Below are 109,097 nucleotides of genomic sequence, written 5' to 3' on the forward strand. Positions count from 1 at the left end.
CTTCGGCGAGTACCTGCCACTGAAAAATCTACTCGCTGGCAGCATCGCCTTTTTCGATCTACCAATGCCGAGCATGACCCCAGGGCCAGATAAACAGCCCCCGATACGCGTCGCTGGTACGGCCATTGGCAACGCCATTTGCTACGAGATCATTTTCGCCGACCGCGTGGCCAAGCAGGCGCGCAATGCCGAGCTGTTACTAACGGTTTCCAACGATACGTGGTTTGGGCGTTCCATTGGCCCACACCAACATCTTCAAATGGCGCGTCTACGTGCCTTAGAAAATGGCCGTCACATACTTCGAGCTACCAGTAATGGCGTGACGGCCATGATCGATTCACAAGGTCACGTCACTGCCCGCGCCCCACAGTTTGAACAGGCCAGTTTAACTGGCGAGGTAACCCCTATGCAGGGCCTAACTCCTTTCACACGCACCGGTAGTGGGCCCGCTTGGATACTCGCCACCTTGCTGACACTGCTCGGATTACAACTGAACTTATCTCGATCCAAAAACGACGCATTAGATGAAAAAGGAACCTAGCGATGCTCTCGGTAAATAACGCAGCAATACTTAAGAGACTCCTCCCATGGCCAATGCAGATGGGCTTCATCATGAGTGTGATGGTTTCGTCTCTGGCATGGCTCCCTGTCGCCATGGCAGCACAACCCGCCACTACCCAGGAGACGGAATGGCCCAAGGGGCATTACCCGCTACCTGAGGAAGGCAATATCATCGGTGAGGCTGACACCTTCATAGTCAGGGATTACAACGACACCTTGATAGATATTGCCAAGCGTCACAACCTTGGCTATTTGGAGATGATCCGTGCAAATCCAGAGGTCAGCATCTGGGTTCCAGGGGTGGGCACGGAAGTGACTATTCCCGGACGTTTTATTCTGCCGAATGTCGAGCGTACTGGGATCGTTATCAATATCGCCGAGCTGCGGCTTTACTACTACCCAGATGTCAAAAACGGTGAGACACCGCGCGTTGAGACCTATCCTATCGGCATCGGTCGCGAAGGGTTTGATACTCCTCTCGGTGTGACCGAGACCACTATGAACATTAAAAACCCCGCCTGGTACCCGCCTGAGTCGGTAAAACGCGAAGCGGAAGCACGCGGCGAAACCGCGCCAAGCGTTGTGCCGCCCGGCCCCGACAACCCGCTAGGAGACCACGCCATTATTCTAGGCTTCGATGGCTATCTAATTCATGGCACCAACCAGCCCGATGGCATTGGCATGCGTGCAAGCCGTGGCTGTATACGCATGTTGCCTGACGATATTGAATCAATTTTTGACCGCATACCGGCGGGCACCCAGGTCAATATCATCAACCAACCTATTAAAATCGGTTGGGACAACGGACAGCCGCTGGTACAGGCATTACCTCCTTTAGGGGTGGAAGATCACACCATGACCGCTATATCAGATGCTATTACACGCCTTGAGCAACGCAATGCAGATGGCGTTAGCTTCGATTACGAACAGCTTAGCGATTTACTAGCATTATCCAACGGGCTTATCGAACCCCTGTATCCCAAGCCGGAACCGAGTAATAAAGAAGACGACAATATCAACAGTGTTTATGAAGAACTGACACTTCATTCGTCGTGAATGTCGATAAAGACAAGGCAGCGCGTTTTGTCAGCCCTTAGGAGAACAACGGCTTGGCTACCGTCAAGCCCTTAATATTCGTCGTGTGTTGTTGATTGAGCTCTTCCATCCCTAGCGTAGAAAGAGCTCATGCGATCATCACAACGTTGGTAGCATCCACTTGCCGCATTGTGCAGTCGCTGCCTAAGCTGTCTCAATGTGTTTAATCTGAGGGAGAAGGGCTATTGACGTCGCTCTGAGCTACTTAAGGCCTTGGGAGTTCTCACTGACGTGGGCAACCGCCTGTGTGCTGGCTATCGTTCTCTACCTGCGTGGCCTCCGGCAGTGCCAACGGCTCGGCGAGCCTACAAGCATAGCCCGCACGTTCACCTACCTGCTCGGAGTTGCGGCGATCTATGGCGTCACTCTGACACATTACGACTACCTCGCTCAGTACATGTTCTTTGCCCATCGTGCCCAACACTTGGTACTGCATCACGCTGCCCCCTTCTTGATCGCTTTGGCAGCACCCCTGCCGGTATTGGTCGAAGGTTTGCCAACGCGAATTAGACAACTTTCTAGGGGGAGGCTAGTCACACGTGTGCTGCACCCCGCCTACAGGATACTTCAGCAACCATTAATCGCCCCTGTGCTGTTCGTTGGGCTTATCTATTTCTGGCTGATCCCCGAGATCCACTTCGATGCCATGCTGAGCGCTGACCTTTATCAGGTGATGAACTGGAGCATGGCGCTGGATGGGTTACTGTTTTGGTGGCTGATCTTTGATCACCGCTCGCCACTACAAGGTGGACTCGGCTATGGTAAGCGAATTGCCATTCTACTGGCGGTGATCCCACCGCAGATTGTTCTGGGTGCCTACATCGCCTTCAGTGAAGAGGTGATTTTTGATGTCTATGAGGTTTGTGGCCGTGCTTGGCCGTTGGATCCCCTCGATGATCAACGTATTGGCGGCCTGCTGACCTGGGTTCCAGCCACCATGATGAGCGCTCTTGGAGTGCTTATTGTTCTTAGCTATATGTTCCGTGACGCTCGAAATGAGGATACTGTTCATGCTCCCCACCCAACTCGCTAAATTACCGCGATCAGCGCGCATCTGGTGCACGACTTTTGTGTTGATTTTCGGAATGCCCGGCACGCTGCTCGCTGCAGATTTGCAGATCACTGATGCTCGTATACGACTACTGCCAGGCGATATTCCTGCAGCAGGCTATTTTACCCTCACGAATACCGGTGAAACAGGCACCACGCTGATAGGGGCGGATAGCTCGGCCTTTGATAACGTCACGATACATCAAAGTGTCAGTCAGGACGGTATCTCAAGTATGCAGCACGTAGAACAGTTAACAGTAGCGGCGGGAGAGCTAGTTGAGCTTGCTCCGGGGGGCTATCACTTAATGCTGATGAAGCGTAAGCACCCCATCGCCGTCGGCGACGAAATTGAAGTAACCCTCCTGTTAGACAACGGGCAGCAGCAGAACGTCAAGTTCCGCGCTGGAGCACCCACAACACAGTAGGAGCGAGCAGAATGCGCCAATGGATTATTCCGGTGTTCGTATCGCTATGGCTAATGGGATGCGGTGAGCAAACGTGGCAGACCAAGGATATCTCAGGGCTTATGCCGCCGTTGGCATTTGATCTTGTTGATGAGAACGGTAATGACGTGACCGCCGATCAATTCCTTGGCAAGAGCACACTGCTTTTTTTTGGTTTCACTCATTGCCCTGATGTCTGTCCCACCACGCTTGCGCGCCTCGACGCTGTCATCCAGCGCCTAGAGGAAACTTATCGCGATGATATCCAGGTACTTTTTGTCTCTGTAGATCCCCGTCGCGATAACCCAGCAACACTGAGTGCCTATACTAACGCTTTCGGCCTCCAGTTCACTGGTCTCACGGGGGACAAAGCAGCGCTTGATGAGCTTACACGCCGCTATCGTGTTACCTACGGGTATGGTGAAGAAGATAGCAACGGCAACTACGATGTATCGCACTCCAGCGCGGTATTCGCCTTCAATGAACAGGGAGAGGCGCGTGTACTGATCCGCGATAGCGACCCCATGGATGCTGTGGCGGCCGATATTAAAAGGCTTGCCGATCAATGAGGCGCCTTAGCACTCATGCGATAGGAAGCCAGTAGGTCACGCCGCCCATGATTACCTTTATCCCATCTTCCTCTCGTTCTACAGCCTGCTGACGAAGTGTTTTCTTGGATACTTTCTTGTCATGAAAGTATTCCATGGCTGTGACGATCCACCGCTCACTCCAATCTTCTCCTTGATCAGCACACTTCGCCATTTGCATCGTGGTGCGAGCCAACTTTTCTTTTCGCCGTTTTCTTGCTCGCTTCTCATCCACTCTAGGGGCCAGTGTGGTGGCATGTTGGCGATTTAAAAAATTGGTAAACCCCGTCACCGAAGCTGCTTGTCCGGGCACCGCATGCAAATAGTTGTCCACATCGCCCTGTTGTGGCAGTCGCTGCCCCTCCCGGTCAGTAGCGAGTAGCAATGCGGCTGCCGCTCTTAGTGCAAGTCGTGCGGAGGTGTGGGACGTTTTGCCCGCCTCTATACGGGTTTCCAATTGCTGCCAATAAGCATGCAGCGCTTTTTCTGATAAAGAAGCGGACGGCATAGACCTGAGACACGCTTTGATACGTCGTTTCTCTGAGTCGATCTTCTTTGCTTGGTGATCCGGCTCTACCCCTTGCTCTTCATGCAGCCATCGCATAGGAAGTCTTACACGCCGCAACCCCTCCGCCCCGAAGTGATGAAGCAGCTCCGAATAGCTCGGTATCCGTGACCATGCCTGGTCGATCTCAAGGAAGAACGAGAAGAAATGATTGATCTTGAGGGCAGCCTTATGCGGCCCTGTGGTACGAATCAGCCATTCACCAAATTCCCCAAAGGCCTCACGTAACGCTTTGGTGGTGATACCGGCTTGGCCAATGATAATCCGCTTACGACATGTTCGCGTCCAATAGCAGGGCTCACAGGCATCGCCTCGACCCGCTGGCATGGGATTACCACACAATGGACAGGCAATTTCCCCTTGCTCATTACAGGCTTTGCACAATGCGTCACCGCTGGATGTCATGACCAATAAGCGATGTCGACGACACGCAGAACAGGTACCGTGATCAGCCGTCGCACAGCGTGGACATAAGCGATGAGCATGCCCCATACGCGTCACTCGGGTAAGACGTTGAGAGGATTCCCCACACGCCTCGCAGGGCTCTGGCTCTCTGAAATAGGGAGCGCAGGCGATACAGACAGGGCCGTAGGGAGTGACCTTGCCGATGTTGTAGTCTGAACTAGCTTTTCCACATCGCGCACACGGTTTGTCAACGTCACACTGGCGACAGACGGCGTCTGGGTCATTCGTTGGCAGACGGGCTAACTCACCACATCGTGGGCACATCCGCCGCTTAAACACACGAGCATAGCAAGTTGAGCAGTAACCATGCCCCTTATGGCGTCGCCACAATTTGGAGACTTCTCGACCACACTCATCGCAGTCGACCGTTTTGTGTTGCTTCAAGAGGTTGGCTCCGCTTTCATTCTCCGTTTTAAACGCGCCCATGAGGCTCTCACCGCGCGTTCCGACATGGGGCGATGAGCCGGTAGAGCACGGCAGCGATGCGGCCCATGGGGGTGATGAGATAACCGTGATAGCAGCGGCAACAACACAACGGGGGGTGACTTTCGGGGATCGTGAAGCGCGCTCGTTTTGACATTGCACGTGACCAGAGCACTGAACGTTTCTTCAACGCCTATACTGAGCAAACGCTCCACCGCCGCTAATAAAGCACAACGCTCGTTGACAGGCAGCAGCTCAAACGCCAACCCAGACACAGGCATTCGGCTATCCGTAATCGAAATGTAGTGGTCAACTAATCCCGGACAGTAATTTAAGGTTTTTCTCAGCGGCAACGGGCGAAATGCCGTCGTTGAATGCGTGAGGACGCTGCCGGTTGTAGTAGTCCATCAGATAGCCACCAACATCTTTTTTAGCCTCGGGCAGGTTCCGATATCCCAAGGCTGGTATCCACTCAGATTTCAGGCTCCGGAACAGCCTCTCCATCGGTGCGCTCCTATGTCAAATATTCTCCCGTAATTTTCCAAGATCCCTCATTATCAACGGGAATAATTCTCGAACAATATATCTTTTCAGGCAGCGATGGATTTCCTTAGACGTAAGGCCTTCCGCTGTTCGGCGGTTCACGTAAGCACGAGTTCGGGGGTCGCTTCGCATTCTAACCATAGCAATCGTCCACAACGCATTGTTAGCAGCTCGGCTGCCGCCTCGATTTAGTCGGTGCCTCGTCGTCTTGCCTGAAGAGGCGGGCAGAGGGTTTACACCGCAAAGCGAAGCCAATGCTGCCTCATTCCTTAGGCGCCCAGGGTTGTCACCGGCAACGGACAAAAGAATAGCCGCAGTATGAGGACCTACGCCAAAGCGACTCCGTAACTGTTGCGCATGTGCTTGGGTAAGTGTTTCCAGCTGCTTATCAAATTGTACTAATTCGGCAGCCAGCCTCAGCCATCGCTTGGCAAGTGATCTGAGCGTTGAGGCCAACGCTTGCAAGAGGACACTATCACCCAAGTTGCGAACCTTTGCACAAGCCTTCACGCAGTCGCCTGTTTTCGCTCTCCATAGCTTCTCGCGGATATCCTGTGGTGCACTAACCAGCAAGGCCCGTAATTGATTGATGGCTTGCGTCTTAGCTTTTACGGCGCTGCGCCTGGCCACGGATATGATGCGCATCGCCTCACACGCACCTGATTGCTGTTTAGGTGTGGCGGTCGCTATACCTGACAACACTGCTCGGGCTGCACTCTCGGCATCCGTCGGGTCGGACTTGCCCTGCTGCCGTCGCTTCGATCTATCAGGTCGGTTAACTTCAAGAACCGTGATTTCATTATCGATCAGGAAACGGCAAAGACCTGCACCGTAGGTTCCTGTCCCTTCGATACCTGCACGAGTCAGTGTGCCAAAAGACGAAGCCCAGCTTAGCAAATCAGAATAACCTGCTGAGGTTGCGGAAACAGACCGAGTTCCAAGTAACTGACCTATCTCGCTGATAACCACACCTACATGTACATCCAGGTGTGTATCTACACCTAGAATAACTTCCTGTTGCGGTTCAAGTTTCATGGGACGCACTCCTTAGTGGTGGCGTATTCCCAATCTCAATCGCAGGACAGGACACTCACGGTGCAGAACAAAGCTCCTATTAGGTCACCAACGCTGAGCCCGGGAAGCCTCGGGGAACATCAGTACTGACCGACAGGTCAATGCAAAGGCAATTAAGCCAATCCCAGCACGGGTCAGGCCAATACGATGTTCACAAGAATAGTAGACTGAGTGACGCTCCCAACAGTTGCCACGTCGACTCATGCTTTGTGTCACTCGATAGCGCCAGAGCCTCTGACGGAACTTACGGCTGGCATACTGGCTTCCCTGATCCGAGTGGAACATGACTTTCTCTGGCTGACCACGCTGTTCCCAGGCATGGTCTAGAGCTTTGACGACCAGATCGGCGTCCGGGCTGGATGACATCGCCCAGCCGACAACACGTCGGGCGTATAGGTCCAGCACAACGGCCAGGTAACTCCATCGCTGGCCACTCCAGATATAGGTGATGTCACCGCACCAGACCTGATTAGGCTGTTCTACAGCAAACTCCCGGTCTAGATGGTTCGGGATATCCGGTCGTTCAATGGTAGCTTGCTTATAAGCGTGAGGGCCTGGCTGCTTACAGATTAGCCCTAGCTCACTCATCAACCGTCGAACCTTGAAGCGGCCAATAACCACGCCGTCATCGTTGAGCATGCCTTTGATCGTCCTGCTGCCAGCAGAGCTGCGGCTCTTGGTAAAAAGGCGGCTTACCTGAGCTTTCAGAGCTAGACGCTCAACGTCTATATGGTTCCGTCGTTGGCGGTTCTCGTAATAGCTGGAACGGCTGATATCGAACGCATTGCAGACCATTTCAACAGGCATTTGCTCACTCAACTGGTCTATCAGCGCGTACGATTCATGTCGTCCGACATCAAGAGAGCGGTAGCCTTTTTTAGTATGTCTTTCTCCATCTCAAGCCGCTTGCAGCGGGCTTCCAGCTCCTGGATTCGGCGCTGTTCAGGGGTCAAGGCTTTGCCCATCGGGGTAATGCCCTCACGCTCTTCCGTCAGCTGTTGAACCCAGCGCCGGATGGCGCTTTCCCCAACACCCAGAGAAGTGCTTGCCTGGGGGATGGTGTAACCTTGATCCAGCACAAGGCTGGCTGCTTCCTGCTTGAACTCGGGCGTAAAGGAACGTCGTTTTCTGGTCATCAGACACCTCGTTTATGGTGGCGATCTTACCACCTACGTTGGTGTCCGGAATCAGTGAACCACTACAGAGGACTCCTTGGTGCGCTCACACTCCCCCATCTTGGGGCGAGAAGACGCGCCGGTGACGATTGTGGAATTCTTCGATCCGGCTTGCGAAGCCTGCCGTGCTTTCTACCCCCTGACAAAAAGTATTCTGGAAACCTACCCAGAAAAAGTGCGGCTCATCGTGCGCTACACTCCTTTCCACGGCGACGTATCTGATAAGGCCATTCGGGTATTAGAAGTCGCTCGTCGTCAGGGCGTCTTTGAACCGGTACTTGAGAGGCTGCTGGCTCGCCAGGATCAATGGGCTTCACATGGCAGTTTTGATGAATCCGCTATCCTCGATATCGCGAGCCAAGGGGGCCTTGATTTAGCGGCTGCCGAAGAGCAACTGACTTCTGCTGAGGTGCAGGCGGTGATTGACCAAGACATGGCGGATGTCAGAGCCAATCAGATTCGCCAAACACCCACCTTTTTTGTCAATGGCGAGCCTTTAGACCTCTTTGGTATGCAAGAGCTGATTGATGCCGTTGAGAGTGAAGTAGCGGAGATCTCTGGGGAAGAGGATGGCCAGTGATGCAGCGCTGGTGGTTACTAGGCTTGGTGGGCTTTTACCCCTTGCTAGCCGAAGCCAATTGGCAAACGCATCTGTCATTGCCACCGTCTGAACTTAGCCCTGTCAGGTTCACAGAATAGCGGCATAGAAGTGGGAAAGTATCGGGTAGGTTTATAAAGGGTTGTTTTTTGCCTTCATCTCAGCGGTCGTGACATTCATGCAAGGAGCCCATTGAGCGCTGACATGCAGGTTGAGAAAAGCAGTCCTCCTGCCAATAAGGTGGGGAAGACTCATTTCGACTTGTGTTTTTTATAAAGTGCATTTTTAGATTATTCGGTACGTCTCACTTAGCTATGCTGCCGTCCTTCAAAACCTTAAATTGACACCATGATTGGACATGTCTCATCCCAAAGTCAGCTGGTCACTATCCAGGAAGGCCTATAAGTTCAAGTGCCCTAACCCTAAAAAGGAAAATGTCCCTTGCGAAGCTTCTGTGATGAAATTCTTCAGTAAAGTAGGCATCACTCGTGGTGATTTACCCAAATAGCCCTCTTTCCCAGAGGGTTGCTACGCATATTGCTTTAATACTGTCTCTGAATGACATAGATCAGTAAAGATTAATTAAAAAAGGCAGTATGCTCGGCTAACACTCCAAGTCCAATACCAATTAAAACGATCCCACCGATCAGCTCAGCCCAATGGCTAACGTATTTGCCAAGCTGGTGACCCAACAAGGTGCCAATTGATGCCATGACAGTAGTGGCTAAACCAATAGCTAAGCTGGTAGCGATGATATTAGCATCAATAAAGGCGAGGCTTGCACCAACGGCCATGGCATCAATACTCGTAGCAATAGCCGTTAATATCAATAACCATAGTGTTTGCTTTTCTTGGGCTATTTTGTCTTCTTTGCATAGGCCCGAATACACCATATGTAAACCAATAACCACTAAGATCGAGAACGCAACCCAGTGATCCCAAGCCTGCACAAAGCGCTGCGATGCTACCCCGGCCAACCAGCCCAGCAGGGGTGTTATGGTCTCGATAGTACCAAATATCAACCCAATGCTGATGGCGTGCCGAAACGAGGGTTTTTGTAGCTCAGCGCCTTTGCTGATGGAAGCAGCGAAGGCGTCTGCCGACATGGAAAAGGCCAAAATCAATATGGTGGCAAATGTCATGACATGGTGTCTCTGGCTGAAAATCCGACGCTCTAAATCAAGTCACCCAAAATGCCTGCTATACTTGAGTAAATTAGTCGGGTATTAAAAGACTTCCAACATTATCATTTCCGGCTAGATAAACAAGTCAAAACGCAAAAAAAATAGTTCGCCTTGTATAAGACACTTAGCATAGGCTAATCATGTTTCCTAAAACTTCACTTTTTCCCTGACTGCATTAATAAGTGAATAATATCTCAAATATTATATATTAAATTTTAACCCAATAAACATAATATTATTAACGTTCCAACTCCTGCAGCTCCTAACGCGTCGAGCGTATCTATGAACTCATTTTCTGCCATTTTCAATACACTGAAAGAATAACAGCGACCAAGTAACTGTGATATACCATTTGACGTTACACTTAATACAGCGATAGTGATTTCGATGTTTTCTATTCCCGTTAACCATAGCAGAGTCGTTAGTAAAGCAATCAAAACAACGCTGACTTTAAAGGAAAGCCATTTAGCAGAATGATTAGAGGTACTGGCACCGCCTACCAAGCCCCCTGCTGCTGCCTTTTTTTTGGGTAGCAGCTGTCTCCAAAATCCTTGCTTGGAGTCCAATAGATGCGATAAAACCATGTGCATACACCAGAATAGTTGAGCAGAATGGAGAGCAGCTTGCCATGGAATACTTAACGATCACTTAAGCATTCATTAATTGGCGAGGCTCCGGCACGGTTGGCTAATATCTTCTGCCTGCTGATATACGTCCGTTGCTACGCCAAGCAACCCCAGCACGCTGTGAAATAAGTTATCGTGGGAAGCGGCTTGATCTGAGACTTGGCGTAAGCACTCCGTATCGAGTCCTCGCTGCTTTGAAAATGAGTTGGAAAGCCACCAAACCATAGGCACATGGGTCTGTTCATCGGGAGCAATGGCATAGGGAATGCCGTGCAAATATAGGCCATTTTCACCCAGTGATTCACCATGATCAGAGAGATAGATCATCGCAGTTGCGTAGTCATCCTGACGCTTTAACGTCTCAATCACCTGATCCAACACAGTGTCGGTATACAGAATGGCATTGTCGTAGCTGTTGGTAATGTCGTCTCTTGAGCACTTGGCTAAATCAGCGGTGGTGCAAGCGGGAACAAAACGTTCGTAGTCATCAGGGTAGCGTTGGTAATAGCTGGGGCCATGGTTGCCTAGCTGATGCAGCACAACAACCTGATCAACGGAGGTACCGCTAATTTGCTTGGTCAAGGCTTGAACCAGTGCTTCATCCAAGCATCGCCCTTCCTGACACAAAGACGCATACTCCTCTGGCGAGAGCGCTTTTGTCGTCACTCCGTCGCAGACACCTTTACAGCCTGACTGGTTATCAAGCCAGGTGGCCTCTAACCCGGCGTGGGCTAATACGTCCAGCAAGGATTCATGTTGCTGAGCATACAATTTTTCGTAATCGGCACGCCCTGGTAATGAAAACATGCAGGGTAATGAGACTGCTGTGCTTGTACCGCATGAGGAAACATCTGAAAAATTGATAACGTCAGGCTGCAGGGCAAGTTTAGGTGTGGTTTGGCGTTCATAACCATTTAACCCCCAATTCGCCGCCCGTACCGTTTCGCCCACCACGATGACGAGAAGTGTGGGTTTGTCACCCGCTTGTGAATTGATACGGGCGTCCTCACCCACCGGGGAACGCACCGTATTCGCGGAAGCGTGTTGGCTCGAAAGGGCCTGCGCCATCGAAACAATATAATTACCTGGGGTCACCAAGTAGCGTAGCTCTTTATTGTTGCGCATGAGTGACGACACTTCTTGGTAAGATAAGAAAATTGCTAACAGCAATATAGCAGTGCTGGCAAGGCAATAAGCCGAACGACGCAACACTGCCTTCTTCCAGGTTGACGGTGTGATTTTAACGCGCCAAATTATGATGGTTGGCAAACAGAAAAAGATGACTAAATGAATCAGTAATCCGGGTGTAAAAAGCTCTTGTGCCTCGTTAGTATCCGTTTGAAGCACGTTGTCTAACATTGAAGTATCAAAATAGGTGCCGTAATAGCTAGTGAAGTAACTGACGAAGGCGGCAATCAGAAAAAGCAAGGTTAATAATGGCTTCACCAACATTCGAAAAGCAAGGCTCACGAAGACCAAATAGTTAAGGCAGGTCATCACCAAAAACATATTGGCAAAAGTTAGCCACGTCTGGACGGCAAGAGGGTCATAGCCAGCAAAGGCTTGTTGCCAAAAAGAGACATTGTAAAAAACACTGAATATGACAACGGCCCATAAGACAAGCTGCTCCGTGCTTAATGTGGGGCGATAATGCCAAGCGGTGCCAACAACTTTTGAAGGCCATGATAGCAAAGGACGCATCGAAAGGCTCTCTGAATGAAAAGATTAATGAACGCTGGGGTGTAATAAGAATCTTGAAAGGACAAAGCTTACGGTCCAACAAATCATGACGGTCCAGAGGTCGTGGGAGAGAAAGTGCGCCCCGCGGAACTGTTGAGTGATCCCAAACGTAAGGCCAAGCCCTAAACCCAGCGAAAGCCCTGCCCATCGCCAATGGGGCCGTATGGCGGCAAAAAAGAAGTAGAGGGCTACCCACGTATATCCTGCGCTGGCATGCCCGGCGGGAAAGCAGGCGGATGCTGGCATTGAGGAAGGCCGTGTATTGAGCAAGCCAATAAAGTCTCGTTCACCACCATAGCGAACTAAATCCCAAGGGCATTCCATGTTCACAAGTTGTTTAAGCGTTGCGACAAGCAGCGTAGAAAGAAGCGTTGCGGAAAAAAGATATAAAAGCGGCGTGCGATACGCTTTAAAACGAGTTACCACGGTGCTTAGTATCAAAAGGAGGAGTGTGACTAAACCCATCGCTAAGCTTAGCCATTTACCGCCTGTGTGAAGAACATCTTGGGTAATCAAGGTATCTTTCCACGCCCAGGCATTACCTTGAAAGCGATATATAACGTCAGTTATCGTAAAATCTATGTTTAAAATACTGAAGACCGACATGGCGATTAGAAATAAAAGCCATACGGATGCTAGGGATTTGAGAACATTTAGTAGAGCAGCACGCATAGCCACACACCCATCATCATAAAAAGGGTCATCATGACGGCGGCAGCCCCCATGTCTTTAGCACGCCCGCTAAGTTCGTTATGTTCTAGTCCAATACGGTCAATGGTGCATTCGATGGCGGAGTTAATGAGTTCCACTATCACTACAAGGGTGAGTGAAGAAAACAGCAATGCTTTTTCTACGGAAGTGGCATTAACAAAAAATATAAAAGGGTAAAGGACGAGGCATAGTATCACCTCTTGTCTAAATGCAGACTCATTTATCCAGCAAGCTTTTAAACCCGATACTGCATTAATAGAAGCGCGGAAGATGCGTTTGACACCCGTGCCATTAGGTTTTGACGTCGTTGAAATAGGCAAGACAGTACTCTCGATAACGTAACAGTAGGGTCACTGTAAAGCGCAAAACTTAACGAACAGTTATGCGCTTTAATTCAGTAGCTAGAATGCAAAGGGGCAGCGCTGGGTGGTGTTCTAACCCGCTGTGTTGGTTGGTTTGTTGCCGAGGCCAGTTGAACGGGAGCGGTTGCGTTTTGTCCGTCAAGATTAGCGCTGATAGCGTCTATTACCGTGCTGATCTCTGGGCGCCACAGAATAGTGTCATAGGCTTCTCGTGGTACGAAGGCGAGTGATTTTTTCTGGCGTACTAGGGAAATGGTGGCGACATCGAGTGCTGCCGCTAAGTGCATAGGCCCGGAGTCTGGTGTCACGAGTAACCGCGCTCGCCCTAGAACAGCGGCAAAGTGACGAATAGGAAGCGGCGGGCATAAGCTACCATACAGTGATGACATCAAGCGCTGCTCAATAGGGGCTAGAAGCCTAAACTCCTCCGGTCCAAGGAAAACGACATAACGTATTTTGCAGGCTTCCATGGCATCGATGAGCATTAGCCAAAATGCCAACGGCCAACGTTTGTTTTGATGCCCGCCTACGAAGATCGCAATAAAGTCTGTATCTGATGAGTGGTCGCTATGCAGACTGAATAGCTGTCGTATCTTCGTCATGGCTTGATAGCGTTCCTGATCCGTTAGCTGGAGCAGTGGCCGATTATGGCAAGCAACACCGAGCGGGCGTGTCAAATTGACGATGGCATCATAGGCATGTGATGACTTACCTTCCGCCTCAATGTTGTACCAGCGCTGGTGACCTTTACCTGAACCCATGCTGTACCGTGCTCCTATTAACCGGGTCACGATAAAGCCGCTCGTTGAACCTCCGCTCACTTGTACCGCTAGATCATAGCGTTGTGCCCGTAAGCGTCGTAATAGCGTCACGCACTGCCAGGGACGGAGAATGGCGGTTCTCGACAGTAAATGAAAATGATCAACAGGACGTTGCTGCAACAGTGGCCATGTTTTATCCGTCGCTAAATAATCTATGCGCGCAGAAGGAAAACGTTCACGAAAAGCATCGATGACAGGGGTACTGATTAGCGCGTTGCCCAGACGAAAATTGGGGCGAATAATGAGAATTTTTTCTATGCCCACAAGGTTATTAATGGTTTCTGGTGCAGGCGCTTTGACGATATACCGTATACCTCCGAGTAAAAATCGCTTCATTCTTTTTTCTAAAAAACGGGCCATTATTTTTAAATAATAGTTTGTTCTAATCAGTGTTAGTAAGTGCATACTCTGGCGCTCTATTCAGTTAATAGAAAATGACCTGCCCGTGGTAGCGACAGGGCAGATTCAAAATGACCGCCAGTGAAGGCGCTGCTTTGGCTTTGCCCATGGCGAAAGAGGCAGCTTGAGCCTAAGTAACTTAAAGAAGAGTTAAGCTGCGTAAAAGGTTTGCAAAAAAGGGTGGCTGACTTACAGGTTGAATTCAGATGCGTATGCTTTGTGGGGGATACGTTGCCGTATTTAAGAAAAGCTTAAGTTTTAGTGGCGAAGATAGCGGTTTGTAGATTGGGGGAGCAGCATGCGTGCACTGCTAATAGAAGATGATTCCTTACTTGGGGATGGCATTAAAACGGCGCTGGAACGCGAGGGGTACACGGTCGATTGGTTTATGCTTGGCCGCGAGGCAATCAGCGCTATCGAAAGCGAGACATTCAGTGTGATTATTTTGGATCTTGGCCTGCCTGATATGGACGGCATGCAGGTACTGCATTTACTCCGTCAGCAATCCACTCTACCTATTTTGATTTTGACGGCCCGCGACGCAATGGAAGACCGTATTGGCGGTTTAGATGCGGGGGCTGATGACTATGTGCTCAAGCCTTTTAACTTGAAGGAGTTACTTGCCCGTTTGCGTGTCGTCATGCGACGCGCTGAGGGGCGCGCTTCGCAAGTATTGACACTGGGAGCGCTGAGTATTGATGAGGCGCGTCATGCGGTGAGTTGGCGGGGCAAAGACGTAAAGTTGGGTCGACGCGAGTATGCTCTATTGTTAGAGCTAGCCAGGCACCCCGACAGAGTGCTGTCTCGTCCCCGTTTGGAAAATCTGCTTTATGGTTGGGGCGAAGAGGTCGAGTCCAATGCGGTGGAGGTTCACATTCATCATCTGCGTAAAAAGCTTGAAAAGCATCTGATTATTAACGTGCGCGGGATTGGCTACCGGTTGGATAGTCAAGCACAATGATATCGATACGGCGTTATCTACTCCGCACGCTGGCCATAGCCCTGGTTGTTGCGGGGGGCGTCGCGTTTACCGCGGCCTACTTAATCACAGGTCATGAGTTAGAAGAAATTCTTGATACACAGCTCAGTCTGCATAGCCGGATTGTGGCTGGCCAACTCGATCCAAACGCGACAATTGACGACTATGCTCGCCTGGCTTCTCGGATGGGCCTTCCAGAACATCCGGCTCAGCTATATCGCGACGGGAACACAGTGCCTGTCAGCAGTCCTGAATCAGATCCCAAGCTTTACCACGAGGAAGAGCTTAAATTAGTCCTTGGTTTTTGGAATGCCGATGGCTCACCTAGGCTGCTAGGGGGCACATGGAATGATGCAGGCCCTTTCCCCGCCCCTTTAGAGGAGGGTTTTCGCTGGGAAAGCTACGATGGGCATCGCTGGCGGGTTTTCAGCATGTTCGATATTGCCAGCGATACCTGGATCAGCATGGGGCTACGCGGTTCGTTTCATGATGAAGTGGTGGAGCGCATCACCTGGAACAATTTATTGCCGATGCTCTTTTTGCTACCACTCCTCCTTTGGCTGATGAACCGTATTATCCGGCGAGGTACCGCGCCCATCCAAGCGCTTTCCAGCCAGGTGCAGGGCCGCTCCGCCCACGATCTGCGTCAAATCGATAATCTTGTTCCTCAAGAGCTTAATGAATTACGCCAATCGCTAAACGACTTTATCGCCCGGTTGAAAGAAACATTAGAACGCGAGCGGCGCTTCACTGCAGATGCGGCCCATGAATTACGCACGCCCTTGGCAGCGCTGAGAATCCACTTAGATAATGCGCAGGCAGGGGGAGAGCAATCATTACAAAAGGCTTATGTCGGGGTTGAGCGGCTTCAGCGGGTGGTAGAACAACTGCTTATTTTGGCTCGATTGGATCAAGGGGCCACAACCTCACCGGCCACTATCGATCTCTATCCGATTATTGCTGAACTGGTAGCTGAGCTGTGGCCACTCGCTGAAGAGCGAAACCAGCACCTGAGGCTAACAGGCTTAACCCAGTTGGAGACTCGCGCCGACGAAGTCGAGGTGGGTATTCTCTTTCGTAACCTCCTGGATAACGCCTTGCGCTATACGTCAGAAGGCGGTCAAGTGGAGGTAGAGTTAGCGTTTTGGGAAGGGTTGCCTCGGCTCACGGTGAGAGACACTGGCCCCGGACTCCCCGAGGCACTTTTGGATAAAGTCACTGAACGCTTTAGGCGCGCGTCTGGCCAGGGCACCACCGGCAGCGGATTGGGTTTGTCGATTGTCTCGGAGTTGGCCCAGCGCCAAAACGCATGCCTTACGCTTAGTAATCGCACGCCCAACGGTCTAGTGGTCAGTGTGACGTGGGGGTAACACCACACCAGCAGCAAGATTGCTGAGTCATTGGCTGGCCACTGCCAGGGATCGCCGATACGTTCAAGCAAGGAAAATGTTCTCTGCGAAGCTTCTGGGGTGAATGCCTTCAGTAAAATAGGCATCACCCGTGGTAATTTAACCTAATAGGCATCTATTAACTTGTCAGCCTTAATGTGTCACGAAGGCCATCGTGTATGGTGGTTATCAATGACAAATATGTGCCGATGCACATTTCTGGGATGATGGTGGGGATGGCGATGAGGTTCCGGCCCTTCCCACCCTTCATGCTCGTGTTGATGGTGTTCATCGTGATAGTGAAGATGACTATGACGAATAGGCGAGTGCTCATGCGCAATCTCTATTGGATCTCGACGAGGCCAAGCAAACGCAGCAAGCCCCGTCGCCGTTAAAGCCACGGTTCCGAGCATTGCGAATGTTCCTGCCATTCCCATATTCAGCCCTATCCACCCTGCCAACGGGTAGGTGATCAACCAGCAACCGTGTGACAAAGAGAATTGGGCAGCAAATAGCGCTGGACGATCCTCCGCCTGGCAAGAACGCTTGAGCAAGCGCCCTGTAGGGGTCATGACCATCGAAGCGCCTGCCCCCAGTAGCAACCATAGCCCGACAAGTCCCGCAAACGATGGGCCTAGCCAGCCTAAGTAGAGACTGAGCGCCATGATAACGCCACCCAACAGCATGACTGGTCGTTCAGGCAATCGATCCAGTACCTTGGGTAGCAATAAGGCCACCAACATGGAGCCCCCACCTGCGGCCGCAAAGGCCAAAGCTACTTCTTTCTCGCCAAGCCCCAACATAGAGCGAACAAGCACTACCGTATTGACGATCTGCATCGCTCCGGCGGCTGAGACCGCCAAGTTCAACGCCAACAAGCCGCGCAAACGAGGTGTTTTTAGATAAATCCGTATGCCGTAAGAAACGCGACGCCAAACGCCGGGAATATCCTCTAGCGGTTGTGACGCAGGCAACAGCACCGATATAACCAGTGAGGCAGAGATCACGAACGCCAGGGCGTTGAGTACAAACAGGACATCAAAGCTCATCACCATCAGCAATGTCGCTGCTACCATCGGGCTAAGAAGATTCTCTAAATCGTAGGCAAGGCGTGACAGGGATAATGCTCGCGTGTATTGCTCTTCGTCTTCTAGGATGTCTGGTATTGTCGCCTGGAAAACGGGCGTGAAGCCTGCTGAGCAAGCATTGAGTAGAAAGATCAGCACATAGATTTGCCACACTTCTGTAACGAAAGGCAGTGCGCAAACCACGGCTGCTCGCAGCAAGTCGAGGCTAACCAACAACATGCGTCGAGGTAGGCGTGAGGCGTAAGCACCCACCAGTGGCGCAATGCCCACGTAGGCAACCATCTTAATCGCCAGCGCTGTACCTAGTACGACACCCGCCTGCCCCCCAGCAAGATCATGAGCCAGTAACGCTAGGGCAACGGTGGTCAGACCGGTACCAATCAGTGCAATGACCTGAGCGAAAAAGAGATGGCGATAGACGCGATGGGCGAGTACATCGAGCATAGAACGTTCCTCACGAGAGGGGAGCTTAGATGCATTTACAGGTAGCGGGCAATGGCCTTGAACTCTTCAGCCCGCGCCCGCTGTGTTTGATCCTGAGCGCCCAAGGCATCCTCTAGGCAGTGATCGATATGATCTAAAACCAAGGCACGTTTGGCCTGTTGAATAGCCTTCTCAACCGCATGGAGCTGCTGGGCAATGTCTAGACAGTGGCGACCATCCTCTATCATCTGCGTCACACTCGAAAGATGCCCCCGAGCCCGGTTCAAGCGCTTGATGATGTCAGGATGTGACTGGTGCGTATGTATTGTCATTTTCTTTCCCTTATTCTATTCCTATCCCCCTGGAGGGGATGGTAATCTATTATTGCTACGCGGCGCTACGGCGTAAGCAAACTGTTATCTACTTTTTTATCATCAATTTTTGTCCTGGTTGCTTCAAATGCTCAATCGGCTGCGTCACCGCCTTGGCTATCTGACCCTGCTACTGCTGTTTTTGCCTAGCCTGATGCTTACCAGTGTGGGCGAAGCGAGTGCGCATGGCGCAATGAGCCTGGTTGGCGTTGAGTCATCTCACCAGGAGAGTGTGCAGAAGGGCCATGGGCATTCCCATGGGCATAAGCACGATGACGGTCGACATCTTTCTCATGAGAGCGGCAGTCACTTCCACGAACAAGCGGATCGCTTGGGGGCGGGCCTTGTCATCGCTCCGAACGTCCGTCATGCCCTGCGGCTAGGCGAACGGCGCGGTTTACCCCTGCGTCGCGCCTACCGATTGGAGCGACCACCACGGCCAGTTGTCGCTTGATAACTGGGGCCATCCTTCGGGTGGCCAATACTAATGTCAGACCCGTGGAGGTTACATGTTTCCATCCCAAGTAAGGGGTGTGCTCGGCTTGCCTATGATGGCCCGACGCCACGCCTTAGCCTTTCTAACTCTGCTGTTAATGCTACTGGGAGCCAGTGGCGAAGCGCTTGCTCACGCGGTGGCTGAAGGTGACAAGGGCTACATCCAAGAGATCTATGGCGTTAATCTGATCTCGTTTATGTATCTCGGTGCCAAGCACATGGTAACGGGGTATGACCATATCCTGTTTTTGCTAGGGGTCATCTTTTTCCTCTACCGAATGCAGCATATCGCTATTTACGTCAGCCTCTTTGCCATCGGTCACTCGACGACCATGCTGCTCGGGGTGTACTTCAATATCGGCATCAATAGCTACCTAATTGATGCCATCATCGGGCTCTCCATTGTCTATAAGGCGCTCGATAACATCGGCGCATATCAGCGCTGGTTCGGCTTTCAGCCCAACACCAAGGTCGCCACGTTGGTGTTCGGTCTGTTTCATGGCTTTGGCCTGTCGAGCAAGATCATTGAGTACGATATCTCACCCGATGGTCTCGTCCCTAATCTCCTGGCATTCAACGTAGGCGTAGAGATCGGCCAGCTACTGGCATTGAGCGCCATTCTCATTGTGATGGGCTTCTGGCGACGCACTACTGGCTTCTTACGTCATGCGTATACCGCCAACGTCGCCATGATGTGTGCTGGTTTTATGCTGGTGGGTTATCAACTGACCGGCTATTTCATTGCCTAATTGAAGGAGTTACCGATGTATAACACTGACCTTCCAACCCGTGCCGAGCTGCCGTCAACGGGTAAGTTACTGCGCTCTACGTTGATGGCAGCCGTTATTGCCGCCGCCTTGCTGATCAGCGTCGTGCTGCCTGCTGAGTATGCCGTTGACCCCACCGGCGCTGGGCGCTTGTTGGGACTGACTGAGATGGGAGAAATCAAGACCCAGTTGGCTGAGGAAGCCGAGCTCGACCAAGCCAATGATCAAGCCAGTGCCCAACAGGCTTCTGAACCCACTGCACCTCAAGAGGCCGTTAGTGATAGCCAACCTTCGACCGCAACCGCTAGTGCTGCACCGACTTCAGACGTAGAGAGGGGGCAAGTAGCCGCTTCGTTACCAGAAGACCAAAAGATGGAGCAGACTGAAGCAAACGTAGCGCTTGCTGACGCTCCAGCCGCTGAGGAGACATCTACCCAGGCAACTGAAGAAACTGCGGCATGGGGTGATGAGGTGACTTTTACACTCGCGCCAGGTGAAGGTACCGAGTATAAGCTAACGATGGACGAAGGTGCTGTAGCGAAATTCGCTTGGATGTCCGACGGTGGGCCACTTAATTTCGATACCCACGGCGATGGCAATGGAAACTCAATCAGCTACGAGAAGGGGCGTGGCGTACCTGAGGATGAGGGAGAGCTTGAAGCTGCTTTCACTGGCAACCACGGCTGGTTCTTCCGTAACCGCAATGACAACGACGTGACCGTGGTCTTGCGTGTTGGGGGAGACTACGGGGAGCTGAAGAAAATGCTTTGATCTCTCCCTCGAATCACCCCGGCCAACAGGCCGGGGTGGTACATCCATAACGCACCTAACGACAAACACCAGGGTTTACACTTAAGTGCGCTTTGGTGCTTGCTAACGTATCAAGCAGGCGCATGCGCCCTCATGCAATAGGCAGCCAGTAGCTCACACCCTCCAAGCTAACCCGAACCCCGTCTCCTGAATGCTCTATGGTCTGCTGACGAAGTGCTTTTTTAGATACTTTCTTGTCATGAAAGTACTCCATGGCTGTGACGATCCACCGATCCCTCCACTCTTCCTCTTTATCAACGCACTTAGCCATTTGCATCATGGTGTGAGCCAACTTTTCTTTTCGCCGTTTTCTTGCTCGCTTCTCATCCACTCTAGGAGCCAGTGTGGTGGCATGTTGACGATTTAAGAAATTGGTAAACCCCGTCACCGAGGCTGCTTGTCCGGGCACCGCACTCAAGTAACTGTCTACATCACCGTATCCGGCCGGTGAACACACCTTCCGCTGAGACCCGACTTCGATGACGGTAGGTGTCCACCTATTCCTTAGTGGACACCTATTATGAGTGAGTTAAGCGTATTGGAGGCGCCTCGAAAGCGTCGCCGCTTTACAGCCGAGTTCAAGGCCGGCGTCGTCGAAGCGTGCCAACAACCTGGTGCCTCAGTGGCTGGCATCGCGTTGGAGCATGCTCTGAACACCAATCTGGTCCATAAGTGGATCCGTGAGGCTCGTCGCTCGGCGCCGGTAAGTGAACCCCCGGCATTTGTCCCGTTGCCGATGGCAAGCACCGCAACGCTGGCCTCGACCCCGCTTCGGGAAGCCGAGCGTATTCGACTTTCACTGCCGAGCCCCAAAGGCACGGTGACCATCGAATGGCCATTGTCCGATGCGCAGGGGTGTCGGGCGCTGCTTCGGGATCTGCTGTCATGATGCGTATCGACGAGATCTGGCTGGCCACCGAACCATTGGACATGCGCGCTGGTCCCGACACGGCTCTGGCCAGGGTGGTGAAGGTGTTCGGCGCCGCCCGGCCACACTGCGCCTATCTGTTCGCCAATCGCCCCGGTAACCGCATGAAGGTGTTGATCCACGATGGCCTGGGCATCTGGCTGTGCGCCCGGCGTCTGAACCAGGGCAAGTTTCATAGGGCCGGCAACGGGCACGGTGATCGCGTCGAGCTCTCTCCCGAACAGGTGACAGCGCTGGTACAAGGTCTGCCCTGGCAGCGCATTGGGGCCGCCGGCGTGATCTCGGTGGTCTAAGGCGCACCTGCCACGAACGGCACAAAACGCCGTGGCGGGGTATTCGATGATAGGCCCATCCCCTTTTCCTCAGGCCGCTGGCATACTCACCCGATGAACGCGCCATCCGACCTGTCTCAGCTCTCTCCCGATCAGCTCCGCCACCTGGCGGCATCGCTGATGTCGCAGGTCGAGCAGCAGGGACAGGCATTGGCGCAGAGCCAGAAAACACTGCGTCACACTGAGCAGGTCAACCAGAAGCTGACCTATGAACTGGCACTGCTCAAGCGTCATGCCTTCGGCAAGCGCAGCGAACAGCTCAACGTCCTGCAAATCAGCCTGCTGGACGAGGGGGTGGATGCCGACATCGCGGCCATCGAGACCGAGTTGGAAGACCTGGCCACCCCCGACACGCCGCCAGCGACCAAGAAGACGCCTACGCGCACCCCCTTGCCCCCTGAGTTGCCGCGCACCGAGATCCATCATGATCCGGAGAGCGAGCACTGTGAGTGTGGCTGCCAACGGCGGCGAATTGGCGAGGAGGTCAGAGAGAAACTCGATTACACGCCGGGCGTGTTCCACGTCGAACGCCATATCCGCGGCAAATGGGTCTGTGACCAGTGCGAAACACTGGTCCAGGCGCCGATGCCGGCACAGATCATTGACAAGGGCATCCCCACCGCCGGCCTGCTGGCTCAGGTGCTGATTGCCAAATATGCCGATCATCTACCGCTCTATCGCCAGGAGCAGATCTTTGGCCGCGCCGGCGTACCGATTCCGCGCTCCACCCTGGCGGAGTGGGTCGGTATCTGCGGCGTACGGCTTCAGCCACTGCTCGATGCCTTACGCAACCTGCTGCTTAATGAGCCGGTACTGCATGCCGACGAGACCCCGGTGCCGATGTTGGCGCCGGGGAAGAAGAAAACCCACCGGGCCTACCTCTGGGCCTATGCCACCACGCCCTATGCCGAGTTGAAGGCGGTCGTCTACGACTTCAGCGAGGGGCGCGGCGGTCAGCATGCTCGCGACTTTCTTGGCGACTGGCGAGGCAAGCTGATCTGCGACGACTACAGCGGCTACAAGCAGAGCTTTGCCAAGGGCGTGACCGAGATCGGCTGCATGGCCCACGCACGACGCAAGTTCGTCGACTTGCACGTGGCCGACAAGAGCCAGATCGCCGGGCAGGCCATCGCGCTAATCGGCCAGCTCTACCAGGTGGAGCGCGAGACACAATCGCTCACCGTGGAAGAGCGTCAACGATTGCGGGAGACACGCGCAAGGCCCCTCGTCGACGCGCTGTACCGCTGGATGTTGGCGCATCGCGAGAAGGTCCCGAACGGCTCGGCGACGGCCAAGGCACTAGATTACAGTCTGAAGCGTTGGGCAGCGCTAACGCGCTACCTCGACGACGGTGGACTACCCATTGACAATAATCGGGTAGAAAACCTGATTCGCCCTTGGACGCTCGGACGTTCGAACTGGCTATTCGCCGGGTCACTGCGCAGTGGCCAGCGCGCGGCCAACGTTATGAGCCTGATCCAGTGCGCCAAGCTCAATGGCCATGATCCTTACGCCTACCTTCGAGACGTTCTGGAGCGATTGCCGACCCACAAGGCCAGCCAACTTTACGAACTCCTACCGCAAAACTGGCAAAAAACCGCCTGATAACACGCCCGCGGTGATCGGCGGACGCTTACACATCACCCTGGTTAGGTAGACGCTGTCCCTCTCGGTCAGTATTGAGCAACAATGCGGCTGCCGCGCTTAGTGCAAGTCGTGCGGAGGTGTGGGATGTTTTGCCCGCCTGTATACAGGTTTCCAATTGCAGCCAATAGGCTTGCAGCACTTGGTCTGATAATGAAGCGGACGGCATAGAACTGAGACATGCTTGAATACGTCTTTTCTCAGAGTCGATCTTCTTTGCTTGGTTATCCGGCTCTACAGACTTTTCTCATCGGCACTCGGTGGGGCTTGAGTGACGATCACGGGTTTCACAGGTTCTACGTCATCATTCACGTAGCCCTCACCGTACTGTTTACGAAACCGTTGAACGATGGTTGTCTTTCCGTTGTTGGAGTCACCCACGAGCAAAAGGTTAGGCATACGAGGGCGACTAGGCTTCTCCATCAGCCCACGCATGACCTCAATGACACGATTAGCCAATGGATACCCCAACCATCGCGGTTGATCCATAAACTTCATTCGCTCTTTAGCGGACAGCCCCAAGACATGACGAAGATCAGGATGAAGGTGTGTGCTCATGCTATGTCCCAATTCACATCGATATCACCCGATAAGAGACCATCTCCCTGAGCGGGTGACTCTTAGGGGGGCGCGGTTGAGGGCGCATGTAAAAGGGGATCTGCAGGTGTCACCTTCTTCTCATGCTCTTTACGTCGTTGTGCCTGACGGCGACTTCGCTTAGTGCGTGCTTGCGACTCCTCCACATGGGTTCGCAGTTCACTAATAGCGCGTAGGATTTCAGACTCGTTCACCGAGCTCCTACCTTCCTGGCGAAGGCGCGCCTTCGCCTGTGCATACTCCCAAACGCTCATTGAGGGGAGGGCAAGATTGGCAAAGGGAATGCGAAAATAGTGGCCGAGTTCTGGGTCTTTGAACCAAATGACACTAATGTCGCGAGGGTCGCGTCGGAATACAAAAGTACGTTTCTTGTTTGGCGTGTCTGGATCTTTAGCATTGATCCATGGCCTTAGCGCCTCGTCGTAATAGTTCATGCCATCGATGGTCAAACCAAAGGTCTGGATCGTGCGCTGAAAGCTGGGCAAAAAATCGAGCAATACAGAAAGTCTATCAGCAGGCCGTGGTGCTAAGCCCACTCCCTGCACGTCAGCATTGCCAAACACACCGATTTCCCATTTCCTCATCGGTGACATACCAATTCCAGAATGAAGACGCTGGTGGTAAACCTTACAAATCAACGTCACCAGCCACTCTTCAAACTCGCTTTTCGTCATGGCTGCGTGTTTCTCTGGATCGTACCCCTCTTTCTCTTTAATGGAGGAAAAGGTCGTCCCAGGCATGTTATGGATCTCCTTGAGAAGAGAGCCCAGCAACCGCTCGATGTGACCACCGTAACGAGGCTGCTTAACAGGCCGAAATTCAAGGTTGATCCCATAGGCTAGGCATGAGCGCCGAAACGTCTCTGAGCGAAAATCTGGGCCGTTATCGACATGAATCGTGGCGGGAGTGCCCCATACCGGCCACTTTGCCTCCACGTTATGCAGCAGCAACCATTCATCTTTAGGCAGCATTGATTGAGCCACGCACAAGCCGACGGATGTTTCAGAGGGTGGGTCGAACGATAAGTAATAGCCCGTGACTACGCGAGTGCACACGTCCATTGCCAGCGTGATCCATGGTCGACCAATCGGTTTGCGATGCACGTCATCCACCAAAATAATATCGGCAGGCGTGTGGTCAATCTGCATGACCGCTAGCGGATAGTCCGCATTGGGAAATTTTCCAGCCGCCGGCTGAAACTTATTAATCGCTTTGTCTCTAAAGCCATGGCCACGCAATCGGTCACGCTCCGGGATATCACGCAGACGAGCACGAACGGTACCAGGGCTCGGCGGGTCAATGCGCCGTTCATGGCAGCGCCGCATCACTTCCTGTACCGCTTTTTGCGCGGAGGGACGCTGCAGCGTCAGGTACACGTCTTTGATGACTTCCTGAATTACCGCTTCGGCATGCGCGGGGATACGCGACTTACCCTTCTTCCATCCTGGCTTTTGAGGAATCAATGCAAGCACCGAGCCCGTCGCTTTATACCGCTTCAACCAACGGTAGATCGTGGCTGTATCCACACCCGTTTGTTTAGCACGCTCTTCCGCTGCATCTCGCCCTACGGTATGACGATCCACCAAGGGCTTAATGATGGAAAGGCGATGCTCAGCCTCCCGCCAATCGGCATCCCCAATCTCAGACATATCCTGCTCAAGGGGAGCAGGCCCGTTATGAAAAGGCGTTAATTCACTGATGCGAAGCGGACAACTACGCCCGGAGTCAACGGCAATACCAATGACCGTCTCAAAATCGAGCACCTGAGAAATACGGTAAACGGTGCCATCTTTCTGAACTTGCTCACCCACCGTGATCTGCAAGTGTTGGCGTGTTTGGGCGACGCCGCTACTGGGTTCAGCTGTGTTGTCACGATGATTATTCATAATCGGGTACCCACACCTCTGATAGAGGGCTAAAGGATTGAGCCATATCGCAATCTAGCTGCCGGGTCGCCAGCAGATGCCATAAATGCGCAATTCCCTCTGCCCGGTAAATGTCACCCATGAAGTGCCGAGACAGCAGGTAATCCAAGGTCGCCACCCCCATCTCCCTCACCGTGTTGAGCACTGCCTGGCTTTCAACAGAGGGAAACACCATTCGTTTGTAACGCGCCAAGAAAGTGATGTTGTCCAGGGTCTTATCACGAATGCGGCTTTCATCATGAATACGAAACGCCCAGCCCTCGTTGTTGGCATGCCGTATAGCCGCCTTCCATTTAGGCGACCATTCGCGCCAATGTGCTTGCCACTTTTCCCGTGGTTTGACCTCTACCAGGAGAGGTTTCGGGTAGTCCTTGTAATGACGGTTACCGAGACGGTAATAAACCAAATAATCCGGCGTGTAGGTGTAACGCCTACCGGTCACTGGATGATGAAACGGGATCTCGCACGGCTGGGATATCACACCAAGGACGCTCACATCAAAGTCAGCCTTTATGAGGAAATCACGTTCGAGCGTCGACTCGAACTCAATAGACTCCTCCCCGCGAAAGGCATAGTAGCCAGACACACTTCGTCGGGTAGGGCCGATGTTACGAACGGATGTAGGCAATGGCATGGGCAGTCGCACCAAATAGTGAATAAAACGCATTCTGTCGCAGCAATTTCTATTAAATCTGTCGCATTCAATCCTGTACAGACTGCCATAATAGCCCGATATTACGCGCTGAGGGTCGCATTAATTGCTGAAAATGACAGCATGCTGGACGCTCTGTAACCCCTGACCGCGAACCATCTCAACCCAGTCCCAATAAGGGAGGGCTGTATCCCCATTCTTGTACTCAAGCAGCCAGTCTTCCCGTGGGTAGAGGGCGTGCTGCGTCTTCTGTTGGGAAATGAGGGGATTCGTTTCGTGTTTGGATTGCTGATCCTGATAGCTTGGCATGGGAATACTCGCTAAATCATTTAAAGCACTGGCGGCTCCAAAGCCGCCAAGGATTGGCTTACCTGCCATAGACCGTCAGACCATCGGTAGGCGTGACATCAGCATCGAACATGAGCCAGCGGACGCCAGTTTTGCGCGCTTCACTGGCCAGACTGTTCAGCACTGGCACATCATTTGAAACTTTGGCTAACGGGTCGTATTCGGCTCCGTCATAGGTATATCCCGCTGAAATTACGAACCACTCCCGGTGCGCATTTGCACCGTTGATTTCGCGCCGTGCTAGGAGCGTTTCCACCGTTTCCACCTCCTCTTGAGGGAGATGGCCAGTGGTCAGAACGATCATGCTTTCAGCTTGGTTGAGCTTCGCGTAAGTCAGCGGGTTAGCCATGGGCTGTCTCTCTCTAAGTGCTTGGGAACGTCCCTCCATTATAGTCCTATATATAGGACTATTCCAGAACGAAAGGCAGTTTTAGACGCCAATATAATGAGTAATTCTGGTGTCATCCCGGATAGGGGGAGGACGGTCACATAGCAGATCGAAGATGCAGTTGGATTGTTTCGCATGCGAAACAAATACGCCGCCATCTAACGAAAATCGGGCAGCAAACCGCTAAGGTTGCTGCCCGATCGCGTACTTGCAGTCTCGCATGGGTTTAACTCGGCATCGTGTCGTTGTCATCGAGCGTTTCAGAGGCCGCGGAGAGGGATGCTTCGGCAAAGGCTGCCGCGTTCTCGCCGACTTCCTCGGGGCTTAATTTACCCCCTCCCTCGCCAAGCAGAATGGCGTGCATGGCGGTCATCGTGAAAACTTCCAGCCTGGTCATGTCCTGCGCAGACTTATTGAACCGCGAGGTGTTGATATTATCGTCAGCCATATTGCCCTCCAAAAGCTGAGCGGCCACTGCTTGAGTGGCCGCTGATCGGATCAGATTCGTTCCCAGTCGCCACCGGCATTCTGGCAGGTAGTGACATTTTGATCACTGTCCTCGGGGCCATCAGTGACAGTAATGTAGTAATCAATGCAGGTGCGGCCTTCACTATCGACATAAGGATCACTCTTGGCGATGTTCTGTTTCATGTTGGCCACGTCCTCGAACCCGACTTCAGGTTCGCCCTGCAACGCGGTGAAAGCACCACGCATCCCCTTATCGACCACGCCTAGTGCGCCAGCGCCAACAGCCCCGTAAGCCGCACCGCTCATACCGGCCTTACCGCCATTAACCAAACCCTGCATGCCCTGCATCTGACTGACTGACTCGGCTCCCGCTGCGCTGGCGCTACTGTTGTTACGACCGCCTATCACATCGGCCACACCTGTAATCGCGTTGACGGCTGAATTTTGCAACATGCCAGCCCCTTGCGGTGCTGCGCAACCGGCAGCCATAAGCAGCATTGAGGCGGCAGCCAGACCTTTGAGAGTTTGCTTGATAGTCATTTTGATCCCCTTTGTTCCCTTGTTTTGATGGCCTCGGGCAGAATTGCTGCCAAATATATAAATTATACTATACGACAATTTCTACTTCAAACCCTGCGAAGCAATTTCAGACCCAGTATCCTCTGCGCAATCCCGATCCACCGCAAGCGCAGCGCTCCTACATTGTAGCGCAAGGTCGTAGAGGCAAATTTATGGCAATAAGGGCTGGCGCGGCATCAGAATACAACGTTTAAGAAACTAAATTAAAAATGTCGTCTAGTATAGTTAAGGCTGTTAATATGAATTCAGATACCCTAATCAAGAACGCGCAAGACGAGCTTTCCCTGCTCTCACGACTGGTCGTAGATCGGGCGACTATGCGCGAAGGCAATGGAAAACTGACGCTGTTAATTGATGAGGAGGGGGCGCGGTTACTGACGATGGAGCGGGTGCGCCAAGAAATTGAGTGCGCCGTAAAGAAAGCGTATGGGCTGGAGGTTGCCTATGAGCGGGCTTCGTAATTCCCGCCAGGCCCGACAGCTAGTTAGGCGTCTTGAGCGTGACTGTGATCTAAAGTGGCCAGGCGGCGCTGACAACGCGGCTTTGCTTCATGACCGCTCTGCGAGTCGCTGGGAACTCCATACGCTTGAAGGCCCTTCGTTACCTGTCATCTCTGGCCCTACCCCCCTTACCCACCTGCTGCGTGATGGATTCGTCCTGATCCGCTGGCCGGATGACAGCATCGAGCTTTTCCACGTTGAATCGGCAGAATCACAACTGAGCCACCGGCTGCAAGAAAACGCGGAGGTGGCCGCAGCCGGGAGTTAAAACCCATGACAAGCAAGACCACCTTTCGAGTCAGTCACCGCGCCCTGTTGGGCCATTGGTTGCTCGTACCCTTGGGGGCAGCGCTGCACTTTGCGCCTCATGCCCCCTTCACCCTCGCTGGTGCCAATGCTCCAGACGCCCTGACGAACATCCTTTCCTGGGCAGGGATGGGGTTAGCCGCTTGGGGATTGCTGAACGTCGCCTATCAGCGTCTTGCCCACGAGTACGCGATAGGCCCCGATCGCGTTATAGAGCGGCACGGCATCATCGCTAGGCGTGTTACACCCCTGTTTATTGACCACATTCGTTCTACCGAAGTGAACCAGACGATTATGGGGCGCTTACTGGGATACGGGACCGTGGAAATGTCGGCGGCAGGCACTGGTACCAGCGAAGCTCGCTTCGATCGTGTGGCCAACCCGATGGAAGTCATGGCTTCAATCGACAATCACCTTAAAAGCCGCATGGCAGGCTCTGGAGAGGAGTAGCAAGCTTATGGACTCACAAGTTTCCGCCCTAGCTGATGTGTTGATTCCAGGGCAAGCTATTGTGTCTACCGATTGCCATCAGTCGCAGGAGCTGCTGCCCCACCGGCAGTTGCTCACGCAGGTATTCCTGAAGGCGATTGACGACCTGAAGAGTAGCAACCTCAAGCACCAGTTTTCAGCAGCAGAGTTTCTTACTGGCCCTGTTGCTGAAGAGTATGTAGGCCACCTCGGGCTGCCTGAGTGGACACCCAAGCTGGCGCTATTGATCCATGCTCAATGTGAGCTTCGTACTTGCCTTGAGATACCTGAGCAGCTGGAGACAACCCTTAGCCAGTATGCACCGCCCGGAGAAGGTGAGCGCCGCACCTCTTTGTGATTTTCCCTGGGCCTCAATAGCTCCCTCCATCACCTTGAAGCCGCAGCGAGTTGTCTGGCTCCTGGCGGGCGACTTGTGGCTATCCTCCCCGGCAGCATGCGCGGCAAGGATTTACTGCCAGGCCGGGAGATGGAATGGACTGCTAGCTATCAGGGCGAGTTCGCCGGGACTGGCGTTAACGTGACCATCCTGGTGGCCGATAAGCCCGACCAGTAAGAAGTAAGCTGGCGCGGTCCATGCGATCGCGCCAGCTTTAGTGTTTGAGTTAGCATCCCGAAAACACATCCTAACGGAAAGGCAATGGATCAAGTACGCGACGAGGCTTACCGCCTGTCACATGAGCTTCACCTAAAGCAGGGCCGCTATCAGCCCTCTCCCTATCGTCCTTGGTCCTCTGAGGATATGGCGTGGCTCGCTGGCGCTGATGATGCCTCGGGGGACTACCCGGCAGCCGTTGATGGGCAAAGCAGCCCTTCGTCTTCACCTCACACGAAAGAAACCCAGCTCACTCTGTTCTGATCTCGCCCCAATAGTCGTTTTCATCTCCCCCTAAGCCTTGGCCTGCGCCAGCAAAGCAACTCGCGCAAAAAAAATTCTCATCTCCTCCGGTTAAGTGTCAGTGGCTGCCCTATCTACCTGCGAGGCCCACCAAGGGCACCTATGAGAGAGCACCGCTGGGAGGCGGAATGGAGATGATGGCGATGCGAGGCAGCACGCTTATTGGCGTAGCTATATTAGTTTGGGTCGCATGGATTGTTCTGGCGACCGATTCATCAGAACGTATTGAGCGTACCTGTCAGCCGGTTCTGTGGTTCGGCAATGTGGCAACCTCTCTCACGCAGCTGACCTTTCCTAAGCAGCAGGAGACGGTTCACGAGACGTTTGAATCAGCCGACTACGCTTGTCGCTTTACCGTGTGGCGCTTGCTGCACGAGGACGCCTGGATCGAAACCCACAAAGGGAACGAATCTAGCGATGAGTCCGGGGAGCGCGAGCAATGATCTCCCCCACCCGCTTGCTAAACCCTATCCGTAAAATTCTCGGTGTCACCGTGACCACCTTGGGGCTCGCTGCTGGCGCGTATGCCGCAAATGATCAACCTGTGGCGCTGGTTGAGTTTGCCAGCTTCGATTGCCCGCACTGCCAGGCCATGGAGCAACACCACCCTTCCATTCAGGCAGCCGTCGAAGCGGCAGGCCTGGAGTACCGCTACGCCCCCCTGCCTTCCCATACCGGCCTTGAGCGAGCATGGAGAGAGCGCGCTTTCTACGCATCACGCTCCATTCCTGGGGTCGCCAATGAGGTACGTAAGGCTTTTCTCGCTGCTGGCGAAACAGGCGTCCCCCTCAAGGACTATGACGATGTGCTGGCGCATCTCCAGCTGTATGTGCCCCAAGTTCGATGGAACGAGTTTGCGGACGATCATATAAGCGATCCCAGCTCTGTCGAAGCGATTGAGCGAGCAGCGAGGCTTGCCGGTCGGGCGGGTCTTCGCGAGTACCCCGCCTTTGTCGCTGTGTCTCTCTCTGACGTGAAGCTATTAAGCCTGTCGGGAGACGTTTCCGAGAAGGCAGAGGCCGTAATTAAGTACCTGGAGAACCTTTAATGACCCCGCGAAACCCTGTCCTTGCTGTCGCGCTGACAGCCGTTCTTGCTGGCTGCGCAGTTCACCCCCCGGCGCAAGAGCACGCACGTACCACGACGCTTCCTGATTCGTACAACACGATGACGAGCCGCTTTGTGGTGATCCCGGCCTATGAGCTTCAAGGGGTCAACGCGACCCGTACCACCAACTGGTACTACGGGGCTGGCCAGGGGCTTGGTCGATACGCTCACGGCGGCACCGCCTACGACGAGGCGTATTGGCAGCAGCGCTATGCCTCGATGCCGGATGACTACAAGGACGCCATGAATTCTGTGCCTCTGGCGCGATTCCACTTCGAGTTCGACTCCACAAAGCTGACGCCTGCCTCGCAGCGTGAAATGTCTTCCTTCTTGGAAGGGGAAGACTTGGCTGGGCGAATTCTCGTTGTTGGTTACACCGACCATCTCGGCACCGAGTCCTACAACATTCCTCTCTCGCAACGCCGCGCTGACGCGATCGCAGGACAGCTCGATGTGGCTTGGCCAAATGCCCGGTTCCTGACGGAAGGGCATGGCATCTATCCCAAGCTGGTTGACGACACGACTGATGAGGCGCGGGCGGCAAACCGTCGCGCCGAGATTTTTTACCTGGAGGCAGATCAATGAACGTCTTTATCGCCCACGCCCAGATTCTACGAAAAGAGGCGCCAAAGGAGCGCGGTCGTTCTGGCCTGATGGTGCTCAAGGTTGGCAAGAGCAAGCGAAGTACAGAAGCCCTGATTCAATCTGTGAATCAGATCATTGTTCGCATCCCGAGCCATCTGTCCGATCGCGCCGCCAAGCTGGAAGTTGATTCCTACATCGAGATATTCGGCCATGTGGGTGGCATCGTGCGTCGTGCCCACCACACAGGCGAGCAGCACCTGAGCGCTGAACTGGTGGCCAACAACATCCAGCCGGCCGCCCCGATGATTGAGGGCAACATCGAGAAACACCTCTTCAATCGCTTCATTGCGATTGGCTTGCTTAGGGGTGTGAAAACCCCCGAGAGGGAGGGGCCACCCTCCACAGCTTACCTTCAGATTGGTCCTGACCGGCCTGACTTGGGCCGCTCGTTTCAGCATACCGGCGTGGTGGGCATGGCCGCTTTCGGGCGCGTTGTAGATCGTCTGGTCGAGTACGAAGCCGGCACCGCCCTTCATGTCGAGGGACGAGTTACAGGGCTGTTGCGGAAGATTCCCAAGCCAGGGGCAGACGGTGGCTTTGAAGAGAGCCTTGAGGTCGGTCTGGTAATGGATCGCGTCAGTCCAACTGCGATGGTCGCTGAGCGGATGATGACGCCGTTTGATGTGGCCAAGCCTGAAGCTAAGAGCGCCCCAGAAGAAGCTAGCGAAGATGCTGGCGCTGGGGATCAGGAAATCGCGGACGTAGCTGAAGAAAAACGCTAGGAGGTGGTCAGTGTTTGCCCTACCTGATTGTGCCCCTGAAATCGCTGATTACTACCAAGTACCCATCGAGATTGTCGCTGCTGTACGCCTTCAGGAAAGCGGCAGCCGTGGGCAATTAGTAGGTCGCATAGGGCCGAACGAGAACGGCACTTACGACCTGGGCGCTATGCAAGTCAATACATGGTGGCTCGACCAGGAAACCAACCGGAGTTATCTCCAGCAATGGGGAATAACCGAGCGTGAGTTGCTGGAAAACGAGTGTACGAACATCGCTGTAGGGACGTGGATTCTCTACGACAACATCACGCGCTACGGCGAGTGGGAGGCGGCATTGGCCGCTTATAACGCTGGTTCACCGGATAGTCCGGTAGGCCAACAATACGCAAACGAAGTCCTCGCGACATTAGGAGATCAGTACCAATGACTACTTCCGTAGACACTCAGGCCACGACCAAGAAAGGCAAGTTCGCCCAGTTGCGCGAAGGCCTCATCATGAACAAGCAGCGTGCCGCCGAACGCTCGCTGCTCGTGGCCACCACCTTTTTCCTGGCCATGCCGGCGTGGGCGCAGGACGAATTTGAAGACTTTGCAGACAAGGTTGAAGACCTGGCGCACGGCCCCTTCGGTATTGGCATTTCCATTCTGGCGCTGATCATCGGCTGCCTAGTGGGCCTTGGCCGTCAATCCGCTGCCCCGGCGTTCTTGGGCCTTGGGATCGCCGGCGCTTTTGCGGTCGGTCCCTTCATGATCAAGGAAATTTTCAGCTGGTTCTCAGGCGTCTGAAAAAGGAGTAGCGGGTCATGTCCAACGAATCCTATCGGATACCGCAGGATGTTGATGCACCTATCCCCATCTTTGCCTGGGAGATGACCGAGGTGGTTGTCGCCATCATGGTAATCGGCGTAGGCATCATCATGCGGTTTTTCATCCCAGGTCTATTTGCGGGGATCTTTCTCATGATGATGGCCAAGAAGATGCGTGCCGGCCAGAAGCGGGGACAAGTGCAGCATGTCTTGTGGCGGATGGGGCTGAAGCTTGACCCGCTGCTTGGCAAATACGCACCTAGACCAATGCGCTTGGAGTACATTCGCTGATGAAATACCTCAATGCATTGCGAAATCAGTGGATCGCTGCCAGGGGCTGGATGTTCACCTCCCTGCTCCTGGCTGGGTTGCTGATCTATCTCTTACAGAGCTATGTCCAGCTCAGCTCGAACATGCCTACCCGGCTGGTTCCCTACAATCTGCACCTCATGGATGGGCCAGTCGAGGTCGGCGCGAGTGCTGACACTACCGATGCGAGTTACCTCACCGAGATAGCGATCGCGGATGCTCAGTTGCACAGCACCTGGACCCCTCGGAACGTGCAGGAACAATACGCTCGGTTCCAAAACCGGATGACGCCGGCCCTTCATGCCAAAGTCGGCAACGATCTTCTAGCCCGCATTCCAGACCTGGAGAATTCAGAGCGCACCCAGGCCCTGTTCGTTGAAGGGACCGAAGCCCTGGACGACACCGTGCTGGTCACTGGACGCTTGCGTGCTTGGCATGGCACCGAACAGATCGAAGACGAATCGATTACGTACCGTGTCCGCTATTCCTTCAGCGGTGGCGTTCCGTATGTCGCTGGTTTCTCTTTGGAGGACGAATGAATAAGCCCAAGATGCGGGGGTTGGTCATGGTGGCGGCGCTTGCCGTCGCCCCTTTTACCAGCGCCAGCGATGATGTCCAGAAGGTGGCTGTGTCCACCGATGCTTACAACCGGCTGGTATTCCCTGAGCCGTACTCCACCGTTGTTATCCCCCCCGAGGCCGAGTTGCGAGACAACCCGGTGCCGACTGATGGCAAGCGTGGTCTCCTAATCCGGCCCGCAGATGAGGCCGAGCCCTTCTCTATCTTCGTTCAGCTCCGAAGCGGCGAGGCCTTCACGGTGAAGCTGGAGCCGGAAACCGGAATCGATGCGCAGGTATTCCGGTATAAAAACGCCCCGGACATTTCCGAGCAGCCCGAAAGGGAGAGTCGCCCCAAGGATCGCTGGATTGCTGACACTATCCTGTCCGCTTTCCAAGAGGCTCGCCCCAGCGGTTTTGAGCAGGCTGGCGCCCCGCCGAGTGCCCGACTGGAAATGCCCAATGGAGGCACGCTCAAGCTCACAGCGGATACCCAGTACCGTGGTTCTGGCCATGTCGTGAATATCTACCGGCTGTCCTCTGATACCGCCATTGAGGTAGAGCCTCGCGACTTCTACCGCGATGGCGTCGTTGCTGTTTCCTTGGAAGGGGACACGGTAAGCGAGCACCAACAGCCCCGAATGATTGTCGTGGAGGTTGACCGTGGCTGAAGACGAGAACAAGCAGCAGCCGAATGAATCTGGCCAGGATAATGGGTCTAAGATGGCCAAGGCTCGCGCCAAGTCCAAGGTTGTCTCTCAGAGCCTTTTGGAGCGTGCGCAGGGACGCAAGTGGCTCCTATATGGAGGTGGGGCCTGCCTAGTCATCTGGCTTGTGGCCAGCAACGCTATCAGTGCCCGCGACAGCAGCAATGACCAGGCGCCGCCTCCCCCGGAATTTATGGACACCACGCCGGATACTCGGCATGGCGAGGAAGTCACCATTTCTCGACTGCAGCAACAATTGCGGGAGGCCCACGAGGAATTGGATGAACAGCGCGAGAGCCAAGAACAGCGGGATGCAAGACTTCAAGCGCAGCTTGAAGAAATGCAGGCTGGCATGGAATCGGAGCGTGAGGATACACGGTCGACCATGGCAGAGTTGCGTTCGCGCCTGGCCGATATTTCGAGTGGTGAAGATACCTCTAGTGAACTCCGCATTGGAACATCTTCAAACAGCAGTAACGACGCCAATCGCTCCCCGTCAGACTATCTTCGTCCGCCGCGAGATGATGATGCAGGTGTAGTGCCCCCGCCCCCGGTAGTTCGTCGGGATGAGGGTTCTGGCCGTTCCAGTCTGCCCCCGAGGCAGCAAGCATCGAATCAGGGCGGCGTCATCCCTTCACAGTTTCCCCAGCTCCAGAAAGATGAAGGACCGGCAGACCCGATCGTGCTTGATGGCTCAAGCGGTGAATCTAGTGCTCGGATCTTGCGTAATGAAGAGGTCCAGCAGGACGACGACGAAGAGGATCTTGGCCCACCAAAAGCAGGATTCCTGCCGATGGGGTCGTTCTCTGAAGTGGCGATGCTGACCGGCGCCGATTTCGGTGCTGCCGAGCGTACCCGTAACAACCCTCAGCCGGTGCTCTTCCGTATTCAGAACGATGCTTTCCTGCCTGGTAGTGCGCGGTACCGCCTCTCCGACTGCTTTGGCATGGGCGGTGGCTACGGTGACCTATCGAGCGAGCGAGCACATATCAACGTCTCTCGTATTTCCTGTGTCGATACACGAACAGGGATGATGCTCGAGTCACCCATCAATGGCTACATCGTGGATTCAGATGGCCGACTAGGGCTACGCGGCAAGGTTGAGCGTCGAGCTGGCGCCCTACTCGGTAAGGCCATGCTAGCTGGATTTGCTGAAGGCGCCAGCCGCATTGCGGGAACAGCGGCCCAAGGTGCTGAATCGGCAGTCACAGGCAGTGGTGTGGTCACCACGGTCGACCCAGATAGTGTCGCGGAGGTTGGCATGTACGGCGGTGCTGGCAGCGCCATGGAAATCCTAGCAGAGCGTTATATCGAAGAGGCTGAATCCATGTTCCCGGTGATCGAGGTTCCGTCAGGGCGCCGCGGTACTGTTGTAATCCAGGAAGGCCAGAAGCTCGAGTGGGAAGCCTACGAGCTGGCCGACAAGATGCCGAGCGAGGGCTAATACGATGAGTTTTAAGTTGATGATCCCCCTGGCCGCCCTGCTGTTCCTTGGTGGCTGTGCCACGGTCCAGCATGATTGCGAGCTGGGAAGCGAGTGTGTCGACACTGGCGATGTTTATGAAGCCGCGGTGGCAAATAATGGCTCTTCTGAATCGGTGATGGAAGGCCACAAGGATGCCTCGGAAGCGGAGGAAGAAAAGATCGAGCAATGGCGCCCCTATAACGGGGGTGGCCTAACCGATAAGCCTGTCTATCAGCCGGGTAAACCCGTGCGTATCTGGGTTGCACCATGGCGCGGCGATGACGGCATTCTGCGATCAGGCGAGTACCTGTATGTGACCCTGCCCGATGAGTGGCGGTATGGCCAGCTGCGTGAGGATGGCATTGGTGCTGGCATGATAGGCCCTGCCCCTGGCGTTCAACACATCGCACCGAGATCGCAAGGTGACAGCGTGAATCCGTATCGCATCCAGCCGTCAATGCAGATCGTCCCGGAGAATTGATATGAAAATAACCGCGATGAGTCGTATGCGGCATCAGGTGCGCCGCATGATACAGCAGGGTGCCCCTGATTATGGCGATCGCGCCCTCCCCCTCCAGGCAGCCGAGGCGCTGACTGAGCGGGATGACCCGGCGAGCTTGCTGCCCTACATCGACTATGAAGACAACTATTGTGTTCGGGATGATGGCAAACACCCGCAGTTGGGCTTCGGGGTCCAGTTTGCGCCATTGATGGTGGCTGGAAAGGACATCGAGGAGCAGATCGAGTCGCTGATCACACGAGCGCCAGCGGACACTGTTATTCAGTTCGTTGCCCATAGTTCGCCGGCCATCGAAGATCGCATCAATACCTGGCAGACACGGCGGTTGCGTTACTGCAAAGATCCCATGCTCAAAGAGCTGGTAGCGCGCCGTAGCAAGCACATGTTGGATGCCGCGGCCGGGAACAAGAGCCTGCTGCCCAATGAGCGCTTATATCCCCGGGAGGTGCATTACTTCGCCTTCTTTACCATGACCTTTGGCGGCGATCCAGAGCATGCTGAAGAGATCCGCTCATGGCGGCACATGTGCGATGAATTTCGGCAGTCGGTGATGGGGACGTTCAGTTCGATGGGCCTTGCGCCAGCCCTTATGAACGAATTGGGTACGCGACGTGTCCTGCGCCGTATCGCCAACCCGCAAATGGTGCCGGGTGAGCTTCAGCGGGTTGAGGAGGAAGGTGGCCACTTCGCTGATTCCATCTTCGATAAGCGTACACGTATTCGCGTGAAGTCCTCGGGTGCGGTCCAGTTCAGCGACAATGAGCGGGAGGTGGATCTCGTACCCCTGACCATCGACACCTACCCGGACTACCTGCGCCTCTACATGACCGGCGATATGCTTGGGGAGTTGAAGTCGGCAACCGATCGCATCGCGCCGGCCTACTGGATGTACACAACCATCTACAAGCCGAACACTGAAAAGGCACGCGATGACATCACCATGCGTATGGGCATGATCTCAAAGCAGTGCATGAGTGATTCCGAGTGGTATAAGGGGATGATGCCGCACCTCTTCACGCGGCGTAGAGATACCCAGCAGCTGCTCAACGATACTCGCTCGAACTACTGCCCGGTACGTATGTGGTCGGGGATCAACATCATCACCGAGCCTGAGCGAGCAGCCTCGGACGCGGACTATGTTTCCTCGTTGTGGCGGAAAGCAGGCTTCAGAGCCTCGCGTGAACGCTATATCTCGCTGCCTATCTGGTTGTCGTCCTTGCCATGGGGCTACAACCCTCGCATGGACAAGCCTACATCAGGCCTTCAGCGGGCACAGATGGTGTCCAGCCTAAACGGCGCTTGCGCCTCAATCTGTCAGGGCGATTGGGGTGGTAACGGGCCAGTGGTGCGCAAAGACCCACAGGGGAACCCTTACCTCTACGCAAACGGTCTGTTGCTGGTTTCTCGCCGCGGTCAAATGTCGTGCATCGACATCTTCGATTCGGCCACCTCTTACAATTTCTCGGTGATCGCGACCTCTGGTGCGGGTAAGTCATTCCTTGCCAACGAGTTCGTTACCGACATGCGTTGTCGTGATGGCGTGGTCCGTATCATTGACGTGGGCGGCTCTTATAAGGAGCTGTGTGAACTGCTGGGCGGTCAGGAACTAAGGTTCGATCCCAATTATCCGGTTTCGCTTAACCCGTTCTGGGGTATTAAGGGCAAGCAGCGTTACGAGGATGACGATGGCGGTAGCGAGATCGCCGAAATGATCCCGGTGCTGAAGGATGCTATTTCTCAGATGGCATTCCCTTTAGGTGAGCCCGATAACTACGAATATCAGCTGATCGAAAAGGCCATACTCGAGGCTCATGATGCCCAGGGTGAGGTCATGGAAACCAAGCATGTTTATCAGTGGCTCGCAGCCCGTGCAGAAAACGATCCCATAGCCAAGAACATTGCGCTGCAGCTGGAGCCGTATGCGGTGGGCCGTCACGCGGCATGGTTCAACGGTGAGCCCCAGCTGGATCTTTCCAACGAGTTCACCATCCTGGAGCTGGAAGAGCTAAACGTCGACCGTGAGCTGCGCAACGTGGTAATGACGCTGCTCATGGCGCGGACGACGCGGGACATGTATCTGCGTCCGCGCAACATCCCGAAAATGATGCTGATCGATGAGGCGTGGGATCTGCTTGCGGACCCCAAAAGCGGGAAGTTCATCGAGACTGCTTTCCGACGCATCCGTAAGTATTACGGCAGTGCTGGTTTCATCACCCAGGGCTTCAAGGATACCGATCTGTCGCCGGCCGCTCAGGCTGCCTTCGACAATGCGCCTTGGACCTTCGTACTCAAACAGTCAGGCCCCTCGCTGGACTACGCACAGAAAAACGGCAAGTTGGGCGGCGAAGATGAATTCCTTTTCGACATGCTGCGCGGTGTGAAGCCCGGTGCCGGCTATTCGGAGGTCTTCGTCAAGCACGAGAGCGGCGGTGGTCTTTTCCGCTTTGTGGTCGACCCATACTCCTATTTCCTGTACTCGACCAACCCCAAGGATCAGGCCCGCTTGATGAAGCTCACCGAGCAGGGTCACAGCACCCAGGAGGCTATTCGCATGCTGGCCGAGGGACAAGGGTAGGCCTGTTCGATGCTAGCACTTTTGTCTGCCTTGTCGGCCTGTTTCGCTGGGGGGCTTGGCTTCACTGTGATGGTGGTGTTGCCGGTTGTGGTCTTCGTTGGCTTGCCACTGGAGTTCTTGCGACCCCCTGGCGAGCTGATGACTGTCCCTTGGCTGGCCAAGGCCACCTTCCTCGCAGGTGGGGGCCTGACTGCCCTCGCCTGGCTAGGGCTTAGGCTGGCGCCAGCCAGTTACCGGATCGGCCGGCTATTCCCCGGGGCTCGTGAAATTGCAGATCATGTCTGGGTTTATGAAACCCCTGCCCTTCAGGCCTATGCAATACCGAGCCCTACGGGTGGCGTTGTAATCGTTTCCCGGGGCGCGCTCAATCTGCCTCCTGATGAGCTTGAGTGGCTGCTGGCGCACGAGAGGTCACACTTGCGCCGTGGGGATGCCTCAGCAAGCCTTTGCTGGTGGACTCAGCACAGCATATTGCGTGTGGCGCTTTGGCTGGCGCGGCTGATTTATACGGTTCTCAGACCTATTCCACTCGTTGGCCTGTTGAGCGGACTGTACTTCTCTGTGGCTAGCTTGGGGCTACATCTGGCACTAGGCCTTTTCAAAGCTATGGATCGCCACTTAGGGCGTCTCATGGAATATCGGGCCGATCGTGACGCGGCACATGCAACCTCACCAATGGCAGGCTGCCGGCTTCTCAGCAGACTTTCCGGGAGTCTCGAGCCGAGCTGGGGCCTTTTCTCGACACATCCGCCGACTTACCGGCGTATCAAGCGCCTGGAGCGTATGACATGAGCTTGATGGGTTATCGCTCGACACTGCTAAGATCCGTTATTGCTTTGACTGCCTTCTATAGTCTCGCCGCGACGACTTCGTTTTATTTTATGGGGCCGGAAACGCTGCAGGAGTGGCTAGCCGGTGCTGGCTTTTGGGTAGAGGGTGAAAGCGAGATTAACCCAGCGAATGCGGCATCTGCGGCTACTGAGGTTGTCGTGACGAGGTTGCGTGTTGTCTGGCCATGGTTGGCCGGTGGGATGGCCGCTGGTTCTACGATCGTCATGCTTATGGTGGGTGTGGGACTAATAACCCGCCGACAGAGAGCAAAGTCGCGTGGCGAATTCCGTGGCATGGATCTCTCGATCACGAACATGCCTTGTCCTGATCCGGTTAGCTTCAAGCCCATCAAAGCGCAGCTGGCGGGTAGCGTGCCGGCACACCACATGCCGCTAATTAACCAGCTGCTCGGTTACCTCCAGGCGCACCCTGATGCTTTTTGCGGTGACGGTCACAGTACGACGCTGCTCGAGCACCATCTCGGCGTGATCGATGAGGCCTTCGAGTACGAGGGTGCCGACCCCCTCCTCCCGCTAGCTGCGGCTGCCCATGACATTGGCAAGACTGTTTCGCATGCGAAACAGAACGGGGAGTGGGTCCGCCTGTCTTACCACGACAAGGAGAGCGGACGCTTGTTGGCTAAATTTCCCGCTTGGTGGGAGCTGCCAGAAGATGAGCGCTCGATCCTGCTTCTCGCTGTGAAATACGAGCATTCTCCCAACCTAATGCCAGTGACTTTCCCCGGGCTTTGTAGCAAGGGGATGCGCCGCGCAGTCACCCTCCTGCAGCAGCTAAGAGATATTGACGGTCTCGCGACACGAGGCGAGAAACGCAGGGTACTTGAGACTCTGAACGTCCAGGATCTTGCGATTGAGACTTTCTTGCGTGTGGTTCCTCAAGTGCCCTATCAGGTGAAAGGCTTGGCGAAGCGGATCAAAGCGGCTGGTTTTCGCGTTGGTGAGCGTCTTTACCTCTCAGAGCACCATATCCGGGAGACGGCCCTTTCCAAGTTGGATGATGACGTTGCCGCGGCCTTTGGTGGGGACTTCAGAGCCCGGGGCCAGGCGGGCGAGTTTACGCAGGTGTTATTGGCAGCATTGGCCGATCGTGGCTGGCTCATCACTACAATTGAAGGGGTTCCTGAGGGTAGTGAGAAGGCTAAGACCTGGGCAGTGCCAGCTGACCAAGCGTTGTGGCGGGTACGATCCGGCTTTATCGAGTTCAGGGGGATGATCGCAGTCGAGCTGCCAGTTGAGCACCAAGGCCTATACCCGCAAGAAACCGCCTATGAGGTGATGGTCCTAGGCCCCCAAGGCAAGAACACTGGTAGCGCAGGCGTTGCCCCAACAAAAGACAGTGGTAGGCGGGAAGAACGCATGACCAAGCCCAAGGGAATTCCGGCGTCAGATGTATGTGAAATCAACCTCTTTGCATCAGCGCCTACGGGACCGAAACCCGGTGGGGATACTGCACAGAAGGCAGAGCAGCAGTCCGACTCAAGCGGTGGGAATACTGCACAGGAGAGCGCAGAGGCAGCAAGCAAAGCCGCTACGCCCAGCACAAAATCAGTCACCAAGACGGAAATGGCCGGCGCATGGCTATTGGATGACCCCGTGACAACAGGTGGGGATACTGCACAGGAAGAGACCCGCCAGACCAGCCCGAGCGGTGGGAATGTTGCACAGAAGGACAAGCGCGCCCAGAAACAGCAGGCCCCAGCCAAGGCAGCTTCAGGCGAGCAGACGGATAGTGCTGGCGCCTGGCTGTTGGAAGATGCCCCTGGCGGCGGTGGGAATGTTGCACGGGATAAGCAGCATGGAAAGAATGACGCCACATTAGACAAGCCCTACGAAGGCAGTGAAGGCGATTCAGAGGGAGCCTGGCTCTTGGCGGATGGCGCTGACCTGGCCGGTGGGAACATTGCACGGGTCGCGCCCCAGGAACCAATCTCGCTCATGGCAAACGGGGGGAATGTTGCATCGATTGCGGAGCAAACCGAATCCACGGGCGAATCTGACGATGGGGGGCAAGTGGCGACACCCTCTGGCGCAGATAACCATAGTGATATTTCGGCTGAGCTGGATGACTGGAGCCCAGAAGTCGAAGACGCACCGAATGAAGCCAATATTATCCCTGGCCAGGGGGAGGCGGTGCCGGCCACAGTTGAGCATGAGCAACCAGTAACGCAGCCGACCGCCGAGGATGGCTCCTGGCTATTAAGTGAAGAGCCGAATGACTCACCTCAACCCGTAGACCCCGTTGAGGGTAAAACCCAGGGTAGTCCTCAAGCAGCTCCCGCTGATAAGGCTGAAACGGCTTCAGGCGCTGCTGAGCAGCTGGAAGCGGCCGAGTCTGGCCAGGATGATGCAGAACCGTCTTCACCGATCCAGCGGCGCCTGAAGAAGCGTGGAGGAGCCGTTGGTCGCCAAGGACGAAAGGCCTCGACCAATGAAGCGCCAGCAGATCAAGGTAAACAGGCAAGCCAGGCGAAAGCGAGCAAAGGATCTGCCAAGCCTGGCGGAGCTAAGGCGGAAGTAAACGGGGTGCCCAAGTTGTTCAGCTGACCAGGCATCACCTTGTCGGGATGGACGCAAGAGAGTTGAGGTTCTATGATGCATTTATGTAGCAATATCGCTGCATTATTGCGTGGAGGATAGGCTATGAGCGCAGAAGCAATCACCGAGCCGTCCGATTACGATGCTCCCGACACCTTCAGCCAGTTCCTGGCTGACTTGAAAGCACGAGCACGGCTAACCAAGAGCCCTATCATCAGTCCGAAGATGTTTTGCTTAGCCCTGGGCATGGATGTTCAGACGCTGGCCTCCCGGGCACATGTACACCGCGTTACCATCAATCGCGCCCAAGGGGCAGAGAAGCTGCAGGCCTATTTACGGGATGCGGTACGAGTCATGGGCGCTGCGGCTGACATAAATGGCAGTTTTCAGGATGCAGCGTTCTGGTTTCGCAACGAACCGATCAGCGCATTCGATTTCAAGACACCCGAGCAGCTAGTTAGCGAGGGGCGAGCTGAGGATCTATTGCGCTACGTACAATCGCTTCACGCAGGCGCGACCGGATGATCCTTACCGGCCTGACCGAACAATCGGCCTATCGTATCCATGTCCCTCGCTGGGCGATCGCGCCAACCAGTGGAGCCGGCGCAGCCCAACATGGTGGTCGCCTCAACCGCATCGGGGTGCCAGCCCTCTACCTCGCTCTGGAAGAGCTTACCGCCCTCGAGGAGTACCGGCAGCTCTCAACGCTCATGCCACCCGGGCTGATCGTGAGCTACACCGTAGAATTAGCCAGCGTGGTGGACTTCAGCCAAGGGTACTCAGCTGACTGGGACTCTCTCTGGCAGGAAGTGAGTTGTGACTGGCGTAGGCTCTGGTTTAATGATCACGTTGAGCCGCCAAGCTGGTTGCTCGGCGACCTGGCCATAGAGGCTGGCGCCAGCGGAATCCTGTTTCCATCGATGGCCAACCCGGGCGGTGTGAATCTGGTGGTCTACACCGACGCACTGGGCGACCAGGATCGGCTTGACGCCTATGACCCTGATGGACGGCTGCCTGTCGACCAAACCTCCTGGCTGTAACCGCGGCAACGTTTCCCGTCACACCGCCCCCTACCTCTCCTTGAGATCTGTCATACCGGGAATGAGGAGAGAGGAATGGAAAACCATGATGAGGTACTGATCGTCCGCGGCGATGCTGATCTTCGTTGCTATTGGCGAGCGATGGAAGGTCAGCCTTTTGCAGATGTTGACCCAGCGGACTTTGGGATTGAGCGGCGGAAAGCGAAGGTAACGTTCCTTTCGCGGGACTGGCCTTACGCTGCCTCAGTCAGGCTATCAATTGATGGCAAACGGCGAACCTACCCCGTAAGGCATGGGCTATACGGTCTTGTGGTTCGTCCAGATCGTTGACTTCACACCTCCCTCAGTTCTGCTGTGGGAGGTGCTTTCAATGCATCCCCTGCCAAGTGTTGTTGCAGCTAGTCGGCTGAATTTGCGCATATTGATTCGTTAATTCAAAAACTTGCAGGTATTTCCAGGTCATTAACCCGCTTTTTACAGCCACTTCCTTGGCAGCGTTTTTTGTTGGAAACCCTGGCACACCTGCCTTCTGAAGAATTGAAACGGCTTGCGAACCATTGAGGATCGCATCATTACGAGCGATTGGCTTACCATCTCTGAATATCGTTCCGGGACTTCCTATCTCGATGCCATCAACCTCAACCGAATGACGAAAGTCGAAAGTCATAAATTCTAGGGGGCTGTTTGGGTTGACCACAAACCACATAAGATACCTCCATATAAAAGCTGTCTGTACCTGACTAGCTTAGGCCTGAGCGCGGTGAGCATTATCGACGCATGTAGCCGTTAGCCTAGGGCATCTTTCCTATGATTTTGCTACTTGTTTCCAAAATCGGTATCAATCGGGTTCAGCGGGTCTCGGCCCGTCCACGTTATAGGAGGCCTATCCTTAAACTCATCATGTTTAATTTTGATGGGAGGTTTTCTGCGGAACTCCTTTCGTCCGTCTTTAACCAAAAAAAATAGAAGTAGTGACCCAGCACATAGTAAAAACAGCTCTTTCATACAACCGCCTATTCTTTAGTCAATTGACGTCTGATCCGGGGCTTTCCTCGATCATTTGGCGTGGAGCTTCATCAGCTCATTTGCTGCTACTTCGACCCGTTCCAAAGCTGCCACGCCTTCTGGCGTTAGTCCGTTGTCTTTGATGTGGGCCAGGATGGTCAAGGCACTGATTCGCTGATAACAGTTTGCCCGCTCTACCGGCTCCCCATCGTGTGCGAGGGAGGTAAGCATCTGCAATTCCAGCTCTGCGGAATTGATCAGGGTTTTCTCCAGCATGCTCATGCGGTCTTTTCCTTGATCAGTTGGTTATTTCAAGTCGGTGTCCAGTGGATTCGATTTGTCGCGCCCCGTCCATGTCAGTGGAGGCCGGTCCTTAAATTCATCAAGTTTAATTTTTTTGGGTGGCTTTTTGCTGAAAGACTTTCTGCCATCTTTAATCATTAAAAACAGAAGTAGTGATCCAATACATAGGAATAATAATTCTTTCATTATATCTCCTGAAAATTCGGCAGTTGGCTGCAGCTAGCGAATGGCCCCGATAATCCTACTTTTCCTATGATTCGCTTGTGCCCTTGGCCGCTGCATACTCTCCTGCCCGAGTTGAGCCAGCGTACAAGGCCAGAACAGCTTTGCGGGTAGTTAAGCGGGTTGGTTGTGATTAAGTGGTCGTGGCTATAACTTTCTTGGGTATACGGATTTAATGGTTGATCTTACCTTTGCATGAGAGTGAGACAGACCGGCATCTCATCGGATTATCTGGTTGATGCTTCACCTACTGCTGGTGCATGTTTCCTTCGCTAATTCCAGCAAGAACCCCACACGCCTCAACTTCCCGGTCATCGTTGCAACTCGCTCTCAGTGAAACGAGTTGTTTCTCAAGCGCTTGCAGAGCGGTTATCTGCGACCGCACATGAGAGATGTGATCATCGAGCAAGGCGTTGACGGCGGTACAAGGCTGATGAGGGTCGTCCTGATAGCTCTGTAGTTCGTGAATCTCAGCCAGTGACAGGCCCAGGATTCTGCAGCGACGGATGAAGGCCAGCCCCTCACCATGCTTCTCGGTATAGACACGGTAACCGTTGTCCTGCCGATCAGGCGGCGGCAACAAGCCCTGCTGTTCATAGAAGCGGATCGTCTGTGTTTCGACCCCTACCAACTGCGCCAACTGACCAATGCGCATCAGCCTCCTCCCCAACGGATTCTTTACTCTATTGACCTTATAGTAGCTTTATAGTTTTAAATGGTACCACAACATTGTTCAAGTGGAGTCGTATCATGAGCAAATCCTGTGGTGGCGCCTGTGGCGGTGATGCAACGTCCGCAGCGGATACCGATATACAGGCCTCCTCCGAGGCGCCAGGGAGATGGGTCAGTGTTTATGCCGTGCCGAAGATGGACTGTCCATCAGAAGAACGAATGATTCGCCTAGCCCTGAACGGCTTTGAGGAGATTCGGGCGCTGTCCTTCGACTTGTCGAACCGCCGGCTGAAGGTCGTGCATGACGGCGAGGTCGAGCCCGTCACCTCGAAACTGAAGACCTTGGGGCTAGGCGCCTCGCTTCAGGAAACCGTCGCTGCAAATCCGGAGACCATCAAGGCCGCCGAGTTTTCGGCAGCTTCTGCTAAGCAAGAATCCGGGACCCTGCGCTGGTTGCTCGGCATCAATGCACTTCTGTTCGTGGTGGAAATGACTGCCGGTCTGATCGCCCAGTCCACCGGCCTGATTGGAGAATCCCTGGACAATTTTGCCGATGCGGCGGTGTACGGGCTTGCCCTTTATGCGGTTGGACATAGCGTGAAAATGCAGGTACGTGCCGCGCATCTTGCTGGTGTACTGCAACTGATCTTGGCTGTGGGCGTGCTCGTAGAGGTGGTGAGACGCTTTGTATTCGGTAGTGAGCCTGAATCGCTGGTGATGATGGCTATCGCATTCGTCGCATTGATTGCCAATACCAGTTGTCTGCTGCTCATATCCAAACATCGGGAAGGCGGGGCGCACATGAAGGCAAGCTGGATATTCTCGGCCAACGACGTGGTGATCAACCTGGGGGTCATCACCGCCGGCGCCTTGGTCGCGTGGACCGGTTCCAATTATCCGGATCTGATTATCGGCACCATCGCGGGGGGCATTGTACTTAACGGTGCCAGACGCATTTTGGCGTTGAAGGGTTAAATAATGCTCATTATTGGCAAAAAGCTCTCGCCGTATGCCCTATTGTCCATATCGGGCCTGCTGGCAGCGTCTGATCAGGCTGTAAAGTGGCTGGTGCAGCAATCAATGGCCTATGGCGAGTATGTTTCGGTGACCCCGTTCTTTAACTGGGTGCACCTATGGAACACCGGTGCCGCATTCAGTCTTTTTGCGAATGGTGGAGGCTGGCAGCGCTACTTTTTTATCGGAATCGCGGTAGTGGTCTCGATTTTTCTGATCAAGCTGATCCTTGAAAATCGTCATAAAGGAGAAGCCATCGCTTACAGTCTTATCCTCGGTGGCGCCATGGGCAACCTGATTGACCGGGTCTTTCGCGGCTATGTTGTGGATTCCTTTGATTTCTATTGGCGAGACTGGCATTGGCCGGCCTTCAACCTGGCTGATATCGCGTTATTGGCAGGTGTCGTGGTATACGCAGTGGCGCTATGGCGTGAGCGGCCTACATTTAAGCGCACTGAGTAACGCTATGGATGTGGTCGATAAAGATAAAGAATATACGTTTTTTGCTGGGCGACGCTCACCAATAGTCGATTGCGTTGTAGCGCTCGCCGCTGGGGTACTGACTACCTTGAGTGCCGCCCCTTTTTCCCTATGGTGGCTTGGCCCAGTGAGCGTGGCACTGGTCTATTGGAGAATAGCGTCGCTAACGCCCGCCATGGCCACCCTGCGAGGGTGGTGTTATGGGGTAGGCCTGTTCGGTTCAGGCACGTCGTGGGTCTTCGTTGCTATTCACGATTTCGGTGGCACCGGGGCCTTGGTGGCGATGTTCCTCACCACGCTATTTGTTAGCGTCCTGGCGCTCTTCTTTGCAGTCCCCTTTGGGCTCTATCGACGCATCACGGGGCCACGGTTCGCCTTTCTTAGCTTTGCCGGTATGTGGGTGGTGAGCGAATGGCTACGCACCTGGTTGCTCACCGGCTTTCCCTGGTTATTGCTGGGCACCTCTCAGATAGATTCTCCACTAGCCCCATGGGCGCCCGTTGGTGGTGTGTACTTGCTGTCACTCATGACCGCGCTGACAGGTACGTTAGGGGTAGAGGTACTGCGTCGCCGCTGGATTTTCCTCGTCCCAATGGCCGCCCTGTGGATCGTTCCATTCCTATTGCCCGCCCAATGGACAACCCCGGCTGGCAAGCCCATCCAGGTGGCATTGTTGCAAGGGAATCTTGATCAGCGCATTAAGTGGACTGCCCAAGGGCAGCGCGAAGCGATCAGTATCTACACGACGATGACACGGGTGCAAGCAAGGGATATCGACCTCATCGTTTGGCCTGAGGCAGCCCTTCCCATGCTTGAGCAGGAAGCACAGCAAATACTGGAACAAGTAGCGTCCGACCTGGGGCCTGACACCGCCTTGTTGACCGGCATTTTGCAACGCGACAGTGAAGGGCGCTCTTATAACAGCGTCATAGGGCTAAATGATGTGCAAGGCGAATACCAAAAAGCGCACTTAGTGCCCTTTGGCGAGTATTTGCCATTCCAAAGCCTCCTCGCTGACACCCTTGCTTTTTTCGACTTGCCAACACCCCGGCTGACCCCTGGTTCAGACGTACAGGCTCCGTTACACGTGGCTGGAACCACCATTGGCAATGCTATCTGTTACGAGATCATTTTCGCCGACCATGTCGCCCAACAGGCGCGTAATGCCGAGCTGCTATTAACGGTTTCCAACGACACGTGGTTTGGGCGTTCCATTGGCCCACACCAACATCTTCAAATGGCGCGTCTACGTGCCCTTGAAAATGGTCGTCACCTACTTCGAGCTACCAGTAATGGCGTGACGGCCATCATCGATTCACAAGGTCACGTCACAGCCCGTGCCCCACAGTTTGAACAGGCCAGTTTAACTGGCGAGGTGACCCCGATGCAGGGCCTAACTCCTTTCACACGCACCGGTAGTGGCCCCGCTTGGATACTCGCTGCCTTACTGACGCTGCTCGGGTTAAAACTGAACTTATCTCGATCAAAAAACGACGCATTAGATGAAAAAGGAACCTAGCGATGCTCCTGGCAAATCAAGATAGGTTGGGAAGGCGGTCAGCCGCTGATTCAAGCCTTTCCGCCGCTTGGAGAAGAAGAGCACAGTATGACCGCACTCACAGAGACCATGACACGCCTTAACCAATACGGGTATCCGGATTATCTGGTTGCTATGCGAAATTGAAAGGTGGGCGACAAGCAAAACTCACAACGGATTAACTGGTTGATAGGCCCTACATAACCACACTTGAAGCCATAGCCGCTTACTTGGCCGCCGTTGATAAAGCGAAGGAGAACCGGACTACCTGGTTCATGCTCGGGAAGCTGTGGAATTGGCCAGGACAAGAGGGACTACGCTGGGTGATGGCTCGCCAGGCTACCCTGATCACGTAGCTTCTCGGCTAGGCGTTGACTTTCAGATCACGCATTGAGGCCCGTGTTACAGGAACACGGGCCGATTTTATTATTCGGGGAACCTGTCCCGTGTGTTGTTGGCGATTCTGACCAGCATGAGCATGATTGGCACCTCCACCAGCACCCCGACCACAGTGGCCAGCGCCGCGCCGGACTGCAGGCCGAACAGGGCAATGGCGGCGGCCACGGCTAGCTCGAAGAAGTTGCTGGCACCGATCATCGCTCCCGGGGCGGCGACATTGTGGGGCACTTTCCACGCCTTGGCCCAGCCGTAGGCAATGAAGAAGATCAGGAAGGTCTGGATGATCAGCGGGATGGCGATCAGCACGATGTGCAGCGGGTTGTTGAGTATGACATCGCCCTGGAAGGCGAATAACAGCACCAGGGTGATAATCAGGCCGATGGGCGTGATCGGTCCTACCTTTTTCATGAAGACGTTGTCGTACCACTCGATGCCGCGACGGGCGATCAGGGTGCGCCGGGTCAGGTAACCGGCGGCCAGCGGGATGACGATGTAGAGCACCACCGACAGCGCCACCGTGTCGTAGGGTACCTGGATGTTCGACACGCCGAGCAGCAGGATCACGATGGGGGCGAAGGCGAACAGCATGATCAGGTCGTTGACCGCCACCTGGACAAGAGTGTAAGCAGCATCGCCGCGGGTCAGGTAACTCCACACGAAGACCATAGCGGTACATGGCGCGGTCCCCAGCAGGATGGCACCGGCAAGGTACTGGCTGGCCAGCTCTTCGGGAATGAAGGGCCTGAACAGCACCATCAGGAAAAACCAGGCGATGGCGAACATGGTGAAGGGCTTGATCAGCCAGTTCACCGTGGTAGTGATGACAAGCCCCTTGGGCTGGCGGCGCACACCGAGCACAGCGGTAAAGTCGATCTGCGCCATCATCGGGAAGATCATCGCCCAGATGAGGATGGCTACTGGGATCGACACCTGGGCGACTTCGAAGCGCGAGAGGGTTTCGGGCACCGCCGGGGCGAACTGGCCCAGCAGTACGCCGGCGACGATGGCCATCGCCACCCATACCGAAAGATAACGCTCGAAACGACCCATGCCCTCGGTGGCGCTTGGGGCTTGGGATTCTTGGAGTGCGGTCATGGTGTGACTCCTATCAGATGGCACATTGATTCACGCGCCGAGAAACGTCTTCCGCGCTTTCCACTCGCTCAGAGTAGCGGTCTGTCAAGTAGTCGCTTCGTCCTCGGATCATCAGGGTGAACTTGGTCAGTTCCTCGCAAACATCCACTATGCGGAGGTACAGAGGAGAGGGCTTCATGCGGCCATCTTCGTCGAATTCATTGAAAGCTTTCGGTACCGAAGACTGATTGGGGATCGTCACCATGCGCATCCAACGACCGAGGATGCGCATTTGGTTAACCGCGTTAAAGCTCTGGCTCCCGCCTGATACCTGTATCACGGCCAGGGTCTTCCCCTGAGTGGGACGAATGCCGCCTAGTGACAACGGAATCCAGTCGATCTGGGCCTTCATGATGGCCGTCATGGCACCATGGCGTTCGGGACTGACCCACAGCATGCCTTCCGACCACTCGGCCAACTCGCGTAACTCCTGAACCTTGGGGTGGTCAGCCCCCGCATCATCCGGCAAGGGCAGGCCGCTAGGGTTGTAAGTCCGCACCTCGCATCCGAACCAACGCAGCAGTCGCCCGGCTTCCTCGGCAACGAAACGTGAGTAGGATCGTTCTCGCAGGGATCCGTAGAGCACCAAAATACGTGGCGCATGCTGGGGGGTCTCGGGGCCTGCCAACAGTGTCGTGTCGATGGAACGCAACTGGGAAGGATCAATATTGGGGAGGTCTGCCGGCATCTTGATGTCTTTCATGGCGCGATTCCTGGGTAATGGATGACTTCACCATCTTCCTTGATGAAGTGCGCTACTGGGTGGTCAAGGAGATCCAGCACCGTCTCCGATGGTCGGCATAGCCTGGCACCCTTCAGTGTCACCACGATCGGTCGATTGATCAGAATCGGTTCCGCCAGCATGGCATCGATCAGCTGATCATCCGTCAACGCCGGGTCGTCCAGCCCCAATGCCTCGTAGGGGGTTCCCTTGCGCCGCAGTAGATCCCGAGGGCAGATACCCATCTTCGCCAGCAGCTCCACGATGCGTTCCCGGCTTGGGGGCGTATTGAGATATTCGATGATCTCGGGAGGTTCACCAGAGGCCCTCATCATCGCCAAGGTATTGCGTGATGTGCCGCAGTTCGGGTTGTGATAGATCTGGGGAAGCATACTGTTTCATTCCTTATCTTGATTCGGAGTGTAACCGATCAGGGACTCCGCTAAGGGGCCACACACCTCCGGATGCCCCGCGCAGCAGTCGCGCACCAGGAAGCGGATGGCTTCCTGCATGTGGTTTAGATTCGCCCGATAGATGATCGAGCGCCCCTGACGACGGGATACCACCAGACCTGCCCGCGACAGCACAGACAGGTGCGCCGACATCGTGGCATGGGGCACCGATAGCTGCCGTGCGAGCTCGCCGGCGGCGAGCCCATCCGGTTCCTGGCGTACCAGCAGGCGAAAGACCGCCAGGCGTGTCTCCTGGGCAAGAGCGGAAAAGCTCTCGATTACGTTTGATGTTTCCATATTTCCAAAATTATGGAATTATTGGGGGCGTGTCAAGTCGTTCACTCAAGGTAGAAGCGTAGAACGTCCTAGCAGCACGCAACATCTTTCTATCCGCACATATGCAAGCCCGCATCAATGAGGGTCAACTGATGAGACTGCGACGTGTTCTGTTCCTGTGCAATGCCAACTCGGCCAGGTCCCTGATGGGCGAAGCCCTGTTACGTCACCTGGCGGGAGACCGCTTTGAGGCGTTCAGCGCTGGTTCCGAGCCGGATCGCCCCCATGAGATCACCTTGGCTACCTTGAGCAAGCTAGGTATCGACACTCAGGGGCTCGCCAGCAAGTCCCTGGGCGATTTCGCCGGTGAGCATTTCGATTCGGTGATCGTGCTTTGTGACAAGGCCCAGCAGGCATGCCGTGACTGGCAGGGCAGCAGTGATGAGTATCTCTACTGGGATATCCGCGATCCTCGCCTTATCGAGCGGTGGGATGCCTACGAGCAGGCGCTGGCCGAAATCCGTCATCGGCTATTGCTCTGGCTGGAGATCCAGGAGCGCGACGACATCGAGCGCTGAACCTCGATCCATCGAGACCCACGACTAAATTCAAAGCGAGGTAACTATGACTCTGCGTATTGGTATCAATGGCTTCGGACGCATTGGCAGATTGACGCTGCGCAGCCTCTGGCGCTCCGTCGAATCGGGCGAGGTCGAGATCGGCTTGATCAACGATCCGGGCGGTGACGCTGCCACCTTCGCCCACCTGCTGGAGTTCGACTCGGTGCATGGCCACTGGGCACCGGGAAAGGGAATCGACGCCACCGAGGCGGACATCCTCATCGACGGTCGGCGCCTGGCTTTTACCTCCAAGGTCGCCACGGCCGACAGCGACTGGTCGGGCTGCGACGTTGTCATCGAGTGTTCGGGCAAGATCAAGACCCGCGAGAAACTGCAGGCCTACCTGGACCAGGGCGTCGGTCGGGTGGTGGTAAGCGCGCCGGTGAAGGAAGAGGGCGTGCTGAACGTGGTGATGGGGGTCAATGACGACCGCTACGATCCTGAGACACACCGCATCGTCACCGCGGCGAGCTGCACCACCAACTGCCTGGCGCCGGTGGTCAAGGTTATCCACGAGACCTATGGCATCCGCCACGGCTCCATGACCACCGTCCACGATATCACCAATACCCAGACCATCCTCGACGCCCCCCACAAGGACTTGCGCCGAGCCCGTGCCTGCGGCATGAGCCTGATTCCCACCACCACCGGCTCGGCCAAGGCGATCACCGCCATCTTTCCCGAGCTCGAGGGCAAGCTGAACGGCCACGCCGTGCGGGTGCCCCTGGCCAACGCCTCGCTCACCGACATGGTCTTCGAACTCGAACGCGAGGTGACGGTGGACGAGGTCAATGCTGCTCTGAAGGCCGCCGCCGAGGGCCCGCTAGCCGGCATCCTGGGCTACGAGGAGCGCCCGCTGGTCTCCATCGACTACCGTACCGATCCGCGCAGCTCGATCATCGACGCGCTTTCGACCATGGTGGTCAACGGCACCCAGCTCAAGCTCTACGCCTGGTATGACAACGAGTGGGGCTACGCCAACCGGACCGCCGAGCTGGCGATGAAGGTGGGGAGTGAGCAGGTGGGCCATGTCTGAGGCAGGGAAGCTCGGGATCCGCTTGAAGGGGCTGCCCTTCGAGGTGCGCCAGTACCTGCTGATCACCGGCAACTACTGGGCCTTCACCCTCACCGACGGTGCCCTGCGCATGTTGGTGGTGCTCTACTTCCATCAGTTGGGCTACTCACCGCTGGAGGTGGCGCTGCTGTTCCTCTTCTACGAGGCCTTCGGCGTAGTCACCAACCTGGTGGGGGGCTGGCTGGGGGCACGCCTGGGCCTCAACCGCACCATGAACGTGGGCCTCGGCCTGCAGATCGTCGCGCTGGTCATGCTGATGGTGCCCGCCGCGGCGCTAACCGTGCCCTGGGTGATGGCCGCCCAAGCGCTCTCGGGCATCGCCAAGGACCTCAACAAGATGAGCGCCAAGAGCGCGGTCAAGGTGCTGGTGCCCAAGGACAGCCCTAGTGCCGGCAGTGCCCTCTACCGCTGGGTAGCGATCCTCACCGGTTCCAAGAACGCGCTGAAGGGGGCCGGTTTCTTCCTCGGCGGCCTGCTGCTGACTCTGATCGGCTTCCGCGGTGCGGTCATCGCCATGGCATTGATGCTCGTCGCGGTGTTGACGCTGTCGCTGATAAGGCTCAAGGCTGACCTGGGTCGCCAGAAGCGCAAGCCCAAGTTCACCGAGGTGTTCTCCAAGTCCCGGGCCATCAACGTGCTCTCGGCGGCGCGGCTATGCCTGTTCGCCTCCCGGGACGTGTGGTTCGTGGTGGCGTTGCCGGTGTTCCTCTACGACCAGCACGGCTGGAGCCATTGGACGGTGGGCGGCCTGCTGGCTATCTGGGTGATCGGCTATGGTGGGGTGCAGACCCAGGCGCCGCGCCTCACCGGCCTGGTCAAGGGCGGGGCGCGGGCCGTCACCGTGTTCTGGGCGTTGGCCCTGGCCGGCTTGCCAGCGCTGCTGGCCCTGCTGCCCCTGGCCGAAGTGGGCTGGTTGGTGACGGGGCTTTTGGCCTTCGGCGTGCTCTTCGCCGTCAACTCCAGCTGGCACAGCTACCTGATCGTGCACTATGCCCGCGCCGATGGCGTCTCCATGGACGTGGGCTTCTATTACATGGCCAACGCCATGGGCCGCCTCGCCGGCACACTACTCTCCGGTTGGGTGTACCAGGTGTATGGCCTGGCCGCCTGTCTGTGGATCTCGGCCGCTCTGGTGGCGGCCAGCGCCCTGATGGCTCTTGCGCTGCCACAGGAGGCGTCTGGGGAATGATGTGGGGCTACCCGACGCTGACCTTGCCCCACGGCTATCGACTGAGCCCCAGGACCCTCTACCCCATGCTGCATTCGATGGAGCGCAAGGGGGCCTGCCCTCCGTGATTAGTACAAGGGAAGCACACGACGCAGGCTCTACCGTCGCTGTTCGCGCTGGGCGCCGCCGTGCTCAACGGTCCCCTCAACCAGGGGATCATCCACGGCCTCAAGGTCAGTGGCGGCATTCTCGTCACCATGTAGCTGGCATCGTCCTCAATGCCAAACAGGCACTATCCCGATAAACATACTTGCCACGAAAACGCCCAAGATATGACGCACTTTTCTGACAACATTCTCCACCTGCCGGAATACCACGTCCTGGGCACCAAGGTGGAAGAGCATGATCTCCACTACCAGATCGAAGCTCCTGAGCCTCTAGCTTGCGAGGAATGCGGCGTTGAGAATGAGTTTGTCAGGTTCGGCAAGCGCGATGTGGCCTATCGTGACCTACCCATCCACGGCAAGCGGGTCACCCTCTGGGTGGTCCGTCGCCGGTACACATGTCGAGCCTGCGGAAAGACATTCCGTCCGACGCTCCCCGAGATGGTGGACACTCATCGCATGACGCGGAGGCTTTACAGCCATGTTGAAAAGGAGGCCTTCAACCACCCCTACGCCTATGTAGCCGATACCACGGGCCTCGATGAGAAGACCATACGCGAAATCTTCAAGAAAAAGGCTGAGTTCCTGGCGATTTGGCACCGCTTCGAGACTCCTCGTTGCCTGGGCATCGACGAGCTGTACCTGAATCGCCGCTACCGCTGCATCCTGACCAACTTGGAGGAGCGTACTCTGTTAGACCTGCTGCCCGGTCGTCAGCAGGACGCGGTGACGAAGCGGCTCATGAGCATGACTGAGCGCGACAAGGTCGAGATCGTCAGCATGGACATGTGGAAGCCCTACCGCCGTGCCGTTCAGGCGGTGCTGCCACAGGCCCGCATTGTGGTCGATAAGTTCCATGTGGTGCGTATGGCCAACGAAGCCCTGGAGAAGGTCCGCAAGGGGCTCAGGAAGGAGTTGACGGCCAACCAGCGACGAACCCTTAAGGGCGACCGGAAGATCCTGCTGAAGCGGGCTCACGACGTCTCAGACCGCGAGCGTCTCATCATGGAAACCTGGACAGGGGCCTTCCCCCAGCTCCTGGCAGCCTATGAGCACAAGGAGCGGTTCTACCACATCTGGGGCTGTGCCACCCGGCGGGATGCTGAGAAGGCGTTGGCTGCCTGGGTTGACGGCATCCCGCAGGGGCAGAAGGAGGTCTGGAAGGATCTCGTTAGCGCCGTCAGTGGCTGGCGTGAGGAGGTGCTGACCTACTTCGAGACCGACATCCCAATCACCAACGCCTTCACGGAGTCGATCAACCGGCTGGCCAAGGACAAGAACCGCGATGGCCGGGGCTATTCATTCGAGGTGATGCGGGCCCGGATGCTCTACACCACCAAGCACAAGAAGAAGACGCCACAGACCAAGGAATCTCCGTTCCTGGGCAAGGCCACCATGACCTACAGCATGGGTCTCCCCGAGGCCGAGAAGAACTACGGCGTCGATCTATCAACCTTCTGGGAGGATTAAGGTTTTGGTGGATCAGAGGGGATCATCAACCACTTAATCCGGATACCCACTTTCTTCTACCGTCGCCACTCTGTATATTCCTCCATGTACTTAACGAATGTGCTTAGCTCCGTTACCTCAGGATCAACTACTAAGTAGTACGATTCATACTTCTCTAAATTCTCGTGCACGTTCTCGCCGCTACTCATGTAAAGAGAAAATCCGCTATTGCTGTGTGAATACTCCCCCTCAGAGTGCAGCCACTCAATAGAATGTGTTGCACTGCTTATTAGCACCGGATCGTCACTCTGCGCCCTCACTGGATCATTTAGTTCATCAATTCCTTTCAAGCCGCACTCGTACTGGATTATCTCACGCCCCTGATCGTCTTTTTTGAAATCCCAGCTTGTGCTAGCGCAAGCTTTTCGGTTTTCCAGGGCCTGCTCAAAGGTTAAGGAACTACCGATAGGGAAAGACTGTTCTTTTAGGCCAGTGATTTCAGAGCTGCCATTGCCGCAGCCGGAGAGTGTCAGCATTACTACAGCCGGTAAAACGGTAATGAGGTTTCGCTTTAGCATTAAATTATCCATAGAGTGTGGGTATTAGTCCGCATGCGGCATTACACATTAGTGTTTCATGAGTCGCTGGACACGCAGGTGGTCGTCTATTCTTTTCATTTAACTATTCGCTCTCTACTTGCTTGGCGGATACCATAATGATTGTTTAGCAAGGCGCACTGGCTAGTGCCCTTGGCGATGGTGACTGCCAAGGAGCAGTCACGCGCTTTTGCTATCAGTGCTTTTGTAATCCATTCAATTAGAAATGTGTTGTAACCCTTTTTTAACAGCCTTAAACCCTTCTTTAATGGCCTCTGTTCCAGTGGGGATATCCGCCAAAGCGTTTGGGGTATTTTCCAATGCATTCGGGGTGTTGTTCAGTGTATTCGGGGCTCCCCGTAGTGAGTTTGGAGCACTGCCTAACGAGCTAGGCGTATTTCCCAAAGCGCTAGGGGCATTTCCTAAAGAGCTAGGCGTATTTCCCAAAGCGCTAGGGGCATTTCCTAAAGAGCTAGGGGCATTGCCCAAAGCGCTAGGGGCATTTCCTAAAGAGCTAGGGGCATTGCCCAGCATGTTTGGTGCGGCAATAGCTTGTATGCTGCACGCTGATAGAAACCCAATGGACACAAACACTACAAATCGGTTTAACATTCTGATTCTGCCTCTAAATTATTTCGCTAATTTTTTTGCGTTCTGAGGATGGGGTGAAAACAAACGACATGTCTTTTCCTTTAACTCTGAGCCGTGACTGAACGGCGGGAAACCATAGCGTTTCGATACAGGCTATAGAGGCCGGAACCACACGCTACCAATGGGAACAAACGCAGCGTGCCTTGTCCATTAATCTGAGTGTCACCCTGCCCCCTATCTCCTCTTGAGACCTGCAATAAAGCAGGAATGAGAGGAGTAGGATCATGAACAAAAAGTTTCAACAATGGGTCGCCACCGTGCGACGAAGGATGCAGGATGGCCAGCCTCTGCTGGGGCCGGACAGCCTGCAGGCACTGACAGACGATGTACGAAAACTCGGTCTAGGCGCCATGGGTGCCGGAGTTCTGGGTTTCTTCGCTCCTAGCGAGAAAATCACTCTTGGTGCATCAGTTGCCATGTTTTTCGTAGGTGCTATCATTTGGGTAACAGGTATTGCGTTTCTTGTAAGACTTGAGCGCAACAGTGCAGAAAAGGATTGAATTTATGAGCCCTTTTGGATGGTTAGTTACAGCTTTTGCAGTCTTTATGGCGGCCGTGTGTTTATTCACGTTCGTTCAAATTGAACGCAGCAAGCATCATCACCATCAGGACGGCAGCAGCAGTTAGCTGAATTTTGGCGATTGTCATTCTCGTCAGAACAAGAGACATTGATCTCACATTCAACAAGCTCTTCCTTCGCGAAGAGCTTTTTTTGTTTCCGGTTACCTGAGGCTGGCGGATAGTTCAGCTAACCACTTCCTTGGCGAGGGAAAAGGCCACAGCCACCAGTGCAAGGCAGCCCAACGCCAGAGGATTGGTAAACAGACGACACACTGCATAGCGGTATGGATGGGCTTCAATGCGGTCTATCGTAGCCTGACTGCTTTCAGCCTTTCGCTTGAGCTTCGCTAGCTGCCCTCCCTGCTCTTCCAGCTTGAGCTGCTGATCAACGAGCCAGTCGCTGGCATTCATCTCTTGGATATTCAATCGCCAGGCACGCTCGGCATCGTAAGTCGTCAGGTTTTCAACAAGCATGTATTTTGAACGAGCGGTTATCTGCGATTCGGCTTCACTAGGGATGAATTCAATACTGAACTGCTCATAGAATCGATTTCGCCTCGAATTGTTTATTCCGTCCCATGCGCTGGGCTTCTCATCCTCCCAAGATAGCTTTATCTGCATGACCTCTGCCGTTGGCCATTGTTTTGCCCAAGAGACGATCTCAGCCATCAAGTATGTGCCGATACGATAGCCAAGGAGCCCGCTTAATCGCATACGTAAATCTCCACCGGCACGGCACTCTTCGTCTGTTAGCTTGATCCTCTCGGGATTACCTAAACCTGCAGGCGAGTAACAAGCTGCCCAGCTAAATTGATTATTCCCATACGGGCGTTGGTTGTCGATCCGCTTGACTCGGAGGGTTAACCGAGCCCCCTGGCCAACGATGTTTTCTGAGCGTTGGATCAACAGGATGGCGTCGGGGTTCGGGCTGTCGGGTGTGTCTCGATGGCGAACCTGGATAACACGCAGATTCGGGACGCTCCCTCTTTAGTGCTGTCCTGGGCTGTAGTGGGATCGGTCATTGGCATCTCCTGAAAAGATTGTTTCGCATGCGAAACAGGTAGGGGTGCTACAAATACCATATTTTTTAACGTCAGCAAGTCCCCTATCTCTTCTTGAGACCTGCTTTGCAGGAATGTGAGAGAGAAGAGAGAGAACCCCAATGGAAACATTTGGCGAGCGTTTGGAAACGATCATCTACAGCCGTCGCGGCGGTAACTTCGGTGAATACTTAGGCATTGAAGGTTTGAGCCGGAGGGTGCGAATAAGCGAGCAGGTGTTCAAAGTCCGCTCATGCGTTGATGTGGATGCTGACTGGATGTGGGAGGTTACGCACGAAGCAAGCGGCTTGTCTGAGCGTTCTAGTGAGCGCTGGGGACTATGCTTTGCTGCTGATCGACTGGCTCGCGTTGTTAGACGTGAGGGCGCCTGGAAGTTGCCGACTGGGCCTGAGGTTACACCCATCCCAATGGCTGCTTTTTTGGCGTCACGCCAACAGGGGGCTACTGCTCATGTTTGATGAAATTGACATGATCCATAGCTATTCCCGTGCAGATGCCATCGAAGATGGCAACTTGGTAGATGTCAGCGAACGTGCTGAGCACGCCGCCGGCTACATGATGGGTTTCAAGGTGCCTGTTGCCATGACTGCTGCAGCCTGGGAGTCATTGGTGGCGTGGCATGACGGTACAAACCCTCATGAGATGCAGCAGCAAGAGGAAAAGCGGTTAGGCGATGTATTGCTTGTCGCCCTTGAGGCTGCTGCGAGAGAGCGCAACGAGAGATATATCAACTTCATCGTTGATGTGATTGAGCAATCCGAAACCGGCTCTGTCGTTGTGCCAAAACATGTCGTTATGACTATCGGCCCTGGGGATACCCCTAAGCCGGTGATAACGATCATGCTACCCGAGGAGGACTGACGCGATCGCGCAGTTATCACTCCTCTTTCAAAGCCCCTAGTCAGCCTTGTGCTGCCTGGGGGTTTTCTATTTTAGACGCCCGGGAAGCATGGGCCATGCTTTTGCGGCTGGCTCTGCAAAAGGCGCCAGCCGCTTTGTTTCGCATGCGTAACATTTTCTGTCAGCTCCTCCCCTACCCCTTGTTGAGACCTGCAATTCCGCAGGAATGAGAGAGGAGCAAGATCATGGGTACATTGTGCATACCAAAGCCGTCTGACCGTAAAGCCTACCTGGACGAGGAATACACCAACCAGGATGGTTCTATCGAAGTGCTGAAGTCGAGCTTCGTGGGCTCTACCTACTACGCTGCGATCAAGATCCAGCGGGCAGCAGAGGCCCCGGAGCAAGCGCCAATTGAGTACACGATAGCGGCGGTCGTGAAGACTAGCTGTTCGCAGGGTGAGTTTTGCTACAAGTCGATGGATGAAACGATGGGGCCAGTCTTGTCACAGTGCCCTGCGTCCATTCTCAAGCTGCTATCCCCTCTTGGGGAGCTTGAGCGGCTAGGGGTAGTTGCAGGGCTCAGCCTGGAGTATGCCAGCGAATGGCGCGAGAGATGCCTAAAGCATGCTGAGTCGAAGAAGCAGCGTGTGCGCCTGAAAGATGGCGATCGCATAAAACTCCCGTACACAGTACGGTTCGTTGGAGGCCTGGAGTGCGACACGTTCACCAAGGTAGATTTGCCTCGTAAACGTAATGTTTTCAGGCCTGAGGGCTCGTCCGGTTTGGTAAGGCTTCAGGCCCGCCACCTGGATGATGCCGTAGTGCTCGCATAGTTATTCAAGCCCCCTCTGCTGTTCTCAGCATGGGGCTTTTTCATGCTGGCGCGAGCCGTTCTATACCACCTGACACGAAACCCCCTATCACATCCTGAGGCCTTTACCGCGTCCGCGCTCTCTTCATGAAGGCCCACTGCATCACTCGATACTGCATCACACCAGTGCCACATGGAGGCCGTTATGTCTGCCCTAACACATGAAGACCGCTTATTTCTTCGAGAGCTACAGAAAAGTATCGCTGCCAGTTGCGCCAGCTATTTTGATAAAACGTTCGGCACCAATGTGCTGCCCGCGACTGGCGCCTCGATCACCATTGAGGGTGAAGTGAAGATGGACATGTACGATCACGCGCCAGGACTCGCCTTCTATGAGACGGATTCCTCACGATCTGTGGTTGTGCCTCCATACACTGAGTATTACAAACTTCGTGAGCTGGCTGAGTCAGGTTTTGCTGCGTGTTATCAGGTATGGCGTGAAGCCGAAGACGTATATGAGGGGTTGTTCAGACCTTTAAACATGCGTATCTGCAATAGTGATGGGGTAGTCATTGACCTGTACGAACGGGGGGGCTGGCTCGAAGACACTATTCCCCCTGGCCAATGGACCGAAACGGCAGCTCGTATTGAGGAGCTGAATCGTGAGGGTAGCTTCCAGTCGGGATGGGACAACTTTTCTACAGCCAAGCGGATGCATCGGCAGGCCTCTCGGTTACAGCAGTTGCTCACTCTTTCACGTCACAGGGCGAATAGCGCTGCGTGAAGCTGCCAATGTGGCGATGCATGCGTCCTCTTTGTTTCGCGTGCGAAACACTTAGCTGGTCAGTAACTCCCCTACCTCCTCTTGAGACCTGCAATTACGCAGGAATGAGAGAGGAGCAAGGATCATGACGACACAGACAGATAAGACCACCTGCTGGATACCGAAGTGCCACCTTCCCGCGCTGCGCGAGAAGGTAGAACGGCTCGACCGCAAGGCCAAAAAGCTTGGCATGGCACCCTTTGAGATCAGCGTCCTCGAGGAGGCTGTAAAGCCTTGGACTCGTGAGACGGTGGATCTTGAGGATCGACTGTCGCACTTTAGGGTGGAGAAGATCGCTGCCGTCAAAGTCTCAATCAGTGGCGAACCCCCGAAGTTGGACGGGTATCGCTTGCTGGCGCGAATCGACATGGCAGCTGACAAGGCGGCACGGGTCACCCCCTTGGAGTGGGCATATAGCCGATTGCCCGAACCTTACAGATCAGGCGATGCCACGGGAGACTGCAGCCATTGCAACAAACGGCGTGAGCGGCGCTATCTCTTTCTGATGGAAGAGATGGCAACTGGTGCGGTCCTAGAAGTCGGAAAGACATGCCTCAAGGACTATGTTGGTCACCAGGGTGCCGAGTCGATGATGGCCCGCGCTCAACTATTGGTCTCTATGATCAATATGATGGAAGAGATCGATGAGGTGGGCTTGAGCGGTGGTCGCCCGCCAGAGGCTGTTATTGAGCTGAGATGGTTGGTGGCAGCGGCGGTACGGCAGATCAGACAACGAGGCTTTGTGTCTCGTTCTCGCGCTGAGGAAACCGGCGACTTGGCGACAGCAGAGATCGTTGGTGAGATGGCCCGTTCAGCTCCGATGATCAGCAAGGGGATGAGGGCATTTGAAAGTGAAGACGTGGCTCGGGCTGATGCGGTTATAGCTTGGGCGCGGCAAGTGCTCCCTCTGCAGGCTGAGCATAGTGAGTTCGAGACGATGATTATTCATCATGCTCGGTTCGATATGGTCGGGCTAAAGCGCGGCGTCGGTGTTATGACGGCGGCTGTCACAGCCTACGATCGACATGAGGAGTCAGCTATTAACAGCGAGTCAATGATGGCACTCGGCTATGCTGGCGATCCAGGCGATCAATTAGAGATGGAAGTAGTGCGCAAGCAGTCCTTTTCGTCAGATACGCGATGGGGGCTGATGTGGAAGCACATCTTCTGTGACCTCGAAGGCCGATACATTGTCTGGAAGACAGGCAAAGCCCTTGAGGAGAAAAGGGTTGTATTGAAGGGGCGCGTTAAAAAGCACGACGAGTACCGGGGGATTCCTCAGACCGTCGTGACGCGCTGCTCAATTAGACCTGCATGATTCACAGCCCCTGCACCTTTCGGTCAGGGGCTTTTCTATGCTGGCGCACTCCCTCTCTTGCCTTTTTAGCTGATGAAATGTTCCGCATGCGAAACACCGCGCAGGCCGACCTGAGCTGACCGCTTGTGGCAGTCCCCGCCCTATCTCCTCTTGAGACCTGCATGGCAGGAATGAGAGGAGAGAGTGACATGAATATTGAGCTAATTGTAAATCAAGAAGATGCCGTAGCCTTTGGGCGTGAGTTCGGCGGCCTGAAACTTGATGACCTCAATGATGATCAGGTGGCGTTTGCTATCGACTCAGCGCAAGGCTCACGTTTCATACTGCCCCGGCAGGCCGGTCGACGCTGGCGCCAGCCAACGCCTCGACAAATGGCAGACTTGGGAACGGATGTGAATGTGGCATTCGAGGTCTTCTCGCTTGGAGAGCTGGAGGGTTTTGCATTCTCTGTCGAGGATGGAACTGTCATCCAGGTACGTCGCCCTGATCGCGAGTTGCATCGGGAAAGCACTCTAAAAGCCATTGAGAGCGTCGACGATGCATTCGTGGTGAGCTTTACCAAGAGAGCTTTCAGTAAGTTTCTTCTTAACTTGGCGCATTGGAGTTATCTCCAACCCAAGGCAAGAATCATTCGTCATCGTCCGCGGTGACCCCTTCAAAGCCTCCTCGACTCTTCTGAGTCAGGGGGCTTTTTCATGTTTTTATAAAAAAATCGTCCTGGCTGGCTCCTTAGTGTCAGTAGCGCCCCTATCACCCAACGAGACCCATTACGTTGGGAATGTGAGAGAGAGGAGATTTGAACATGTGGGGACAGACTCTACAGATTGGCCACATTGGCGAACCTGAAGCACGGACCAACGGCAGTGGCAAAACTTACGTTCGGTTCGGTATTAACATGGCCAAGAAATCGGGCGATGAACCGATGTGGCTTAACTGCATCCTTGGTGGCCGCTTTGCCGAGGTTATGAAAGATCGCCTGAAGCGCGGTCAATTGGTCTTTGTTGAGGGCGAGTTGTCCTTTCGCAAGGCTGACAACGGCACTGTGTACACAAACCTCATGGTGGACACTTGCCGAATCCTCCGTGATCCGCGTAGCGCTGGTGCTGCCGATGATGGAGACGATAAAGTGGAATTTCCATTTTGATGTTCTATTCACAGCCCCTGGTTTATTCCTGGGGCTTTTTCATGCGTAGACGATAGGCAGGCACATGAGTGAGACAGACCAGAAAACCAGATACCGATCTCAGCATCCCTTGGCCAGGGTCTTGCCCTTAGCCGGTGGCGTGCTGGGTGCGATGGCGTTCGCTATAGCGGTCATTCCCATAAACCTCCCATGGGCCTCGTCTAGCACTGGAATGCCAGCCGTAGTGACGTTCGATACCGCCAAATACGTTAATGCCCGGCGTGCAGCAGCCAGTGAGCTGCTAGGGGACGGCGAGGTGCGAGATTCCGCCGTTTCCACATTGGCTCGTGTAGACAAGGGTGTTCGGCCTGCGATCGTAGAGGCCGCAAATGGCGCCATGGTCATAGTCCGACAAGCAGCCGTCTTGGACGGCACCATCCCTGACATCACAGACACCGTGTTGGCTGGATTAGGCCTGCCAACAGATGCTCCTACGATCGAGACAAATCTTGATCGTCATGGAGACACCACTTATAGCGCCTCGAACCTCTATGAGGAGGCACGAGAGCTGGTCAGCCGTGCAAACCAGCAGGCGCGTGAGCGAGCCGCTTCGCAGAGCGAAGCGGGAATTGAAGAGCTGCTGCCCTGAGCAGTAGATGACTAGAACCTGATGTGGCCATGCCTCGCATGGCGAAGACTTCGCCAGTACCGCTGGCGCTTAACTTTGCTCAAGGAGCTTATAGATGAAACACCTTACTTTGATCGCCTCCGCTGTTGCAGTCGCCTCCGCTCTTATCGCTGGGACAGCCATTGCCAATGACGACGATACCGGCGCTAGCATAGAGCTTCCGAAGGCCGTGGCTGACCTGGGCATTCCAGGCTCCAAAGTCGACAAGACGTTCGATACCGGGCTGGACGGTATCAATGGTTGGGTCATTAGTGTCGAGAACGACACTAATGTGATCTATACCACTGAGGACGGTAAGCATGCGTTTATCGGTATGATCCTAGGTGAGGGTGGTGAAAACCTGACGCAGGCTCACATGGAGCAGCACATGGAGAATAGCCCGCTGGCCAGCATGCCGAATCGAGCAGGTGCTCAGGACAACGGGTTTGAGAAAGAGGAAGAGGCCGCAGCACTCGCTCAAATTGAGGAAAGTGCCGCCTACGTTGAAGAAGGAACAGGCGACAAGGTTCTCTATGTTGTCTTCGATACGCAATGCGGTTACTGCCAGCAGATGTATCAAACGTCCAGAGCACTCTTGGATGAAGTGACATTCCGCTGGATTCCAGTGGGCTTCATGGGAGAGGGCTCACTCCACCAGGCCGCACAAATTATTGACGCGGAGAACCCCGCTGAAGTGCTGGCCACTATAGAAAGAGGCGGCAGTGTTTCCGAATCCCCCAGTACCGAAGCTATGAACATCGTGAGCGAGAACAGCAACCTGATCCAGCAGTTGGGAATCCGCTCCACACCGAATACGATCTACAAGGATGAAAACGGTGAAGCCCGCATCGTCCGCGGCGCCCTTCGTGCAGCTGAAATCCGCAACCTGTAACCTCCCGCACCTTGAAGAAATGCGCCCTGTCTACCCTAGAGGGAGCCGGGGCGCCCAGCTAGAGGGCACCCCATGTCTCTACAAGATCAACGCACTGCCAACATTGCGCGGCGAGCGCTTGAAGGAATGTTTCCACAGTTCGCCGTGAACCGCCTATTCCCACGTCAACCGCTCAAGGTAGGCCGCGGCACACGGGAGAAAACTGTTTACCCCTTTCGCTGGCTACACCGCCCCCTGACGCTTGAACAGACACGCTGGATCGCTAACCGGTCAGTTGACTACTGGATGCGGTGGTTCATCGCTTTTGGCGTGTCCCTTTTCCTCTCTGTCAAACTAGGCCCTCCCTACGGGGCTTTTCTTCATTTTGGTTTTACGCTACTTGCTGCCTGGACCTTAATAGGTGTGGCCGTAGCTGTTGGAAGGAATAGGAAGACTCCGAGGATTGATGCATGACACAAAGCAACGAACATTGGTTAGCCTCGTTGGGGCGGGTACTGACCGGGCGACGTAAGCAGTCGGTGGAGGCTAACCGAATTGATCCAAGTGATCCAGCCATCACGAAGATGACGATTTCTCTGGCCCTGGATCTTCTTAATGAGGATCGATCGCATGAACGTTTCTCGCCGAGAGATCGCGTCTCATGGAAGTGGGGCATGAAGAACAAGAGTGTGCCACTAGCCAGGCAAACCGCTGTTGTTCTAAAGGTCCGACAAGATCCCATCACCGATAGTACCCAGTCACCATCATCAACTTATTACGAAGAGCCCTTGGATGTGCTTGTAGGTATGTATACCCACGAGGGCATATTCAGAGAGCTATGGATAGATGGGCGTCGTCTTTGCTTGCTGACCGATCAACGCTTAAACAGCCCTAATGATGGCTCTTATGGGGCGTAGGGTGAAGAATGATTGATGCTAAGGGCGCCGCAGAAGGCCCGAAAATGTTCGATGAAATACTGACCATTGTGGCTAAGGAGCAGCTTGGCTTGGATGGGAGCTACACAGTCTATGCGGTCGAAACGGAACAGATTGATGAGATCAACCTCGAGAAAGTGAAAGGCCTGGAAGACATCCATCTTCATTGCTTCACCGTAAAACTCCCCCCTGGCTTGGCTAGGGTTAGCCTTGCCCCTCGCGACGGTAATCAATGGCGTATGGATGAGGCAGTTCATGGGGTAGTGGATTATGGCCATGCAGCTCGAGAAACCCTGAGCGCCAGCCATGGTGGCAACGATCGCCGAATATACATCCCCTCCGTCAGTGGAAAACACTGAATGCATGGGCTTGCCTAAAGAGATATAATTCATCGTCTGGTATAGATACAATATGAATAGATATGACAGCCGACTGGACCAGCTGAATGAGCTTCCCCTCACCAAAGAAGATAAACACTTCATACTTCACTGCCTTCGTGAAGGAGGTGTGGTTGATTATCCACCCGTACTCGCGGCATACCAGGCGTGCTGGCACAATGCGGCCGAATCAGCCACTGTTCCGCAAAGAGATAACGTGGGGAGGAGGGCAGCTAACACCTTTCTGCGAGAGGCTTTGGGTGTTGAAGCACTTGGCCATCCCAGGTAACTGGCCATCAGTCCGCCAGCGGTATCTAGGGTAGGGGAGGAGGAGTTATACCGTTATCTTTTGCTTACCTTCTATTAGGTGGCATCTTTCCCCCTACCTAAAAGCATGAAACCACAGGGGCCTCATCATGTTCGACAATGCATTGTTATACCGCGCTCATAGCTCATTTCCTGAGTCAGAAGAAATGACCAACCTCATTCAAAAGCACCTTTTCCGAGGTTGTGCTCCCACTGAGGCCAGAAGGGTAGGGTGGGCGGCGGTTTGTGGTGAAGTATTAACATACTCCCTCCAGTCTCAATATCTCATTCTTCGCTTTCGCCGGCAGGAGCGTTTGCTCCCGGCTGCTGCGGTAAAAGAACTGGTGGAGGAGAGGGCGGCTGAAATGGAGAAGGCCTCAGGTAGCCCACTGCGTCAAGCGGAGAAAAAGCTACTCAAAGAGCAAGTCTACGAAGAGCTACTACCCACCGCACTGAAGCGCACCGGGCATTTCCTTGTGGCTATCGACATCAAGCGGAACTGGATTCTCGTTGACGCAGCAAGCCGAAAGAAAGCCGAAGAGGCTCTTGACCTGCTGCGTCTCACGCTGGGGTCGCTCAAGGTCACGCCACTAGCTACTCGCGATCGGCCCACAGCTTTGATGACCCGCTGGCTGGCTACCCCATCTGAGCGTGCTCAAGGCTGGATGCTTGGCGAGTCTTGCCAGCTCGAATCCCCTTCTGGTGACGATGGTGTAATTAAGGTTTCAGCGGTCGATCTCGATAGCGACGAGATACAGCAGCACCTTGATGGTGGCCGCATCTGTTCAGCGCTCTCGATTGCTCGGAAAGGCCAGCTGGCGATGCAGCTTCTGGATGATCTAGCCCTAAAGAAGATCAAATTCGATGACGCACTGCTTGAGCAGGCTGACTCGGGTGATGATGAAGCATCAAAGTTTGATACGGATGCTCATATTCACATCCCAGCTCTTGCGGCCGTTGCTGAGGAGCTGATAACCCTTCTGGGGGGTGAAGTTGTCCCTACGCTAGAGGATGCCACTGAAAAAGCTGTTCAGGCATCTAAAGCAGCCTGAAACCTACCCATTTCCTGCGTTTGGCTTGGCTCTGTCCAGGCCTTTTTTATGCGCTAGATAGCGCGGTTTATACTATTTGCCGTATCAGTTTATGTGGATTATCATGTTTCGCATGCGTAACTTGGCAAGGATCGCCACCGTTTGCACAAGGACATTCTCAACCTGTCTTTTTCCAGGTCGGCTACCGGGAACACCATGACCAAAATAATCAGTTTCTCCAATCAGAAAGGCGGGGTCGGAAAATCGACCATTTGCCTTCAAACAGTCTTCTACCTCGTGGAGGCGGGCTATCGCGTACTAGCAGTTGATTTCGACCCGCAAGGCAACACCTCTAGCCGGTTGAGTCAGAGCGATGAGGCAACCTATACAGGCACTCCATCAGTCAGGCTGTTCGATGAGAACATGCATGAAATCAAACCGATGAAGTGCGTGCGGGGAATGGATCTAATTTGGACCACCAAGAACGATCCAGAGCTATCCGAGATTGAGTCCCTACCGCTGAACTGTGTGGTCAACCCGATCACAAACCTGAAGGCCAGCGGCATATTGGACAATTACGATTATGTGCTGGTCGACTGCCCCCCTAGTCTGGGCCGTAAGCTGGTAGCTGCACTCACGATGTCCACCCATGTCATTTGTCCTGTGCAAGTGAGTGGTTTCGCACTGGATGGCGTAGAGGGTCTGCTGAACACGATCATAAGCGTTCAGGAGGAACTGAATCCCGAGTTGGAAAATACCGGCATGGTGATCAATAACCTCAAGCGCGGCTTCGAGGAGGACATGATCACACGAGATGAGCTTCGCAAGGCAGTGCCGGATCTGGTCTACAAATCTGAGATTGGCGTTCGCGGCCAACTCGACGTGGCCAATCTCAACGGCGTACCCGTTTGGAGCATTAAAAAGACATCGGCACGAGAGGCTGGTAAAGAGATCCGTGCAGTTATCGAAGAACTCATGGAAAAGGTGGGCTGACATGGCATTAGGACAACTAGACAACCTACAGAGCCTTTCACGCCGCTCTAAAGGCGCCAAGGAAGTATTGGTGCTGGATACAGCTGATGTGGTGCCGAAAAATGGCCAAGTTCGAGAGAAATTCGGCGGTATTGATGAGTTAGCCGACTCAATTAAGTCGCATGGCCAGGAACAGCCGATTATCGTATCTCCTAAGGATGCCAGCGGTAAGTATCGGATTCAGAAAGGTGAGCGTCGTTGGCGTGCATGTAAACAGGCTGGTGTGCCGGTTGAGGCGATCGTCAATAAAAAGGACCAGGGCGAGCTGGACGAGACAGCTGGCGAGCTGATTGAAAACATTCAGCGGGAAAACCTGACTCCGATGGAAATCGCCAAGGGGATTCAGAAATTCATTGACGCTAAGTGGAAGGCCGTCGATGTGGCTAAGCGCCTGGGCAAGTCGCGTGGTTATATCTCACAGCACCTATCGCTACTCAAGCTCCCCGAATGCGTACAGAAGCTCTACGAAGAAGATGTCACGGCTGACCCCGAATCGTTGAATTCGCTAAGGCAGATTTATCAAATTGCGCCAGAGAAGGCTGAACGCATTTGCGAAAAGGCCTTGGTAGACGGAATCAGCCGGAAAGCCTGCCGTGAGCTGCTGAAACAGGCGAAGGATGGCACTCTGGCTGAAGACCCTGAAACAGCTCCCATGGAGCCTCAGGTGCCAGCGCCAGCTCTAGGGACGCATGATGACCAACCACCACTGAGCAGATTCGACTCAACCCCCTCTGCTGGAAACTCTGGCATGGGAGACACTGCTGATGATGGCCAACCCGCAATGCCGCCTCAGATTTCCGAGAAAGAGGACTCCTCTCTTGGTAAGGGGGATGTTGCACAGGAAGAGTCACCGACACCTAAACCGGCCACTAATACTGAGCAACCCCAGCCCAAGAAGGTGGCTGGCGCCGAACTTGATACACCAGCGCCAGTAATGGCAAAGGAGCCCACCCGGGCTCGTATCGTGGTAGGCGTCACCGTGAAGGGCACACTACGTAGCGGCTTGCTACAGACTGATCGTATCGATCGCGAGCCTGGTTATTGCTGGGTTCGGCTAGATAATGATGAAAAAGACACACTGAGGGTAAGAGTCTCTGACGTTCAGCTACTTGGTGTCGAGGGTGAGGACTGACCTCTATGCCGAGCCTATCGCGTGACACACAGCGAAAATACGACATCATCCGTGCTATTGACCACATGGATCGCCCAAGCCTTCAGGACATCTCTGAAGCTACGGGCATCCCGGCTGGCACGGTTAAACGGCAGCTGACTTCGATCCGAGAGGAGTTTAAGGTAAAAATCCTCTTTATTCGTGACCCTAGCTCACCTGAAGGTGCAATGGGCTATTACGCACTCGAAGGCTGGGGAATCTTGGACCCAAACTCCTTTCGAGTGCATTTTGGAGACAGCACTTCCTAGCCAACTCACACCCGGGGAGCATATAGCTCCCCGAATTTTTTCAAACCAGCCCCACCTTCTGTGCCAGTCAACACGGAGTCATCAGCAGTGACTGAACCCGATAACCCCCCACTGAATCTCATCAAGCAACCTGCTTCAATTGGTCATGAAGACGTAGTTAAAGAGCTTGCTACCTTGAAGATCGAGCTGGATAGATACGCACGTAAGACAATTGGGCAACCGTTGCTTAATGACATAGGGGACAATGATCGTGGAACCTGCGCACTACACCCTGATTCATTAATGGCAGTGCTGATACCCTTTTTGAACTGGGAAGACCAGAATGGGCAGGCTTATCGAGCCTTTGTAGATCCGAAACATGTCGTTGGGACAAACATCAAAGGGCATCCTGAGAACGTGCCACCAGAGGAGGTGGTGAATAGGATCGAGCGCTACGCGACCTACTTTGGCTCAAGGGATAACGCCTTATATGTCTGGTACAAGCCACTTGGGCTATTCATTGCTCATGAGGGAAAACACAGGGTCGCATTTATGCGATCGCATGATCAGCCGGCTATAGCAGCGTGGGTTCAGGAAGCTGGTTATCCGGCCCCATCTCGAATTACGATAATTGAGCCCAGCGATGATCGTGACGAATGGTTAGCAATGCTCGATGGTCGCTACATCCAGGTACTGCGGCGTCCGAACCTTGCCCGGAAAATACTTGATGCTTACGGCGTATCGACAGCGAGGTGGCAGAATATAGATCATCTACCTGATGAAAAGATGGTGCGATTGGCGATTTACGAGCGCCGGCTTCATCGACCAGCCAGAACGCGTAAGGAAATCGATAGAACACTTGATCTGCAGGCTCTTCTCGCTCGAATGGCCAAGGACAGTCAGGAGCAGTATTTTCATTGTCATGAACTCGGCCCATATCGCCTTGACTGGAAGCGCAATATTTTAGCGGTCGCTTGTCTGCTAATTGCTGGCGGTCTGTTCGTGATGTTCAATCATGAATGGGTGATCAGAGCAGGTATTGGCCTACTAGGCGTAGCCACAGGCATGATATTGAGTCATGAGGTACTGAGGTTCAAAGGGCCAAAAAAGCTGAGAAACCCTAACACCCTAGATAGGAGCCATCTGTAAGTACACGCCTCGGCCAGATTAGACTCCTAAGAAGCACCTTGCACGAATAGTCAGCGAGCTGGCCACAGGCCTGAGTTGGCTACTATGATTCCTCTATGGCTGCCATCAATCCTGCCCAGGTACTATACAGCGCGTTTTCATAACTTTCGTCATCAAGGCTGCGTGCCAGCACGTCACTGGCGACAAGATCCAACTGCCTCTGAAGAGTTGCCACTGGAATAACCATCTCCGTGGTTTCCCATAGCTTCGGCTGTGAGCTGCGAGAATCAACTCGATAGCGGGACCAGTGCGGTGTAGCCTCCACCGAGCTGATAGTCTCAACTAATTGTGTCAAGCAATCAGGTGGATCTTGTTCACCAGCCAGCTTCGCTGCCCTTTTCAGACTTCGCATAATCTGCCGTAGGTTATGCTCATCATATAGCGAGCCGCGAACCCGACTTGGTATCTTAATAGCCTGCCCAGGCGACGTGATCTGATTCCGGTTTTCAATAATTTCAAGACACCAATTTAGTAGCCTTTTTAGAATCAACTCCGCAGCGTGTCGCTGGAGATAAAAGGCTGGCAAACCTATTTCATCGAAGCTGCCTCGCGCACGCCCTTGCTCAACGAGCAATGTGGCTGCAGTAAGATAGGCACCCTCATATGATGGCTGGCGCCAAAAGCCACCCAAGCGAGCGATGCCATTCTCGAAATCACTTTCTATTAGGCTAGGATTCTTTCCGCCAACGAAAACACCTTGAGGATCGGTTGCAGGGTGACGGGAATAAAGAGGTCCAGTGCTCCATTTGACGCTCTCTCCTTGGTCGCTAGTCATTTACTGTCCTTTCCTGATGAATAAGGCAGTAGTCGCCCCGCAAGGCCACCCAGCGATCTGGTGTCGCTACAAGATGGCCACCATGGACTGGGTTCCGGCATTGGCGACCCTTTGTTGTCAGCTCAGCACACTGAGCCATATACCCGGCTGCTTGCCAGGAAAGGTAGTCTCCGCGAGTAATACCATAGACACTGGCAAAAGCCGCTGCCGGATCGCACAAGAACATCTCTAGCTGACTTGGCGTTAGCGTCACGGATATTTTTCCAGCAGGGCCATCGTGGCTGGCGCTGAACGTTATGCCACTGTCGGTCAGGCGTTGGATGACACCAATGACATGTGGTGAAGCGCTGTTCTGTTGTGTCATATCCCTTTCATCGCCTCCTCCAGCCGCCTTTCCGCACTTCGGTCATAGCGTTGTGTGGTGACTAGGTTGGTATGGCCTAGAGCGTATTGCACGGTGAGAACGTCGACACCTCGATCCAGCATGTTCGTAGCGAAGGTGCGGCGAAAGTCGTGCGGCGCGCACTCCTTTATGCCCGCCTGAGCAGCCCTTTCTTTTATGATGAAGTACACAGCCTGGTCAGTAATACGAAGATCAGTAATCACACCATGTCGGCGCACTCTAGGGAACAGAGGCCCGACATCCCGCCCCAACCGGGTTTGCCATGCCATGGCTTTCAGGAACGTTTCATTGGGCAGAAAGACGAGGCGTTCCTTGTTACCTTTGCCCAAAATCCTTATCGATTGCCGGCCGCGGTCAATCATCTCGATGTCTATGGATACACTCTCTGATCGACGCAGCCCCGTGTTGACCAGTAAGTGGAGTAACACGGCATCTCGTTCCCCTTTAGGGGTCTCGTCTGTTTCGCATGCGGAACAAAGGGCTTGGATAGCTACATCATCAAGGTGTACGCCCTTTGGCAACCTCGAGCCTCTGACAGACTTGAGATCGCTGATCTGATGATGGCTCTCACTGTCCATGCGACCCGCAACCCAAGCCTCACGCGCCACACCTTTCATCGCAGACAATGCGGTATTGATGGTCGATGGAGCCTTGCCCAGCTCACTCATCATCTCGATGATTGAGCGCACATGTTCGCGGCGGATCAGATGCCACGGACAATTCTTAATGTCATGACCACCGCTAAGGTAGGCAACTTGCTGGAGGTGCGATCGCATCGTAACGCGGCTACGGCGGGAACCAAGCCCCATAAGGTACGAGAGAGCGGGGTTTCCTTTGGCCTCTGTCAAAGTATTCGATGCTTCAGCAAGGCCCCCAGTGACGTTAGAAGGAATCATCGCTAGTGAATCAGCCATTCCCGGGGCTCCCTTCTAAGCCGGCGATGTGTTGCTGCAAATAATCAGCCTGGCCTGCAGAGCACACAACAATATCGAGCAAATCCCCACCTTCATGCATCACCTCGTGAAAATCTGATGCACCTGGCGACGACTCGACGTAGACTCGCTTGCGGCGCAGCCCGCCCGGGAGCGTTAAGCTCAAGTGCTCAAGAACTGCATCGGCGTCCTCTAGGACGCCAACAATATCGCCCGTATCACGGACGATGGCCATGAAGTCGTTGGTAGTGATGACCGCATATCCTGCGCGGGGTGGCATAATCAAGTGATCAAACATCCAATTGCTCCCTTGTGGTTGTGATTTTTCCCCTGGTCAGGGCTGGTGCCTGGCTTCAGACTGGGCGGCGTGCTGGCACCAATAAGTGAAGGCTTCTTCCTGGTGATCGGTACATGGTGAGAATCCCTTGAACTCCCCGGCTTCTACATGCAACCCAACGAATCGGCCGCCAGAATCCCTGCAGAAGATCCGGCGCTTGTCGAGACCTCCTAAATCAGCTGCGATGCTATTGACGACCCTCTGAGCATCGTTGGTAACCGATCGTGGGCCATCCTCGTCTATGATCAGTACGAGGGTGTCGGAGACGACCGCAATTTTGTAGATTGCCTTCCAAGTCATTCAGCACAGCCTTATTCATGTGACTCTGATACAGCCTACTCGGGTTCACTGCCCTTCTCTACTTTCTTAAATAACTATTTTAATAAGTAGAGACTCTAAGCGCCAGCACTACGGCAATTTATAGCTTGGACATACGATCACTCAAAATCGTAAAATACCAGCCTAAGCTATTGTTTTAAAAAAATAATCAAGGCAAAAAAGCCATTTTCAACAAGCCTGTACGCAAAATCTAGGCTTTTGGCAGGGTCATTCCCCTTGGATTTTGCGAAACAAGGGTGCTTTTTTGGGGGAAAGCACCTCTCAGGAGAAAAATTTTTTACGTTAGCTTATCGGCCACTGCCAACAGACGCATATCGTTGACATACAGTCTCGTTAGCTACAAAATGTGCTTTGCACACTTTTACATTGCCTTGTTTGGAAACACATGTCTATATTGCGTGAATACCAACAGTTGCAGGAGCAATCGAAGTCTCTTCGTGAACAACTAATATCGCTTGAGCGTCGAGAAGATTTCAAGCGTGAAAGTGCTTTTTTTAATCGTTTAAAATCCTTAATGGTTGATTATAATAAATCTGCTTTGGACGTTGTTAAATTGATTAACGCCGAAGAAGGCATATGCGAGTCTCCGGCTCGACGTAAAAAGCGAAAGATAAAGGTATACCGCAATCCTTATGATTGGGAGATTGTCGAAACAAGAGGCGGCAATCATAAAACCCTGAGGGCATGGAAGGATCAGCACGGTGCCGAGGTTGTTGATTCTTGGCTTGTCGAAGAGAAATAGCAGGTTATTACTGCAGGCTGACAGAGGTTAGATATGGCCAGCGATAGCAATAAAGACAAGGACATACAAGCTGTTTCGGTGAATAAGCCGCCTCAGCTTGACCTATTCAGCCTGAGCGATAGCCGGGACAGAAATTATAGCAATAGCATCGATATTTACGATGCATTGCCTAAATATTCTCTTGAGAAGCGTCGTCGATTCACAGACCTGAACAGCGCTGTAAGAGAGCGCGAATGCCGTATTGGCGACCGAGTTATAAAGGTTAAAGTTAAACCAGCTATTATCGAGAATAGCAAAGGTAAACATGAGCTAGTTTACCCTGGTGAGCGTGAAGAGATTATAGAAGACGCTTTAAGAAAACTGGCGGTTAATGGCGGAAGCGTCATGATCGACGGTAAAGTCGGTGTGCTTTTTACTTTCTACGAGTTGCGTGCTGAGTTACGCCGAAATAAACATGAGTTCAAACTCAGCGAGATAAAAGAGGCGATTCTTGTTTGCCGTGGCGCGCAGCTTGAAACGGTCACAAATGATAATGAAACTGTTATTTCTTCAAGCTTTTTTCCTATGGTCGGCCTAACCACGCGAAAAGATATTCAGATGCGCGAAGGCGATACTAAATGCTACGTACAGTTTAACCCTTTAGTAACTGAGAGTATTCTTAAACAAACTTTCCGTCTATATGACTATAGCACTTCGATGTCGATTAAGAGTCCTCTTGCCCGGTACATGCATAAGCGAATGAGCCACTACTGGAGCCAGGCATCAGCCAACGATCCTTATACCCCTCGTCTCATTCCATACCTGTCAGGCAGCCCTCGCGGCCTTTCTGATCGCATGGGCAGTAATGTGCGCGCTATGAAAATTGCCCTTGACGTACTCGTTGAGCATGAGGTTATTGCTAGTTATAAAGCTAAGAGAATAACGGAAGGGAAAAAACTTGTTGATATTTACTACACAATTTTTCCAACAGATAAATTTGTCAAAACAGTTAAAAGAGCTAATTACAAAAGTAACTCAATACGGTTAAAGAAAGACTTACATACTATTAGCGAAACAACTCTTTAAAATGATATTCTGAACCGCCCCGGTTATTCCGGAGACAGGTTTGTTTGAGTCAGGCAGCTTCACCCGACTCCTCCAATTGACGATAATACGTCCTTTCTCGTTCTGCTGGTGGAACGTTTCCGATGGGTTCCAGCAGTCGGCGATTGTTAAACCAGTCAACCCATCCCAGCGTGGCATACTCAACGGCATCTCGCCCTTTCCATGGTCCACGATGGTGAATCACCTCCGTTTTGAATAAGCCGATGATGGTCTCGGCCAGCGCATTGTCGTAGGAGTCACCGGTGGTGCCGACTGAGGCATCGATACCCTCATCAGCCATACGCTCTGTGTAGCGGATCGAGAGATATTGGCTTCCTCTATCACTATGGTGGATTAACCCTTGCCTGTGCTTTCGTGCCCACAGGGCTTGCTCCAGAGCGTCCAGTACCAATCCCGTTTTCATCGACGTTGCTACACGCCAACCCACGATACAGCGTGCATAAACATCGATAACGAACGCAACGTAAACGAAGCCAGACCAGGTAGCGACATAGGTAAAATCGGCCACCCAAAGCTGATTAGGACGCATGGCCGTAAAGTCACGTTTCACTAAATCAGGTGCCCGTTTCTGGCCGGGATCACTGATGGTCGTGAAGGGGCGTTGGCCTCGCACCACGCCGCGAATTCCTAGGCGGCGCATGAGCCGTTCTACAGTGCAACGAGCAACATTAACGCCTTCACGGCGGAGTTGCCGCCAGACCTTACGGGCACCGTAGACGCAGAAGTTTTCTTCCCACACTCGCTGAATCTCAGCGGTAAGAAACGCATCCTGCCGATATCGATCTGCCCGCCGCTCAGGATCAGTCTCAAGTGCCTTGTGGTGGTAATACGTCGATGGGGCGATTGGCAGCTGGCTACAAATCGACTCGACCCCGAACTGAGCACGATGCTCGTCGATAAATGACACCATCAATTGGGTTTGCGGTCGAGCTCCGCCTGAGCGAAAAAAGCAGCCGCCTTGCGGAGAATTTCATTAGCGCGCTTCAATTCGACGTTTTCACGCTCTAGCTGCTTGAGTCGTTCATTTTCAGGCAGGTTAGCCGAGCTATCTTCCTGCGTGAGTTCTGAGCGTTTGCACCAGGCTCTTAAGGTCTCTGGTGTACAGCCAAACTTGCTGGCAATGGAGCAGATCGCCGCCCACTTGGACGGGTATTCGCCTTGCTGTTCAAGGACTAATCGAACAGCTCGCTCTCGGACTTCTGGGGAATATCGTTTTGGTGAGTTCATAACTCCATCCTCTCAAGATATGGAGTCTCCGGTAAAGCCGGGGCGGTTCATTCCCTTGTTTACTCTTTGCGAGTTCTGGTGCATTGAATGCATGTAGATCGCATTTACAGCGTAGGGGGGATATTGCACACATGGGTGACTCGTCGCCCCATCAAGCCCTCAGCCAGTGTGGATCGCAACACTGGGGCCGTGCTGTAGGAAATATTGAGGCACGACAGTATCAGTTCTCATAGCAAGCCAAGCGCGAGTCATCGTTAGGGGGAATGTTGCACAGATGACCGCCGCCAAACCTCCTCGATCACACCGCCCAATGAGCGTGGCCAACACCCAGTCACTCTTATAACGCCCTCTTACAGTAGGCATTTAAGTGTGGAGTTCGTAGCGTGAACGTAGGTGGGAACGTTGCACCAACAGTCGCCATGACAGGTCTCTAAAGCTCGGCCAGTGTGCTAAAAGCATCTTTCCTTCCCTGGCTGGGGGTCGTTGATCTGTAACAATCTGATGACAGAGAAGCCAAGCCACTGAATTGAGCAGCTTCAAATGGTAACGGTATAAAAGTGCTCAGATAGTAGCCAACGTATCCACATTTGCTGTGGGTAAGCCTGTGGAAAAGGAGCATTCTATAGGTGGGAATGTTGCACGGTTTCGGTGGGGATACTGCACAGGTTATTTTCTGACCAGCGATTTGGTCCCTGATAGGAGGTGGGGATGTTGCACATTTGGAGCCAATCGAATCGAATTGGTCCTGTCAACCTATCATTCTTAAATCTTGCAGGTGGGAATGTTGCACAGATGGTGCCTAAATGAGACAAAATGTGGACAAAAAGACGTTTTCTGTGGACATCAGGAGGATAACTTTGGCCCCTAGGTGGGAATGTTGCACAGCAAGCGGTGGGAATGTTGCATAGCAAACGGTGGGAATGTTGCATCGGTTTTTGAAAGATAATGCATACTTTTCAGTGGTTTGATGCTTCTTTACTCGCTCGTAACCCTGTTTTAACCCAGCCTTAACCCTTTAACCTTTTTATATTAACCAGCCTTTTCTTACACCCCCAAGCAACCGAGTTTCTTTGTGGGCCATTAGAAGAGCAGTATCAACATCACAGCAGGTTTATCAATTAAAGGATAGCCCATAAAAAAGCCTCACCAGCTGGAATGCTGGTGAGGCCATGAAAACGGCATAACCGTTGAAGTTATATCAGCCCCCTCTCTGCAAAGCTGACATGCTCGGTGCCAGCCACAATAATGTGGTCTATCACCTTTACGTCGATCACATCCAAAGCCTCTTGTAGCTTCTTCGTAATCTGACGATCGGCATCACTCTCTTGAGGACTACCGCTAGGATGGTTGTGACACAACAATACGGCGGAAGCATTTGTTTCAATCGCACTTCTAACCACTTCCCTAGGATAGACAGCCGCCTTATCCACGGTGCCCCTAAAAAGCTCCTCATGCTTGATGACTTGATGTTGCGAGTTCAGCCACGTCACAGAGAACACTTCGTAAGGCAGTTCCGCATACTTGAGCGTCAGATAATCAACCGCTATCCAAGGAGCCGTTATCTTTGCACCCTCACTCTCAAGCTGACCATAGAACCGTGCTTCGATGATGTTCAGTGCCTCTGAGATAACAGCATCTTCACGCTCTTTACGCTGCTCTGCGGTCTCTACGGTTCCCTTTCCAGGGAAACTATAAACTTTGGCCGCCTCACTAACTGCGAACATATCCAACTGGTTGGTGTGCTTCATCATTCTCTCCTCTCTCATTCCCGCTGCCGGGTCTCGATTAGAGTTAGGGGAAGCACTGACCCCCCACCGGCTGTCACCTAGCGCCCTATCCCTTCTTGAGACCTGCACTACTGCAGGAATGAGAGAGGAGATAGATCATGAGCAAACGTGCAATCGATGGTATCCGCGAAGCACTCATACAAGGCTTGATGGAAGGCACAGCCCCCTGGCAGAAGCCTTGGAAACCAGGCGACAAAGATGTGAGCCAGCCCTATAACGCCTCTTCAGGGCGTTCTTACACTGGCTGGTCAAATATCATCAGTCTCTGGATTGCTTCAGATAAAAACGGCTACACCAGCCCTGCCTGGGTGACTTTCAAGCAAGCGAAGGATCTCGGCACTCACCCCCGCAAAGGCGAAAAGGGCACTCCCGTGGAATTTTGGAAATTCCACAAAAAGCGCGAGAAGAAGGAGAACGGCACAACGGAGGAGAAAATCATCCCCGTGAACCGTATCTTTTATGTGTTTAACGAGGAGCAGCTGGCGGACCCATTGACAGAGGCTGCAAAGCCACCTGTCTTAGAAGCTCAACCTGAGCCCGTGCAGTTCGTTACACGGCTGATTGAAGCATCGGGCATCCCTTTAAGCTGGGGCGGTGACAAGGCCTACTACAGGCCCTCTACGGATGGCATACGCCTACCCCGCCCTGAACAGTTCCATGAGGTTAGTGAAATTGCGGCCACCGGCCTGCATGAGCTGATCCATGCTACTGGTGCTCCCTTGCGCCTGAACCGGGACAAGAGCGATCGCGCTCGAGAGGAAGTAGTGGCAGAAGCTGGTGCCTGGCTTGCAGCCATGCGCTTTGGTCTCCCTGCTACCCCCGAAAACTCGGCGTCCTACCTCACTGGATGGGCTTCACGGCTCAAAGGTGACCAGGCCAAAGAGATCGACCGTGCTCTGGCTGATGCGCAGAAGGCGGTTAACTTCATCGAGCAAATGGCACAACAGTGCGGTTTGATCGACGGAGAAGAAGACTCAACTGCAGCAACCGCGGCAGCTTGATTTTTTTCTTTACCATTCAACAGCCTCCCCCTCGGGAGGCTTTTTTTGTGCGCCCGGCACGGGCGCACTCCTGGAGGTGCAAGTCCTCCCGTAAGCTGGCCACAGCGAACGAAGCGAAGCGCAACTGCGGAAGGGTGACCAACCGTGGGAAGGAAGCGTGGAGCGTAAACCGCGAGCCGATGAACAAGAACCGGATAGGAGGCGCTGCCAAGCAGGGCGAGCGGGCAAGAAGCCGCGAAGCTCTTGTGGCCAAGGCGACGTAGCGTATATCCGGCGGTTGTGCGGTGAAGGAGTGTGTTCTTACCCGGGGAGATCTCGCCTTATGCCTGAAAGGGCAACGTGACCCCACGGAGCGAGAAGTCAGCAGAGGCCGTAGTAGCTCCTCGTTTTTTTGGAGCAAAGGGCCGAACGAGAAGGAGCGTCAAACGTCTTGTCGATGAGATCAGTAACGCATCAGATGCCCGCGACTGCGGGGCGGGAGAAGGCATGCCAAGGTGAAGCCTTGTCGTCCTGCTCCAGCGATGAAACTGGCCTCCCGCGACAAGTGCCGGAGGACGCAGGGCAAGGTCTGCTTGAGCGGGCCTTCGCAAGAGAGAACATGCTACGTGCATGGAAGCGCGTGCGTGCCAACAAGGGAGCAGCAGGCATCGATGGTCTGGATATTGCTCAGACCGCCGAGCACCTAAGGTGGGCCTGGCCCGATATTCGACAGCAGCTTCTTGCAAGTCGATATTATCCTCAGCCTGTCCGCCGAGTGGCTATTCCGAAGCCAGATGGAAGCGAACGAGAACTGGGGATACCCACCGTGACTGACCGTCTTATCCAACAGGCACTGCTGCAAGTTCTACAACCGCTGATCGATCCCACTTTTAGCGAGCACAGCTACGGCTTCCGTCCGGGCCGCCGTGCCCATGATGCCGTACTAGCTGCTCAGAGCTTCGCCCAACAGGGTTACCACACCGTTGTCGATGTTGACTTGTCTCGATTCTTTGACCGAGTCAATCATGACATCCTGATAGACCGCCTGAGGAAACGCATCCAGGATAATCGTGTTATCCATCTGGTTCGTGCGTATTTGAATGCGGGAATAATGGAGGGAGGGGTGGTCATTTATCGGCATGAGGGGACACCGCAGGGTGGCCCATTATCGCCGCTACTGGCCAATATCCTGCTGGATGAGGTGGATCGCACACTGGAACGTCGCGGCCACCACTTTGCTCGCTATGCCGACGACTGCAACGTTTACGTGCGTAGTCAGAAAGCAGGGGAGCGAGTCATGGCTTTGCTACGTCGCTGTTACAGTAAGCTGCGCTTGACGATCAATGAGTCCAAAAGTGCGGTCACCAGCGTGTTTGGTCGCAAGTTCCTGGGCTACGCCCTATGGGAAGCTAAGGGTGGAGATGTCCGACGTGGTATATCAGCAAAAGCGTTGGGGGCATTTAAACAGCGGATTAGGCAACTGACACGCCGAAATGGCGGACGCAGTATCTCACAGGTCGTCGCCTATCTACGACGCTACCTTTTAGGCTGGCAAGGCTACTTTAAGCTGTCGCAAACACCTCGTATCTGGCGGTCGCTGGACGGGTGGATACGACGACGGTTAAGAGCTTTGCACCTTAAGCAATGGCGTCGGGGTAAGACGATTTATCGTGAGCTGATGCGTCTTGGCGCTACGCCGAGGGTAGCACAATCGGTGGCGGCGTTGAGTCGTCGCTGGTGGCACAACAGTCTGTCGGGAGTCCATCATGTATTAACGGTGGCCTACTTTGATCGGCTGGGCGTGCCCCGTCTCTCATAACCTCAACTTCTCGAACCGCCCGGTGCGGACCCGCATGCCGGGTGGTGTGGCAGGGGACCGGTCAGCCATGCTGACCGCCCCTATGCCGATTGTGTTTAGTCACTGCGGTGGGGATGTTGCACCGTAGCCGTATCTACGAATAGAGCTGAAATCAAAAACACCATACCTCGGTAAATATAGCGGTGGGAATGTTGCACCGATCCCGCAACAGCCATGGCTTTCAACATTGGCACGATCTTTCCCAATAGATTTCCTGCACTGTTTGCATTCTTAGGTGGGAATGTTGCACAGCAGATCATCTAGTAGGCTGCGCTAGCATTATTTTTAGTGTTAGCGAAGCTGTTGACTATATTGTATGTATTGTATGTATAATACATACATACAATACATACACTAGGAGATAGCCCGGTATGACTATTAAGCCGGAAATACGGCAACGCATCATTGATGCTGCCGAGAAGCTGGTATCCGAAGGCATCGACAGGCCCACCAATGAACAGGTCCGCGAATGCCTGGGTGGTGGCTCCCTGTCCCATATTTCCCCGGTCATGCGTGAGTGGCGCAATAGCCTAAAAGACAATGCCATCGCAGTGCGAGAAATGCCGATTGAGATCCGCACTGTCTTGGAACGGGTTGGAGCTGAACTATGGCGCTCCGCTAGCCAGCACGCTGATGAAGAAGTCGAGAAGATACGCGCAGAGTCCGAACAGCGCGAGAAAGCTGCCAATGAAGAGCGAGATGAGGCGCTACGCGAGATTGAGCGACTAGAGGCCAGCATCGCAACCTTGCGTGAACACGGCCATCAGGATGGGCAGCGCATTGAGCAGCAGACGGAGGAGATCCATACGCTTGTGACGGAGAATGCCACCGCAAGGCAGCGGGCAGCGGATGCTATGGGGCGAGTTACCGATTTACAAGACCAGCTCACCCGCCAGAATCAGCAATTGGAAACCATGCGTGTTGAAGCGCAACGGCAACAAACGTTGGTCGACAACTTGCGAGACGAGAAAGCCGATAGCAGCGCCCGGTTGGCCACAATTGAAAGCGAGCTTAAAGCCGCTACACGGGAACTGGAAACCTCCAGTAAACGTGAATTGCAGCTCCAGAAAACGCTCGATGCCGTCAACGAAGACCTCTCTTCTCTTCAGCAGGAACATGCCAGCCTACGTGCGGAGAATGCCTCAGTTGTGAGTCGCAACGGTGAGCTGCAGGAGGAGAACGCAACACTTCGTACCGATCTCGATAATATCAAGACATCTGCCAGCGAAGCCCGTAGCGAGTTGAAGGCGGCGACAAAGCGGATTGAGGAGTTGGCAAGCATCCAGAAAGAGCACTCAGAAACCCGGACACAGCTGGCAATCGCTTTATCTCGCGAAGAGGATCTGCGCAAGCAGTTAGCTGACCATCAGAAACGGCTAAAACCAAACAAAAAAGACTAGGGATCAAAGGTGGAGTGATGATTTACAGAACAGCCAGGTTACTGTCCGGGTTCATGCTGGCAATGGCGCCAGCCGTGGCCACTGCTGATATGATCATAGGCAGCTGGAACGTGCGCCAGCTTGGCTGGGAAAATGGCAAAGACATCAAAAAGCTTGCCCACATCATTCAGTCGATGGATCTAATTGCCATACAGGAACTAATGAGTGATGACGCCTTAGGAGAGTTGGTCAATCAGCTTGAGACAATGACCGGCGAACCATGGGAATCAATGGCGAGCCATTCCCTTGGCAAGGGAAAGCGGTATCGAGAGCATTATGGTTTCGTCTGGCGTGAGTCGGAGGTCGAGTATGCCCAGGGCGCAGTTGTGTTTCTGGATCATGATGACGTTTTTGCCCGGGAACCCTTTTCGGCTGTTTTCCGCGATGTGGAAACAGGGCTTGAGCTGGCGCTAGCCAATTTACATGTTGTCTATGGAGATTCAGTCGCCGATCGCGTGCAAGAGGTCGAGGCTCTGGGTGACTATTGGGAATGGCTTGAGGAGGTCTACCCCAGCACACCTCGGATGATAGCAGGTGATTTCAATCTGGAACCGGGTCATGAGGCATGGGGAGAGCTTCGAGCTGCTGGCGCTTTACCAGCGTTGGAGCGAGTGGCCACCACACTAGCCCACGAGACCGGCGTGTTCCGCAGTCTCTATGATAATTTCTGGTATGAGAGCGCCAGCTTACCTGTGACTGACCTGGGGATGATCCCCTTCCCCAGTGTGTTTGGTATGGAGCACGATGTTGCTCGCTCAGAGGTGTCAGACCACGCCCCGGTTTTTATGGCCCTGGATGACGCCGAACTGAAGCTTATTGCATGGCCAAGCGCCAGCACCTCCCCTATCGATGTTGGCCAGCTCGCTCCAGGTTGTATCGACTTGAATAAAAGCCCGGTAACAGCCCTTGAGGGATTGCCACATATTGGCCCAGCCAGGGCAGGCCTGATAGAAGATAATCGCCCCTGGGGCTCGGTTGCCCAGCTAACGGACATTGATGGGCTGGGGCACACCAGGGTGGCTGATATTAACGATAGCGGGCTTCTATGCCCTTTGGGCGAGAGCATTTGATAGTGGCGCCCTTCCCCCTATATGCCAAGCGTCACCATGGCCCCTAACTCCCTCTGAGACCTGCAATTCCGCAGGAATGAGGAGAAGCCCATGACTACGCAAACAGCCAGACTCAATGAAGCCCATTGGAATGACATTATGGCGCTAATTGAACGCGGTAAATCTGATATTGCGGAGTACCTTCCGTATGCGGAGAAGGATGGATATACACCTGATGAGGTTAAAAACCTAGAGCGGCTGCTCAATGGTGAAGCGTCGTCGTTGTTGTCTAAACAACTGGCTGGAGTCGGAGTGGTATCCAGCGAAGCACTTTCAGTCCGTACTTACACCGCGTTTTGCCATGAGCTAAATGGTACTGGGACAACATGGATAGGCACATTAGAGGTGCCTATTCAGGACTACCGGGAAGATGAGCAGCAGGAAGCTGCGTATCAAGCTCGGTGTGCTTGTGCCCGAGACTGGGGTAGGTATATCGATTCCAAAAGCGAGCCCCCCCGGGAAGATATATGTGAGATCGTCTGCATGGGCCTTGTTGAAGGTGATGTGACGATCGCGATGTGGGATGGCGCCCACCTCGATTAACGTTTCCTCCCAGAGCACCATTCTTATCGGGATGGTGCTCTTTTCACCAAGCTAGGCCACCCAGCGTCACCCCTGCCCCTACCTCACCTTGAGACCTGCTTACCGCAGGAATGAGAGGAGAGAGCCAATGAAAACCATCAAAGCTGTATTGCACCGTAACGCCAACTTTGACTCAGCCTGGCTACAGTTGCCGAAGCCGATCGTTAAGGGCTTGGGGATTGATAATGCCTTGTCCCGCCAGAATCGCACGGATGATCAATTCATCTACCTCAGGGAGCGCCCTGATACGAAACGGGTTGAGCGTGCGCTTGAGGAAAAGCTGGTGGAGTTATCGATTAGTGAGCAAGTACATGAGGATGATGATTGGCTAGAACCACTGGCACATTATCGTCCTGAATTACTAAGCGATAGCGTTGAGTACCTGGAGGATAAGCTGATTGAGCTGCCGATGGCAGAGCAGTTGGACGCTGAGACCATTTGCTCATTCGCAGAATACCTACGGACTCGAACCCAACGCTACTGTAATGTCATGCTCCCTGAGCATGAATGGGTCTCGAACGACCTGGAATTCAAGGATGGCGCAAGTGAAGCGTATGCCCTCAGTCAGAGTGCATCTTTCTCCAACAGGGTGAGCTTGATGACTGAATCCCGCAGGGGGAACTGCGAAGGGTATGTTTGCACTGCCTATCTAACGAGATTCCTACCGCAAGGTGGTCTCGTGGCAGTGCCCTTGGTGAGCGGGAAATTCTGGAGCTGGGATGAAGCTGACCGGCTATCCAGAATGTTCCAGGACTGGTGCCGTTGAGCTGTACCGGATCGCATGATCTTTCAAGCCCCAACACCTAGCGGTGGAGGGGCTTTCACAATCTGGGCTAGGAGCCCGCTTGGAGGTAAGCATGTCCAGTATCAAGTTTGTGACGGATCAATGGTTCGGTGAGCCTGACATTCTTATGGAACATCAGCATGAGCCTTTGACCATTCAGGATCTCGATCGCAAAAAGGTGCTATTGAGTGTCTTGCCCTCTGAGCCTTGGACGCATGAGGCCCTAGAGGAGACTGGCAGAGGTATTGAGCAAATGCTCCCCCAGGAGGTCGCAGAAGGCGTGGACGCCTTTCTCGGCACCCAATGGGTCGGTAGCACTGAAGTGTGACAAAGAGGATCTATGATCCATTCAAAGCCCCTTCCGCTTGTTGGTAGGGGCTTTTCTACATCTATGCAACGGGATTGATGTGCTCTGGTTATGAGAAGTCATTTAGTCCAGTGCTTATTTAATGGCTGATGCTCCGGGTTAGCCTTATCGATTGCTGCACCAATAGCGGCATAGGCGTGTTGGTACGTTTTATAGTATTTCTGGTTGCTGTAATACACATTAAAATCAACAAGGCTTCGCACCACGGCCAGTAGTGTTTCAGGCTCGCCATCACGAGCGATAACGTCAATAGCGTCGGTCACTGACTCATCGTAAACGCGCATCGCAATCTCAGCGTGAAACGCCTCAGCGTTGTGTTTGATCTTAGCCAAGTTCATTTTCCTTATTAATTCGTTGCAAATCACTGTGCCTACAAAGGCCCTAGCAGCCTAATGGCTGTTCTAACTAATGTGCGCTACCGCAATAACACCAGCAGGAGTCAGCCCTGTCCAATGGAAGCAGCAAGTTTTTGGGCTATTGCTGTTGTTTCGCCTGCTTGAGCAAGAGGTCGCCGACATCGAGCCAGCCGTAAGCCCGGAATATGTCAGCTACAGTCATGGCTTTGCTGTTCTCACAAGGCAACAATAAAAGGTGATGGCCCTCCTGCCAGGGTGGGGGTGCTGCACAAATGGCGAATGGAATCTTCTCGACTTCCATCCGTTTCATAAAGGCCTCATTCATCATGTGCTCCTCTGGTTCACAGAAGATGACAAAGGCGCAGAGGATGCCGTAGGCGACCTCGGGATTTAGTGCATGCTTGGTCAGGGGTGCTTTTATACGAAGCCCGGGATCGAAGAACCCAGCAATCAGGCGTGCCGCCGCGAAGTGATGAGCGCCGCCCTGGTTGTGTAGGTGGTAGCTACCTGGTTGCCAGCTGTAGCTTTCTAATGACTCTTCAGTGCCAGCGCCACTATGGAAGCGAAGTTCATGCCAGTTGAGCAATGGTTCGATGCTGGCGCGATCGTAGTGAACCAGTCCGCGACATTCGCCCATGGCATAGGTATCGAGAGTGGCGTAGCCGACAAGATCTCCTTTCCCCGACGCCAAGGAGGTGATGTCCCTGATCGAGCAGCTGAAGTCATCATCGTAGGTGGTCGTTGTGAGTCCAGCGGCCGCCGCATAAGGGAGGCGCTGACATTGCAGCCCCGTTCGTCCTGGTTGCCAGTAGGCTATGTCTCCCCCTGATATAAGCGGCCATCGGTGCCATTGGATGATACCGAGTTCGCTGGCGCTAGCGGCAGGGAGTGTAACCCGGGCCGCTAGGTGTGAAAATTCAACAGCATGCTGCACGGCTGCTGGGCGTGCCCAGCGAACATGGCGCAACCAGCGGCCAAGTAACGTGGTCGCCAGCATCATATATTCCCCCAACCCTATTCCGTTACGGTCACCCTCGGCTCTATCTCGGAGTGACATTCTGATTTTTTGTGGAGCCCAGGTAATGATGCCACAGCGTAAACAAAAGCTTGTGAGATTCGATCGGCCCACTACCCGGCAAGGTATCGGCATTTTGGCGCTTTTCTTGATTGGCACTGCACTAATCGCCGGGATGATTCTTCGACAGGCCACTGCATTTTCATCTGGTGTTTTACACGCGAATGAAGGCCGGTATTCGCTCGCGCTGGAGGTGGCAGCGACCTCGCGCCAGCGTCGCAAAGGCCTGATGGAGCGTGACTCACTGGCTCCCGATGCTGGCATGCTCTTCGTCTACGATGAGGAGCAGACAGGCGATCATGCTTTCTGGATGTACCGGGCTCGTATACCGCTTGATATTGCCTTCCTCGACCATGCCGGAGAGATCCAATCAATCACCAGCATGGTCCCCTGCACGACCGAAAAAGAAGCCTGTCCGCGTTATCCAGCTGGCACGAGCTTCTGGATGGCCCTGGAGGTAAATGCCGGCTACTTCAATGAGCATGGTATAGCCGCTGGAGATCGCCTTGAGATCGCCCCTTGACAGCACCATCCCCTCTTGAAAGCTGATCTACTGCAGGAATGAGAGAGAAGCACGTTAATGAGTACACCCTTTTTTCACCTCAATCGGGGCCAATCTTGTTGGCGGAACAGCTGCTCGCGTACTGTCAACCATGCCACCTTTAAGCAGTTCCTACCTTAGTCGCCATTGACGCGCGTAGCGTTACGCGCTACACTTTGAGGGCATTTCACAACAAGGGAGCAAAGCAATGCGATGATAAAGAAGATCAAACACAAAGGGCTTAAACGTCTTTATGAGAAGGGAGAATCCCAAGGAGTACAACCAAACCATGTAGACGATTTAAGAGACATACTTGCTGCACTCGACGCAGCCACTAAGCCAAACGATATGAATTTGCCAGGATTTGATTTTCATAGTTTGAAGGGTGATAAAAAAGGCTTTTTTTCGGTGCATGTAAACGGTAATTGGGTAGTGATATTTACGTTTGATGGGGAAGATGTACACCTTGTTGACTATTTAGACTACCACTAACCGCGGCGTTCCTTGATAACCGGCTCGGTACGGTTATCAAGGGCCACCGAGAAAGATGGCTTCGCAGACGTAGCCACGAATGCAACACCTCAATTATGCGATACACAATTTGTGTAGAGAGAGAGAACTGAAACATGACTATGATGAACCCGCCGCACCCAGGTAGCTTATTGCGCCGTCGGATCGTGCCAGCGCTGGGGCTGAACGTCACTGAATTTTCCAAAAAGTTAGGCATGTCTCGTGCAGCAGTTTCACGCGTATTACATGAGCATGCCGCTATTTCCCCCGATTTGGCTGTTAAGTTAGAACACGGCGGAATTGGCAACGCCAGGCACTGGCTAACGATGCAGGCAAACTATGAGCTTTGGCATGCCGAGCATAAAGAACAGAACCATATTGAAAGATTTGCAGCTGGTTGAATTAGTTAGTTATTAATTCAGAAAAACCCAACGTGCCGCGACGTTGGGTTTTTTTGTATCCAATTAGCCTCGCTAATTGAGACGCAAAAACCCGGCTTATTGCCGGGTATCAAGGTTAAGATATTGGCCATTATGAAAAACCTGTTTACCCATTCATGCGAACGTAGCAGGTAATAGCACGTAATTAGAGATCGTCTTCCTCCTCTACATATTTTGGCACGCAGTCATTACAAAGCAATAATTGGCGTTCCTGGCCGAACACCACGGCTGTTATATCGTGAACTGCTTCTCGCTCACATGGCGTCTCATCATCCTTCATGCCTTCGCACTCAATCACGGCGCTACCTCATCGGTTAGTTTGTCTGACTAGGGCCCACCAGCTGCTTCACTAAAAGCCCTACTTCAATTAAAACACTAGGCCCCACTTTTCGACACCCGTCGATACAGGTCTCCAAGGGGCGTTTCTATAGTTAAACTGGTGGGGTAGCCAACCAGGCAGGAGGATAGCAATGTGTCGTAGTTTCGCGCTCTTCGATGATGTGGCTGACGTGACATCACTGACAGGGTATCCGTTGGATTCCGGTGCAACATTCCCCCCACCGCATTTCAATATTTCGCCTGGTGCGCCCATCATGGCCATCGGCGCCGTTGGAGATGAAATACAGGTGACGGCAATGCGCTGGGGGTATAAGCCACGCTGGGCGCCGAATGACACTCCCTCTACCCATGCCGCACGAGCTGAGAGCTTGGCCAGCACACGATATTTTAAAGGTGCCTTTACGCGGCATCGTTGTCTTGTGCCGGTGAATGGCTGGTACGAATGGAAGTATGAGGGTGACGAGCAACTGCCCTTTTACTTCAGTGTCCCGGAGCGCCCGCGCCTTTACCTAGCCGGAATATTCACTCGGCTAGCTGAAGGCGGTCAAGGATGTGCGATCGTAACGGAGCCCGCCAGAGGGAAAGCCAAGGAGATCAGTCGACGCATGCCTGTGGTAGTCGCTGCTGGCGCTGAGGCATGGCTGGACCCTACGATTACCGATCGCGAGACGCTGAAGCGTTACCTTCGACCGCTGGCCCCGGGTACTCTGAACGCTCGGCAAGTAGATTCTACTACTGACAGCTCGACACAAAATTATGGTGGCCAAAACCACTCAATCTAGCCACCCCTCAGCTGACCGAGAGCGTCTTGAGGGTATTTTTTTCCAATATTAACTTCCCAGATGTCACCCAGGCCCCTATCTTATTGGCGAGGCCGTTCAAAGAACGGTATGGGATAAGAAAATTTCTAATCACGATAACCTCTTAGGTTGGTAGTCAGGTTGTTTCGACAAGGCCCGCGGGCTATTCGGCTATCACGCAAGGGCGCTTACGTCAGCAGTCCTGATAACCTCCTTGAGGCATCCCTGTAGCTTTTCGGTTCAGGGTAAGCTGTTAAACACAGCAAATCTGCAGCTCTCAGCTGAACAGATTCAATGCTTAACCTTCAAGCCCCTTCTAGTTCGCTAGTTGGGGCTTTCTCGTTCTGTGTCATTACCCGCCCTATCTCCTTATTACCAGCCACTTATGTGCCGGGGGACGATAAGGGGAAACCACATGCAGCAAACTGATGGGCAGCTGGCCCAGGCTGGCGAGACGCTGGTGAAGCACTACTTAGATAACCCCTTTACTCGGTCGTCCGTGATTGGAGAGGCGTGTGTTCGCCTGTCATGGGATAGCACCCATCCTAAGTACCCCGAGCGCGAAACACTGCTGCGATATGTCGCTGCTGCTCAGGCTCTAGTGATCGATACCCAGTAGCATATCAATCGCCAGACTTCTCGTAAGCGATCTCGATCTGCGGCCTCCGAGTACGCGATGAGGATTCACCTCGCAGGGCGAGTTCGCCAGCAAGCACTCCATGCCCTAACCAACCAGAATGAGAAAACCAATGATCACTAGCATCGAATATACAAGTCGGCGCGACATCGAGCGCCGGCAAGCAAGAGCCGATACTGTCGTCTTGTCCATTCGGGGGGTGGACGAGCGTTCAACTCGCTTGGCAAAGGGATGGGCTGACGTTCTCCTAATGCAGTTTGATGATGTTGTTCCCGGAGAAGGCTTCGGCTGCGAAGAGCCTATGACGCTTGCTGATGCGCGGATGATTTCTAGCTGGATTCGGCAGTGGGCCAACGATCGCCGGCCGGTGAAACTTGTTATTCACTGCACTGCCGGTGTGAGCCGGTCTGCTGCAGTGGCTCTTTGGGCCGGCGCCTCACTCAATCGGCCTGCCCAAGGAGTCGAGGGTGATGGTCGGGATGCAAATCCGCACGTTCGCTCTCTACTTGACCGGACGGCAGCGTAAACACTCAGCCCCTAATGCGTCCTGCCCATAATTTATACTGTAGCCTATCGACTGGTGGCGGCCATCCAGCACTTCCTCTCTCCAGGGTCACTCTGCGCCCTACCAATGATGAGACCTGCACAGGGTAGGAATGACTAGGAGATCGTATGAAAGAGTTCGAGGGCTGCTTTAAGGGTTACATGCTCAACAGCAGTATGGATGGAGTTAGACTCCCAGAAGGAATCACTGAGCGGATTTTTATCGGGTTGTACCATATCGACGGTGGGACAGCCGGTGAGTTCTGCATTCAGTGGGGTAACCACTCCTCTTTGTTGCATGTTTATCAGGACGCTTGGAAAGTTCCGTTTTTTAGATTTAAATAAGGTCTAGTTGTAAGCACTGTTACTGCTGTTACATAAAATGGTGCTAAATGTTACGAAGAGCTCACCCCTATTCCTGCTTACTTCAGCTTTCGGCCAAGATCGGACGTTGAGATCATTCTGATATAACGCCTCAATCAGCCGACGCTTTAGCGGTAGGCTGAATTGATTTGTTATCAAATAACCCTTCACTCGCTAAAGAGCCAAACTGGACAGCGAGCTCTGTAATATCATAGAAATACTCAACTGCTTCCCGCATGGTAGGCGGTTGACAATCGTCCTGATGAGTCAATTCATTCCTCCTTGTTACTGCGGCAATTAAACGATCAAGAAGAACATCGTCTACACAGCCGCGCAGCTTTTCAGCTCTTTTCTTATTAAAAGGAGCTTGAAAGAATACACATATCTCTTTGAAAATTTCAAACTGTTCGATTATCGCCGCTTTCGCAATGTAGGGCTCTACTTTAGACCCATCCACTTCTGGGAGATCAATTATCCTTTGATTAGCAGGTGCTTCAATAAAAGGACCCTCAGACCATGCTTGCTTACTGCTACCAACATTCTTCCATTCGCACATTTTTTCAGCAGCCCGTGCCAAATCAAATACAATTGAAACTTGGTTCATAGCCATGTGGGCTTTATGTTCGTATTTCGTGTACTCATCAAAAATTGCTTAATAGCTCTTGATAACGCTTGCAGCATGCGCGCCTTTGGAATGGAGCCGAAGGCGCATTGTAAAGGACGTCGCCGTGCCTGCACTTATTATATTTCAAATTTGGATCTTATAAACTCGATTGTCTGCGGGTCAGCGCCATGTTCTTCTAATTCTCTGATAGTATTAGAAAGCACCTCCCTATGTTCCTCGATTGAGTAACTATATTCAGCATTTACCTTGAGATTAAAGTCAGTCTGCCCTGCTATAGCCGCTAACTCCTGAATTTCTTCATCAGTGTGGTGGTCTATTTTTTCGAAGGTGATCGTTGCAGCATCAGAAAGCCAAGATATCGCTTCAGTCACCACATCTGACAGGTATGAATAGAATTGTTCAGCATCCGGCGGATACATTAGGTCGATCTCTGTACCAAACACCTTTTGATTACCATCCGCATCAATAAACGAGTTAATACATGACTCAATTATTGCTCGGTGTGATTCTACAAGTCGAAATAGTTCATTTTCTTTAGCACTCTCATAAAAGATTTGCGGACTCCACTGCACTGCACGGTTCAGCAAAGTGCCGTCCAGGTGACCAATGCCGCGATTACGGAAATGATTCGCAAAGACAAGTCGCTTTTTTAGATGCCGGGTTTTTTTAATAAAATCATGTGACGCTTTTAGCTGCATTCTGTCTGCTGCTTCTTTTACATTATTCAGTATCAGAAAAACGCTTCGTGTCGCACGGAATTTTGTCAGAAGATCTTTGGCCTCTCCCATCTGTTGAGATAATACCGAGTCAAGGGTCTGAAGCTCATCCCTCAATATCAAAAAGTTGAGATACAGGGACTTTTTTTGAAATTGATACTTATCCTCTTCCATTAGATTTCCCAATCTTAACCCCTGAAATACAGGGCTGAGGTAACGGGCCGCTTTGGAGCGGAGCCAAAGGCGCAGCGGAAAAGGGGTCCCGTTGACCGTATTGTTATGATATTACAACCCCATTTTACGCTTCACGTACTCAGCTGTGGCCGCTTTTAGCATCTCGCTCCAAGACTCAAATTCTGAAATCTGAGCAATATATTTATCCCAGTCAGCATCTGGGATCGCTTTGAAATCTTCTGCATTATTAATCTCAAAACCACTTTCATCAAAAATTTGCTGAGCATCCCGAAATTTTGTGTGCTCGGACACAAAATCTTCGGTGAGCAAATCAGGAATAGAAATTTGCTGCTCACCCTCAAGTTCTTTTGCTCCGTCCGCCATCCCTTTGAGTTTTTTCTGGAGTTCGTCAAATCCCATGGTGTTGCCCATCATTTCCCTACTCCTAATTATAATTAGAACATACGCCCTATTATTGAGTTATCGTGTCGGCTGCATTTGCCGAGATAACTGCTGAGTATCTTAAACGAGCTTAGCCTTTCTATTAGCTTAGAATAAATTTCCTCATTTGGCCAAGAGCAGACGACATAATCATAACCAAGAGCTAGGCGAACAGGAGGCGGCTTGATCAGTTTCTGCTAGTCGTCAAAAAATTGCTTTGGGTAGTTGGTTCTTATGCAGAGGCATTCCTGTTTCGGCCATAAGCTTAACATCAGCTCAAGGTGATGAAATGCTGTAAATAGCCGAATGCAAAATTTCTAGCGCAGCCTTTTCGGACTCGAGTTGATCTTACTACCCATTAGTCACTTGTATTGTTCAACCTTGTTCTTTAGATGAGTTTTATAGAGGTACTCAACTTTATCTATATTCATCATAGAGCCACGACAAGAGCGAATGCCTGCATTTTTAAAATATTGAGAAAGTGTGAACACTGGCAAGTTAGAGCCAGACCTTTTGAATATTGCACACATTTCAGCAGATGCTTCTATGAATTAATTTGAGTATGTTGTTGCCCAACTTCCCGAGCCATGATCACCTGGAATATATTCGCCTTGATATTTTTTGCAAATTTCAATTAGCTCAAAGGCTCTCGCATGATCTTTACTCGACAACTTCATTGTGGCATCTCTATTTGGCTGACTATTAGCGCAGATCTCATCCGACTCCGAAGGAGTTCGACTAGAGCGATTAATAAATTGAAATTACTTTCCTTTCTTTTTTGGCGTCTGCGCCAATGTACTGCCTGCAGCGGATTTCGAAGCCTTACTAGTGCGACCATCGCTAAGAGTCTTTGAAGCGGCGGAAGCGGCCTTAGGAGAGGTTTGACGTTTTGGCGTTCCTGTCTGAGAGAGTGCGCTACCAGAGGCTGACTTTGATGACTTGCCAGTAGATTTACTGGTGAGTGTCTTAGATGCGCTTTTAGATGCGCCCTTGCTCGTTGTCTTCTTATTCATTATGTGCCCTCCTTTAGGCTATTAATAAAGCTGATTACATTTTGGCAGGGATGCTTGTGTCCACAGCCACCTACCGCCATTAATCACCATAGACTGAAGTTGCTCATTCGGCCAACAGCCGTCTTTTAGGAGCCATTGATATAGCGCTTTAACGCCGCTATCACCGATGAAAAACCGGAACGAAGCAGAGTTTTTGGCATACGGTGCATGTCTTGGTTATTCTCTACCGGCCCAGCCATGTGCTACCGAATTCGAATTGGTCATGGGGCTCAATGCTATTGACTTCAAAGAAGTCACTTAGGTTGTTCAGCACTGATTCAACGAGTGAATCGAAGAACGCAACTGGGTAAACCAATTGCCATGGGTTGTCTATCATGCCGTGGTAATAGGGCTCACTGCCATCGTTCGAAAACTCAAAACCGTACCCTGGCTCCCTAAATTCGTGAATCAATGCGTTCCTATAATTGTAGAACAAGTTGACATACTGACAGCGAGCAACTAGTTCGGCCTGCTTTTCGTTTACTACTAGCAATTTTAATGAATCAATTTCTGGGCTCTGATGAAGCCGTATAAGTTGTCCTTCGGGCCAACTACCTAGCGCTGAACAAACCTCCGCATAAAGATTACCGTTTGATGCTTCATGACTTTGTTCAAGGTTTAATTTTAGTTGCGGCAAGCTGACTCTGCTATGAGAAGCCCAACCTGACAACTCTTTGATTACCTTGGATACTCTATCTCTATGCGATCCATTTTTGCCATAGCATGCCCTAGAGAACGGATCTAGAGTTGCTGCATACAGAATCTTTCTGTGAAGCACACTATCAACTAGACGCATACTGTGAAGCTGATTTTCGGGTATCCGGATTATCTGGTTGGTATGCGAGAGCGAAAGGTGGCCGACAAACTCAACCCACAACGGATTAGCTGGTTGATGGCTCGCTGAGTACGCTCACTTGCTAGAGAGCAGATACTTCACCAAACAGGCGATGCCCAGGACCAGTAGCAATAGTAGGGCAATTCCGATCACTGGCATTATCCAGCCCATCGCCCCCATCATCCCGCAATCTGGTAGTGTCGTGTTCATCGTGACAGGGCTCCCTGTGGTGTCCATGCCCAAAACCCGTGGTGCCGCCGCCCAGTGGCACCACGGTCGCGCTCATATCGTTCACCCGGCACAGCAGGACAACTGCGTCACATCCTTGGTGAAAGTCTGGGCACAGAGCTTGAGCCCTTCCACCATGGTCAGGTAGGGAAACAGCTCATTGGCGATGTCGTGTACGGTCATGCGTGCGCGTAGCGCCATCACCGCCGTCTGGATCAGCTCACCGGCTTCCCCCGCCACCGCCTGCACCCCCAGCAACCGGCCCGAGTCGCGTTCGGCCACCAGCTTGATGAAACCACCGGTGTCGAAATTCACCAGCGCACGCGGCACGTTTTCCAGGTCCAGCTCACGGGTATCGACGCTGAAGCCTTGCTCGATGGCCTCGGCTTCCGTCAGGCCGACGGTGGCCACCTGGGGGTCGGTGAAGATCACCGCCGGCATGGCGCTCAGGTCCAGGGTGGCTTCGCCCCCGGTCATGTTGACGGCAGCCCGGCTGCCCCCGGCGGCGGCGACATAGACGAACTCCGGCTGATCGGTGCAGTCACCGGCGGCATAGAGCCCCGGCACCGTGGTGTGCAGATGCTCATCGACCAGAATAGCCCCATGTGCGGTTTCCACGCCGAGGCTCGCCAGGTTCAGGGCCTCGGTATTGGGTGTCCGTCCGGTGGCCACCAGCAGTTGATCCGCCCGCAAGGTGCCGGCGTTGGTGTCGACAATGAATTCATTGTCGGTGTAGTCCACACGGCTCGCCTGGGTCTGCTTGAGGACCTCGATGCCCTCGCGGCGAAACGCCGCCTCCACCGCATCCCCTACCGCCGGGTCTTCCTGGGAGAGCAGGCGGCTGCGGGCCAGCACCGTGACCCGGCTGCCCAGCCTGGCGAAGGCCTGGGCCAGTTCCAGGGCCACCACCGAGGCGCCGATCACAATCAGCCGCTCGGGAAGAGTGTCCAGGGCCAGAGCACTGGTAGAGGTCAGGTAGGGGGTGTCGGCAAGACCCGGGATCGGCGGTACTGCCGGTCGGGCGCCAGTACCGATGAAGGCGCGGTCGAAGTGGACGACCTGCTCGCCGCCCTCGTTCAGCTTGACCATCAGGCTATGGGCATCGATAAACCGGGCCTCGCCGTGCAGGACAGTGATGGCCGGGTGGTCGCGCAGAATCCCCTCGTACTTGGCGTCACGCAGTTCCTCGACACGTCGCTGCTGCTGCTCGAGCAGCTTGGCCCGATCCACCACCGGCGCCTGGGCGCTCAGGCCTGCATCGAAGGGACTTTCCGTACGCAAGTGGGCAATATGGGCCGCGCGAATCATGATCTTCGAAGGCACACAGCCTGTATTGACACAGGTACCGCCGACGGTGCCGCGTTCGATCAGGGTGATCCGGGCGCCGCGCTCGGCGGCCTTCAGGGCCGCCGCCATGGCGGCGCCGCCGCTGCCGATCACCGCGATGTGCGGGGCGTCTTCATCACGGCCCTTGGACACCGATGCGCCTGCCGGGGAAGTGGGCCCACTGTTGGCCAGTCGAGCTTGGTAGCCAAGTCGGGTCACGGCAAACGTCAACGCCGAGGCCGGTGTCCCCGGATCAACGGCTACCGATGCCGTCCTCTGAGGATAGGATACCTCCACCGACTGCACGCCGGGCAGCTTCTCCAAGGCTTCCCTGACATGATCCGCACAGCGGTCACAGGTCATGCCGCTCACGTTGAGTTCAATCATCACGTTTCTCCGAGTCTTCATTAGTAAAGCCGGCATCCTGCTTCCGCTTGTGGTATCGCGCGTAGAGAGGTAAGCCGATGACGATGGCCAGGACGGCAAACAGCAGGTAATCGAGATAGCCTGCCAACGCGGCCAGGCCCGCCGTACCGAATAGCACCAGGGCGATTGGCCCGGCGCAACACAGCACCATCAACCCGGTGCCAAGCACGACGCTTATAAATTTCTGCGAATCTTTCACGCTTATTCCTTCACCGTGACGGACAAGCTCGTAAACAACTCACCCGATGACCGCGATGTGCAGCTGCTTGATGTCACTCAGGGGGCGTATTCCTTGATTTGATAGAGCCGTTGTCACAACAGGCGTCGAACTGCTTCTTACGCCAAATCGCATAAATGGTCAGGCCGATGAAGAAGGCCAGGGCCGGCAATAACACAACGTCGAGATAGCCCGTCAGCGCCGCCAGGCCCACCGTGCCAAGCAGGATCACCAGGATCGGCGTAAAGCAGCACAATGCCACCAGGACGGTGCCGATCACGCTCACGCGCAGCAGGGTCTTGGGATTCTTCATGATCACTCTCGATCCGCTTGCGAGGATGTCGGGGTTGATGGATACCCAGCGTTGGTGGTGGCCTCGGTCAATGCCTCCACCGACGTTCGGGCGTCGTCAAAGGTGACCACGGCCTCGAGATCCGCGTAGCTCACGTCGACTTGCGAGACGCCGTCCACCTTGTTGAGGGCGGCCTTGACGGTGATCGGGCAGGCGGCACAGGTCATGCCCGGCACCGACAGCTTCACGGTCTGCAAGGCCGCTAAGGCGGGCGTGCTGAGCAGGGCGAGTAGCGCGATGAAGGCGAAACGAGCTTTCATGGTAGATCTCCTTTTAATAGAACAAGGGCAAGACGTAGGGGAATACCAGGGCGATTAGCACCAGCAGCGATACGAGCCAGAAGATCGCCTTGTAGCCCGTCCTGACCCGTGGCACGGCACACACCTCTCCCGGCTGGCACTTTTCCACTGGCCGAAAGACGCGACGCCAGGCGAAGAACATCGCCACCAGCGCGACGCCGATAAAGAGCGGGCGATAGGGCTCCAGCGACGCCAGATTGCTGATCCAGGCGCCGGAAACGCCCAGCGTGATCAGAACCAGCGGGCCGAGGCAACACGCCGAGGCCAGGAGGGCCGCGACTCCTCCGGCGGCCAGGGGCCCTCGCCCCGTTTTAGGTGTCCGCATTGACGATTCTCCTTTCGGGATGGGGGGAGCTACGATAAGGTTACTTCCGTAGCTTGGTACGGAGTCAAGCATCATGAAGAGACATGCAGATAAAGTGGCGGACACCATGACCATTGGCGGCCTGGCCAAGGCGGCCGGCGTCAATGTCGAGACAATCCGCTATTACCAGCGACGAGGGCTATTATCGGAGCCCGAACGACCTCCCGGAGGTATTCGACGCTATAGTGCCGCCGATATCGACAGGTTGACGTTCGTGAAAACGGCGCAGCAGCTGGGCTTTAGTCTGGATGAGATCAGTGACCTACTTCGGCTGGAAGATGGCGCCCACTGTCAAGAAGCCAGTGCTCTCGCAGAGCACAAGTTAGGGGACGTTCGCGAGAAGATCGACAGGCTTGAAAGAATTGAGAAGGTGCTGAGCGAAATGGTCGACCGATGCCATGCACAACAAGGCAATATCACTTGCCCGCTAATTGCGTCATTGCATGAAGGGCTCAGAGAAGCAGAAGACCCAAGGGAGTAAATCACCTTCAGTTCGTAGAAAACAACGCGGTCAAAGAGTCGCAATCATCTATGGACCATGTCGACAAGGAAAGTTTGCATGACCAGCTTGCCTGACAACATCCTGCACCTTCCCGAGTACCACGTCCTAGCCACCAAGATGGAAGAGCATGATCTCCACTACCAGGTCGAAGCTCCTGAGCCTCTAGCTTGCGAGGAATGCGGCGTTGAGAGTGAGTTTGTCAGGTTCGGCAAGCGCGATGTGGCCTATCGCGACCTACCCATCCACGGAAGGCGGGTCACCCTCTGGGTGGTCCGTCGCCGCTACACCTGCCGGGCGTGTGGAAGGACGTTCCGGCCAGCTCTTCCGGAAATGGTAGACGATCACCGCATGACGCGGAGGCTTTACAACCACGTCGAGAAGGAAGCCTTCAATCACCCCTACGCCTACGTGGCTGATACCACGGGCCTCGACGAGAAGACTGTCCGCGAGATATTCAAGAAGAAGGCTGAGTTCCTGGCAGCCTGGCATCGCTTCGAGACACCCCGCTGCCTGGGGATCGACGAGCTGTACCTGAACCGCCGCTACCGCTGCATCCTGACCAACCTGGAGGAGCGTACCCTACTGGACCTGCTGCCCGGTCGCCAGCAGGACGCGGTGACGAGGCGCCTCATGAGCATGACCGAGCGCCACCAGGTCGAGATCGTCAGCATGGATATGTGGAAACCCTACCGCCGTGCTGTCCAGGCGGTGCTGCCGCAGGCTCGCATTGTGGTCGATAAGTTCCACGTCGTGCGAATGGCCAACGAGGCCTTGGAAAAGGTCCGCAAGGGGCTCAGGAAAAAGCTGACGTCCAACCAGCGCCGAACCCTCAAGGGTGACCGGAAGATCCTGCTGAAGCGCGCTCACGATGTCTCAGATCGCGAACGGCTCATCATGGAGACCTGGACAGGGGCATTCCCCCAGCTCTTGGCGGCCTACGAGCACAAGGAGCGGTTCTTCCACATCTGGGACGCCACAACCCGGCGTGACGCCGAGAAGGCGCTGACTGCCTGGATTGACGACATCCCACAGGGGCAAAAGGAGGTCTGGAAAGATCTCGTCAGTGCTATCAGTGGCTGGCATGAGGAGATGCTGACCTACTTCGAGACCGACATCCCGATCACCAACGCCTTCACGGAGTCAATCAACCGGCTGGCCAAGGATAAGAACCGCGATGGCCGTGGCTACTCATTCGAGGTGATGCGGGCCCGGATGCTCTACACCACCAAGCACAAGAAGAAGGTGCCGCAGACCAAGGAATCCCCCTTCCTGGGCAAGGCCACCATGACCTACAGCATGGGTCTTCCCGAGCCTGAGAAAAACTACGGCGTCGATCTATCAACCTTCTGGAAGAGTTAAGGGTTCGAAGGAGCAAGGGGCTCCATCTACCACTTAATCCGGATACCCTGATTTTCAAAGTGCTCAATAAATGTACCCGCTGATTCGTTATTCATAGCTCACCTGAACTTAACGCCGCGATTTTGGGTGAGCGTAGCGAAGTCCCAAACATTGCCTTGTTATGCCTGACTATCCAACTGAATTTAATTTGTGCAGATAGTACTGATTTGCTATTGCAATCGGCGATGGTTTCCATATAACGTCACCTTCATCGCTGTCAGTTTGATACGAATACTCATTTAGATCTATATCATATTCTATAATCTTTTCCAAATTATATATTAGGTCTTGAACATTTTTTTCCCAGCCACTTTCAACGATACTCAATATTTTATTGTGGGAATCGTCTAAGCCTTCAACATTTGAAAAGTGGCCACTCAAGCAAAGTTCCATATTGTTTATAGCATGCTTAAATGACTTGAAGAACGCATTGGAATTTGAGAAATGGAGAATCAATCTGCCTTTTTCATCTTTCGCTAAAACTATATTATCCTTTATAACAACATCGTCGAATTTTTTTCTATCTGATGCTCCAATTGCGAAAGTTGTGTAGCGCCCCTTAATTCCACCATTTTTTTCGTAGTAGCTGCTTCTAAAAAGCTGCTCACCATGATGTCCCTCAACCTCCCCAACAAAACCATATGTATGATTTTTACCATCCGAAACCATGATCAACAAATCCGAATGTAAGAATGATTCTGCTACTTTACTGACGGGCCTCGTTTGCCCATTACATAGAATTCTACCCATTCTTGAAAAGGCATGATGTTCAAGAGGCGTTAATATTTTTACATCTGGATCATCAAACTGTTCTATCATTCTATAGAGAGATGAATCCTCTCCAAGTTTAAAGATATTTAAATGCGTATACTCGAAGTCATGTATACCGTATTGAAACAGAAGTTCTGATACTAACTTATCCCTAGCATCTATCCCATCTACAGATCGAAGATAATCGATCATTAGATATTCAAACCCATGGTTCCTTATATTGTTTTTCATCTTGTTGAAAAAGTTCGCTGGATAATTCAAAGTTCCTCGGTATTCTTGCAATGAACTAGTCTTGAGCCTGTATTCAAGATTTTTTTGGTAGGCAATTGTTTTCAAGATAGAGCAATAGAACATTGCCCAGTACGATTCCCCGCTATCGATTAATTTCGGTTTTATAAATATAGTTCTGTACATATGAAATTTTCTTCTCAAGACAATATAGGCAGCAGGGCATAACGCCCGCAGCACGGGCAAATTTGTAGCGCAGCGCAAATTTTGTCCCTGTGTCTGCGATTGTTAGACCTTTATCATTCGACTGGGGCAAAAGCATTGTAACTAGGGTTTGCATCCTTTGCTCCCATTTGAAAAAGATAGAGGTTCTTATCATTAATGAGCTTGATGGTGTGTGCGTTAAGCAGGTTGACCATTCGGTTTCTCCAGTCTTTGGCCTGCTCCTGATAATACGGATAGTCTGTTTTAGTGCCATAGGGGTTATCAGCGTGCAATATTCCGCCGCACTTCTCATAAACTTTGATGAACTGTTCTTTTGTTAGAAAATCATCTTTCCGATCCGCCCAATCAGAGGTGATTCCCGGCGTTTTGCTTGGGTTTTGTATGATGGGGTGCGGATAAAAACCTGGATTGATACGCTCTAGATCTTTGAGCATTAGCCTAGCATTCCAATGCTCTGCAAATTTCTTGTGTTGGGCGGAATATATTTCTCTATTGGCGATCAAAGAGCTAAATGCAACCAGCTCTAGAATCTTTCTAATTTGTAAACAGACCGACTCAACTGTAGTAGGGACGTAGAGTGCGTGGGCTTGACCGAAAAGGAATGAATCTACGACAGCCGTTCGCCGTTTGATCTCAATTAGAACTGCCCGGTATTTATCTTGTGATGAGTCCATTTTTTTGCCTAACAGTTTTATTCATGCGCATGCGCGTTAACATTATCACCAGTATCTGAGAATTGCGCATAAGCATAAGAGCCCTGATCATAAGCAACTGTTTTATATGTATTTGAAAGATTCTCTTCTGGCAATACAAGCCTTCACGTTACAGAACTGACCAGAAAAAAAGCATTGTGAGCTAGGGGCTTCTATCCTGCGATGGCCGCTTTGGGTCGTTATCGGACAATCGAGATTTCTCATAATTCTTAAGTTGACAGTATCCTAATCAAAAATGGCTGTCACGGTTAAAGGACTTCCCCTCGTTTAGCACCATCCTACCTCTGGCCTACAGTTATCAATCGCTCACGTATATCCGGTCCCTCGCAACGCACTCTTATTGAGGTGCATGGCCATACCGATGCAAGGGAGTAGGAGCCCTTCCCCCGTTTTGGTACCACGGAGTCTTATATATTGTGTCAGTGGCTTCCCTATCTCCCCCTGAGACCTGCAATTCAGCAGGAATGAGAGAGATAAACGATCATGGAACTGACTAAATTCGACTGCTTTGCAATCTGTAGTGACACCGTGACAGGTTCACATGGCGACTTCACGATCACAGTGTTGCTCGACCATGATCCAGATGTGACACCGCACTGCTTTGATACCTATTCAGATTCCGATAAGGAAACCTGGGCAGAGAATAGGTGGTTTTTCGGTGTACTCAAGACCAAGGTCGAACTGAAAGTAGGTAGCCAATCTGTTCTTTTGGACGATGTGGCAACTGTACTGGGGGGTATTGAGGTCAACAAGACAGAAAATAATGCTCACCTTGACGTTCATGCTCGTGAACTTGCTCAGGATGCTGTTGAGCGGGGAATAGAGATTGTGGAACAGATCAAGACTGCTGCGTAATACATTCAACAGACCCTTCACTTGTGAAGGGTCTTTCACATTCAGGCTGAACCGATCACTGCTGTGCAACATTCCCCCTCAGTCTCGGACATCCGGTAAGCGGATTTCTGGGGTTATCTATGCAGTATCCCCCCTAGTGCGTTGATGACAATGACAAGGCATCGCCACTACCTGTGCAACATCCCCCCTCCTGTCCTAGGCCTGAGACCAGGCGCCAATTTTCTTTGTGTGCAGTATTCCCACCGGACCCGGCTATGGGTCACCAGGCCCCCTACCTCCTTTCGAGACCTGTATTCCGCAGGAATGAGAGAGGAGATTGATCATGAGCAAGAGCACTGTGATTTACACCAAGATTGGTGAGCACAGGGGTAAGCAGCGTTTGTGGCTGGAAGGCAATCGGCTGGCGCGTACTGGGATCACTCCAGGGCAGCGCTTCAACCTCGTTGCCGGCCGTAAGAGCCTGACCCTGCAATTTGCAGAAAATGGTGCTTACAAGGTGTCGCGCAGAAAGCGTGGTGAGGTCGAGTTGCCAGTCATCGACATTACGGCAGCTGAGCTGGCGCAAGCGTTGGGCAAGGTAGAGCGGGTGCGTGTCGTCGTCAGGGGGAATCGTGTCGACATCACGATTCATCACCATGATCTAGCTGAATCGGATCGTATGGGTCGTCTACTGCAGTCCCTGACCAAGGGTGAACCGATTGAAATTGGCTCGATTGCCCACGGCGGGGGAGTGCTTGATCACGCAATACATACTGGCCTTGCAGATGTCGGAATACCCTCGCGCCTGGCCTTCGCCAATGAGCTGGAAGGTGCTTATCTGGAGGCATCATTGGCGAACAACCCTGTGTGGGACGAGGATAGCATTGCGATCCAAGGCCCGATGGAGGAAGTGGAGTGGCACAAGCTGCCGTTCATTCACCTCCTTTGTGCAGGTTTGCCGTGTACCGGGGCTAGCCTGTCAGGACGGGCGAAGAATAAGCTGGACCGGGCAGAAGCGCATGAGACAGCAGGTAGTCTCTTCATCGCCTTCATGAATGCAATCCAGACTTTGCGGCCGGCTATGGTGCTACTGGAGAATGTCCCGCAGTACCAGTCGACCGCCAGCATGACGGTCATTCGCAGCGTGTTGGCGAGCATTGGCTATGACGTGCATGAGACCATTCTGGATGGGTACGCGATGGGGTCACTGGAGCGGCGCGATCGGCTTTGCATGCTCTCAGTGAGTAAGGGCATTGAGGTCGATCTCGAAGCGCTGGAGCCTGTACGTCAGCGTGAATCATCCATCGCCGCGGTATTGGAGCCGTTTCAGGTAGTTAAGGATCGCTTCAAGCCTTATAGCTACCTTGCCGACAAGGAGGCCAGGGATCTGGCGGCGGGAAAGGGCTTTCGTCGTCAGCTGCTCGATGGTTCAGAGGGAAGCCTCGGCACCATAGGGCGTGGGTACTCGAAGGCACGCTCAACTGAGCCGTTTCTCCGTCACCCTGACGATTCTGGCCAGTCGCGACTATTGACCAAGGCAGAGCATGCCCGAGTCAAAACAGTCCCTGAGATGCTTGTTCAAGGGCTGTCTGAGACTGTCAGCCACGAACTGCTGGGCCAAGGAGTGGTTCATTGTGCTTTTCGCGCAGTGGGCCGCCTCATTGGCAACTGCTTGCATAGTATTAGTGAGCAGGACAAATCTGCTTGGGAGCAAAAATGGTTTAAGACGCAATCCGCGGCTTAGCCACACACTAAACTCTTAGGCACCCTTCAAGCCCCTCTCCGTTACACGGAAGGGGCTTTTCTCTGTCTAGGGCTATCTACTGCCATTGTTTCGCATGCGGAACATTTTAATTTGATGGCAGTGTCTCCCCTACCTCTCCATAGCCGTCACTGGTCGCCCTATCTACTTGTGAGATCCGGGCAACCGGAAATGAGAGAGGAGCAGATCATGAGAAACAGTAACAAGTACGAAATCGCTGATGTGAAGCGTGTAGCGCAAGGGCAATGGGATACGGTCTTTCGGGTCCTATGCCCGGAGCTGGAAGATGCGCTGGCCCACCCGGGCCATCACATCGACTGCCCTATACATGGTGGCAAAGAAGACTTCCGCCTCGATCGCGGTTTCAAGCAACGTGGGACGGCCATCTGCACTTGCGGTAACTGGGATGGATTTAGCTTGCTCAAAGAGCTGAAAGGCTGGTCTCTTCCCGAAATCCTGGAGCAGGTCATGGGGGCTCTCGGTGAACAAACCGTTGAGGCGCTGGCGCCCGTAGCATCGCGCCCAGCGCCTCGAAAAGTCGAGGAAAAGAAAGATATACGCCCAACGCTGCGTAGACGCTGGGAAGAAGCTCTACCCCTGGGAAGGGGCGAAGGTCGCTTCATGCTAGCAAGCTATTTGCAGTTCCGCGGGTTGCCTGTAAAGCCAATGCTCAGCGTTCTCGAGACGGAGGCACGCCTCCATCCTAGGCTGGCTTACATCGAAAAAGGCAAAGTGGTGGGCCACTATCCTGCACTGATAACCATAGTCAGGGATGCGGCTGGAAAGCCTGTGACGATGCATAGGACGTATCTCAACCGCTCCGAAAGTGGTGTGGTTAAGAAGGCGCCTGTAATCAAGGCCAAAAAGCTGTTCCCTGTGGTGAATGGTGGCGATGTCCATGGTGGTGCTATCCGCTTGGGTACGGTAACAGCCGGCGTTATCGGTGTAGCTGAGGGTATTGAAACTTCGCTAGCTATTCGGGCTGCAACTGGGATGCCTGTCTGGCCGGTGCTATCAGCCTCACTGATGAGGTCGTTCGAGCCGCCTGAGGGTGTTACGGAAGTCGTTATCTGGGCTGATCGTGACCTCCCCGACAGGAAAGGCCGTAAGGCTGGCCAGGAAGCGGCGGAAGCGCTCCAGGCTCGGCTTTTAGAGAAAGGGATTCAAGTGTCTATTAAGATCCCTGATGCACCCAGTTCAGTCGATGTAAGTGTCGATTGGGCTGATGTGTACACCAGTAGTGGGCTCACGGGATTCCCCCGCAAGAGCGAAGCTGCTTAACCCTTCAAACCCTTCTGACATCCATTGTCAGGAGGGTTTTTCATTTTTCAGAATTTTCAGATTCAAGAGGACGGATGCGTTTTTTATAAATTTGCTGAATCTGATTGGGTCAAGCAGCTACTTACCCCTTAGGTCATCCCACCCCACCCCACCCCACCCCGCTTGAAGCTCATGCCGGTTGAGTTCGCGCTTTTTAGCGTGGATAGCATGCCACCAGGCGGCGCTTCTGTACTCAAGGCTTTCAGCACAGGGTCCGAAGTTGCCGCTCGATTTTTCATTCCATAACCAGTCTGACTTTTTTTATTGGTTCTTAATGTTGAGACCAGGGTTATATGGGGCCTAGGGAATGATTCTAGTTCCCTTACGTGGTGCATCAGTTCTCCCTACGAGTTATTCAACTAAACGTATGTTTGAATTAACCGCTTGATCGTGTCACCTCAGAGGCGTAGCTACTCCTCTCGGCTTTCTCAATACCACCTCCCGTTTGTCTGTCAGTGGCGCCCCTACCTCTCATGAGACCCCGACACCAGGGGGATGGGAGGAGAGCACGTTATGAATCGTAGTGACTCAATCGCCAGAATCGGTAAAGCACTGGCTTCAGTTCAGGCTGAGCTAGGTGGCCTGATCGCACCGGATTCTACGAACCCGATGTACGACAGCCGCTATGCGAGCCTGGCAATTGTAATCGGCACCATTCGCGCAGTCTTGAATAAGTTTGAAATCGCACTGGTTCAGGCACCTGTGCCCGGAACGGTGGGGGCTGTAGTGATGGAAACCATGCTCATTCATGGTCCTTCCGGGGAATACATTGGCTCTTACTGTGAAATGCCAGTTGAAACCCTGGATAGCCATGGCGTGGCGTCAGCCCAGACGTATGCACGTCGATATGGGTTGATGGCTCTTCTTGGTCTTGCTCAAGGCCCTGATGACGATGGAAATGCTGCCTACAAGTCTGCTGTGCAAACCTCAGCGCTTCTCCCCCAGGGTGAGCCTGAGCCATCAGAGCAGCGGATATCAAATGGTCACCGTTTGGCGTCGCCCGAGGC

Annotated in this window: 129 protein-coding genes, 2 pseudogenes and 1 other annotated feature (2 of these 132 cut by a window edge); of the genes and pseudogenes, 82 read left to right on the forward strand and 49 right to left on the reverse strand. The window is 53.6% G+C overall.

All coding sequences use genetic code 11. The features are described 5' to 3' along the window. The 5 genes from lnt (Q3Y66_RS20140) to Q3Y66_RS20160 form a co-directional block, all read left to right on the forward strand. Window positions 1-541 carry the 3' portion of an apolipoprotein N-acyltransferase gene (gene lnt, locus Q3Y66_RS20140; protein WP_008958497.1) on the forward strand. Its footprint begins 989 nt before the window's first position, so 541 of the gene's 1,530 nt are visible here — the last part of the coding sequence; the start codon falls outside the window, past its left edge; its stop codon occupies window positions 539-541. Window positions 542-621: 80 nt separating this feature from the next. Continuing rightward, complete coding sequence (locus Q3Y66_RS20145; RefSeq protein WP_238528555.1) at window positions 622-1,617, forward strand: L,D-transpeptidase family protein; 996 nt, start codon at window positions 622-624, stop codon at window positions 1,615-1,617. A 286-nt stretch (window positions 1,618-1,903) separates the two neighbouring features. After that, window positions 1,904-2,689, forward strand: coding sequence for a cytochrome c oxidase assembly protein (locus tag Q3Y66_RS20150; RefSeq protein WP_238528554.1), 786 nt, complete (start codon window positions 1,904-1,906; stop codon window positions 2,687-2,689). Further along, window positions 2,667-3,131, forward strand: coding sequence for a copper chaperone PCu(A)C (locus Q3Y66_RS20155; protein ID WP_008958501.1), 465 nt, complete (start codon window positions 2,667-2,669; stop codon window positions 3,129-3,131). Before Q3Y66_RS20150 ends, Q3Y66_RS20155 begins: the two co-directional genes overlap by 23 nt. Before the next feature lie 11 nt (window positions 3,132-3,142). Further along, a complete protein-coding gene (locus Q3Y66_RS20160; RefSeq protein ID WP_008958502.1) occupies window positions 3,143-3,718 on the forward strand; it encodes an SCO family protein in 576 nt (191 codons plus the stop codon). Between the two features lie 13 nt (window positions 3,719-3,731). Here the strand turns inward: Q3Y66_RS20160 and Q3Y66_RS20165 are convergent, their stop codons facing one another. From Q3Y66_RS20165 to Q3Y66_RS20180, 4 genes and pseudogenes are all read right to left on the reverse strand, one after another. Next, a complete protein-coding gene (locus tag Q3Y66_RS20165; RefSeq protein WP_008958503.1) occupies window positions 3,732-4,628 on the reverse strand; it encodes a hypothetical protein in 897 nt (298 codons plus the stop codon). A gap of 870 nt (window positions 4,629-5,498) precedes the next feature. Continuing rightward, a pseudogene (locus Q3Y66_RS20170) lies at window positions 5,499-5,699 on the reverse strand (IS3 family transposase); the annotation flags it as partial. Between the two features lie 9 nt (window positions 5,700-5,708). Further along, window positions 5,709-6,767 carry an IS110 family transposase gene (locus Q3Y66_RS20175; protein ID WP_008958505.1) on the reverse strand — a complete coding sequence of 353 codons (1,059 nt, stop codon included), beginning with the start codon at window positions 6,765-6,767 and terminating at the stop codon, window positions 5,709-5,711. Window positions 6,768-6,983: 216 nt separating this feature from the next. Next, window positions 6,984-7,942: pseudogene (locus Q3Y66_RS20180) on the reverse strand (IS3 family transposase); the annotation flags it as partial. A gap of 79 nt (window positions 7,943-8,021) precedes the next feature. Between Q3Y66_RS20180 and Q3Y66_RS20185 the strand changes: the two are divergent. After that, complete coding sequence (locus Q3Y66_RS20185) at window positions 8,022-8,561, forward strand: thioredoxin domain-containing protein (RefSeq protein ID WP_303319609.1); 540 nt, start codon at window positions 8,022-8,024, stop codon at window positions 8,559-8,561. Window positions 8,562-9,157: 596 nt separating this feature from the next. On the opposite strand, the gene Q3Y66_RS20190 is transcribed toward Q3Y66_RS20185, so the two are convergent. The 6 genes from Q3Y66_RS20190 to Q3Y66_RS20215 all read right to left on the reverse strand — a co-directional run bounded on the left by Q3Y66_RS20190 (window position 9,158) and on the right by Q3Y66_RS20215 (window position 14,428). Beyond that, window positions 9,158-9,721, reverse strand: coding sequence for a manganese efflux pump MntP family protein (locus Q3Y66_RS20190; protein ID WP_008958508.1), 564 nt, complete (start codon window positions 9,719-9,721; stop codon window positions 9,158-9,160). A 257-nt stretch (window positions 9,722-9,978) separates the two neighbouring features. Next, window positions 9,979-10,347 (reverse strand): hypothetical protein, encoded by a 369-nt coding sequence (locus tag Q3Y66_RS20195; protein ID WP_139041571.1) that lies wholly within the window; start codon window positions 10,345-10,347, stop codon window positions 9,979-9,981. Window positions 10,348-10,422: 75 nt separating this feature from the next. After that, on the reverse strand, window positions 10,423-12,090 hold the full coding sequence (locus tag Q3Y66_RS20200) for a phosphoethanolamine transferase (protein ID WP_144815837.1): 1,668 nt from the start codon (window positions 12,088-12,090) through the stop codon (window positions 10,423-10,425). 24 nt (window positions 12,091-12,114) lie between these two features. Further along, on the reverse strand, window positions 12,115-12,801 hold the full coding sequence (locus Q3Y66_RS20205) for a phosphatase PAP2 family protein (protein ID WP_008958379.1): 687 nt from the start codon (window positions 12,799-12,801) through the stop codon (window positions 12,115-12,117). Next, on the reverse strand, window positions 12,783-13,160 hold the full coding sequence (locus tag Q3Y66_RS20210) for a diacylglycerol kinase (RefSeq protein ID WP_238528547.1): 378 nt from the start codon (window positions 13,158-13,160) through the stop codon (window positions 12,783-12,785). The genes Q3Y66_RS20205 and Q3Y66_RS20210 overlap by 19 nt, the downstream gene beginning before the upstream one ends. A 74-nt stretch (window positions 13,161-13,234) precedes the next feature. Next, a complete protein-coding gene (locus tag Q3Y66_RS20215; RefSeq protein WP_008958377.1) occupies window positions 13,235-14,428 on the reverse strand; it encodes a glycosyltransferase family 9 protein in 1,194 nt (397 codons plus the stop codon). 292 nt (window positions 14,429-14,720) lie between these two features. Between Q3Y66_RS20215 and Q3Y66_RS20220 the strand changes: the two genes are divergently transcribed. Beyond that, window positions 14,721-15,383, forward strand: a complete 663-nt coding sequence (locus Q3Y66_RS20220; protein WP_008958376.1) for a response regulator transcription factor — start codon at window positions 14,721-14,723, stop codon at window positions 15,381-15,383. Further along, on the forward strand, window positions 15,380-16,771 hold the full coding sequence (locus tag Q3Y66_RS20225; RefSeq protein WP_008958375.1) for an ATP-binding protein: 1,392 nt from the start codon (window positions 15,380-15,382) through the stop codon (window positions 16,769-16,771). The genes Q3Y66_RS20220 and Q3Y66_RS20225 overlap by 4 nt, the downstream gene beginning before the upstream one ends. Window positions 16,772-16,950: 179 nt before the next feature. On the opposite strand, the gene Q3Y66_RS20230 is transcribed toward Q3Y66_RS20225, so the two are convergent. Both Q3Y66_RS20230 and Q3Y66_RS20235 read right to left on the reverse strand, forming a co-directional pair. Continuing rightward, complete coding sequence (locus tag Q3Y66_RS20230) at window positions 16,951-18,321, reverse strand: MFS transporter (RefSeq protein WP_008958374.1); 1,371 nt, start codon at window positions 18,319-18,321, stop codon at window positions 16,951-16,953. 35 nt (window positions 18,322-18,356) lie between these two features. Then, complete coding sequence (locus tag Q3Y66_RS20235; protein ID WP_008958373.1) at window positions 18,357-18,632, reverse strand: metal-sensing transcriptional repressor; 276 nt, start codon at window positions 18,630-18,632, stop codon at window positions 18,357-18,359. A gap of 127 nt (window positions 18,633-18,759) precedes the next feature. On the opposite strand from Q3Y66_RS20235, the gene Q3Y66_RS20240 reads away from it, so the two are divergent. The 3 genes from Q3Y66_RS20240 to Q3Y66_RS20250 all read left to right on the forward strand — a co-directional run bounded on the left by Q3Y66_RS20240 (window position 18,760) and on the right by Q3Y66_RS20250 (window position 20,704). Further along, the gene (locus Q3Y66_RS20240; protein ID WP_008958372.1) at window positions 18,760-19,125 is read left to right on the forward strand and encodes a hypothetical protein; all 366 of its coding nucleotides are present in this window, start codon (window positions 18,760-18,762) and stop codon (window positions 19,123-19,125) included. 139 nt (window positions 19,126-19,264) lie between these two features. Further along, window positions 19,265-19,915: a HupE/UreJ family protein gene (locus Q3Y66_RS20245; RefSeq protein ID WP_035586969.1), complete on the forward strand. Its 651-nt coding sequence runs from the start codon at window positions 19,265-19,267 to the stop codon at window positions 19,913-19,915. A gap of 15 nt (window positions 19,916-19,930) precedes the next feature. Continuing rightward, a complete protein-coding gene (locus Q3Y66_RS20250) occupies window positions 19,931-20,704 on the forward strand; it encodes a hypothetical protein (RefSeq protein ID WP_008958370.1) in 774 nt (257 codons plus the stop codon). A 130-nt stretch (window positions 20,705-20,834) separates the two neighbouring features. On the opposite strand, the gene Q3Y66_RS20255 is transcribed toward Q3Y66_RS20250, so the two are convergent. Next, complete coding sequence (locus Q3Y66_RS20255) at window positions 20,835-21,161, reverse strand: hypothetical protein (RefSeq protein ID WP_238528543.1); 327 nt, start codon at window positions 21,159-21,161, stop codon at window positions 20,835-20,837. 102 nt (window positions 21,162-21,263) lie between these two features. Here Q3Y66_RS20255 and Q3Y66_RS20260 point away from each other — a divergent pair, with 102 nt between their 5' ends. The 3 genes from Q3Y66_RS20260 to Q3Y66_RS20270 all read left to right on the forward strand — a co-directional run bounded on the left by Q3Y66_RS20260 (window position 21,264) and on the right by Q3Y66_RS20270 (window position 23,608). Continuing rightward, a complete protein-coding gene (locus Q3Y66_RS20260; RefSeq protein WP_008958368.1) occupies window positions 21,264-21,632 on the forward strand; it encodes a transposase in 369 nt (122 codons plus the stop codon). Next, on the forward strand, window positions 21,629-21,964 hold the full coding sequence (gene tnpB, locus Q3Y66_RS20265; protein WP_008958367.1) for an IS66 family insertion sequence element accessory protein TnpB: 336 nt from the start codon (window positions 21,629-21,631) through the stop codon (window positions 21,962-21,964). Before Q3Y66_RS20260 ends, tnpB begins: the two co-directional genes overlap by 4 nt. A 93-nt stretch (window positions 21,965-22,057) precedes the next feature. Continuing rightward, on the forward strand, window positions 22,058-23,608 hold the full coding sequence (locus tag Q3Y66_RS20270; RefSeq protein WP_008958366.1) for an IS66 family transposase: 1,551 nt from the start codon (window positions 22,058-22,060) through the stop codon (window positions 23,606-23,608). A gap of 273 nt (window positions 23,609-23,881) precedes the next feature. On the opposite strand, the gene Q3Y66_RS20275 is transcribed toward Q3Y66_RS20270, so the two are convergent. From Q3Y66_RS20275 to Q3Y66_RS20305, 7 genes are all read right to left on the reverse strand, one after another. Next, window positions 23,882-24,205, reverse strand: coding sequence for a TniB family NTP-binding protein (locus Q3Y66_RS20275; RefSeq protein ID WP_035586967.1), 324 nt, complete (start codon window positions 24,203-24,205; stop codon window positions 23,882-23,884). 62 nt (window positions 24,206-24,267) lie between these two features. After that, window positions 24,268-26,130, reverse strand: coding sequence for a Mu transposase C-terminal domain-containing protein (locus Q3Y66_RS20280; protein ID WP_008958364.1), 1,863 nt, complete (start codon window positions 26,128-26,130; stop codon window positions 24,268-24,270). Continuing rightward, the gene (locus Q3Y66_RS20285; RefSeq protein ID WP_008958363.1) at window positions 26,123-26,803 is read right to left on the reverse strand and encodes a heteromeric transposase endonuclease subunit TnsA; all 681 of its coding nucleotides are present in this window, start codon (window positions 26,801-26,803) and stop codon (window positions 26,123-26,125) included. Before Q3Y66_RS20285 ends, Q3Y66_RS20280 begins: the two co-directional genes overlap by 8 nt. A 120-nt stretch (window positions 26,804-26,923) precedes the next feature. Next, on the reverse strand, window positions 26,924-27,199 hold the full coding sequence (locus tag Q3Y66_RS20290) for a hypothetical protein (RefSeq protein ID WP_008958362.1): 276 nt from the start codon (window positions 27,197-27,199) through the stop codon (window positions 26,924-26,926). Next, window positions 27,189-27,518, reverse strand: coding sequence for a hypothetical protein (locus Q3Y66_RS20295; RefSeq protein ID WP_008958361.1), 330 nt, complete (start codon window positions 27,516-27,518; stop codon window positions 27,189-27,191). Before Q3Y66_RS20295 ends, Q3Y66_RS20290 begins: the two co-directional genes overlap by 11 nt. A gap of 265 nt (window positions 27,519-27,783) precedes the next feature. Beyond that, a complete protein-coding gene (locus tag Q3Y66_RS20300) occupies window positions 27,784-28,005 on the reverse strand; it encodes a hypothetical protein (RefSeq protein ID WP_008958360.1) in 222 nt (73 codons plus the stop codon). Window positions 28,006-28,055: 50 nt separating this feature from the next. Continuing rightward, window positions 28,056-28,565, reverse strand: coding sequence for a hypothetical protein (locus Q3Y66_RS20305; protein ID WP_008958359.1), 510 nt, complete (start codon window positions 28,563-28,565; stop codon window positions 28,056-28,058). Window positions 28,566-28,843: 278 nt separating this feature from the next. On the opposite strand from Q3Y66_RS20305, the gene Q3Y66_RS20310 reads away from it, so the two are divergent. From Q3Y66_RS20310 to Q3Y66_RS20420, 23 genes are all read left to right on the forward strand, one after another. Then, complete coding sequence (locus Q3Y66_RS20310; RefSeq protein ID WP_008958358.1) at window positions 28,844-29,065, forward strand: hypothetical protein; 222 nt, start codon at window positions 28,844-28,846, stop codon at window positions 29,063-29,065. Next, window positions 29,049-29,372: a hypothetical protein gene (locus tag Q3Y66_RS20315; protein ID WP_008958357.1), complete on the forward strand. Its 324-nt coding sequence runs from the start codon at window positions 29,049-29,051 to the stop codon at window positions 29,370-29,372. The genes Q3Y66_RS20310 and Q3Y66_RS20315 overlap by 17 nt, the downstream gene beginning before the upstream one ends. A 5-nt stretch (window positions 29,373-29,377) precedes the next feature. Then, complete coding sequence (locus Q3Y66_RS20320) at window positions 29,378-29,860, forward strand: PH domain-containing protein (RefSeq protein WP_008958356.1); 483 nt, start codon at window positions 29,378-29,380, stop codon at window positions 29,858-29,860. Between the two features lie 7 nt (window positions 29,861-29,867). After that, complete coding sequence (locus Q3Y66_RS20325) at window positions 29,868-30,236, forward strand: hypothetical protein (protein ID WP_008958355.1); 369 nt, start codon at window positions 29,868-29,870, stop codon at window positions 30,234-30,236. A gap of 75 nt (window positions 30,237-30,311) precedes the next feature. Continuing rightward, window positions 30,312-30,452 carry a hypothetical protein gene (locus Q3Y66_RS20330; protein WP_008958354.1) on the forward strand — a complete coding sequence of 47 codons (141 nt, stop codon included), beginning with the start codon at window positions 30,312-30,314 and terminating at the stop codon, window positions 30,450-30,452. A gap of 84 nt (window positions 30,453-30,536) precedes the next feature. After that, the gene (locus Q3Y66_RS20335; protein ID WP_008958353.1) at window positions 30,537-30,755 is read left to right on the forward strand and encodes a hypothetical protein; all 219 of its coding nucleotides are present in this window, start codon (window positions 30,537-30,539) and stop codon (window positions 30,753-30,755) included. A gap of 173 nt (window positions 30,756-30,928) precedes the next feature. After that, window positions 30,929-31,237 carry a hypothetical protein gene (locus Q3Y66_RS20340; RefSeq protein ID WP_139041564.1) on the forward strand — a complete coding sequence of 103 codons (309 nt, stop codon included), beginning with the start codon at window positions 30,929-30,931 and terminating at the stop codon, window positions 31,235-31,237. Next, window positions 31,234-31,842, forward strand: a complete 609-nt coding sequence (locus tag Q3Y66_RS20345; protein ID WP_008958351.1) for a thioredoxin domain-containing protein — start codon at window positions 31,234-31,236, stop codon at window positions 31,840-31,842. The genes Q3Y66_RS20340 and Q3Y66_RS20345 overlap by 4 nt, the downstream gene beginning before the upstream one ends. Further along, window positions 31,842-32,486: an OmpA family protein gene (locus Q3Y66_RS20350; RefSeq protein ID WP_008958350.1), complete on the forward strand. Its 645-nt coding sequence runs from the start codon at window positions 31,842-31,844 to the stop codon at window positions 32,484-32,486. Before Q3Y66_RS20345 ends, Q3Y66_RS20350 begins: the two co-directional genes overlap by 1 nt. Continuing rightward, window positions 32,483-33,268 carry a hypothetical protein gene (locus Q3Y66_RS20355; RefSeq protein WP_008958349.1) on the forward strand — a complete coding sequence of 262 codons (786 nt, stop codon included), beginning with the start codon at window positions 32,483-32,485 and terminating at the stop codon, window positions 33,266-33,268. The genes Q3Y66_RS20350 and Q3Y66_RS20355 overlap by 4 nt, the downstream gene beginning before the upstream one ends. A gap of 10 nt (window positions 33,269-33,278) precedes the next feature. Further along, complete coding sequence (locus tag Q3Y66_RS20360) at window positions 33,279-33,692, forward strand: lytic transglycosylase domain-containing protein (RefSeq protein WP_008958348.1); 414 nt, start codon at window positions 33,279-33,281, stop codon at window positions 33,690-33,692. Then, on the forward strand, window positions 33,689-34,051 hold the full coding sequence (locus tag Q3Y66_RS20365) for a TrbC/VirB2 family protein (protein ID WP_008958347.1): 363 nt from the start codon (window positions 33,689-33,691) through the stop codon (window positions 34,049-34,051). Before Q3Y66_RS20360 ends, Q3Y66_RS20365 begins: the two co-directional genes overlap by 4 nt. Before the next feature lie 17 nt (window positions 34,052-34,068). Continuing rightward, window positions 34,069-34,362 (forward strand): type IV conjugative transfer system protein TraL, encoded by a 294-nt coding sequence (traL, locus tag Q3Y66_RS20370; RefSeq protein WP_008958346.1) that lies wholly within the window; start codon window positions 34,069-34,071, stop codon window positions 34,360-34,362. Continuing rightward, window positions 34,362-34,919, forward strand: a complete 558-nt coding sequence (locus tag Q3Y66_RS20375; RefSeq protein WP_008958345.1) for a TraE/TraK family type IV conjugative transfer system protein — start codon at window positions 34,362-34,364, stop codon at window positions 34,917-34,919. Before traL ends, Q3Y66_RS20375 begins: the two co-directional genes overlap by 1 nt. Continuing rightward, a complete protein-coding gene (locus Q3Y66_RS20380) occupies window positions 34,916-35,608 on the forward strand; it encodes a type-F conjugative transfer system secretin TraK (RefSeq protein WP_008958344.1) in 693 nt (230 codons plus the stop codon). Before Q3Y66_RS20375 ends, Q3Y66_RS20380 begins: the two co-directional genes overlap by 4 nt. After that, window positions 35,601-37,088 (forward strand): TrbI/VirB10 family protein, encoded by a 1,488-nt coding sequence (locus Q3Y66_RS20385; RefSeq protein ID WP_008958343.1) that lies wholly within the window; start codon window positions 35,601-35,603, stop codon window positions 37,086-37,088. The genes Q3Y66_RS20380 and Q3Y66_RS20385 overlap by 8 nt, the downstream gene beginning before the upstream one ends. A 4-nt stretch (window positions 37,089-37,092) precedes the next feature. Continuing rightward, window positions 37,093-37,590, forward strand: a complete 498-nt coding sequence (locus Q3Y66_RS20390) for a TraV family lipoprotein (RefSeq protein ID WP_008958342.1) — start codon at window positions 37,093-37,095, stop codon at window positions 37,588-37,590. 1 nt (window position 37,591) lies between these two features. Then, window positions 37,592-40,204, forward strand: a complete 2,613-nt coding sequence (locus tag Q3Y66_RS20395) for a TraC family protein (protein ID WP_008958341.1) — start codon at window positions 37,592-37,594, stop codon at window positions 40,202-40,204. Between the two features lie 9 nt (window positions 40,205-40,213). Continuing rightward, complete coding sequence (locus Q3Y66_RS20400) at window positions 40,214-40,996, forward strand: M48 family metallopeptidase (RefSeq protein WP_008958340.1); 783 nt, start codon at window positions 40,214-40,216, stop codon at window positions 40,994-40,996. Then, entirely contained in the window at window positions 40,993-43,599 is a 2,607-nt protein-coding gene (locus Q3Y66_RS20405) for a hypothetical protein (protein ID WP_008958339.1), read from the forward strand. Before Q3Y66_RS20400 ends, Q3Y66_RS20405 begins: the two co-directional genes overlap by 4 nt. Window positions 43,600-43,695: 96 nt before the next feature. Continuing rightward, entirely contained in the window at window positions 43,696-44,115 is a 420-nt protein-coding gene (locus Q3Y66_RS20410) for a hypothetical protein (RefSeq protein WP_008958338.1), read from the forward strand. Continuing rightward, window positions 44,112-44,630: an RES family NAD+ phosphorylase gene (locus Q3Y66_RS20415; RefSeq protein WP_008958337.1), complete on the forward strand. Its 519-nt coding sequence runs from the start codon at window positions 44,112-44,114 to the stop codon at window positions 44,628-44,630. The genes Q3Y66_RS20410 and Q3Y66_RS20415 overlap by 4 nt, the downstream gene beginning before the upstream one ends. 75 nt (window positions 44,631-44,705) lie before the next feature. Further along, a complete protein-coding gene (locus tag Q3Y66_RS20420; protein ID WP_008958336.1) occupies window positions 44,706-44,960 on the forward strand; it encodes a hypothetical protein in 255 nt (84 codons plus the stop codon). 37 nt (window positions 44,961-44,997) lie between these two features. Here the strand turns inward: Q3Y66_RS20420 and Q3Y66_RS20425 are convergent, their stop codons facing one another. The 3 genes from Q3Y66_RS20425 to cadR all read right to left on the reverse strand — a co-directional run bounded on the left by Q3Y66_RS20425 (window position 44,998) and on the right by cadR (window position 46,815). Next, a complete protein-coding gene (locus Q3Y66_RS20425) occupies window positions 44,998-45,336 on the reverse strand; it encodes a hypothetical protein (protein ID WP_008958335.1) in 339 nt (112 codons plus the stop codon). A 350-nt stretch (window positions 45,337-45,686) separates the two neighbouring features. Further along, window positions 45,687-45,917 carry a hypothetical protein gene (locus Q3Y66_RS20430; RefSeq protein ID WP_008958333.1) on the reverse strand — a complete coding sequence of 77 codons (231 nt, stop codon included), beginning with the start codon at window positions 45,915-45,917 and terminating at the stop codon, window positions 45,687-45,689. 490 nt (window positions 45,918-46,407) lie between these two features. Next, window positions 46,408-46,815, reverse strand: a complete 408-nt coding sequence (gene cadR, locus Q3Y66_RS20435) for a Cd(II)/Pb(II)-responsive transcriptional regulator (protein WP_004364961.1) — start codon at window positions 46,813-46,815, stop codon at window positions 46,408-46,410. 95 nt (window positions 46,816-46,910) lie between these two features. Here cadR and Q3Y66_RS20440 point away from each other — a divergent pair, with 95 nt between their 5' ends. The 3 genes from Q3Y66_RS20440 to lnt (Q3Y66_RS20450) are packed head-to-tail and all read left to right on the forward strand — an operon-like array spanning window position 46,911 to window position 49,845. Beyond that, window positions 46,911-47,807 carry a cation transporter gene (locus tag Q3Y66_RS20440; protein WP_004574643.1) on the forward strand — a complete coding sequence of 299 codons (897 nt, stop codon included), beginning with the start codon at window positions 46,911-46,913 and terminating at the stop codon, window positions 47,805-47,807. A gap of 3 nt (window positions 47,808-47,810) precedes the next feature. Further along, the gene (gene lspA, locus Q3Y66_RS20445) at window positions 47,811-48,308 is read left to right on the forward strand and encodes a signal peptidase II (RefSeq protein ID WP_008958331.1); all 498 of its coding nucleotides are present in this window, start codon (window positions 47,811-47,813) and stop codon (window positions 48,306-48,308) included. A gap of 4 nt (window positions 48,309-48,312) precedes the next feature. Then, window positions 48,313-49,845, forward strand: coding sequence for an apolipoprotein N-acyltransferase (gene lnt / locus Q3Y66_RS20450; protein ID WP_008958330.1), 1,533 nt, complete (start codon window positions 48,313-48,315; stop codon window positions 49,843-49,845). A gap of 444 nt (window positions 49,846-50,289) precedes the next feature. Here lnt (Q3Y66_RS20450) and arsB read toward each other — a convergent pair whose 3' ends face one another. The 4 genes from arsB to Q3Y66_RS20470 are packed head-to-tail and all read right to left on the reverse strand — an operon-like array spanning window position 50,290 to window position 52,866. Continuing rightward, on the reverse strand, window positions 50,290-51,357 hold the full coding sequence (arsB, locus tag Q3Y66_RS20455) for an ACR3 family arsenite efflux transporter (RefSeq protein WP_008958329.1): 1,068 nt from the start codon (window positions 51,355-51,357) through the stop codon (window positions 50,290-50,292). Window positions 51,358-51,370: 13 nt separating this feature from the next. Continuing rightward, window positions 51,371-52,084 (reverse strand): arsenical resistance protein ArsH, encoded by a 714-nt coding sequence (gene arsH, locus Q3Y66_RS20460; protein ID WP_008958328.1) that lies wholly within the window; start codon window positions 52,082-52,084, stop codon window positions 51,371-51,373. 11 nt (window positions 52,085-52,095) lie between these two features. Continuing rightward, window positions 52,096-52,509 (reverse strand): arsenate reductase (glutaredoxin), encoded by a 414-nt coding sequence (gene arsC, locus Q3Y66_RS20465; protein ID WP_008958327.1) that lies wholly within the window; start codon window positions 52,507-52,509, stop codon window positions 52,096-52,098. Between the two features lie 6 nt (window positions 52,510-52,515). Next, window positions 52,516-52,866 (reverse strand): helix-turn-helix transcriptional regulator, encoded by a 351-nt coding sequence (locus tag Q3Y66_RS20470; protein WP_008958326.1) that lies wholly within the window; start codon window positions 52,864-52,866, stop codon window positions 52,516-52,518. A gap of 131 nt (window positions 52,867-52,997) precedes the next feature. Here Q3Y66_RS20470 and Q3Y66_RS20475 point away from each other — a divergent pair, with 131 nt between their 5' ends. The 4 genes from Q3Y66_RS20475 to Q3Y66_RS20490 all read left to right on the forward strand — a co-directional run bounded on the left by Q3Y66_RS20475 (window position 52,998) and on the right by Q3Y66_RS20490 (window position 57,342). Next, window positions 52,998-53,423 (forward strand): arsenate reductase ArsC, encoded by a 426-nt coding sequence (locus Q3Y66_RS20475; RefSeq protein ID WP_008958325.1) that lies wholly within the window; start codon window positions 52,998-53,000, stop codon window positions 53,421-53,423. A gap of 46 nt (window positions 53,424-53,469) precedes the next feature. Continuing rightward, complete coding sequence (locus Q3Y66_RS20480) at window positions 53,470-54,501, forward strand: ArsJ-associated glyceraldehyde-3-phosphate dehydrogenase (protein WP_008958324.1); 1,032 nt, start codon at window positions 53,470-53,472, stop codon at window positions 54,499-54,501. Next, window positions 54,494-55,729 (forward strand): organoarsenical effux MFS transporter ArsJ, encoded by a 1,236-nt coding sequence (gene arsJ / locus Q3Y66_RS20485; protein ID WP_008958323.1) that lies wholly within the window; start codon window positions 54,494-54,496, stop codon window positions 55,727-55,729. The genes Q3Y66_RS20480 and arsJ overlap by 8 nt, the downstream gene beginning before the upstream one ends. Before the next feature lie 311 nt (window positions 55,730-56,040). Then, window positions 56,041-57,342: an ISL3 family transposase gene (locus Q3Y66_RS20490; protein WP_008958322.1), complete on the forward strand. Its 1,302-nt coding sequence runs from the start codon at window positions 56,041-56,043 to the stop codon at window positions 57,340-57,342. A gap of 56 nt (window positions 57,343-57,398) precedes the next feature. Here the strand turns inward: Q3Y66_RS20490 and Q3Y66_RS20495 are convergent, their stop codons facing one another. Next, window positions 57,399-57,899 (reverse strand): hypothetical protein, encoded by a 501-nt coding sequence (locus Q3Y66_RS20495; protein WP_008958321.1) that lies wholly within the window; start codon window positions 57,897-57,899, stop codon window positions 57,399-57,401. 893 nt (window positions 57,900-58,792) lie between these two features. On the opposite strand from Q3Y66_RS20495, the gene Q3Y66_RS20500 reads away from it, so the two are divergent. After that, window positions 58,793-59,068 (forward strand): hypothetical protein, encoded by a 276-nt coding sequence (locus Q3Y66_RS20500; protein WP_008958319.1) that lies wholly within the window; start codon window positions 58,793-58,795, stop codon window positions 59,066-59,068. A gap of 244 nt (window positions 59,069-59,312) precedes the next feature. Here the strand turns inward: Q3Y66_RS20500 and Q3Y66_RS20505 are convergent, their stop codons facing one another. Further along, complete coding sequence (locus Q3Y66_RS20505; RefSeq protein WP_139041563.1) at window positions 59,313-59,798, reverse strand: hypothetical protein; 486 nt, start codon at window positions 59,796-59,798, stop codon at window positions 59,313-59,315. 493 nt (window positions 59,799-60,291) lie between these two features. Here Q3Y66_RS20505 and Q3Y66_RS20510 point away from each other — a divergent pair, with 493 nt between their 5' ends. The 16 genes from Q3Y66_RS20510 (at window position 60,292) to Q3Y66_RS20585 (ending at window position 72,874) form a co-directional block, all read left to right on the forward strand. Continuing rightward, complete coding sequence (locus tag Q3Y66_RS20510) at window positions 60,292-60,648, forward strand: hypothetical protein (RefSeq protein WP_008958317.1); 357 nt, start codon at window positions 60,292-60,294, stop codon at window positions 60,646-60,648. Further along, window positions 60,641-61,051, forward strand: coding sequence for a DUF6573 family protein (locus Q3Y66_RS20515; protein ID WP_008958316.1), 411 nt, complete (start codon window positions 60,641-60,643; stop codon window positions 61,049-61,051). The genes Q3Y66_RS20510 and Q3Y66_RS20515 overlap by 8 nt, the downstream gene beginning before the upstream one ends. Before the next feature lie 224 nt (window positions 61,052-61,275). Continuing rightward, the gene (locus tag Q3Y66_RS20520; RefSeq protein WP_008958315.1) at window positions 61,276-61,866 is read left to right on the forward strand and encodes a hypothetical protein; all 591 of its coding nucleotides are present in this window, start codon (window positions 61,276-61,278) and stop codon (window positions 61,864-61,866) included. A gap of 183 nt (window positions 61,867-62,049) precedes the next feature. Further along, entirely contained in the window at window positions 62,050-62,628 is a 579-nt protein-coding gene (locus Q3Y66_RS20525) for a hypothetical protein (protein WP_008958314.1), read from the forward strand. Between the two features lie 124 nt (window positions 62,629-62,752). Beyond that, window positions 62,753-63,985, forward strand: coding sequence for a hypothetical protein (locus tag Q3Y66_RS20530; RefSeq protein ID WP_008958313.1), 1,233 nt, complete (start codon window positions 62,753-62,755; stop codon window positions 63,983-63,985). A gap of 188 nt (window positions 63,986-64,173) precedes the next feature. Beyond that, on the forward strand, window positions 64,174-64,635 hold the full coding sequence (locus Q3Y66_RS20535) for a hypothetical protein (RefSeq protein WP_008958312.1): 462 nt from the start codon (window positions 64,174-64,176) through the stop codon (window positions 64,633-64,635). A gap of 152 nt (window positions 64,636-64,787) precedes the next feature. Further along, window positions 64,788-65,129 (forward strand): single-stranded DNA-binding protein, encoded by a 342-nt coding sequence (locus Q3Y66_RS20540; RefSeq protein WP_008958311.1) that lies wholly within the window; start codon window positions 64,788-64,790, stop codon window positions 65,127-65,129. A 64-nt stretch (window positions 65,130-65,193) separates the two neighbouring features. Continuing rightward, window positions 65,194-65,757 carry a hypothetical protein gene (locus Q3Y66_RS20545; RefSeq protein WP_008958310.1) on the forward strand — a complete coding sequence of 188 codons (564 nt, stop codon included), beginning with the start codon at window positions 65,194-65,196 and terminating at the stop codon, window positions 65,755-65,757. A 94-nt stretch (window positions 65,758-65,851) separates the two neighbouring features. Further along, complete coding sequence (locus Q3Y66_RS20550) at window positions 65,852-66,667, forward strand: DsbC family protein (RefSeq protein ID WP_008958309.1); 816 nt, start codon at window positions 65,852-65,854, stop codon at window positions 66,665-66,667. A gap of 449 nt (window positions 66,668-67,116) precedes the next feature. Beyond that, window positions 67,117-67,563 carry a hypothetical protein gene (locus Q3Y66_RS20555; RefSeq protein ID WP_008958307.1) on the forward strand — a complete coding sequence of 149 codons (447 nt, stop codon included), beginning with the start codon at window positions 67,117-67,119 and terminating at the stop codon, window positions 67,561-67,563. An 8-nt stretch (window positions 67,564-67,571) separates the two neighbouring features. Beyond that, window positions 67,572-67,940: a hypothetical protein gene (locus Q3Y66_RS20560; protein WP_008958306.1), complete on the forward strand. Its 369-nt coding sequence runs from the start codon at window positions 67,572-67,574 to the stop codon at window positions 67,938-67,940. Window positions 67,941-68,374: 434 nt separating this feature from the next. Beyond that, window positions 68,375-69,316, forward strand: a complete 942-nt coding sequence (locus Q3Y66_RS20565) for a recombination-associated protein RdgC (RefSeq protein ID WP_083832252.1) — start codon at window positions 68,375-68,377, stop codon at window positions 69,314-69,316. Window positions 69,317-69,511: 195 nt separating this feature from the next. Beyond that, the gene (locus Q3Y66_RS20570; protein WP_035557937.1) at window positions 69,512-70,288 is read left to right on the forward strand and encodes a ParA family protein; all 777 of its coding nucleotides are present in this window, start codon (window positions 69,512-69,514) and stop codon (window positions 70,286-70,288) included. Window position 70,289: 1 nt separating this feature from the next. Continuing rightward, a complete protein-coding gene (locus Q3Y66_RS20575) occupies window positions 70,290-71,459 on the forward strand; it encodes a ParB/RepB/Spo0J family partition protein (protein WP_008958303.1) in 1,170 nt (389 codons plus the stop codon). A 5-nt stretch (window positions 71,460-71,464) separates the two neighbouring features. Continuing rightward, on the forward strand, window positions 71,465-71,746 hold the full coding sequence (locus Q3Y66_RS20580; protein WP_008958302.1) for a helix-turn-helix domain-containing protein: 282 nt from the start codon (window positions 71,465-71,467) through the stop codon (window positions 71,744-71,746). 87 nt (window positions 71,747-71,833) lie between these two features. Beyond that, entirely contained in the window at window positions 71,834-72,874 is a 1,041-nt protein-coding gene (locus Q3Y66_RS20585) for a hypothetical protein (RefSeq protein WP_008958301.1), read from the forward strand. An 82-nt stretch (window positions 72,875-72,956) separates the two neighbouring features. On the opposite strand, the gene Q3Y66_RS20590 is transcribed toward Q3Y66_RS20585, so the two are convergent. From Q3Y66_RS20590 to Q3Y66_RS20605, 4 genes are read right to left on the reverse strand one after another with little or no spacing between them, the layout of a single operon-like run. Next, window positions 72,957-73,688, reverse strand: coding sequence for a hypothetical protein (locus tag Q3Y66_RS20590; protein WP_008958300.1), 732 nt, complete (start codon window positions 73,686-73,688; stop codon window positions 72,957-72,959). After that, a complete protein-coding gene (locus tag Q3Y66_RS20595; RefSeq protein WP_008958299.1) occupies window positions 73,681-74,052 on the reverse strand; it encodes a hypothetical protein in 372 nt (123 codons plus the stop codon). Before Q3Y66_RS20595 ends, Q3Y66_RS20590 begins: the two co-directional genes overlap by 8 nt. Beyond that, a complete protein-coding gene (locus Q3Y66_RS20600; protein WP_008958298.1) occupies window positions 74,049-75,005 on the reverse strand; it encodes a tyrosine-type recombinase/integrase in 957 nt (318 codons plus the stop codon). Before Q3Y66_RS20600 ends, Q3Y66_RS20595 begins: the two co-directional genes overlap by 4 nt. Continuing rightward, window positions 74,998-75,321 (reverse strand): hypothetical protein, encoded by a 324-nt coding sequence (locus tag Q3Y66_RS20605; protein WP_008958297.1) that lies wholly within the window; start codon window positions 75,319-75,321, stop codon window positions 74,998-75,000. Before Q3Y66_RS20605 ends, Q3Y66_RS20600 begins: the two co-directional genes overlap by 8 nt. Window positions 75,322-76,084: 763 nt before the next feature. Between Q3Y66_RS20605 and Q3Y66_RS20610 the strand changes: the two genes are divergently transcribed. Both Q3Y66_RS20610 and Q3Y66_RS20615 read left to right on the forward strand, forming a co-directional pair. Next, a complete protein-coding gene (locus Q3Y66_RS20610) occupies window positions 76,085-76,441 on the forward strand; it encodes a histone-like nucleoid-structuring protein, MvaT/MvaU family (protein ID WP_008958295.1) in 357 nt (118 codons plus the stop codon). Window positions 76,442-76,474: 33 nt separating this feature from the next. Further along, complete coding sequence (locus Q3Y66_RS20615; protein WP_008958294.1) at window positions 76,475-77,506, forward strand: hypothetical protein; 1,032 nt, start codon at window positions 76,475-76,477, stop codon at window positions 77,504-77,506. Between the two features lie 49 nt (window positions 77,507-77,555). On the opposite strand, the gene Q3Y66_RS20620 is transcribed toward Q3Y66_RS20615, so the two are convergent. Both Q3Y66_RS20620 and Q3Y66_RS20625 read right to left on the reverse strand, forming a co-directional pair. Beyond that, window positions 77,556-78,772, reverse strand: a protein-coding gene (locus Q3Y66_RS20620) for an IS3 family transposase (protein WP_085942805.1) whose coding sequence is annotated in 2 segments (ribosomal slippage) — window positions 77,556-78,484 and window positions 78,484-78,772 — 1,218 coding nt in all. Because the reading frame shifts where the segments join, the coding sequence is not laid out codon by codon here. Further along, window positions 78,381-78,497 (reverse strand) — a sequence feature (AL1L pseudoknot). Its footprint overlaps the gene before it by 117 nt. 1,193 nt (window positions 78,773-79,965) lie before the next feature. Beyond that, window positions 79,966-80,523, reverse strand: a complete 558-nt coding sequence (locus Q3Y66_RS20625) for a JAB domain-containing protein (protein WP_202945546.1) — start codon at window positions 80,521-80,523, stop codon at window positions 79,966-79,968. Window positions 80,524-80,657: 134 nt separating this feature from the next. On the opposite strand from Q3Y66_RS20625, the gene Q3Y66_RS20630 reads away from it, so the two are divergent. The 7 genes from Q3Y66_RS20630 (at window position 80,658) to Q3Y66_RS20660 (ending at window position 87,639) form a co-directional block, all read left to right on the forward strand. After that, on the forward strand, window positions 80,658-81,560 hold the full coding sequence (locus Q3Y66_RS20630) for an ArdC family protein (protein WP_008958290.1): 903 nt from the start codon (window positions 80,658-80,660) through the stop codon (window positions 81,558-81,560). A gap of 430 nt (window positions 81,561-81,990) precedes the next feature. Further along, a complete protein-coding gene (gene ltrA, locus Q3Y66_RS20635; RefSeq protein ID WP_008958288.1) occupies window positions 81,991-83,358 on the forward strand; it encodes a group II intron reverse transcriptase/maturase in 1,368 nt (455 codons plus the stop codon). A gap of 410 nt (window positions 83,359-83,768) precedes the next feature. Further along, window positions 83,769-84,797: a DNA-binding protein gene (locus tag Q3Y66_RS20640; protein WP_008957381.1), complete on the forward strand. Its 1,029-nt coding sequence runs from the start codon at window positions 83,769-83,771 to the stop codon at window positions 84,795-84,797. A 17-nt stretch (window positions 84,798-84,814) separates the two neighbouring features. After that, window positions 84,815-85,906: an endonuclease/exonuclease/phosphatase family protein gene (locus Q3Y66_RS20645; RefSeq protein WP_008957382.1), complete on the forward strand. Its 1,092-nt coding sequence runs from the start codon at window positions 84,815-84,817 to the stop codon at window positions 85,904-85,906. Window positions 85,907-85,996: 90 nt separating this feature from the next. Further along, complete coding sequence (locus tag Q3Y66_RS20650; protein ID WP_008957383.1) at window positions 85,997-86,488, forward strand: hypothetical protein; 492 nt, start codon at window positions 85,997-85,999, stop codon at window positions 86,486-86,488. Between the two features lie 127 nt (window positions 86,489-86,615). Continuing rightward, window positions 86,616-87,293, forward strand: a complete 678-nt coding sequence (locus Q3Y66_RS20655; RefSeq protein WP_008957384.1) for a hypothetical protein — start codon at window positions 86,616-86,618, stop codon at window positions 87,291-87,293. Window positions 87,294-87,384: 91 nt separating this feature from the next. Next, complete coding sequence (locus tag Q3Y66_RS20660; RefSeq protein ID WP_008957385.1) at window positions 87,385-87,639, forward strand: hypothetical protein; 255 nt, start codon at window positions 87,385-87,387, stop codon at window positions 87,637-87,639. A gap of 98 nt (window positions 87,640-87,737) precedes the next feature. Here Q3Y66_RS20660 and Q3Y66_RS20665 read toward each other — a convergent pair whose 3' ends face one another. Further along, window positions 87,738-88,010, reverse strand: a complete 273-nt coding sequence (locus Q3Y66_RS20665; protein WP_139041531.1) for a hypothetical protein — start codon at window positions 88,008-88,010, stop codon at window positions 87,738-87,740. A gap of 142 nt (window positions 88,011-88,152) precedes the next feature. Then, complete coding sequence (locus Q3Y66_RS20670) at window positions 88,153-89,091, reverse strand: DUF6685 family protein (protein ID WP_008957387.1); 939 nt, start codon at window positions 89,089-89,091, stop codon at window positions 88,153-88,155. Window positions 89,092-89,116: 25 nt separating this feature from the next. On the opposite strand from Q3Y66_RS20670, the gene Q3Y66_RS20675 reads away from it, so the two are divergent. The 6 genes from Q3Y66_RS20675 to Q3Y66_RS20700 all read left to right on the forward strand — a co-directional run bounded on the left by Q3Y66_RS20675 (window position 89,117) and on the right by Q3Y66_RS20700 (window position 93,264). Continuing rightward, window positions 89,117-89,632 (forward strand): DUF192 domain-containing protein, encoded by a 516-nt coding sequence (locus Q3Y66_RS20675; protein WP_008957388.1) that lies wholly within the window; start codon window positions 89,117-89,119, stop codon window positions 89,630-89,632. A gap of 231 nt (window positions 89,633-89,863) precedes the next feature. Next, a complete protein-coding gene (locus tag Q3Y66_RS20680; RefSeq protein WP_008957389.1) occupies window positions 89,864-90,142 on the forward strand; it encodes a type II toxin-antitoxin system RelE/ParE family toxin in 279 nt (92 codons plus the stop codon). A 140-nt stretch (window positions 90,143-90,282) separates the two neighbouring features. Next, entirely contained in the window at window positions 90,283-90,561 is a 279-nt protein-coding gene (locus tag Q3Y66_RS20685; protein ID WP_035586648.1) for a HigA family addiction module antitoxin, read from the forward strand. A gap of 509 nt (window positions 90,562-91,070) precedes the next feature. Continuing rightward, a complete protein-coding gene (locus tag Q3Y66_RS20690; RefSeq protein WP_008957391.1) occupies window positions 91,071-91,721 on the forward strand; it encodes an SOS response-associated peptidase in 651 nt (216 codons plus the stop codon). A gap of 433 nt (window positions 91,722-92,154) precedes the next feature. Then, on the forward strand, window positions 92,155-92,358 hold the full coding sequence (locus Q3Y66_RS20695; RefSeq protein ID WP_008957392.1) for a hypothetical protein: 204 nt from the start codon (window positions 92,155-92,157) through the stop codon (window positions 92,356-92,358). A 690-nt stretch (window positions 92,359-93,048) separates the two neighbouring features. Beyond that, window positions 93,049-93,264: a hypothetical protein gene (locus Q3Y66_RS20700; RefSeq protein WP_008957394.1), complete on the forward strand. Its 216-nt coding sequence runs from the start codon at window positions 93,049-93,051 to the stop codon at window positions 93,262-93,264. 130 nt (window positions 93,265-93,394) lie between these two features. Here the strand turns inward: Q3Y66_RS20700 and Q3Y66_RS20705 are convergent, their stop codons facing one another. From Q3Y66_RS20705 to merT, 10 genes are all read right to left on the reverse strand, one after another. Beyond that, window positions 93,395-93,892, reverse strand: coding sequence for a hypothetical protein (locus tag Q3Y66_RS20705; RefSeq protein ID WP_008957395.1), 498 nt, complete (start codon window positions 93,890-93,892; stop codon window positions 93,395-93,397). A 131-nt stretch (window positions 93,893-94,023) separates the two neighbouring features. Then, the gene (locus Q3Y66_RS20710) at window positions 94,024-94,797 is read right to left on the reverse strand and encodes a hypothetical protein (RefSeq protein ID WP_008957396.1); all 774 of its coding nucleotides are present in this window, start codon (window positions 94,795-94,797) and stop codon (window positions 94,024-94,026) included. Window positions 94,798-94,908: 111 nt separating this feature from the next. After that, a complete protein-coding gene (locus tag Q3Y66_RS20715; protein ID WP_008957397.1) occupies window positions 94,909-95,232 on the reverse strand; it encodes a hypothetical protein in 324 nt (107 codons plus the stop codon). Between the two features lie 767 nt (window positions 95,233-95,999). Further along, window positions 96,000-96,251 (reverse strand): hypothetical protein, encoded by a 252-nt coding sequence (locus Q3Y66_RS20720; protein ID WP_083832217.1) that lies wholly within the window; start codon window positions 96,249-96,251, stop codon window positions 96,000-96,002. A 949-nt stretch (window positions 96,252-97,200) separates the two neighbouring features. Further along, on the reverse strand, window positions 97,201-97,335 hold the full coding sequence (locus Q3Y66_RS20725; RefSeq protein ID WP_008957399.1) for a hypothetical protein: 135 nt from the start codon (window positions 97,333-97,335) through the stop codon (window positions 97,201-97,203). A gap of 81 nt (window positions 97,336-97,416) precedes the next feature. Then, the gene (gene merA, locus Q3Y66_RS20730; RefSeq protein ID WP_008957401.1) at window positions 97,417-99,066 is read right to left on the reverse strand and encodes a mercury(II) reductase; all 1,650 of its coding nucleotides are present in this window, start codon (window positions 99,064-99,066) and stop codon (window positions 97,417-97,419) included. Then, window positions 99,059-99,304 (reverse strand): mercury resistance system transport protein MerF, encoded by a 246-nt coding sequence (merF, locus tag Q3Y66_RS20735; RefSeq protein ID WP_008957402.1) that lies wholly within the window; start codon window positions 99,302-99,304, stop codon window positions 99,059-99,061. Before merF (Q3Y66_RS20735) ends, merA begins: the two co-directional genes overlap by 8 nt. Before the next feature lie 73 nt (window positions 99,305-99,377). Then, window positions 99,378-99,635 (reverse strand): mercury resistance system transport protein MerF, encoded by a 258-nt coding sequence (merF, locus tag Q3Y66_RS20740; protein WP_008957403.1) that lies wholly within the window; start codon window positions 99,633-99,635, stop codon window positions 99,378-99,380. Between the two features lie 2 nt (window positions 99,636-99,637). After that, window positions 99,638-99,934 carry a mercury resistance system periplasmic binding protein MerP gene (merP, locus tag Q3Y66_RS20745; protein ID WP_006911918.1) on the reverse strand — a complete coding sequence of 99 codons (297 nt, stop codon included), beginning with the start codon at window positions 99,932-99,934 and terminating at the stop codon, window positions 99,638-99,640. Window positions 99,935-99,947: 13 nt separating this feature from the next. Then, entirely contained in the window at window positions 99,948-100,298 is a 351-nt protein-coding gene (gene merT, locus Q3Y66_RS20750) for a mercuric ion transporter MerT (protein WP_008957404.1), read from the reverse strand. Between the two features lie 73 nt (window positions 100,299-100,371). Here merT and merR point away from each other — a divergent pair, with 73 nt between their 5' ends. Together merR and Q3Y66_RS20760 are read left to right on the forward strand one after the other, a co-directional pair. Beyond that, window positions 100,372-100,818, forward strand: a complete 447-nt coding sequence (merR, locus tag Q3Y66_RS20755) for an Hg(II)-responsive transcriptional regulator (RefSeq protein WP_006911920.1) — start codon at window positions 100,372-100,374, stop codon at window positions 100,816-100,818. A gap of 78 nt (window positions 100,819-100,896) precedes the next feature. Next, complete coding sequence (locus Q3Y66_RS20760; RefSeq protein ID WP_008957405.1) at window positions 100,897-102,198, forward strand: ISL3 family transposase; 1,302 nt, start codon at window positions 100,897-100,899, stop codon at window positions 102,196-102,198. A 168-nt stretch (window positions 102,199-102,366) separates the two neighbouring features. On the opposite strand, the gene Q3Y66_RS20765 is transcribed toward Q3Y66_RS20760, so the two are convergent. Further along, window positions 102,367-103,422 (reverse strand): hypothetical protein, encoded by a 1,056-nt coding sequence (locus Q3Y66_RS20765; RefSeq protein ID WP_008957406.1) that lies wholly within the window; start codon window positions 103,420-103,422, stop codon window positions 102,367-102,369. A gap of 113 nt (window positions 103,423-103,535) precedes the next feature. Further along, entirely contained in the window at window positions 103,536-104,135 is a 600-nt protein-coding gene (locus Q3Y66_RS20770) for a hypothetical protein (RefSeq protein ID WP_008957407.1), read from the reverse strand. Window positions 104,136-104,657: 522 nt separating this feature from the next. On the opposite strand from Q3Y66_RS20770, the gene Q3Y66_RS20775 reads away from it, so the two are divergent. The 4 genes from Q3Y66_RS20775 to Q3Y66_RS20790 all read left to right on the forward strand — a co-directional run. Then, on the forward strand, window positions 104,658-105,029 hold the full coding sequence (locus Q3Y66_RS20775; RefSeq protein ID WP_008957408.1) for a hypothetical protein: 372 nt from the start codon (window positions 104,658-104,660) through the stop codon (window positions 105,027-105,029). Between the two features lie 322 nt (window positions 105,030-105,351). Continuing rightward, window positions 105,352-106,752 carry a DNA cytosine methyltransferase gene (locus Q3Y66_RS20780; RefSeq protein WP_008957409.1) on the forward strand — a complete coding sequence of 467 codons (1,401 nt, stop codon included), beginning with the start codon at window positions 105,352-105,354 and terminating at the stop codon, window positions 106,750-106,752. A 207-nt stretch (window positions 106,753-106,959) separates the two neighbouring features. After that, complete coding sequence (locus Q3Y66_RS20785; protein WP_008957410.1) at window positions 106,960-108,051, forward strand: toprim domain-containing protein; 1,092 nt, start codon at window positions 106,960-106,962, stop codon at window positions 108,049-108,051. Window positions 108,052-108,603: 552 nt separating this feature from the next. Further along, window positions 108,604-109,097, forward strand: the 5' portion of a protein-coding gene (locus tag Q3Y66_RS20790) for an ERF family protein (protein WP_008957411.1). It continues 160 nt past the right edge of the window; 494 of the gene's 654 nt are visible here — the first part of the coding sequence; it begins with the start codon at window positions 108,604-108,606; the stop codon falls past the right edge of the window.

It is taken from the genome of Halomonas sp. HAL1 (genome assembly GCF_030544485.1).
GTDB lineage: Bacteria > Pseudomonadota > Gammaproteobacteria > Pseudomonadales > Halomonadaceae > Vreelandella > Vreelandella arctica.

Coding starts and splice junctions, on each gene's coding strand:
- Q3Y66_RS20145 (WP_238528555.1), top strand. CDS start 622: ATGGTTTCGTCTCTGGCATGGCTCCCTGTCGCCATGGCAGCACAACCC.
- Q3Y66_RS20155 (WP_008958501.1), top strand. CDS start 2,667: ATGCTCCCCACCCAACTCGCTAAATTACCGCGATCAGCGCGCATCTGG.
- Q3Y66_RS20160 (WP_008958502.1), top strand. CDS start 3,143: ATGCGCCAATGGATTATTCCGGTGTTCGTATCGCTATGGCTAATGGGA.
- Q3Y66_RS20165 (WP_008958503.1), bottom strand. CDS start 4,628: ATGCCAGCGGGTCGAGGCGATGCCTGTGAGCCCTGCTATTGGACGCGA.
- Q3Y66_RS20175 (WP_008958505.1), bottom strand. CDS start 6,767: ATGAAACTTGAACCGCAACAGGAAGTTATTCTAGGTGTAGATACACAC.
- Q3Y66_RS20190 (WP_008958508.1), bottom strand. CDS start 9,721: ATGACATTTGCCACCATATTGATTTTGGCCTTTTCCATGTCGGCAGAC.
- Q3Y66_RS20195 (WP_139041571.1), bottom strand. CDS start 10,347: ATGGTTTTATCGCATCTATTGGACTCCAAGCAAGGATTTTGGAGACAG.
- Q3Y66_RS20200 (WP_144815837.1), bottom strand. CDS start 12,090: ATGCGTCCTTTGCTATCATGGCCTTCAAAAGTTGTTGGCACCGCTTGG.
- Q3Y66_RS20205 (WP_008958379.1), bottom strand. CDS start 12,801: ATGCGTGCTGCTCTACTAAATGTTCTCAAATCCCTAGCATCCGTATGG.
- Q3Y66_RS20215 (WP_008958377.1), bottom strand. CDS start 14,428: ATGCACTTACTAACACTGATTAGAACAAACTATTATTTAAAAATAATG.
- Q3Y66_RS20220 (WP_008958376.1), top strand. CDS start 14,721: ATGCGTGCACTGCTAATAGAAGATGATTCCTTACTTGGGGATGGCATT.
- Q3Y66_RS20225 (WP_008958375.1), top strand. CDS start 15,380: ATGATATCGATACGGCGTTATCTACTCCGCACGCTGGCCATAGCCCTG.
- Q3Y66_RS20230 (WP_008958374.1), bottom strand. CDS start 18,321: ATGCTCGATGTACTCGCCCATCGCGTCTATCGCCATCTCTTTTTCGCT.
- Q3Y66_RS20235 (WP_008958373.1), bottom strand. CDS start 18,632: ATGACAATACATACGCACCAGTCACATCCTGACATCATCAAGCGCTTG.
- Q3Y66_RS20240 (WP_008958372.1), top strand. CDS start 18,760: ATGCTCAATCGGCTGCGTCACCGCCTTGGCTATCTGACCCTGCTACTG.
- Q3Y66_RS20245 (WP_035586969.1), top strand. CDS start 19,265: ATGCTACTGGGAGCCAGTGGCGAAGCGCTTGCTCACGCGGTGGCTGAA.
- Q3Y66_RS20250 (WP_008958370.1), top strand. CDS start 19,931: ATGTATAACACTGACCTTCCAACCCGTGCCGAGCTGCCGTCAACGGGT.
- Q3Y66_RS20260 (WP_008958368.1), top strand. CDS start 21,264: ATGAGTGAGTTAAGCGTATTGGAGGCGCCTCGAAAGCGTCGCCGCTTT.
- tnpB (WP_008958367.1), top strand. CDS start 21,629: ATGATGCGTATCGACGAGATCTGGCTGGCCACCGAACCATTGGACATG.
- Q3Y66_RS20270 (WP_008958366.1), top strand. CDS start 22,058: ATGAACGCGCCATCCGACCTGTCTCAGCTCTCTCCCGATCAGCTCCGC.
- Q3Y66_RS20275 (WP_035586967.1), bottom strand. CDS start 24,205: ATGAGCACACACCTTCATCCTGATCTTCGTCATGTCTTGGGGCTGTCC.
- Q3Y66_RS20280 (WP_008958364.1), bottom strand. CDS start 26,130: ATGAATAATCATCGTGACAACACAGCTGAACCCAGTAGCGGCGTCGCC.
- Q3Y66_RS20285 (WP_008958363.1), bottom strand. CDS start 26,803: ATGCCATTGCCTACATCCGTTCGTAACATCGGCCCTACCCGACGAAGT.
- Q3Y66_RS20290 (WP_008958362.1), bottom strand. CDS start 27,199: ATGGCAGGTAAGCCAATCCTTGGCGGCTTTGGAGCCGCCAGTGCTTTA.
- Q3Y66_RS20295 (WP_008958361.1), bottom strand. CDS start 27,518: ATGGCTAACCCGCTGACTTACGCGAAGCTCAACCAAGCTGAAAGCATG.
- Q3Y66_RS20300 (WP_008958360.1), bottom strand. CDS start 28,005: ATGGCTGACGATAATATCAACACCTCGCGGTTCAATAAGTCTGCGCAG.
- Q3Y66_RS20305 (WP_008958359.1), bottom strand. CDS start 28,565: ATGACTATCAAGCAAACTCTCAAAGGTCTGGCTGCCGCCTCAATGCTG.
- Q3Y66_RS20310 (WP_008958358.1), top strand. CDS start 28,844: ATGAATTCAGATACCCTAATCAAGAACGCGCAAGACGAGCTTTCCCTG.
- Q3Y66_RS20315 (WP_008958357.1), top strand. CDS start 29,049: ATGAGCGGGCTTCGTAATTCCCGCCAGGCCCGACAGCTAGTTAGGCGT.
- Q3Y66_RS20320 (WP_008958356.1), top strand. CDS start 29,378: ATGACAAGCAAGACCACCTTTCGAGTCAGTCACCGCGCCCTGTTGGGC.
- Q3Y66_RS20325 (WP_008958355.1), top strand. CDS start 29,868: ATGGACTCACAAGTTTCCGCCCTAGCTGATGTGTTGATTCCAGGGCAA.
- Q3Y66_RS20335 (WP_008958353.1), top strand. CDS start 30,537: ATGGATCAAGTACGCGACGAGGCTTACCGCCTGTCACATGAGCTTCAC.
- Q3Y66_RS20340 (WP_139041564.1), top strand. CDS start 30,929: ATGATGGCGATGCGAGGCAGCACGCTTATTGGCGTAGCTATATTAGTT.
- Q3Y66_RS20345 (WP_008958351.1), top strand. CDS start 31,234: ATGATCTCCCCCACCCGCTTGCTAAACCCTATCCGTAAAATTCTCGGT.
- Q3Y66_RS20350 (WP_008958350.1), top strand. CDS start 31,842: ATGACCCCGCGAAACCCTGTCCTTGCTGTCGCGCTGACAGCCGTTCTT.
- Q3Y66_RS20355 (WP_008958349.1), top strand. CDS start 32,483: ATGAACGTCTTTATCGCCCACGCCCAGATTCTACGAAAAGAGGCGCCA.
- Q3Y66_RS20365 (WP_008958347.1), top strand. CDS start 33,689: ATGACTACTTCCGTAGACACTCAGGCCACGACCAAGAAAGGCAAGTTC.
- traL (WP_008958346.1), top strand. CDS start 34,069: ATGTCCAACGAATCCTATCGGATACCGCAGGATGTTGATGCACCTATC.
- Q3Y66_RS20375 (WP_008958345.1), top strand. CDS start 34,362: ATGAAATACCTCAATGCATTGCGAAATCAGTGGATCGCTGCCAGGGGC.
- Q3Y66_RS20380 (WP_008958344.1), top strand. CDS start 34,916: ATGAATAAGCCCAAGATGCGGGGGTTGGTCATGGTGGCGGCGCTTGCC.
- Q3Y66_RS20390 (WP_008958342.1), top strand. CDS start 37,093: ATGAGTTTTAAGTTGATGATCCCCCTGGCCGCCCTGCTGTTCCTTGGT.
- Q3Y66_RS20395 (WP_008958341.1), top strand. CDS start 37,592: ATGAAAATAACCGCGATGAGTCGTATGCGGCATCAGGTGCGCCGCATG.
- Q3Y66_RS20400 (WP_008958340.1), top strand. CDS start 40,214: ATGCTAGCACTTTTGTCTGCCTTGTCGGCCTGTTTCGCTGGGGGGCTT.
- Q3Y66_RS20405 (WP_008958339.1), top strand. CDS start 40,993: ATGAGCTTGATGGGTTATCGCTCGACACTGCTAAGATCCGTTATTGCT.
- Q3Y66_RS20410 (WP_008958338.1), top strand. CDS start 43,696: ATGAGCGCAGAAGCAATCACCGAGCCGTCCGATTACGATGCTCCCGAC.
- Q3Y66_RS20415 (WP_008958337.1), top strand. CDS start 44,112: ATGATCCTTACCGGCCTGACCGAACAATCGGCCTATCGTATCCATGTC.
- Q3Y66_RS20420 (WP_008958336.1), top strand. CDS start 44,706: ATGGAAAACCATGATGAGGTACTGATCGTCCGCGGCGATGCTGATCTT.
- Q3Y66_RS20425 (WP_008958335.1), bottom strand. CDS start 45,336: ATGTGGTTTGTGGTCAACCCAAACAGCCCCCTAGAATTTATGACTTTC.
- Q3Y66_RS20430 (WP_008958333.1), bottom strand. CDS start 45,917: ATGAGCATGCTGGAGAAAACCCTGATCAATTCCGCAGAGCTGGAATTG.
- cadR (WP_004364961.1), bottom strand. CDS start 46,815: ATGCGCATTGGTCAGTTGGCGCAGTTGGTAGGGGTCGAAACACAGACG.
- Q3Y66_RS20440 (WP_004574643.1), top strand. CDS start 46,911: ATGAGCAAATCCTGTGGTGGCGCCTGTGGCGGTGATGCAACGTCCGCA.
- lspA (WP_008958331.1), top strand. CDS start 47,811: ATGCTCATTATTGGCAAAAAGCTCTCGCCGTATGCCCTATTGTCCATA.
- lnt (WP_008958330.1), top strand. CDS start 48,313: ATGGATGTGGTCGATAAAGATAAAGAATATACGTTTTTTGCTGGGCGA.
- arsB (WP_008958329.1), bottom strand. CDS start 51,357: ATGACCGCACTCCAAGAATCCCAAGCCCCAAGCGCCACCGAGGGCATG.
- arsH (WP_008958328.1), bottom strand. CDS start 52,084: ATGCCGGCAGACCTCCCCAATATTGATCCTTCCCAGTTGCGTTCCATC.
- arsC (WP_008958327.1), bottom strand. CDS start 52,509: ATGCTTCCCCAGATCTATCACAACCCGAACTGCGGCACATCACGCAAT.
- Q3Y66_RS20470 (WP_008958326.1), bottom strand. CDS start 52,866: ATGGAAACATCAAACGTAATCGAGAGCTTTTCCGCTCTTGCCCAGGAG.
- Q3Y66_RS20475 (WP_008958325.1), top strand. CDS start 52,998: ATGAGACTGCGACGTGTTCTGTTCCTGTGCAATGCCAACTCGGCCAGG.
- Q3Y66_RS20480 (WP_008958324.1), top strand. CDS start 53,470: ATGACTCTGCGTATTGGTATCAATGGCTTCGGACGCATTGGCAGATTG.
- arsJ (WP_008958323.1), top strand. CDS start 54,494: ATGTCTGAGGCAGGGAAGCTCGGGATCCGCTTGAAGGGGCTGCCCTTC.
- Q3Y66_RS20490 (WP_008958322.1), top strand. CDS start 56,041: ATGACGCACTTTTCTGACAACATTCTCCACCTGCCGGAATACCACGTC.
- Q3Y66_RS20495 (WP_008958321.1), bottom strand. CDS start 57,899: ATGCTAAAGCGAAACCTCATTACCGTTTTACCGGCTGTAGTAATGCTG.
- Q3Y66_RS20500 (WP_008958319.1), top strand. CDS start 58,793: ATGAACAAAAAGTTTCAACAATGGGTCGCCACCGTGCGACGAAGGATG.
- Q3Y66_RS20505 (WP_139041563.1), bottom strand. CDS start 59,798: ATGGCTGAGATCGTCTCTTGGGCAAAACAATGGCCAACGGCAGAGGTC.
- Q3Y66_RS20510 (WP_008958317.1), top strand. CDS start 60,292: ATGGAAACATTTGGCGAGCGTTTGGAAACGATCATCTACAGCCGTCGC.
- Q3Y66_RS20515 (WP_008958316.1), top strand. CDS start 60,641: ATGTTTGATGAAATTGACATGATCCATAGCTATTCCCGTGCAGATGCC.
- Q3Y66_RS20520 (WP_008958315.1), top strand. CDS start 61,276: ATGGGTACATTGTGCATACCAAAGCCGTCTGACCGTAAAGCCTACCTG.
- Q3Y66_RS20525 (WP_008958314.1), top strand. CDS start 62,050: ATGTCTGCCCTAACACATGAAGACCGCTTATTTCTTCGAGAGCTACAG.
- Q3Y66_RS20530 (WP_008958313.1), top strand. CDS start 62,753: ATGACGACACAGACAGATAAGACCACCTGCTGGATACCGAAGTGCCAC.
- Q3Y66_RS20535 (WP_008958312.1), top strand. CDS start 64,174: ATGAATATTGAGCTAATTGTAAATCAAGAAGATGCCGTAGCCTTTGGG.
- Q3Y66_RS20540 (WP_008958311.1), top strand. CDS start 64,788: ATGTGGGGACAGACTCTACAGATTGGCCACATTGGCGAACCTGAAGCA.
- Q3Y66_RS20545 (WP_008958310.1), top strand. CDS start 65,194: ATGAGTGAGACAGACCAGAAAACCAGATACCGATCTCAGCATCCCTTG.
- Q3Y66_RS20550 (WP_008958309.1), top strand. CDS start 65,852: ATGAAACACCTTACTTTGATCGCCTCCGCTGTTGCAGTCGCCTCCGCT.
- Q3Y66_RS20555 (WP_008958307.1), top strand. CDS start 67,117: ATGACACAAAGCAACGAACATTGGTTAGCCTCGTTGGGGCGGGTACTG.
- Q3Y66_RS20560 (WP_008958306.1), top strand. CDS start 67,572: ATGATTGATGCTAAGGGCGCCGCAGAAGGCCCGAAAATGTTCGATGAA.
- Q3Y66_RS20565 (WP_083832252.1), top strand. CDS start 68,375: ATGTTCGACAATGCATTGTTATACCGCGCTCATAGCTCATTTCCTGAG.
- Q3Y66_RS20570 (WP_035557937.1), top strand. CDS start 69,512: ATGACCAAAATAATCAGTTTCTCCAATCAGAAAGGCGGGGTCGGAAAA.
- Q3Y66_RS20575 (WP_008958303.1), top strand. CDS start 70,290: ATGGCATTAGGACAACTAGACAACCTACAGAGCCTTTCACGCCGCTCT.
- Q3Y66_RS20580 (WP_008958302.1), top strand. CDS start 71,465: ATGCCGAGCCTATCGCGTGACACACAGCGAAAATACGACATCATCCGT.
- Q3Y66_RS20590 (WP_008958300.1), bottom strand. CDS start 73,688: ATGACTAGCGACCAAGGAGAGAGCGTCAAATGGAGCACTGGACCTCTT.
- Q3Y66_RS20595 (WP_008958299.1), bottom strand. CDS start 74,052: ATGACACAACAGAACAGCGCTTCACCACATGTCATTGGTGTCATCCAA.
- Q3Y66_RS20600 (WP_008958298.1), bottom strand. CDS start 75,005: ATGGCTGATTCACTAGCGATGATTCCTTCTAACGTCACTGGGGGCCTT.
- Q3Y66_RS20605 (WP_008958297.1), bottom strand. CDS start 75,321: ATGTTTGATCACTTGATTATGCCACCCCGCGCAGGATATGCGGTCATC.
- Q3Y66_RS20610 (WP_008958295.1), top strand. CDS start 76,085: ATGTCTATATTGCGTGAATACCAACAGTTGCAGGAGCAATCGAAGTCT.
- Q3Y66_RS20615 (WP_008958294.1), top strand. CDS start 76,475: ATGGCCAGCGATAGCAATAAAGACAAGGACATACAAGCTGTTTCGGTG.
- Q3Y66_RS20625 (WP_202945546.1), bottom strand. CDS start 80,523: ATGATGAAGCACACCAACCAGTTGGATATGTTCGCAGTTAGTGAGGCG.
- Q3Y66_RS20630 (WP_008958290.1), top strand. CDS start 80,658: ATGAGCAAACGTGCAATCGATGGTATCCGCGAAGCACTCATACAAGGC.
- Q3Y66_RS20640 (WP_008957381.1), top strand. CDS start 83,769: ATGACTATTAAGCCGGAAATACGGCAACGCATCATTGATGCTGCCGAG.
- Q3Y66_RS20645 (WP_008957382.1), top strand. CDS start 84,815: ATGATTTACAGAACAGCCAGGTTACTGTCCGGGTTCATGCTGGCAATG.
- Q3Y66_RS20650 (WP_008957383.1), top strand. CDS start 85,997: ATGACTACGCAAACAGCCAGACTCAATGAAGCCCATTGGAATGACATT.
- Q3Y66_RS20655 (WP_008957384.1), top strand. CDS start 86,616: ATGAAAACCATCAAAGCTGTATTGCACCGTAACGCCAACTTTGACTCA.
- Q3Y66_RS20660 (WP_008957385.1), top strand. CDS start 87,385: ATGTCCAGTATCAAGTTTGTGACGGATCAATGGTTCGGTGAGCCTGAC.
- Q3Y66_RS20670 (WP_008957387.1), bottom strand. CDS start 89,091: ATGTCACTCCGAGATAGAGCCGAGGGTGACCGTAACGGAATAGGGTTG.
- Q3Y66_RS20675 (WP_008957388.1), top strand. CDS start 89,117: ATGATGCCACAGCGTAAACAAAAGCTTGTGAGATTCGATCGGCCCACT.
- Q3Y66_RS20680 (WP_008957389.1), top strand. CDS start 89,864: ATGATAAAGAAGATCAAACACAAAGGGCTTAAACGTCTTTATGAGAAG.
- Q3Y66_RS20685 (WP_035586648.1), top strand. CDS start 90,283: ATGATGAACCCGCCGCACCCAGGTAGCTTATTGCGCCGTCGGATCGTG.
- Q3Y66_RS20690 (WP_008957391.1), top strand. CDS start 91,071: ATGTGTCGTAGTTTCGCGCTCTTCGATGATGTGGCTGACGTGACATCA.
- Q3Y66_RS20695 (WP_008957392.1), top strand. CDS start 92,155: ATGCAGCAAACTGATGGGCAGCTGGCCCAGGCTGGCGAGACGCTGGTG.
- Q3Y66_RS20700 (WP_008957394.1), top strand. CDS start 93,049: ATGAAAGAGTTCGAGGGCTGCTTTAAGGGTTACATGCTCAACAGCAGT.
- Q3Y66_RS20705 (WP_008957395.1), bottom strand. CDS start 93,892: ATGGCTATGAACCAAGTTTCAATTGTATTTGATTTGGCACGGGCTGCT.
- Q3Y66_RS20710 (WP_008957396.1), bottom strand. CDS start 94,797: ATGGAAGAGGATAAGTATCAATTTCAAAAAAAGTCCCTGTATCTCAAC.
- Q3Y66_RS20715 (WP_008957397.1), bottom strand. CDS start 95,232: ATGATGGGCAACACCATGGGATTTGACGAACTCCAGAAAAAACTCAAA.
- Q3Y66_RS20720 (WP_083832217.1), bottom strand. CDS start 96,251: ATGAATAAGAAGACAACGAGCAAGGGCGCATCTAAAAGCGCATCTAAG.
- Q3Y66_RS20725 (WP_008957399.1), bottom strand. CDS start 97,335: ATGAACACGACACTACCAGATTGCGGGATGATGGGGGCGATGGGCTGG.
- merA (WP_008957401.1), bottom strand. CDS start 99,066: ATGATTGAACTCAACGTGAGCGGCATGACCTGTGACCGCTGTGCGGAT.
- merF (WP_008957403.1), bottom strand. CDS start 99,635: ATGAAGAATCCCAAGACCCTGCTGCGCGTGAGCGTGATCGGCACCGTC.
- merP (WP_006911918.1), bottom strand. CDS start 99,934: ATGAAAGCTCGTTTCGCCTTCATCGCGCTACTCGCCCTGCTCAGCACG.
- merT (WP_008957404.1), bottom strand. CDS start 100,298: ATGCGGACACCTAAAACGGGGCGAGGGCCCCTGGCCGCCGGAGGAGTC.
- merR (WP_006911920.1), top strand. CDS start 100,372: ATGAAGAGACATGCAGATAAAGTGGCGGACACCATGACCATTGGCGGC.
- Q3Y66_RS20760 (WP_008957405.1), top strand. CDS start 100,897: ATGACCAGCTTGCCTGACAACATCCTGCACCTTCCCGAGTACCACGTC.
- Q3Y66_RS20765 (WP_008957406.1), bottom strand. CDS start 103,422: ATGTACAGAACTATATTTATAAAACCGAAATTAATCGATAGCGGGGAA.
- Q3Y66_RS20770 (WP_008957407.1), bottom strand. CDS start 104,135: ATGGACTCATCACAAGATAAATACCGGGCAGTTCTAATTGAGATCAAA.
- Q3Y66_RS20775 (WP_008957408.1), top strand. CDS start 104,658: ATGGAACTGACTAAATTCGACTGCTTTGCAATCTGTAGTGACACCGTG.
- Q3Y66_RS20780 (WP_008957409.1), top strand. CDS start 105,352: ATGAGCAAGAGCACTGTGATTTACACCAAGATTGGTGAGCACAGGGGT.
- Q3Y66_RS20785 (WP_008957410.1), top strand. CDS start 106,960: ATGAGAAACAGTAACAAGTACGAAATCGCTGATGTGAAGCGTGTAGCG.